At 67.7% G+C, this 114271-nt stretch carries 100 protein-coding genes (2 of these 100 cut by a window edge); 53 read left to right on the plus strand and 47 right to left on the minus strand.

Annotated elements, in window-relative coordinates; genetic code table 11:
* Positions 1 to 591, minus strand: partial view of an ATP-dependent RNA helicase RhlB gene (rhlB, locus tag AC3A3Q_RS04540; protein ID WP_487585098.1) — the start only. Its footprint begins 1137 nt before the window's first position; only the first 591 of its 1728 coding nucleotides appear in the window; the start codon lies at positions 589 to 591; the stop codon falls past the left edge of the window.
* Between the two features lie 286 nt (positions 592 to 877).
* On the opposite strand from rhlB, the gene trxA reads away from it, so the two are divergent.
* Together trxA and rho are read left to right on the plus strand one after the other, a co-directional pair.
* Entirely contained in the window at positions 878 to 1204 is a 327-nt protein-coding gene (gene trxA / locus AC3A3Q_RS04545; RefSeq protein ID WP_200607627.1) for a thioredoxin TrxA, read from the plus strand.
* Between the two features lie 266 nt (positions 1205 to 1470).
* Complete coding sequence (gene rho, locus AC3A3Q_RS04550; RefSeq protein WP_487585099.1) at positions 1471 to 3243, plus strand: transcription termination factor Rho; 1773 nt, start codon at positions 1471 to 1473, stop codon at positions 3241 to 3243.
* 67 nt (positions 3244 to 3310) lie between these two features.
* Here the strand turns inward: rho and AC3A3Q_RS04555 are convergent, their stop codons facing one another.
* Positions 3311 to 4156, minus strand: coding sequence for an energy transducer TonB (locus AC3A3Q_RS04555; protein ID WP_487585100.1), 846 nt, complete (start codon positions 4154 to 4156; stop codon positions 3311 to 3313).
* A gap of 134 nt (positions 4157 to 4290) precedes the next feature.
* Between AC3A3Q_RS04555 and AC3A3Q_RS04560 the strand changes: the two genes are divergently transcribed.
* The gene (locus AC3A3Q_RS04560) at positions 4291 to 6120 is read left to right on the plus strand and encodes a monovalent cation:proton antiporter-2 (CPA2) family protein (RefSeq protein WP_487585101.1); all 1830 of its coding nucleotides are present in this window, start codon (positions 4291 to 4293) and stop codon (positions 6118 to 6120) included.
* A gap of 127 nt (positions 6121 to 6247) precedes the next feature.
* On the opposite strand, the gene AC3A3Q_RS04565 is transcribed toward AC3A3Q_RS04560, so the two are convergent.
* The 4 genes from AC3A3Q_RS04565 to AC3A3Q_RS04580 all read right to left on the minus strand — a co-directional run bounded on the left by AC3A3Q_RS04565 (position 6248) and on the right by AC3A3Q_RS04580 (position 12505).
* The gene (locus tag AC3A3Q_RS04565; RefSeq protein ID WP_487585500.1) at positions 6248 to 9520 is read right to left on the minus strand and encodes an ankyrin repeat domain-containing protein; all 3273 of its coding nucleotides are present in this window, start codon (positions 9518 to 9520) and stop codon (positions 6248 to 6250) included.
* 37 nt (positions 9521 to 9557) lie between these two features.
* Positions 9558 to 9827, minus strand: coding sequence for a YcgL domain-containing protein (locus AC3A3Q_RS04570; protein ID WP_487585102.1), 270 nt, complete (start codon positions 9825 to 9827; stop codon positions 9558 to 9560).
* A 261-nt stretch (positions 9828 to 10088) separates the two neighbouring features.
* Positions 10089 to 11102 carry a cytochrome d ubiquinol oxidase subunit II gene (gene cydB, locus AC3A3Q_RS04575; RefSeq protein WP_487585103.1) on the minus strand — a complete coding sequence of 338 codons (1014 nt, stop codon included), beginning with the start codon at positions 11100 to 11102 and terminating at the stop codon, positions 10089 to 10091.
* On the minus strand, positions 11102 to 12505 hold the full coding sequence (locus tag AC3A3Q_RS04580) for a cytochrome ubiquinol oxidase subunit I (RefSeq protein ID WP_487585104.1): 1404 nt from the start codon (positions 12503 to 12505) through the stop codon (positions 11102 to 11104). The genes cydB and AC3A3Q_RS04580 overlap by 1 nt, the downstream gene beginning before the upstream one ends.
* 173 nt (positions 12506 to 12678) lie before the next feature.
* Between AC3A3Q_RS04580 and AC3A3Q_RS04585 the strand changes: the two genes are divergently transcribed.
* Positions 12679 to 15051 (plus strand): S9 family peptidase, encoded by a 2373-nt coding sequence (locus AC3A3Q_RS04585; RefSeq protein WP_487585105.1) that lies wholly within the window; start codon positions 12679 to 12681, stop codon positions 15049 to 15051.
* A 130-nt stretch (positions 15052 to 15181) separates the two neighbouring features.
* On the opposite strand, the gene AC3A3Q_RS04590 is transcribed toward AC3A3Q_RS04585, so the two are convergent.
* Both AC3A3Q_RS04590 and AC3A3Q_RS04595 read right to left on the minus strand, forming a co-directional pair.
* Positions 15182 to 16114: a DUF2950 domain-containing protein gene (locus AC3A3Q_RS04590; RefSeq protein WP_487585106.1), complete on the minus strand. Its 933-nt coding sequence runs from the start codon at positions 16112 to 16114 to the stop codon at positions 15182 to 15184.
* A 13-nt stretch (positions 16115 to 16127) separates the two neighbouring features.
* Complete coding sequence (locus tag AC3A3Q_RS04595; protein WP_487585107.1) at positions 16128 to 17846, minus strand: DUF3300 domain-containing protein; 1719 nt, start codon at positions 17844 to 17846, stop codon at positions 16128 to 16130.
* 150 nt (positions 17847 to 17996) lie between these two features.
* On the opposite strand from AC3A3Q_RS04595, the gene hemF reads away from it, so the two are divergent.
* Entirely contained in the window at positions 17997 to 18923 is a 927-nt protein-coding gene (gene hemF / locus AC3A3Q_RS04600; protein ID WP_487585108.1) for an oxygen-dependent coproporphyrinogen oxidase, read from the plus strand.
* Positions 18924 to 18944: 21 nt separating this feature from the next.
* Here hemF and AC3A3Q_RS04605 read toward each other — a convergent pair whose 3' ends face one another.
* Entirely contained in the window at positions 18945 to 19433 is a 489-nt protein-coding gene (locus tag AC3A3Q_RS04605; protein ID WP_487585109.1) for a DUF421 domain-containing protein, read from the minus strand.
* A 677-nt stretch (positions 19434 to 20110) separates the two neighbouring features.
* Entirely contained in the window at positions 20111 to 22891 is a 2781-nt protein-coding gene (gene polA, locus AC3A3Q_RS04610; protein WP_487585110.1) for a DNA polymerase I, read from the minus strand.
* 91 nt (positions 22892 to 22982) lie between these two features.
* Here polA and AC3A3Q_RS04615 point away from each other — a divergent pair, with 91 nt between their 5' ends.
* From AC3A3Q_RS04615 to AC3A3Q_RS04650, 8 genes are all read left to right on the plus strand, one after another.
* On the plus strand, positions 22983 to 23282 hold the full coding sequence (locus tag AC3A3Q_RS04615) for a DUF2782 domain-containing protein (RefSeq protein ID WP_200607650.1): 300 nt from the start codon (positions 22983 to 22985) through the stop codon (positions 23280 to 23282).
* Between the two features lie 10 nt (positions 23283 to 23292).
* Positions 23293 to 23742 carry a GNAT family N-acetyltransferase gene (locus AC3A3Q_RS04620; RefSeq protein WP_200607652.1) on the plus strand — a complete coding sequence of 150 codons (450 nt, stop codon included), beginning with the start codon at positions 23293 to 23295 and terminating at the stop codon, positions 23740 to 23742.
* Between the two features lie 196 nt (positions 23743 to 23938).
* The gene (locus AC3A3Q_RS04625) at positions 23939 to 24679 is read left to right on the plus strand and encodes a 2OG-Fe(II) oxygenase (RefSeq protein WP_487585111.1); all 741 of its coding nucleotides are present in this window, start codon (positions 23939 to 23941) and stop codon (positions 24677 to 24679) included.
* 58 nt (positions 24680 to 24737) lie between these two features.
* On the plus strand, positions 24738 to 25382 hold the full coding sequence (locus tag AC3A3Q_RS04630) for a MarR family winged helix-turn-helix transcriptional regulator (protein WP_487585112.1): 645 nt from the start codon (positions 24738 to 24740) through the stop codon (positions 25380 to 25382).
* A 102-nt stretch (positions 25383 to 25484) separates the two neighbouring features.
* On the plus strand, positions 25485 to 25721 hold the full coding sequence (locus AC3A3Q_RS04635; RefSeq protein ID WP_487585113.1) for a glutaredoxin family protein: 237 nt from the start codon (positions 25485 to 25487) through the stop codon (positions 25719 to 25721).
* 85 nt (positions 25722 to 25806) lie between these two features.
* Positions 25807 to 26388 (plus strand): redoxin family protein, encoded by a 582-nt coding sequence (locus tag AC3A3Q_RS04640; protein WP_487585114.1) that lies wholly within the window; start codon positions 25807 to 25809, stop codon positions 26386 to 26388.
* Positions 26381 to 27091, plus strand: coding sequence for an MOSC domain-containing protein (locus tag AC3A3Q_RS04645; RefSeq protein WP_487585115.1), 711 nt, complete (start codon positions 26381 to 26383; stop codon positions 27089 to 27091). The genes AC3A3Q_RS04640 and AC3A3Q_RS04645 overlap by 8 nt, the downstream gene beginning before the upstream one ends.
* Before the next feature lie 93 nt (positions 27092 to 27184).
* Positions 27185 to 27433: a hypothetical protein gene (locus AC3A3Q_RS04650; RefSeq protein ID WP_487585116.1), complete on the plus strand. Its 249-nt coding sequence runs from the start codon at positions 27185 to 27187 to the stop codon at positions 27431 to 27433.
* 17 nt (positions 27434 to 27450) lie between these two features.
* Here AC3A3Q_RS04650 and uvrD read toward each other — a convergent pair whose 3' ends face one another.
* On the minus strand, positions 27451 to 29631 hold the full coding sequence (gene uvrD, locus AC3A3Q_RS04655) for a DNA helicase II (protein ID WP_487585117.1): 2181 nt from the start codon (positions 29629 to 29631) through the stop codon (positions 27451 to 27453).
* Between the two features lie 52 nt (positions 29632 to 29683).
* Here uvrD and AC3A3Q_RS04660 point away from each other — a divergent pair, with 52 nt between their 5' ends.
* The gene (locus AC3A3Q_RS04660; protein WP_487585118.1) at positions 29684 to 30616 is read left to right on the plus strand and encodes a hypothetical protein; all 933 of its coding nucleotides are present in this window, start codon (positions 29684 to 29686) and stop codon (positions 30614 to 30616) included.
* A gap of 72 nt (positions 30617 to 30688) precedes the next feature.
* On the opposite strand, the gene AC3A3Q_RS04665 is transcribed toward AC3A3Q_RS04660, so the two are convergent.
* Complete coding sequence (locus AC3A3Q_RS04665; protein WP_487585119.1) at positions 30689 to 31300, minus strand: TIGR00645 family protein; 612 nt, start codon at positions 31298 to 31300, stop codon at positions 30689 to 30691.
* A 150-nt stretch (positions 31301 to 31450) separates the two neighbouring features.
* Between AC3A3Q_RS04665 and AC3A3Q_RS04670 the strand changes: the two genes are divergently transcribed.
* The 3 genes from AC3A3Q_RS04670 to AC3A3Q_RS04680 all read left to right on the plus strand — a co-directional run bounded on the left by AC3A3Q_RS04670 (position 31451) and on the right by AC3A3Q_RS04680 (position 36657).
* Complete coding sequence (locus tag AC3A3Q_RS04670) at positions 31451 to 32137, plus strand: glutathione S-transferase N-terminal domain-containing protein (protein ID WP_487585120.1); 687 nt, start codon at positions 31451 to 31453, stop codon at positions 32135 to 32137.
* Positions 32138 to 32178: 41 nt separating this feature from the next.
* On the plus strand, positions 32179 to 34386 hold the full coding sequence (locus AC3A3Q_RS04675) for a S9 family peptidase (RefSeq protein WP_487585501.1): 2208 nt from the start codon (positions 32179 to 32181) through the stop codon (positions 34384 to 34386).
* Between the two features lie 465 nt (positions 34387 to 34851).
* Entirely contained in the window at positions 34852 to 36657 is a 1806-nt protein-coding gene (locus AC3A3Q_RS04680; protein ID WP_487585502.1) for a DUF885 domain-containing protein, read from the plus strand.
* 70 nt (positions 36658 to 36727) lie between these two features.
* Here the strand turns inward: AC3A3Q_RS04680 and AC3A3Q_RS04685 are convergent, their stop codons facing one another.
* Entirely contained in the window at positions 36728 to 37411 is a 684-nt protein-coding gene (locus AC3A3Q_RS04685) for a YdcF family protein (RefSeq protein ID WP_487585121.1), read from the minus strand.
* A gap of 149 nt (positions 37412 to 37560) precedes the next feature.
* On the opposite strand from AC3A3Q_RS04685, the gene AC3A3Q_RS04690 reads away from it, so the two are divergent.
* Genes AC3A3Q_RS04690 through AC3A3Q_RS04700 form a run of 3 tightly spaced genes read left to right on the plus strand, consistent with a single transcriptional unit; the run spans position 37561 to position 40392 of the window.
* On the plus strand, positions 37561 to 38739 hold the full coding sequence (locus tag AC3A3Q_RS04690; RefSeq protein WP_487585503.1) for a beta-ketoacyl-[acyl-carrier-protein] synthase family protein: 1179 nt from the start codon (positions 37561 to 37563) through the stop codon (positions 38737 to 38739).
* On the plus strand, positions 38736 to 39539 hold the full coding sequence (locus AC3A3Q_RS04695) for a beta-ketoacyl synthase chain length factor (RefSeq protein ID WP_487585122.1): 804 nt from the start codon (positions 38736 to 38738) through the stop codon (positions 39537 to 39539). The genes AC3A3Q_RS04690 and AC3A3Q_RS04695 overlap by 4 nt, the downstream gene beginning before the upstream one ends.
* Positions 39532 to 40392: a glycosyltransferase family 2 protein gene (locus AC3A3Q_RS04700; RefSeq protein ID WP_487585123.1), complete on the plus strand. Its 861-nt coding sequence runs from the start codon at positions 39532 to 39534 to the stop codon at positions 40390 to 40392. Before AC3A3Q_RS04695 ends, AC3A3Q_RS04700 begins: the two co-directional genes overlap by 8 nt.
* Positions 40393 to 40465: 73 nt before the next feature.
* Here AC3A3Q_RS04700 and AC3A3Q_RS04705 read toward each other — a convergent pair whose 3' ends face one another.
* The 8 genes from AC3A3Q_RS04705 to AC3A3Q_RS04740 form a co-directional block, all read right to left on the minus strand.
* The gene (locus AC3A3Q_RS04705) at positions 40466 to 40981 is read right to left on the minus strand and encodes a DUF4156 domain-containing protein (protein ID WP_487585124.1); all 516 of its coding nucleotides are present in this window, start codon (positions 40979 to 40981) and stop codon (positions 40466 to 40468) included.
* An 80-nt stretch (positions 40982 to 41061) separates the two neighbouring features.
* A complete protein-coding gene (gene fabG, locus AC3A3Q_RS04710; protein WP_487585125.1) occupies positions 41062 to 41802 on the minus strand; it encodes a 3-oxoacyl-ACP reductase FabG in 741 nt (246 codons plus the stop codon).
* A gap of 28 nt (positions 41803 to 41830) precedes the next feature.
* On the minus strand, positions 41831 to 42253 hold the full coding sequence (locus AC3A3Q_RS04715; protein WP_487585126.1) for a hotdog family protein: 423 nt from the start codon (positions 42251 to 42253) through the stop codon (positions 41831 to 41833).
* Entirely contained in the window at positions 42243 to 44591 is a 2349-nt protein-coding gene (locus tag AC3A3Q_RS04720; protein ID WP_487585127.1) for an MMPL family transporter, read from the minus strand. The genes AC3A3Q_RS04715 and AC3A3Q_RS04720 overlap by 11 nt, the downstream gene beginning before the upstream one ends.
* 10 nt (positions 44592 to 44601) lie before the next feature.
* Positions 44602 to 45246: a LolA-related protein gene (locus AC3A3Q_RS04725; protein ID WP_487585128.1), complete on the minus strand. Its 645-nt coding sequence runs from the start codon at positions 45244 to 45246 to the stop codon at positions 44602 to 44604.
* A complete protein-coding gene (locus tag AC3A3Q_RS04730) occupies positions 45188 to 46219 on the minus strand; it encodes a lysophospholipid acyltransferase family protein (protein WP_487585129.1) in 1032 nt (343 codons plus the stop codon). The genes AC3A3Q_RS04725 and AC3A3Q_RS04730 overlap by 59 nt, the downstream gene beginning before the upstream one ends.
* A complete protein-coding gene (locus tag AC3A3Q_RS04735; protein WP_487585130.1) occupies positions 46216 to 46554 on the minus strand; it encodes an ApeI family dehydratase in 339 nt (112 codons plus the stop codon). The genes AC3A3Q_RS04730 and AC3A3Q_RS04735 overlap by 4 nt, the downstream gene beginning before the upstream one ends.
* 62 nt (positions 46555 to 46616) lie before the next feature.
* Positions 46617 to 47393 (minus strand): response regulator transcription factor, encoded by a 777-nt coding sequence (locus tag AC3A3Q_RS04740; RefSeq protein WP_487585131.1) that lies wholly within the window; start codon positions 47391 to 47393, stop codon positions 46617 to 46619.
* Positions 47394 to 48230: 837 nt separating this feature from the next.
* Here AC3A3Q_RS04740 and AC3A3Q_RS04745 point away from each other — a divergent pair.
* The gene (locus tag AC3A3Q_RS04745; protein ID WP_487585132.1) at positions 48231 to 48872 is read left to right on the plus strand and encodes a response regulator; all 642 of its coding nucleotides are present in this window, start codon (positions 48231 to 48233) and stop codon (positions 48870 to 48872) included.
* A gap of 386 nt (positions 48873 to 49258) precedes the next feature.
* The gene (locus AC3A3Q_RS04750) at positions 49259 to 53422 is read left to right on the plus strand and encodes a transporter substrate-binding domain-containing protein (protein WP_487585504.1); all 4164 of its coding nucleotides are present in this window, start codon (positions 49259 to 49261) and stop codon (positions 53420 to 53422) included.
* A gap of 1 nt (position 53423) precedes the next feature.
* On the opposite strand, the gene AC3A3Q_RS04755 is transcribed toward AC3A3Q_RS04750, so the two are convergent.
* Both AC3A3Q_RS04755 and AC3A3Q_RS04760 read right to left on the minus strand, forming a co-directional pair.
* Positions 53424 to 54152 carry a COG4648 family protein gene (locus AC3A3Q_RS04755; protein WP_487585505.1) on the minus strand — a complete coding sequence of 243 codons (729 nt, stop codon included), beginning with the start codon at positions 54150 to 54152 and terminating at the stop codon, positions 53424 to 53426.
* Positions 54127 to 54396: a phosphopantetheine-binding protein gene (locus AC3A3Q_RS04760; RefSeq protein ID WP_200607697.1), complete on the minus strand. Its 270-nt coding sequence runs from the start codon at positions 54394 to 54396 to the stop codon at positions 54127 to 54129. The genes AC3A3Q_RS04755 and AC3A3Q_RS04760 overlap by 26 nt, the downstream gene beginning before the upstream one ends.
* A gap of 291 nt (positions 54397 to 54687) precedes the next feature.
* On the opposite strand from AC3A3Q_RS04760, the gene AC3A3Q_RS04765 reads away from it, so the two are divergent.
* The 3 genes from AC3A3Q_RS04765 (at position 54688) to AC3A3Q_RS04775 (ending at position 57497) form a co-directional block, all read left to right on the plus strand.
* Entirely contained in the window at positions 54688 to 56052 is a 1365-nt protein-coding gene (locus tag AC3A3Q_RS04765; RefSeq protein WP_487585506.1) for an NAD(P)/FAD-dependent oxidoreductase, read from the plus strand.
* A gap of 14 nt (positions 56053 to 56066) precedes the next feature.
* The gene (locus AC3A3Q_RS04770; RefSeq protein ID WP_487585507.1) at positions 56067 to 57059 is read left to right on the plus strand and encodes a chorismate transformation FkbO/Hyg5 family protein; all 993 of its coding nucleotides are present in this window, start codon (positions 56067 to 56069) and stop codon (positions 57057 to 57059) included.
* A 189-nt stretch (positions 57060 to 57248) separates the two neighbouring features.
* Positions 57249 to 57497 (plus strand): hypothetical protein, encoded by a 249-nt coding sequence (locus AC3A3Q_RS04775; RefSeq protein WP_487585133.1) that lies wholly within the window; start codon positions 57249 to 57251, stop codon positions 57495 to 57497.
* Between the two features lie 63 nt (positions 57498 to 57560).
* Here AC3A3Q_RS04775 and AC3A3Q_RS04780 read toward each other — a convergent pair whose 3' ends face one another.
* Positions 57561 to 59006 carry a YadA family autotransporter adhesin gene (locus AC3A3Q_RS04780; RefSeq protein WP_487585134.1) on the minus strand — a complete coding sequence of 482 codons (1446 nt, stop codon included), beginning with the start codon at positions 59004 to 59006 and terminating at the stop codon, positions 57561 to 57563.
* A 96-nt stretch (positions 59007 to 59102) separates the two neighbouring features.
* Positions 59103 to 59807 carry a response regulator transcription factor gene (locus AC3A3Q_RS04785; protein WP_487585135.1) on the minus strand — a complete coding sequence of 235 codons (705 nt, stop codon included), beginning with the start codon at positions 59805 to 59807 and terminating at the stop codon, positions 59103 to 59105.
* A 286-nt stretch (positions 59808 to 60093) separates the two neighbouring features.
* On the opposite strand from AC3A3Q_RS04785, the gene AC3A3Q_RS04790 reads away from it, so the two are divergent.
* The 6 genes from AC3A3Q_RS04790 to hemB all read left to right on the plus strand — a co-directional run bounded on the left by AC3A3Q_RS04790 (position 60094) and on the right by hemB (position 66619).
* Positions 60094 to 61548 (plus strand): OprO/OprP family phosphate-selective porin, encoded by a 1455-nt coding sequence (locus AC3A3Q_RS04790; RefSeq protein WP_487585136.1) that lies wholly within the window; start codon positions 60094 to 60096, stop codon positions 61546 to 61548.
* 19 nt (positions 61549 to 61567) lie between these two features.
* The gene (locus AC3A3Q_RS04795; RefSeq protein ID WP_487585137.1) at positions 61568 to 62593 is read left to right on the plus strand and encodes a sulfate ABC transporter substrate-binding protein; all 1026 of its coding nucleotides are present in this window, start codon (positions 61568 to 61570) and stop codon (positions 62591 to 62593) included.
* 9 nt (positions 62594 to 62602) lie between these two features.
* Positions 62603 to 63475 carry a sulfate ABC transporter permease subunit CysT gene (gene cysT / locus AC3A3Q_RS04800; protein WP_487585138.1) on the plus strand — a complete coding sequence of 291 codons (873 nt, stop codon included), beginning with the start codon at positions 62603 to 62605 and terminating at the stop codon, positions 63473 to 63475.
* Positions 63447 to 64325 (plus strand): sulfate ABC transporter permease subunit CysW, encoded by an 879-nt coding sequence (gene cysW, locus AC3A3Q_RS04805; protein WP_487585139.1) that lies wholly within the window; start codon positions 63447 to 63449, stop codon positions 64323 to 64325. The genes cysT and cysW overlap by 29 nt, the downstream gene beginning before the upstream one ends.
* Positions 64326 to 64509: 184 nt before the next feature.
* Entirely contained in the window at positions 64510 to 65553 is a 1044-nt protein-coding gene (locus tag AC3A3Q_RS04810; RefSeq protein ID WP_487585508.1) for a sulfate/molybdate ABC transporter ATP-binding protein, read from the plus strand.
* 73 nt (positions 65554 to 65626) lie between these two features.
* The gene (gene hemB / locus AC3A3Q_RS04815; protein ID WP_487585140.1) at positions 65627 to 66619 is read left to right on the plus strand and encodes a porphobilinogen synthase; all 993 of its coding nucleotides are present in this window, start codon (positions 65627 to 65629) and stop codon (positions 66617 to 66619) included.
* An 11-nt stretch (positions 66620 to 66630) separates the two neighbouring features.
* Here hemB and AC3A3Q_RS04820 read toward each other — a convergent pair whose 3' ends face one another.
* A complete protein-coding gene (locus AC3A3Q_RS04820; RefSeq protein ID WP_487585141.1) occupies positions 66631 to 67545 on the minus strand; it encodes a TolB family protein in 915 nt (304 codons plus the stop codon).
* 80 nt (positions 67546 to 67625) lie between these two features.
* Between AC3A3Q_RS04820 and aroE the strand changes: the two genes are divergently transcribed.
* The 4 genes from aroE (at position 67626) to AC3A3Q_RS04840 (ending at position 70187) form a co-directional block, all read left to right on the plus strand.
* A complete protein-coding gene (aroE, locus tag AC3A3Q_RS04825) occupies positions 67626 to 68468 on the plus strand; it encodes a shikimate dehydrogenase (RefSeq protein ID WP_487585509.1) in 843 nt (280 codons plus the stop codon).
* A 24-nt stretch (positions 68469 to 68492) separates the two neighbouring features.
* Entirely contained in the window at positions 68493 to 68747 is a 255-nt protein-coding gene (locus tag AC3A3Q_RS04830) for a YkgJ family cysteine cluster protein (RefSeq protein WP_487585142.1), read from the plus strand.
* A 118-nt stretch (positions 68748 to 68865) separates the two neighbouring features.
* On the plus strand, positions 68866 to 69681 hold the full coding sequence (locus AC3A3Q_RS04835; protein ID WP_487585143.1) for a carboxylesterase family protein: 816 nt from the start codon (positions 68866 to 68868) through the stop codon (positions 69679 to 69681).
* A gap of 137 nt (positions 69682 to 69818) precedes the next feature.
* Complete coding sequence (locus AC3A3Q_RS04840) at positions 69819 to 70187, plus strand: hypothetical protein (RefSeq protein ID WP_487585144.1); 369 nt, start codon at positions 69819 to 69821, stop codon at positions 70185 to 70187.
* Positions 70188 to 70262: 75 nt separating this feature from the next.
* Here the strand turns inward: AC3A3Q_RS04840 and AC3A3Q_RS04845 are convergent, their stop codons facing one another.
* From AC3A3Q_RS04845 to AC3A3Q_RS04880, 8 genes are all read right to left on the minus strand, one after another.
* Positions 70263 to 71597 carry a DUF58 domain-containing protein gene (locus AC3A3Q_RS04845; RefSeq protein ID WP_487585145.1) on the minus strand — a complete coding sequence of 445 codons (1335 nt, stop codon included), beginning with the start codon at positions 71595 to 71597 and terminating at the stop codon, positions 70263 to 70265.
* A gap of 27 nt (positions 71598 to 71624) precedes the next feature.
* A complete protein-coding gene (locus tag AC3A3Q_RS04850; protein ID WP_487585146.1) occupies positions 71625 to 72617 on the minus strand; it encodes an AAA family ATPase in 993 nt (330 codons plus the stop codon).
* A 34-nt stretch (positions 72618 to 72651) separates the two neighbouring features.
* Complete coding sequence (locus tag AC3A3Q_RS04855) at positions 72652 to 73782, minus strand: DUF4350 domain-containing protein (RefSeq protein ID WP_487585147.1); 1131 nt, start codon at positions 73780 to 73782, stop codon at positions 72652 to 72654.
* On the minus strand, positions 73779 to 75404 hold the full coding sequence (locus AC3A3Q_RS04860; RefSeq protein WP_487585148.1) for a DUF4129 domain-containing protein: 1626 nt from the start codon (positions 75402 to 75404) through the stop codon (positions 73779 to 73781). The genes AC3A3Q_RS04855 and AC3A3Q_RS04860 overlap by 4 nt, the downstream gene beginning before the upstream one ends.
* The gene (locus tag AC3A3Q_RS04865; protein ID WP_487585149.1) at positions 75401 to 76450 is read right to left on the minus strand and encodes a stage II sporulation protein M; all 1050 of its coding nucleotides are present in this window, start codon (positions 76448 to 76450) and stop codon (positions 75401 to 75403) included. Before AC3A3Q_RS04865 ends, AC3A3Q_RS04860 begins: the two co-directional genes overlap by 4 nt.
* Before the next feature lies 1 nt (position 76451).
* Positions 76452 to 77132 carry an RDD family protein gene (locus tag AC3A3Q_RS04870; RefSeq protein WP_487585150.1) on the minus strand — a complete coding sequence of 227 codons (681 nt, stop codon included), beginning with the start codon at positions 77130 to 77132 and terminating at the stop codon, positions 76452 to 76454.
* Between the two features lie 27 nt (positions 77133 to 77159).
* Positions 77160 to 77681: an RDD family protein gene (locus tag AC3A3Q_RS04875; protein ID WP_487585151.1), complete on the minus strand. Its 522-nt coding sequence runs from the start codon at positions 77679 to 77681 to the stop codon at positions 77160 to 77162.
* Between the two features lie 74 nt (positions 77682 to 77755).
* Complete coding sequence (locus tag AC3A3Q_RS04880; protein ID WP_487585152.1) at positions 77756 to 78295, minus strand: gamma carbonic anhydrase family protein; 540 nt, start codon at positions 78293 to 78295, stop codon at positions 77756 to 77758.
* A 107-nt stretch (positions 78296 to 78402) separates the two neighbouring features.
* Here AC3A3Q_RS04880 and AC3A3Q_RS04885 point away from each other — a divergent pair, with 107 nt between their 5' ends.
* Complete coding sequence (locus AC3A3Q_RS04885; protein ID WP_487585153.1) at positions 78403 to 79839, plus strand: coniferyl aldehyde dehydrogenase; 1437 nt, start codon at positions 78403 to 78405, stop codon at positions 79837 to 79839.
* Between the two features lie 61 nt (positions 79840 to 79900).
* On the opposite strand, the gene ltaE is transcribed toward AC3A3Q_RS04885, so the two are convergent.
* The 3 genes from ltaE to AC3A3Q_RS04900 all read right to left on the minus strand — a co-directional run bounded on the left by ltaE (position 79901) and on the right by AC3A3Q_RS04900 (position 83018).
* Positions 79901 to 80917, minus strand: coding sequence for a low-specificity L-threonine aldolase (ltaE, locus tag AC3A3Q_RS04890; protein ID WP_487585154.1), 1017 nt, complete (start codon positions 80915 to 80917; stop codon positions 79901 to 79903).
* Between the two features lie 179 nt (positions 80918 to 81096).
* Positions 81097 to 81969, minus strand: a complete 873-nt coding sequence (locus AC3A3Q_RS04895) for a nucleotidyl transferase AbiEii/AbiGii toxin family protein (RefSeq protein ID WP_487585155.1) — start codon at positions 81967 to 81969, stop codon at positions 81097 to 81099.
* Complete coding sequence (locus AC3A3Q_RS04900) at positions 81954 to 83018, minus strand: type IV toxin-antitoxin system AbiEi family antitoxin (protein WP_487585156.1); 1065 nt, start codon at positions 83016 to 83018, stop codon at positions 81954 to 81956. The genes AC3A3Q_RS04895 and AC3A3Q_RS04900 overlap by 16 nt, the downstream gene beginning before the upstream one ends.
* A gap of 223 nt (positions 83019 to 83241) precedes the next feature.
* Here AC3A3Q_RS04900 and xth point away from each other — a divergent pair, with 223 nt between their 5' ends.
* Complete coding sequence (gene xth, locus AC3A3Q_RS04905; protein WP_487585157.1) at positions 83242 to 84012, plus strand: exodeoxyribonuclease III; 771 nt, start codon at positions 83242 to 83244, stop codon at positions 84010 to 84012.
* Between the two features lie 69 nt (positions 84013 to 84081).
* Here xth and AC3A3Q_RS04910 read toward each other — a convergent pair whose 3' ends face one another.
* Both AC3A3Q_RS04910 and AC3A3Q_RS04915 read right to left on the minus strand, forming a co-directional pair.
* Entirely contained in the window at positions 84082 to 84351 is a 270-nt protein-coding gene (locus AC3A3Q_RS04910; protein WP_158732180.1) for a GlsB/YeaQ/YmgE family stress response membrane protein, read from the minus strand.
* A gap of 163 nt (positions 84352 to 84514) precedes the next feature.
* Positions 84515 to 85870, minus strand: a complete 1356-nt coding sequence (locus AC3A3Q_RS04915; protein WP_487585158.1) for an AMP-binding protein — start codon at positions 85868 to 85870, stop codon at positions 84515 to 84517.
* Between the two features lie 89 nt (positions 85871 to 85959).
* Here AC3A3Q_RS04915 and AC3A3Q_RS04920 point away from each other — a divergent pair, with 89 nt between their 5' ends.
* From AC3A3Q_RS04920 to rpmG, 11 genes are all read left to right on the plus strand, one after another.
* Positions 85960 to 86550: a 4'-phosphopantetheinyl transferase family protein gene (locus AC3A3Q_RS04920; protein ID WP_487585510.1), complete on the plus strand. Its 591-nt coding sequence runs from the start codon at positions 85960 to 85962 to the stop codon at positions 86548 to 86550.
* A 94-nt stretch (positions 86551 to 86644) separates the two neighbouring features.
* Positions 86645 to 87304, plus strand: coding sequence for a 16S rRNA (guanine(527)-N(7))-methyltransferase RsmG (rsmG, locus tag AC3A3Q_RS04925; protein ID WP_487585159.1), 660 nt, complete (start codon positions 86645 to 86647; stop codon positions 87302 to 87304).
* A 178-nt stretch (positions 87305 to 87482) separates the two neighbouring features.
* Entirely contained in the window at positions 87483 to 88304 is an 822-nt protein-coding gene (locus tag AC3A3Q_RS04930; protein ID WP_200607745.1) for a ParA family protein, read from the plus strand.
* Entirely contained in the window at positions 88301 to 89206 is a 906-nt protein-coding gene (locus tag AC3A3Q_RS04935; RefSeq protein WP_487585160.1) for a ParB/RepB/Spo0J family partition protein, read from the plus strand. The genes AC3A3Q_RS04930 and AC3A3Q_RS04935 overlap by 4 nt, the downstream gene beginning before the upstream one ends.
* Positions 89207 to 89248: 42 nt before the next feature.
* Positions 89249 to 89674, plus strand: a complete 426-nt coding sequence (locus tag AC3A3Q_RS04940; protein WP_487585161.1) for a DUF4279 domain-containing protein — start codon at positions 89249 to 89251, stop codon at positions 89672 to 89674.
* Positions 89675 to 89864: 190 nt separating this feature from the next.
* Positions 89865 to 90845, plus strand: a complete 981-nt coding sequence (locus AC3A3Q_RS04945; protein WP_487585162.1) for an NAD-dependent epimerase/dehydratase family protein — start codon at positions 89865 to 89867, stop codon at positions 90843 to 90845.
* Position 90846: 1 nt separating this feature from the next.
* Positions 90847 to 91596, plus strand: a complete 750-nt coding sequence (locus AC3A3Q_RS04950) for a glycosyltransferase family 2 protein (RefSeq protein WP_487585163.1) — start codon at positions 90847 to 90849, stop codon at positions 91594 to 91596.
* Positions 91597 to 91622: 26 nt separating this feature from the next.
* The gene (locus tag AC3A3Q_RS04955; RefSeq protein ID WP_487585164.1) at positions 91623 to 91949 is read left to right on the plus strand and encodes a lipid-A-disaccharide synthase N-terminal domain-containing protein; all 327 of its coding nucleotides are present in this window, start codon (positions 91623 to 91625) and stop codon (positions 91947 to 91949) included.
* A gap of 273 nt (positions 91950 to 92222) precedes the next feature.
* Positions 92223 to 93953 (plus strand): DUF885 domain-containing protein, encoded by a 1731-nt coding sequence (locus AC3A3Q_RS04960; RefSeq protein WP_487585511.1) that lies wholly within the window; start codon positions 92223 to 92225, stop codon positions 93951 to 93953.
* A 303-nt stretch (positions 93954 to 94256) separates the two neighbouring features.
* Positions 94257 to 94493: a 50S ribosomal protein L28 gene (gene rpmB / locus AC3A3Q_RS04965; RefSeq protein ID WP_158731856.1), complete on the plus strand. Its 237-nt coding sequence runs from the start codon at positions 94257 to 94259 to the stop codon at positions 94491 to 94493.
* Positions 94494 to 94506: 13 nt separating this feature from the next.
* The gene (gene rpmG / locus AC3A3Q_RS04970) at positions 94507 to 94671 is read left to right on the plus strand and encodes a 50S ribosomal protein L33 (RefSeq protein WP_200607758.1); all 165 of its coding nucleotides are present in this window, start codon (positions 94507 to 94509) and stop codon (positions 94669 to 94671) included.
* 186 nt (positions 94672 to 94857) lie between these two features.
* Here the strand turns inward: rpmG and AC3A3Q_RS04975 are convergent, their stop codons facing one another.
* Together AC3A3Q_RS04975 and AC3A3Q_RS04980 are read right to left on the minus strand one after the other, a co-directional pair.
* Entirely contained in the window at positions 94858 to 97716 is a 2859-nt protein-coding gene (locus AC3A3Q_RS04975) for a TonB-dependent receptor plug domain-containing protein (RefSeq protein WP_487585165.1), read from the minus strand.
* Positions 97717 to 97749: 33 nt separating this feature from the next.
* Entirely contained in the window at positions 97750 to 98637 is an 888-nt protein-coding gene (locus AC3A3Q_RS04980; RefSeq protein ID WP_487585166.1) for a helix-turn-helix domain-containing protein, read from the minus strand.
* 269 nt (positions 98638 to 98906) lie between these two features.
* On the opposite strand from AC3A3Q_RS04980, the gene cls reads away from it, so the two are divergent.
* The 3 genes from cls (at position 98907) to AC3A3Q_RS04995 (ending at position 104834) form a co-directional block, all read left to right on the plus strand.
* Positions 98907 to 100328 carry a cardiolipin synthase gene (gene cls / locus AC3A3Q_RS04985; RefSeq protein ID WP_487585167.1) on the plus strand — a complete coding sequence of 474 codons (1422 nt, stop codon included), beginning with the start codon at positions 98907 to 98909 and terminating at the stop codon, positions 100326 to 100328.
* A gap of 195 nt (positions 100329 to 100523) precedes the next feature.
* Positions 100524 to 101228, plus strand: coding sequence for an NYN domain-containing protein (locus AC3A3Q_RS04990; protein WP_487585168.1), 705 nt, complete (start codon positions 100524 to 100526; stop codon positions 101226 to 101228).
* A 147-nt stretch (positions 101229 to 101375) separates the two neighbouring features.
* On the plus strand, positions 101376 to 104834 hold the full coding sequence (locus AC3A3Q_RS04995; RefSeq protein ID WP_487585169.1) for a PAS domain-containing hybrid sensor histidine kinase/response regulator: 3459 nt from the start codon (positions 101376 to 101378) through the stop codon (positions 104832 to 104834).
* Between the two features lie 64 nt (positions 104835 to 104898).
* On the opposite strand, the gene AC3A3Q_RS05000 is transcribed toward AC3A3Q_RS04995, so the two are convergent.
* The 5 genes from AC3A3Q_RS05000 to acs form a co-directional block, all read right to left on the minus strand.
* Positions 104899 to 106218 carry a PQQ-dependent sugar dehydrogenase gene (locus AC3A3Q_RS05000; RefSeq protein ID WP_487585170.1) on the minus strand — a complete coding sequence of 440 codons (1320 nt, stop codon included), beginning with the start codon at positions 106216 to 106218 and terminating at the stop codon, positions 104899 to 104901.
* A 105-nt stretch (positions 106219 to 106323) separates the two neighbouring features.
* The gene (locus AC3A3Q_RS05005) at positions 106324 to 106803 is read right to left on the minus strand and encodes a VOC family protein (RefSeq protein WP_487585171.1); all 480 of its coding nucleotides are present in this window, start codon (positions 106801 to 106803) and stop codon (positions 106324 to 106326) included.
* Between the two features lie 32 nt (positions 106804 to 106835).
* Entirely contained in the window at positions 106836 to 107666 is an 831-nt protein-coding gene (locus AC3A3Q_RS05010) for a helix-turn-helix transcriptional regulator (protein ID WP_487585172.1), read from the minus strand.
* 114 nt (positions 107667 to 107780) lie between these two features.
* Entirely contained in the window at positions 107781 to 108449 is a 669-nt protein-coding gene (locus tag AC3A3Q_RS05015; protein ID WP_487585173.1) for a response regulator, read from the minus strand.
* A gap of 9 nt (positions 108450 to 108458) precedes the next feature.
* Positions 108459 to 110411, minus strand: a complete 1953-nt coding sequence (acs, locus tag AC3A3Q_RS05020; protein ID WP_487585174.1) for an acetate--CoA ligase — start codon at positions 110409 to 110411, stop codon at positions 108459 to 108461.
* A 220-nt stretch (positions 110412 to 110631) separates the two neighbouring features.
* On the opposite strand from acs, the gene AC3A3Q_RS05025 reads away from it, so the two are divergent.
* Both AC3A3Q_RS05025 and AC3A3Q_RS05030 read left to right on the plus strand, forming a co-directional pair.
* A complete protein-coding gene (locus tag AC3A3Q_RS05025) occupies positions 110632 to 112089 on the plus strand; it encodes a DcaP family trimeric outer membrane transporter (RefSeq protein WP_487585175.1) in 1458 nt (485 codons plus the stop codon).
* Between the two features lie 14 nt (positions 112090 to 112103).
* The gene (locus tag AC3A3Q_RS05030) at positions 112104 to 113768 is read left to right on the plus strand and encodes an MFS transporter (RefSeq protein ID WP_487585176.1); all 1665 of its coding nucleotides are present in this window, start codon (positions 112104 to 112106) and stop codon (positions 113766 to 113768) included.
* Positions 113769 to 114032: 264 nt separating this feature from the next.
* Here the strand turns inward: AC3A3Q_RS05030 and AC3A3Q_RS05035 are convergent, their stop codons facing one another.
* Positions 114033 to 114271, minus strand: the final stretch of a protein-coding gene (locus AC3A3Q_RS05035; protein WP_487585177.1) for a Tex family protein. The gene runs 2122 nt beyond the window's last position; 239 of the gene's 2361 nt are visible here — the last part of the coding sequence; its start codon lies beyond the right edge, outside the window; its stop codon occupies positions 114033 to 114035.

Here is a 114271-nt window from a genome sequence, read left to right on the forward strand (position 1 = left end):
CAGCAGGGTCTGCCGCTCGGTGCGGATCGGCATGCGACGCAGCAGGAAACGGATGTCCTTGATGAAGCCCAGGTCGAACATGCGGTCGGCTTCGTCGAGCACGCAGACTTCGCAGGCGTGCAGCGACACGACCTTGTGCTGCTTGACGTAGTCGATCAGGCGGCCGGGCGTGGCGATGATGACGTCGGCGCCCTTCTGCAGCAGCTCGCGCTGCTTGTCGTAGTCGACGCCGCCGTAGACCAGCGCGAACTTCAGGCCGAGGTCGCTGCCGAACTTGACCGCGTCCTTGTGGATCTGGATCGCCAGTTCGCGCGTCGGCGCCAGGATCAGCGCGCGCGGGTCCTCGGGCTTGCGCTCGGCCAGCGCCGGGCGCGTCAGCAGGCGGTTGATCACCGCGACCAGGAACGCCAGCGTCTTGCCGGTGCCGGTCTGCGCCTGGCCGGCAACGTCACGGCCGGTGAGTGCGATCGGCAGCGTCAGTGCCTGGATCGGCGTGCAGCGGGTGAATCCAGCGGCTTCCAGTCCGGCCAGCAGGCTCGGATGTATGTCGAAGGAGGAAAAGGAAATATCGGTTAGGGGCTTGTCGCTCATCAGCTTTCAGTCTGTCCGCGGGACCGTGCTATCTGCGGATTGCAGTTTTGCACCGGTGCGCTTGCGTGGGTGGCGTCCGCATCGCAGACTGCCGGGGCCGGTCCCAGAGTGGGTCATTCCCATCAGGTCCGGCTCGGTTCGGTGTCGGCGGCGGGCTTGAAGTCGCCGCGAAACGCCCCAGTTTACCGTAACGCCCGATCCGGCACCGCCGGTCCCGGGCCGGCCCCAGCCGGGCCGGCGGCCCGTGCCGCTGCCCGGCCGTCGATACAACCCGCAGGAGAACCCCGTGAGCGAGAAAATTTTGCACGTCGGCGATGCCGATTTCGATGCCGCCGTGCTGCAGTCGTCCGAGCCGGTCCTGGTGGACTTCTGGGCGGAATGGTGCGGCCCGTGCAAGATGATCGCCCCGGCCCTGGACGAGCTGGCCGCTGCCTATGAGGGCAAGGTCAAGATCGCCAAGGTCAACGTGGACCACAACCGCAACACGGCGATGAAGTACCACGTGCGCTCGATCCCGATGCTGCTGCTGTTCAAGAACGGCCAGGTTCAGGCCACCCAGATCGGCGCGGTGGGCAAGGCCCAGCTGAGCCAGATGATCGACAAGGCGCTCTGAGGCCGGGCTCCGGCCCGAACGCCCCTCCTGTTGAGCCCCCCGCTGCGCCCGCCCTCCGGGCGCAGCTCCGCCGGCCCCTCCGGCGATGTGAACGCCCCCTGTCCGGACGCTTGCCGACACGCTTTGGCAGTGCTAGTTTCGTGTCACCCGGCGTTTTGTAGACCTGTCGCGTGACCAGTCGCGGCGCCGCACCCCCTCTGATAACCCATCGTCCCTGACGTCCCGCTCGCCGTCTGCGAGCGCTCGCCTTAGCGAGGAATCCCTGCTTGTCCGATAACACCCCCGACGCTGGCGACACCGCCGAAAAGCGCGTGCGCAAGCCGCGTGTGAGCAAGGCCGCCGACAACGCCGCCGCCGCACAGACCCAACTCGAAATGCCCAGCGCCCCGGCGCCGCGCGCGGAAGCCCCGCCGCCGGCAGCCCCGGCCCCCAGCGCGCCCGCTCCGGCCGCCGCTTCCTCCGAACCCCGCGCCGATGGCGCCCCCGCCCAGCAGGGCGAAGGCGGCCAGGGCCACCGTGGCCAGGGCGGTCAGCACCAGGGCCAAGGCCAGGGCGGCCAGAACCAGAACCGCAACCAGGGCGGCGGCCAGCAGCAAGGCCAGCAGCAAGGCCAGGGCCAGGGTGGCGACGAAGGCGGCCGCAACAACCGCCGCGACCGCTTCCGCAACCGCCGTGACCGCCAGCGCGACCGCTTCCAGGGTGGCATGGAGGACGATGGCGGCAACGGCGAGCAGTTCGTGCCGCGTCCGCACCCGCAGGTCCCCGAGGGCTTCCCGCAGTACTCGCTGGGCGACCTCAAGCGGATGCCGGCGAACAAGCTGCTCGACCTTGCCGACACCCTGCAGATCCAGGAAGGCGTCGCCCGTGCCCGCAAGCAGGACGTCATCTTCGCCCTGCTCAAGGTCCTGACCCGCCACGGCGAAGGCGTGGCCGCCGACGGCGTGCTGGAGATCCTGCCCGACGGCTTCGGTTTCCTGCGCTCGCATGAGGCCAGCTACCTGGCCGGCCCGGACGACACCTACATCTCGCCCAGCCAGATCCGCCGCTTCAACCTGCGCACCGGCGACCACCTGTCGGGCCGCATCCGCTGGCCGAAGGACGGCGAGCGCTACTTCGCCCTGGCCGTGGTCGACACGATCAACGGCGAGCCGCTGGAAGCGAGCAAGAACAAGGTCCTGTTCGAGAACCTGACGCCGCTGTTCCCGCGTCGCAAGTTCCGCCTCGAGCGCGGTGACGGCTCGACGGAAGACATCACCGGCCGAATCCTCGACCTGATGGCACCGCAGGGCAAGGGCCAGCGCGCCCTGATCGTCTCGCCGCCGAAGGCCGGCAAGACGATGATGATGCAGCAGGTGGCCACGGCCATCACGCACAACCACCCGGACGTGCACCTGATCGTGCTGCTGGTGGACGAGCGTCCGGAAGAAGTGACCGAGATGCAGCGCACCGTGCGCGGCGAAGTGGTCTCCTCGACGTTCGACGAGCCGGCCGCGCGCCACGTGCAGGTCGCCGAAATGGTGATCGAGCGCGCCAAGCGCCTGGTCGAACACAAGCGCGACGTGGTCATCCTGCTCGACTCGATCACCCGCCTGGCCCGTGCCTACAACAACGTCGTGCCATCGTCGGGCAAGGTCCTGACCGGTGGTGTCGACGCCAACGCCCTGCACCGCCCGAAGCGTTTCTTCGGTGCCGCGCGCAACGTCGAGGAAGGCGGCTCGCTGACCATCATCGCCACCGCGCTGATCGACACCGGCAGCAAGATGGACGAGGTGATCTACGAAGAGTTCAAGGGCACCGGCAACTCGGAAGTGCACCTGGACCGTCGCATCGCCGAGAAGCGCGTCTACCCGGCGATCAACATCAACCGTTCGGGCACCCGTCGCGAGGACCTGCTGATCGAGCCGGAACTGCTGCAGAAGATCTGGATCCTGCGCAAGCTGCTGCACGGCATGGACGAGATCGGCGCGATGGAGTTCCTGCTGGACAAGATGAAGACCAGCAAGTCGAACGACGAGTTCTTCAGTTCGATGAAGCGCTGAGTTCTCCATCTGATGCAACAAGAACGCCCCGCACTGCGGGGCGTTTTTGTTGGTGCCGGCGGAGGTATCAGCCGCCGATCGGCGTCAGCAGTTTCGGGCCGGTGCCGAGCGGCTGGATCGTGCCTTCGGCCACGGCGTCGGCGCCCAGGGACGTGTCGATCGCGCCCAGCCAGGGCGCGCTCTGGCGCGGGCCTGGCACGTAGCTGTCCCACTGCCCGTACTTGGGGGGCTTGACCGGGTCCAGGTAGAAATCGACCGGCACGCGCACGAGCCAGAACGGGGCGTCGACGTCCTCGCCGCGGGTGGGCGGATTGAACGACCACTCGGCGGCGCCGCGCACTGCCGCCTCGCCGAGCACACGGCGCCAACGGTTCATGCCGGCCTCGCTGTCGATCACTTTCAGGTTCACCTGTTCGGCGATGGCGTCCTGCACGAGTCCGTCCCTGCCCACGCGCACCATGACGAAAGCCGTGCCGGCAACGCCCGCGCGCGCCGCGTCCATCGGATAGCGCGGTGGCTTGAGCGAGCGGCTGCTGAGGTCGCCTTCCGCATTGGGCTTGCCGAAATTGCCGGAGGCGATTCGCACCTCGAATGCCTTGCCGTCGTCAGTGCGCTTTGCCGCCAGCCGGATACTCATCTCGGTGCGCGCCGGCACCGGCTTGCCTGCCATCAGGATCGGTTCGAACTTCCAGGTAGCAGCGGCCTTGTCGAGCATGCTGGTCACCACCGGTGGCAGCTCGGCGGCACGGTCGAGCACGTAGCCACTGACGCGACCATCGGGTTCGATGTCGACCGTGCCCTTCACCAGCAGGGTCGACTCGACCTGCTTGCGCACCGCGGCCGGACCTGCGGCGACTGCCGCGCCGAAGCACGCCATCAGGGCCAGTGCGGCAATTGCTCTCAGGACATTCATAGCGCTTCCTTGCGTATCCCCGTTTCGGTTTGCGCATGACACCCGGAAACGCGCCTTGGCGCAATCCCCTCCCGTGAAGGGTTCGCGGGTCTTCGGCAACGGCCGGCACTTATACTCCGGACCAGGAGGTGCTCATGCACAGCGGTGGTCTGGAACTTGCTCTGGTATTCCTGTTGGCCGCCGTGATCGCGGTGCCGATATTCCGTCGCTTCGGCCTGGGCGCGGTGCTGGGATACCTGACCGCCGGAGTGGTGCTGGGCCCGTACGGCCTGCGCGTGGTGACCGAGGCCGAGCGCGTGCTGACCGCCGCCGAGATCGGCGTGGTGATGCTGCTGTTCGTGATCGGCCTGGAATTGTCGGCAGCTCGCCTGCGGGTGATGCGCAAGCCGGTCTTCGTCGTCGGTGGCCTGCAGGTGCTGCTGTGCGGCCTGGCCCTGGGTGGCCTGGCGATGGTGGCCGGACTGAGCTGGCAGGCATCGCTGCTGATCGGCCTCGGCCTGACGCTGTCGTCGACCGCGGTCGGGTTGCAGTTGTTGTCCGAGCGCAAGGAGCTGACCACCGACCACGGCCGCGTGGCGTTCGGCGTGCTGCTGTTCCAGGACCTTGCCGCGATCCCGTTGCTCGCTGCCATTCCGTTGCTCGGTCGCGCCGGTGCCGCCGAGTTCGGCTGGGACGATGTGCTCAAGGCCGTCGGCGCGGTGCTGGCGTTGGTGATCGGCGGTCGCTTCGTGCTGCGGCACGTGTTCCGCGTGGTTGCGCGCGCGCAGATGCCCGAGGTGTTCACCGGTGCGGCACTGCTGACGGTGCTCGGCAGCGCCTGGATCATGCAGGTCGCCGGACTGTCGGCGGGCCTGGGCGCGTTCATCGCCGGCGTACTGCTTGCCGATTCGGAATTCCGCCACGAACTCGAAGCGCAGATCGATCCGTTCAAGGGTCTGCTGCTGGGCCTGTTCTTCATTGCCGTGGGCATGAGCATCGACCTGCAGCGGGTGTTGTCCGAGCCGTGGCTGATCGCCGGGCTGGTGGTGGTGCTGATGGTGGTGAAGTTCGCCATCCTCTACCTGATCGGGCGACGCCCGGGCGGCCTCGACCCACGCGGGGCGCTGCAGTTGGGCGGCGTGCTGGCGCTGGGTGGCGAGTTCGCGTTCGTTCTGTTCAACGAAGGCGTGAAGTCGGGCCTGATCGACGACCCGATGCGCGACCGCCTCGCCGCGGCGGTCGGTGTGTCGATGGCGTTGACGCCGCTGCTGCTGATCGCGATTTCGCGGCTGCTCGCGTCCAACCCGATACGGCGCAAGGAACGCAAGTTCGACACCCTTCCCGAGGACGGCGCGCCGCAGGTGCTGATCGCCGGCTTCGGCCGTTTCGGGCAGATCGTCGCCCGACTGCTGGTCGCGCAGAAGATTCCCTTCATCGGCATCGAGCACAGCGCCGACCAGGTCGACTTCGTGCGCCGCTTCGGCAACCCCGTGTACTACGGTGATCCGGCCAAGGCCGAGTTGTTGCGGTCAGCCGGTGCGGCACACGTGAAGGTGTTCGTGGTCGCCATCGACGGCGTGGAGGAGAACCTGCACACGGTGCGCACGATCCGCCGCCTGTATCCGGAGGCGACGGTGTTCGCCCGTGCGCGCGATCGTCGCCACGCCTGGGAACTGATGGACCTGGGTGCGCGGGCGCTGCGCGAGACGTTCTACAGCAGCCTGCGCATGGGCGAGAGGGTGCTGGTCGAGCTGGGCCTGTCGGAGGACATGGCACGCGACCACGCCGAACGCTTCCGCGAGCACGACCAGCGCCTGCTGCGTGCGCAGTACCTGATCCGCGACGACGAGGACGCGCTGCTGCAGTCGACGCAGGATGCACGGCGCGAGCTGGAGGAATTGTTCAACGCCGACTTCGGCGAAGGCGTGCTCGGCGAGATCGCCCATGCGACGCGCAATGAAGAGAATGTGCTGGACGAGGAATGAGTCGTCATCCCGGCGAAGGCCGGGATCCAGGCCCATCACGTGACCGCGCAACTTGCCTGCTTTTCGCTTGATGCTCCGTCACTGGATCCCGGCGTTCGCCGGGATGACGGTGACAGGGCGGACGGCCTCAGCGAGGCTCGCGCAGGAACCGCGCCATCGACACGTTCTGACCCGGCGCCGGCGGTGCGAACTCCGCCGCGATGTCGATGAAGCCGCGCATCACCGCGATCTCGCGCGGGGTGCGGTTGAGCGCATCGCGCAGGTCCGGGTCGGCGCCGGCACGCATCAGGAACTGGACCACGCGCAACAGGCCGTGCAGCGCCGCCAGGTGCAGCGGGCCGAAGCCGCGCGGGTCCTTGGCATCGAGTGCGGCATCGTGGTCGACCAGCAACTGCATGCCGGCGATCAGCACGTCCTCGTCGGCACCGGTGCCAGGCTCGGCGCGCGCGCCCAGCAACAGCAGCAACGGGGTCGCGCCGGCCGCCGGCTGGTCGGCGTCGACGCCGGCCAGCAGCAGCGTGTCGAACAACGCCACCAGGCGCGAACGCTCGCGCGCATTGAAGCCGTACATCGCCGCGCAGTGCAGCGCCTGTCGGCCCTGCGCGTCGCAGGCCTGGACGTCGGCACCGGCAGCCAGCAGGCGCGCGGCCAGGTCGGTCAGGCCCAGTGCGCAGGCGACCATCAGCACCGTCAGTTCACCCGGCAGGCGCTGTTCCAGCGGCGCGCCGGATGCGATCAGGCGATCGACGATCTCGGCGTGGCGCATGCTCACGGCCGCCGACAGCGGCGTCGCACCGGAGTTGGCGGTGGCCTTCGGGTCGGCGTTGCGGGCAAGCAGGAGATCAACTACTGCGCGATGACCGCCACCGGCCGCACGCAGCAGTGCGGTGCAGCCCTGCGCATCGACGGCATCGACCGGCAGGCCCAGATCGAGCAGGCGGCGCACGGCGTCGGCATCGCCCATGATCGCGGCCGCCGGCACGTCCTGCGCCTGCAGCGGGCGCCTGGGCAACGGCCAGCCGCGCCAGTCGAGCCAGTCGGCAAGGTCGCGGCGGCCCGAGGCCAGTGCCACGCCGAGCGGCGTTTGTCCGTCGGCGGCCAGCAAGTCGGGGGCAGCGCCCTGAGCCACCAGGCGCTTTAGCATCTCGTCGCGACCGAGCGCGGCGGCCAGGTGCAAGGCACTCATGCCATGGCTGTCGCGGGCGTTGAGGTCGACGCCGATCGCGAGCAGGCGCTCGACAACGCGCGTCCAGTCCAGTCGTACCGCCAGCGCCAGCGCCGGGTCACCGGCAGGTGAGCGCGCGAACGGGTCGGCGCCGCGATCGATCAGTTCCAGCGCGACCGCTTCCAGGTTCGTGCCGTCGCCGTCGTCGCCGTGGCAGGCCGCGAGGAAGCGCGCCAGTCCGCCGGCACCGGCCGGCGATACGCCACGGCGCAGCAGCGCCAGCAGCGACGGGACGGCCGGGCCGCCGCGCGCGATCAGGGCGTGCACCGGCGTGTCGCCGGTGCTGTTGCGTGCTTCCGGATCGGCGCCCTGGGCCAGCAGCCAAAGCACGCGCTGCGCCGAAGTCGCCGACTCGTCGTCGTGCAGCAACGCGCCGCGTTCGCCGGCGCTGAGCAGTTGCGCCAGGCCGCCGAGTTCCTCGGCACGGCCGTCGCGCAGGCCATCGCGCAACAGCACGGTCGGCGCGCGATCGGGCAGCGGCGCATCGTCGTCGCCGTCTTCGCTGAGCGCCGACGGCAGCGGATAGGCGCGGTCGAGCGCGGCCACCAGCGACCAGCGCCCGGCCTCGGCGGCGCGATCGATCGCGCGCTTGCCGTCGGCATCGCGCTGTTCGGCGTCCACGCCCAGGTCCAGCAGTCGCTGCACCAGCGCCGGCGCCGGCGAGTCGGCCATGCACGCCAGCACCAGCGCGTTGCGGCCGCGACTGTCGACGGCGACTGCGGCATCGGCGCCGCCGCGCGGCAGGTGCGCGAGCAGGCGTTCGAGCATGTCGAGATGGCCGCCGCGAGCGGCCTCGAGGAACGGGCTGCGACCTTCCAGGTCGCGCGCATCGGCGTCGGCACCGGCGGTGAGCAGCGCCGCGGCGATGTCGAGATGGCCGGCGAGCGCGGCTTCGTGCAGGGCGCTGCGACCGCGACGGTCGCGCGCGTCCACGCGGGCCTTGTGCTTGAGCAGCAGGCCGACGCCGGCGACGTCGTCTTCGTCGGCGCCGGCCGCGGCGAGCAATACCGGCTGGCCGCCGGCCGGTTCCGGGCGCGCGCCGCGCTCGAGCAGGAACTTGGCCAGGCGCCAGTTGCCACTGGCACAGGCGACGCCGAGCGGCGACAGCCCGTCGTGGTTGAGCGGGTCGAGTTCGGCCGCGGCATCGCGCAGCAGCGCGGCCACGCCCGGGTCGGAGCTGCGTGCAGCGTGATGCAGCGGCGTGTTGCCCTCGGCATCGGTCCGGCGCGGATCGGCGCCGTTGGCGAGCAGGGTCATGACCGCATCGGGTCGGCCGTGCCAGCTGTCGCGCGTGGCGGCGAGCAGCGGGTTCATACCGGCGTGCGTGGCGTTGAGGTCGATGCCGTGGGCGATCAGCGTGCGCAGCAGGCGCAGGTCCGGCAGCACCGCGGCCAATACGGCCAGGCTGCGCTGGTCACGCTCGTCTGCCGGCGGCGGCGCCGAGACATCGGCGCCCAGTTCGATCAGTTCCAGCGCGCGTTCGACGCGACCGCTGCGGGCGGCGGCGTAGAGCGCCGGGGCAAGCGGTTCGCCGTCGACGAGGGCGACCGGTTCGTCCTCTTCCTCGTCGTCATCGTCGTAGGCGAAGCCGGGCAGTGGCTCGGCCGGGGCGACCTGCTGCAGCAGCAGGTGCAGGGCCGGCGTTGCCAGTGCGAACAGCACGGCAACCGTCCAGCGCGCGCCGCCTCCGAGCACGCCCGGCCAGGCCAGCAGCAGCACGATCGCGGCCAGCGCCAGCACGATCGCGGCGACACCGAGTCCGCGCCAGGCGCTCAGTTCCAGTTCGCCCAGGGCCTGCCAGTGCTCGCGCAGCGGCCCACCCTCGCGTTCGGCACCCAGCCACAGCGGCCACAGTCGCCACAGGCCGAGCAGGGCGATACCGGTCACGGCGCTCAGGCCAAGCGCGGACGCCAGCGAGCCGGTCTGCAGCAGCGAGGACAGCGGCCAGGCCACGACCGCAGCGAGCACGATGATCGCCGCGGCCCACAGCAGTGCCAGCACGCCGGCTTCGCGCACTGCTTCATTGCGCGTCGGCAGGGCGCCGTCGCGCCAGCCGCGCACGGCCAATGCCGCCAGCGGCTGGGCTAGTACGCCGGCAACCGCGGCGACGATGCCCCCCAGGCCGGTCAGCAGGCACAGCGCGGACGCGCCGGCGAGCAATCCGCCCAGGCGCATCGTCCGGGTCGAATACGGTGTTTTCTGCGGCATCGGCTCAGGCATCGGTGCCCCAGTCCTCCGTCATCGGATCGTCCAGGGTCGGCGGGAACTGCAGGTGGAATCCACGCGCCGCCAGGTTCTCGCGCACCACGGCCGCGTCGCCGCGGGCGAGCTTGCGCTCCGGCGTCAGCGCCACTTCGAGGACGAACTGCAGCGTGCCCAGTTGCGAACGCAGCGGTTCGGGCAGGCGCGCGAACTCGTCGCGCTTGGCGAGGTACACGTAGGTGTCGGCCTTGCGGAGGCTCTTGTAGACGTAGGCTTGCATCTGTCCGGACGAAAGCAGCGGCAAAAACGGCCGCAACGTGATGTTGGACACAGCATACCTGTCGTTGTGGCGCGCTGGCACAACGGGAGGTTCAGATTTTCAGGTGTTTGAAGCGGGAATGGGGAAGAGGGAATGGGGAACGCTCGGGACCGTCCTCCTGATCCGGAACCTCATGTGTGCGGCCTCGGCGGGGACTCGAAAACAGCGGCCACCGAGCGACGACCGCCGCATTCCCCCTTCCCCATTCCCGCTCCTCGCCCCTCAGTGATACCCGGCGTCGGCGGCGACCTTGCCCCTGAACACGCTGTAGGACCAGTAGGTGTAACCCAGGATCGCCGGCAGCAGCACGATCAGGCCGACCAGCACGAAACCCTGCGACGACGGCGGCGAGGCCGCGTCCCAGATGGACAGCGCCGGCGGAACGATGTTGGGCCAGATGCCCAGCACCAGCCCGGCGAAGCCCAGTGCAAAGAAGCACAGGGTCAGCAGGAACGGGGTCGCGTCACGGCCCTCGCGCATCACCGCGCGCCACAGGGCGAAGGCATTGGCCAGGGCCAGCAGCGGCACCGGCGCCAGCCACCAGAAGTTCGGGCCGTCGAACCAGCGCGCCATGATCCGCGAGTCGAGGAACGGCAGCCACGCACTCACCAGACCCATGAAGGCGACCACCACCAGCACCAGCGGCCGGGTCAGGCTGCGCGCGACCAGCTGCATGCGGCCCTCGGTCTTGAGGATCAGCCAGGTGGAACCCAATAGCGCATAGCCGAACACCACCGCCACGCCGGTCAGCATCGAGAACGGGCTGAACCAGCCGAAGGCGCCGCCCAGGTACTTGCCACCCTGCAGCGGCATGCCTTCGACAAGCGCGCCGAGGATCACGCCCTGGGCGAACGCGGCGAACATGGATCCCAGCGAGAACGCCGCGCCCCAGGCCGGCTTGCTGCGCTGTGCCTTGAAGCGGAATTCGAAGGCGACGCCACGGAACACCAGCGCGATCAACATCAGCAACACCGGCAGGTACAGCGCCGACAGCACCACCGCGTAGGCCTTGGGGAATGCCGCCAGCAGGCCGGCACCGCCGAGCACCAGCCAGGTTTCGTTGCCGTCCCAGATGGGGGCCGCGGTGTTCATCATGTGGTCGAGCTGGTGCTCGTCTTCGGCGAACGGGGCGAGGATGCCCAGGCCGAGCACGAAACCGTCGAGCACGACGTACATCAGCACGCCGAAACCGATCACGCCGAACCACACCACCGGAAGCACCGTCGCCAGGTCCATTACGTGCCCTCCTCGAGGTTGTCGCCGGATGCCGACAGCGGCCGCGCTGGCGTCTTGTCGCCGCCTTCGGTGTGCTGTGGAGGTTCGTGCGGCAGCGGGCCCTTGAGCACCTGCTTGCGCAGGTACCAGATGCCGGCGCCGAAGACGATGGCGTACACCAGCGCATAGACGATCAGCGACGTCATCACGCTCGCCGCGGCGAGGATCGGGCTGACCGCATCGGCCGTGCGCAACAGCCCGTAGACGACGTAGGGCTGGCGACCGATCTCGACCACGTACCAGCCGGCGAGGATGCAGACGAAGCCGGAGAGCATCAGCGTCTTCCAGCCCAGCAGCACGACGCGCGAGGCGTACAGGCGACCGCGCCACAACATCCACAGCGACACCATCGCCAGCAGCAGCATCAGCGTGCCCAGGCCGACCATCACCCGGAACGCATAGAACACCGGCTTGACCGGCGGCCGCTCGGTGGCCGGCACCGACTTCAGCGGCGCGATCTCACCATCCAGCGTGTGCGTGAGGATCACGCTGCCCAGTTTCGGGATCGCGACCTCGTAGTCGTTGCGCTCGGCCTTCTCGTTGGGCACCGCGAACAGCACCAGCGGCACGCCCTCGCCCTTGGGATAGTGATCCCAGTGGCCTTCCATTGCCGCGACCTTGATGGGTTGGTGCTCGAGGGCGACCAGACCGTGCTGGTCGCCGACGATCACCTGCGCAGGCACCGTGATCGCGGCAAAGATCACTGCCGCCTTCAACATGCGCTTGCCGGCTTCGACGTGGACGCCACGCAGGAGGTAGGACGCGCCGACGCCGCCAATCACGAAACACGTGGTGATGAACGCCGCCAGCACCATGTGCGCCAGGCGCAGCGGGAACGAGGGATTGAAGACGATCTGCATCCAGCTGACCGGTTCGAATACGCCATCGACGATGCGGTAACCGGTCGGCGTCTGCATCCAGCTGTTGGCCGAGATGATCCAGAACGTGGAGATCAGCGTGCCCAGTGCGACCATGCAGGTCGCCAGGAAATGCATGCGTTCATTGACGCGTCCCCAGCCAAACAGCATCACGCCGAGGAACGTAGCTTCCAGGAAGAACGCGGTCAGCACTTCATAGCTGAGCAACGGACCGAGGATGTTGCCGGCCTGTTCGCTGAGCGTGGCCCAGTTGGTGCCGAACTGGAAACTCATGACGATGCCGGACACCACGCCCATGCCGAACGACAGGGCGAAGATCTTGGTCCAGAAGAAGTACAGGTCGCGCCACAGGGTGTCGCGGGTGCGCAGCCAGCGCCACTCGGCGAAGGCCAGCCAGCTCGCCAGGCCAATGGTGAAGGCCGGGAACAGGATGTGGAACGAGATGACAAAGCCGAACTGGATGCGCGACAAAAGCAGTGCGTCCACGGCATGACTCCATGACTTCCTGCACATTATTGTGCGCCGCGTCAAAGGGGCTGTCACCCTCGTCCAGGTCACTTCACTGTTTCCCATGACGCATGACCCGATCCGGCAAACCCGGGGACTGATACGCTTCGGCAGTTTTTTGCCCACTCGCCAATCCGCCTGGTCCCGACCCGATGCGCCTTTCGCCGCTTGCCACCGCCCTGACCCTGTCGACGCTGCTGCTGTCCAGCGCCCACGCCCAGACGCCCATCACCCTTGCCCAGACCATGGCCGATCCGGACTGGATCGGGCCGCCGGTCGAACAGGCCTGGTGGGCCTGGGACGGCCAGCGCGTGCAGTACCAGCTGCGCCGCGAAGGCGCGACGATCCGCGACACCTGGCAGCAAGGCATCAACGGCGCCGCGGCCGCTCGCCTGGATGGCGCCGCCCGCGCCGACCTCGATGCCGCCCAGCCGGTGCTCGATGCCCAGCGCACGCGCATGGCATTCGTGCGCAACGGCGACGTGTTCGTGCGCGACCTGCGCAACGGCACGCTGACCCAGGTCACGCGCAGCAACGACGACGAAGCCACGCCGCAGTGGAGCAGCGACGGCAACCTCGTGTTCCGCAGCGGCAACGACTGGTACCAGTGGCGCGCCGGCCAGGGCACGTCGCAGGCGGCGATCGTCAAGGCCGAGAAGGATCCGGCCGCGGCACCGAAGGCCGACGACCTGCGCACGCGCCAGCTCGATATGATCGCCACGCTCAAGAACGACCGCGCGCAGAAGGACGCCGCACGCGCGCAGAGCGAGCAGTGGCGCCAGGCCGATCCGACCCGCGCCGCCGCACCGACCTACCTGGGTGACGACGTCAAGATCGTCGACAGCGCGCTGTCGCCCGATGCGAAGTACCTGCTGGTGGTGACCTCGGCCAAGGATGCCGACGAAGGCAAGGCCGGCAAGATGCCCAAGTACGTGACCGAATCGGGTTACGAGGAATTCGAGGACGTGCGCGTGCGCGTCGGCCGCAACGCACCGGTGGCGCACAAGCTGTGGCTGGTGGACGTCAACGCCGCCAAGGCGACCGAGCTGAAGTTCGACGGCCTGCCTGGCATCAAGGACGATCCGCTCGCGGCGATGCGCAAGGCCGCCAAGAAGGATCCGCTCAAGGGCGACCGCGCCGTGCGCATCGAGACCGACGGCGACGGCACCGGCCCGGCGATCCACTGGAGCGATGACGGCCGGCAGGCGGCTGTTCTGATCCGCGCGATCGACAACAAGGACCGCTGGATCGCGACGGTATCTCCGGGCTCGGACGCCAAGCTGGCCATGCGCGACCGCCTCACCGATCCGGCATGGATCAACTGGGGCTTCAACGACTTCGGCTGGACCAACGACGGCGCGCTCTGGTTCCTGTCCGAGCGCAGCGGCTACTCGCACCTGTACGTCAACGACGGCGGCAGCAAGTCGCGCGCGCTGACCTCGGGCAAGTGGGAAGTATCCGCGCCGCAGCTGTCCAACGACGGCCGCAGCTTCTACTTCGTCTGCAACCGCAAGTGGCCGGGCGACTACGAAGTCTGCGCGGTCGACCGCAACGGCGGCGACGTACGCGAAGTGACCTCGCTCAACGGCGTCGAGGATTTCTCGCTGTCGCCCGACGGTTCCAAGGTGCTGGTGCGCCATTCCGACAGCTACACGCCGCCGCAGCTCGCCGTCGTCAACACCGGCGGTGACGGCCTGGTGCAACTGACCGACACGCGCAAGCCCGAGTTCAAGGCGCGTGAGTGGATCAAGCCCGAGTACGTGCAGGTGCCGAGCAAGCACGGTGCCGGCGTGGTCTGGGGCAAGTACTACGGCCCGAAGAACCCGGACCCGTCGCGCAAGTACCCGATCGTGATGTTCGTGCACGGCGCCGGTTACCTGCAGAACGTGTCGGACCGCTACCCGAACTACTTCCGCGAGCAGATGTTCCACAACCTGCTGGTGCAGCAGGGTTACATCGTGCTCGACCTGGATTACCGCGCCAGCGAGGGCTACGGCCGCGACTGGCGTACGGCGATCTACCGCCAGATGGGCCATCCGGAACTCGAGGATTACCTGGACGGACTGGACTGGCTGGTCGCCAACAAGGGCGGCGACAAGGACCGCGCCGGCATCTACGGCGGCAGCTACGGCGGCTTCATGACGTTCATGGCGCTGTTCCGCTCACCGGGCACGTTCAAGGCCGGCGCGGCGCTGCGCCCGGTGGCCGACTGGTCGCAGTACAACCACGAGTACACCAGCAACATCCTCAACACGCCCGAGCTCGACCCGCAGGCGTACAAGGTGTCGTCACCGATCGAGTTCGCCGACGGCCTGCAGGACAACCTGCTGATCGCCCACGGCATGATCGACGACAACGTGTTCTTCAAGGACTCGGTGGTGCTCAGCCAGAAGCTGATCGAGCTGCGCAAGGACAAGTGGGAGATCGCGCCGTACCCGATGGAGCGCCACAGCTTCACGCATCCGGACAGCTGGTACGACGAGTACCGCCGGATCTATGAGTTGTTTGAGCGGACGTTGAAGTAAGGGCAAAAGCAACACCCCTCTTCCGCCCTTCGGGCACCTTCTCCCACAAGGGGAGAAGGAACGACATGACCCTCCCCCCTTGTGGGGGAGGGACAGGCCGCGAACGCGGCCAGGGAGAGGGGAAGGCGCCTCAGCGCGTCGCAGCCGTCGCAGCAGGCGGCTTCACTTCCTTCCAGCTGCTGTCCGGATCGAACTTCGTCATCGCCTTGGCCAGCTTCTCGCTGTCGGGTCCGAGATCCTTCTCGAACACCTCGCCTTCGTGGCTGATCATGAAGCTCATCACGCCGGTGTCGCCGTACTTCGACGGCCAGCCGATCAGCGCGAAGCCGCGGCTCATGTTGTTGCCGAGCATGTAGTTGTACGCACCGCCCGGTGCCGACGGCCCCTGGGCGGTGAGGATCTTGAAGTGGTAGCCGTGCCAGTCGCTGCCCGGCTCGGCGTCGGCGAACAGCGGCCCGAGCGGGCTGACCTGGCCGCTGTCGTCATCGGCCCAGTACAGGCCGTCGTGCTTGCCGTCGGTGCTGAGCACCTTCTGCGCGTACTCGAGCACGCCGTCACCGTCGCGATCGACTTCCGCGTATTCGGTCTGCGCATCGTGATAGGCCAGCTCCGACTCGATCGTGTCGTCTTCGTTGCGGCCGATGCGGCGCGCGCGGATCTCGTCGGTAGCCGCATGCGTGTCGAAGGCCCAGCCGGCCTTGCCCTTGGTCAGCGGGATCGGCAGCGTCCACGCATCCTTGCCGACCGCCAGGCGGGCGGTGCCGTCCTTTGCGGTCTGGATGCTGTGCTTTTCGCGATAGCCCTTGAGGAAGGCCTCGACGTCGGCGCGCTCGATGCCTTCGATCGGGATGTATTCGCGCCAATCCTTGCCGAGCAGCGTTTCGAGCTTCTGCGCGTCGGCGCGCTGCGTGCCCAGCGCGGCGACGAACGCCTCGGCGGCCGCATCGGGTGTCGGAAAGGCTTGCTGTGCGGATGCCGGCAAGGCCAGCATCGCCATCATCGCGACAGGAAGCATGCGCCGCACGCATTTCGACAGCACGCGGTTCGACGGCATGAAGGTCATGGATGTCTCCCTCTCAACGACGATGGCCGCCGCCACCCTGGCGCTGCGGCGGACGGGATTGACGTTGCACCTGGTGGCCGCCACCGCCACCACCGCGTGACTGACGCGCCGATGCCTGGCTGGAGTGGCCGCGATTGGCCTGCTGGCGCGACTGCTGCGGATTGCGCGCGCCGGACATCGCGTTGTTGCGCGGTGCCTGCCGCGACGCCTGCTGCGAGCGCGCCTGCTGCCGGGCCTGGTTGTTGCTCTGTTGTGGACGCTGGCGGTTCTGCGCCTGGCGATTCTGCGCCGTCTGCTGCGCACGCTGGCGATCGGCCTGGCTGCGGTTGCCGGCACCGCCGCCGGCGGCCTGGCGGGCGCGTTCGCGATCGGCGTTGTTCGAACGATCGCGCGATGCAAGATCCTGCGCGGCGTTGGGACGGTTGCCGCCCAGGTCGGTCGGCTTCGAACGGTCGCGTGACGCATGCTGTTGCGCGGCGGACTGCGCACGCTGACGCTGCGCGTCGCGCGACTGGCCACCACCCTGGGCGCGATCGCGTGCCCCGCCGCCTTCGAGGCGTTCACGCGCCTGCGGATTGTTGCGCAGGTCGCGGTTCGCCGCCTGTGCGCGATCACGCGCCTCGCGGTTGCTGCTGGCCGGCGAACCGATGCCACGATTCTCCATCTGACTGCGCGCACGGTTGCGCGCATCGGCGCGGCCCGGGTCGTCGCCGCGGAACTGGTTGCGGTTCTGCGCGCCATCGAGCTGGCGGCCGTAGCGCTCGCGGTTGGCGTTGTCGCGATACGGCACGCCATCGCGGTTGAGCGAGTTGTGCTGCCAGTTGCTGTTGTTGATCTGGCGATTGGTGTTGATGTTGTTGTAGCGGTTGACGTCGATGTCGACGTCGCCGCCGCCCCAGCCACCGCCCCAGTCGCAGTCGCCCCACAAGGCGTTGGTGACGGCGATGCCGGTACCGAACGCCAGGCCAGCCATCAGCGCACTGCCGGCGTAGTAGCCAGGCGACGGCGGGTAGTACGCCGGCGGATACGACGGGTACGCCCAGCTGCCGTAGACCGTGGTCGGGTTGTACGACGGGACGTACACGACCTCCGGATTGCTCGGCTCGATGATGATGGTCTGCTGCGGTTGTGGTTCCTGGATGACCGTGGTGCCACCACCACCGCCGCCGTCCGACGGCGCCGCCGCAGGCGCGGGACCGGTCGGCGCGGCCTGCACGGTGACGTTCTGGTACTGGTTCGACGAGAGGTTGCCGGCGGCCTGGGCCTGGCGGCGCAACCGCTGCACGGCATCCATCACTTCGTTGGGCTGGGCGAGGAACGCATCACCCAGGCGCTGCACCCAGGCCGGATCCTGGCCGAGGGTGTCGAGGGCCTGCGGAAATGCCACCAGCGCCTGCACGCTCGGGTCCCACGGTTGCGAGGCGACCTGCTTGACCGCGTCGTCACCCTTGGCATTCGGGTTCGCCTTCGACCACGCCGCGGCATCGGCGACGTTGCCGGGATAGGTCGCCGCCATCAGCACCTGCGCCAGCAGCGGATCGGGATAGAGCGCGATCGGCGCGACCATCTGGTCCAGCTCTTCCTTGCTGAACGACGTCGAGGCCGGAGCGGCCGCTGGCGTCGTCGCCGGAGGAGGCGTGGCCGCGGGGGCGGCTGGAGCGGGCGCCGGCGCTGTCGCCGCGGGCGCGGGAGTCTTGTCGCCGGAACACGCGGCCAGCGACAGCAGGACCATGAGAAGGCCAATTCGACGATGGTTGCGCACGGACTACTCCCAACGCTGTGTCGTTGAAACCCGCGTCCGCCGGGCGATGGAACGGCCCGGAGGGCCCCTGGTTCAGGCGGCGGCTATCATGCGCACCACCCCTGCAAGTTTCTTGTGAACATGACCGAGCCCTCACCCGGATTCGACGACGTCCGCGACTACCTCACCGGACTGCAGGACCGCATCTGCGCGGCGATCGAGGCCGTGGACGGCAGCGCGCGCTTCAGCGAAGACCTCTGGCAGCGTGCCGAGGGCGGTGGCGGCCGCACCCGCATCCTTCGCGACGGCGGCGTGTTCGAGCAGGCGGGGATCGGCTTCTCGGATGTATCCGGCACGAAGCTGCCGCCGTCGGCCACCGCCGCGAGACCGGAACTGGCCGGCGCCTCGTGGCGCGCGGTGGGTGTGTCGCTGGTGTTCCATCCGCGCAATCCGTACCTGCCGACCACGCATGCCAACGTGCGCCACTTCCGCGCGATACGCGATGGCGAGACCGTGGCGTGGTGGTTCGGTGGCGGCTTCGACCTGACCCCGTTCTATCCGTTCGACGCCGACGTGCTGCACTGGCACCGCACCGCGCGCGACCTGTGCGAGCCGTTCGGTGGCCAGCCGCGCTATGACAAGCACAAGCACTGGTGCGACGAGTACTTCTTCCTCAAGCACCGCAACGAGACGCGCGGTGTCGGCGGCCTGTTCTTCGACGACCTGCATGAAGACGCCGACCGTGACTTCGCTTACATGCGCGCGGTCGGCGACGGCTTCCTCGATGCCTACCTGCCGATCGTCGAGCGCCGCAGCCAGACGCCGTTCGGCGATCGCGAGCGCCAGTTCCAGCTGTACCGGCGCGGACGCTACGTCGAGTTCAACCTGGTGTTCGACCGCGGCACGCTGTTCGGCCTGCAGTCGGGCGGCCGCACCGAGTCGATCCTGATGAGCCTGCCGCCGCTGGTGCGCTGGGAATACGGGTTCACGCCCGAAGACGGCAGCGCCGAAGCGCGCCTGGCCGACTACCTGCGTCCGCGCGACTGGTTGAACGAACTCATTCGCTGAGCATGGCGGTGCCGGGCAGCGTCAATCGTCGCTGCCACCGCTCTTCTGGTCGTTGGTCATGATCGTGATGTGGCCGTCGGTTTCCAGCAGCGCCAGCCGCACCCGTTCGATATCGCTGCACCCGGCCTCGCGCATGGCCTTGGCGAGGTCGTCGCGATTGACGAGTTCGCGCTTGAGCACATCGCGATAGACATGCCCGTTGCGCACCAGCACCACCGGCACACCCTCCAGGATGTGTTCGGCCGTCTTGCTGCGCGAGGTGATGAAGCCGACCAGCCAGTTGAGGATGATGAGCGTGGCTGCCAGCAGCAGCCCGCCGGTCATCGACGTGTCCTTGCCGAGCAGCGCGTTCTGCACGGCGTTGCCGAGCAGCACGATCAACAGCATGTCGAACGCGGTGAACTGCCCCATCGTGCGCTTGCCCGACATGCGGATCATCGCCAGCAGCACCACGTAGACCACGACCGCACGAAACACGAACTCCCACCACGGCATCGACATCTCGAACATGTAGTGCTCCGGCGACGGGATCGCGGCGATTGTGCACCACGCACGCACGAGGACGGGGCAACGACAACAGCAAGATGGATCCCGGCGTTCGCCGGGATGACGGTGAGGTGTGCTTGACGGCTGCGGGCCTGGATCCCGGCGTGCGCCGGGATGACGGTGAGGGATTGGGATGACGCGATGACGCGATGACGCAGCGACAGCAGCCCGTCCGAAGTCATCAGCCCCCTTGGTAAGGGGGCGCGGCGGCAGCCGCCGGGGATCGGAGGTACATAGCGGGGCCCAAGGTTTGCGCAGCAAACTTTGGGTTTTTATTGCCTGCGCAAAAAGCGCAGGCAATAAAAAGCCCCGCAGGCAGGGGGGGCCGGCGGGGCTGGTGGAGCGGGACCTGGGGAGGGGTCTTCGCTCCGGGGGATCACTCCAGGGGAGGGAGAGATCTACGACAGGCGTTGCACCTGTCGCGACCTATATGACCATTCCGTACATGGATGGTTCGTGAAGATTCGGGTTAACAATCCGTTGGATTCAGGACGGATTCATTCTGGGAAAACGATTACCCCAGCGGTTTTCCTGTTCAGCCAGACACTGAATGCGCTGGCATGAAACTCGCCGGAAGCCCGACCCGGCCAAACCGGGGTCGAGGGCCGCCGTTCGTCGGCCAGAGCGCCGGCGGACGGCCCCTAGTGTGCCTCATCCCAGTTGGCCCCGACGCCGCTGTCGACCACCAGCGGAACCCGCAACTGGGCCGCGCCGGACATCCTGGCGCCGACCTCGGCCAGCAGGGTGTCGACAAACCCCTCCTCGACCTCGAACACCAGTTCGTCGTGGACCTGCAGGACCATCAGGGCACGGTTGCCCTGCCCGGCCAACCAGCCGTCGATGGTGATCATCGCCCGCTTGATGATGTCCGCCGCCGTGCCCTGCATTGGCGCGTTGATCGCGGCACGCTCGGCGCCGGCACGCAGGCCCTGGTTGCGGGCCTGGATGTTCTCCAGGTACAGGCGGCGGCCGAACACGGTCTCGACGTAGCCCTGCTCGCGTGCCTGCTGGCGGGTGCGCTCCATGAAATCGCGCACGCCCGGGTAACGGCTGAAGTACAGGGCGATGTAGTCCTGCGCCTCGCCGCGGGCAATGCTCAACTGGCGCGCCAGGCCGAATGCGCCCATGCCATACATCAGGCCGAAGTTGATCGCCTTGGCGGCGCGGCGTTCGTTGCCGCTGACCTCTTCCATCGACTTGCCGAACACTTCGGCGGCGGTGGCGCGGTGGATGTCGGCGCCCGATTCGAATGCGCGCAGCAAGCCGGCATCCTCGGACAGGTGCGCCATGATCCGCAGTTCGATCTGCGAGTAGTCGCAGGCGACGATGCGTCGGCCCGGCGGTGCGACGAAGGCCTGGCGGATGCGGCGGCCGTCATCGGTGCGGATCGGGATGTTCTGCAGGTTCGGGTCGCTTGAGGCGAGCCGACCGGTCGCGGCACCGGCCTGGTGGTAACTGGTGTGGACGCGGCCGGTGTCGCGGTTGACCATCTCCGGAAGCTTGTCGGTGTAGGTGCTGCGCAGCTTGGCCAGGCCGCGGTACTCGAGGATCACGCGCGGCAGTTCGTGCTGCTCGGCGATCGCCTCCAGTGCTTCCTCGTTGGTCGAGGGTGCGCCCGAGGGCGTCTTCACCAGGGCCGGCAGCTTGAGTTCGTCGAACAGCAGCTGGCCCAGTTGCTTGGGCGAATCGAGATTGAAGCTGCGACCGGCCATCTCGGTCGCCTTCTGCTGCGCGGCCAGCATGCGCCGGCCGAGGTCGGCCGACTGCCGGCGCAGCTCGTCGCCGTCGATCATCACGCCGTTGGCCTCGATCCGCGCCAGCACCGGGACCAGCGGCATCTCGATGTCACGGTAGACGCGTTCCAGTCCCGGCTCGGCGGCGAGCCTGGGCGCCAGCGCGCGATGCAGGCGCAGCGTGACGTCGGCATCCTCGGCGGCGTAACGCGTGGCATCGTCGATGGCGACCTGCGAGAAGGAGATCGCCTTGGCGCCCTTGCCCGCGACCTGTTCGTACTTGATGGTGTCGTAGCCCAGGTAGCGCTTGGCCAGCGAGTCCATGTCGTGGCGGCTGGCGGTGGCGTTGTAGACGAAACTTTCGAGCATGGTGTCGTCGGCGTAGCCGGCGATCTCCATGCCGTTGCGGCGCAGCACGTGCAGGTCGTACTTGCCGTGCTGGCCGAGCTTCTTCTTGCCCGGATCGGCGAACAACGGCGCCAGCGCGGCCAGGGTTTCAGTGCGATCGAGTTGCGCGGGCACGCCCGGATAGTCGTGGCCGAGCGGCAGGTAGGCGGCCCGGCCCGGCTCCACGGCGAAGCTCAGGCCGACCAGGCGCGCCTGCATCGGGTCGAGCGAATCGGTTTCGGTATCGAAGGCGAACTCGTCGGCATCGCGCAGTCGCGTGATCCAGGTGTCGAGCTGGTCCAACGTCAGCACGGTTTCGTATTCGCCTGGTGCCGACAGTTCCGGATGCGGTGGTTCAGCCGGCGCCGACGCCGCACGCGCATAGCCCGCGGCAGTGTTGCGCACGCCTGCGCCACGCGCGTCGCCGGTATCGCTGTTGCCAGCGCCGCCCTCGAGCTCCTTCAGCGCCTGCTTGAAGCCATAGCGCGCGTACATCACCCGCAGGTCGTCGGCATGCGGCTCGCGCAGCGCCAGTTCGGTCGGCGCGCGTTCGAGCTCCAGGTCGGTGCGGATCGTGGTCAGCGTGCGATTGAGCGGCAGGCGCGGCAAGGCCGCGCGCAGGTTCTCGCCGATCTTGCCCTTGATCTGGTCGGCATGGGCAATGACTGAATCGAGCGTGCCGTACTCGCCCAGCCACTTGGCGGCGGTCTTCGGGCCGCACTTGTCGACGCCGGGGATGTTGTCGACGGTGTCGCCCATCAGCGCCAGCAGGTCGATGATCTGGTCCGGACGCACGCCGAACTTGTCGATCACGGTCGCCTCCGAATCCAGGCGGCTGCCGCTCATGGTGTTGACCAGGGCGATGCCCGGACGCACCAGCTGGGCGAAGTCCTTGTCGCCGGTGGAGATGGTGACGTCGATGCCCTGCTCGGCCGCGCGTAGCGCCAGCGTGCCGATCACGTCGTCGGCCTCGACGCCGGGGATGCGCAGGATGGTGATGCCCAGCGCCTCGACGATGTCGCACATCGGCTGCACCTGCGCGCGCAGGTCGTCCGGCATCGGCGGACGGTTGGCCTTGTAGTCGGGATAGAGCTCGTCGCGGAACGTCGGGCCCGGCGCGTCGACCACGAATGCGACGTAGGTCGGCTGTTCCTTCAATGTCGCGCGCAGCATGTTGACCACGCCGAACAGTGCGCCGGTGGGTTCACCCGCGTCGTTGGTCAGCGGAGGCAGCGCATGGAACGCGCGATACAGGTAGCTGGAGCCATCGATCAGGACAAGGCGGGGGGCTGGCTGGTTCATGCGGTCGATTCTACGGGGTCCGTCCATCACCGCCACTTCAGCGCGAGCGCGTATCCTGTCACCTGCGACCCCCACCGGATTGGAGACCGCCATGCGCAACCACCTGCTCGCCCTCATGCTGCTGCCGCTGACCCTGACGGCTTGCGCGACCATGGGCGCCGGCGACGACCCGACTGCCGGCCTGCAGGGCGCCGAAGTGCGTTCGCGCACGATCGAAGGTGGCGATCTCATCGAGGAGTACCACGTCGCCGGCCAGCTGCGCGTGGTGAAGATCACCCCGGCCCGCGGCCCGGTCTATTACCTGACCGACAGCAACGGCGACGGCATCCTCGACAGCAGCAAGGGCGAAGGCCCGATCTCGCCGGTGCAGTACAAGCTCTTCAGCTGGTAAGCAACGCACGATGACGACAACGCAGGACCGCGGACACGCTATCCGCACGCTCACTTCCGAATCCGACCTGCGCGCGATCTGGCCGCTGGTCTCGCAGTTGCGACCCGAGTTCGACGAGGACCGCTTCGTCGCGCAGATGCTGCGCCAGATCGGCGAAGGCTGCCGCGCAACGGTCCTGTTCGACGAGGGTGGCGAGCCGCGCGCATTTGCCTGCTGGCGAGTGATGGAGATGCTCGCCGTCGGCAAGCATGTCTATGTCGACGACCTGGTCGTGGACACCACGGTGCGCAGCCGCGGCTACGGCAAGGCCATGCTCGACTGGCTCAAGGCCGAGGCACGGCGCCTGGGCTGCGCGCGGCTGCAGCTGGACTCGGGCACGCATCGCCAGGACGCGCACGCGTTCTACCTGCGCGAAGGATTGCGGATCGAGGCGTTCCACTTCGGGATTGCGCTGAAGTAGCGCACCAGGCCGTCATCCCGGCGCATGCCGGGATCCAGGCCGGGCACCCGTTGCCGACGGCGCCCATGCGCTGCAAGAACCGGATATCGGGCCGGAGGCGTGCCAACTAGATTCATCCGCGCACTCTTCGATCAAGGCACGCGATGCACGCTCCCACCATCCACCACACCCGGCGCGGCCTGCGCCTGGCACGCGCATGAGTGCGCTGGTGCAACCGCGCTGGTGTTCCGAAGGCCTGATCCAGCGCATCGGCTGGGTCGACTGGCAGGGCGTCGGCACACAACTCGATGCCCAGGGCTGCGCGCGCATACCGGCGCTGCTGGACCCGGGCGAATGTGACGCGATCGCAAACCTGTACGACCGCCCAGACGGTTTCCGCAGCACGGTGACGATGGCCCGGCATGGATTCGGCCGCGGCGAGTATCGCTACTTCGCCTATCCGCTGCCGGCCACGGTCGCCACGTTGCGAAGCGCGGTCTATCCGCATCTGGTCGCGATTGCCAATCGCTGGAACGAGGCCATGGCGATCGACGTGCGCTTTCCCGACGAGCACGCCGATTTCATCGCGCGATGCCACGAGGCCGGCCAGACCCGACCGACGCCCCTGCTGTTGCGGTACGACAAGGGCGACTACAACTGCCTTCACCAGGACGTCTACGGCGAACATGTGTTCCCGTTGCAACTGGTGGTGCTGCTGTCACGGCCGCAGCACGATTTCGAAGGCGGCGAGCTGGTCCTGACCGAGCAACGCCCGCGCATGCAGTCGCGCGTCGAAGTGCTGCCGTTGCAGCAGGGCGATGCCGCCGTGTTCGCGGTGCGGGAACGGCCCGTGAAGGGCTCCCGCGGCACCTACCGCGTGCAGATGCGGCACGGCGTCAGCCGTGTCCATGCCGGCCGCAGGCACACCCTGGGGGTGATCTTCCACGACGCCCGCTGACCGGACCGGCCGACGAACGGTCTTGAATTTATTACTTAGGACTCCTAAGTTATCGGCCATGGATGGCCCCGTTAACCAACTCGACCAGGCCCTTGTCGGCATCGAACGGCTGAGCGCCCTGCTGCGCGCACAGTCGTGGAGTGAAGACGGCACCCCGCCACTGCACCCGGCGCAGCGCTCGCTGCTGCTCGCCTTGGCAGGCAATGCCCAGGGCCTGCGCAGCGGAGAGCTGGCCACGCGCCTGGGCGTATCGGCACCAAGCGTCAGCGAGTCGCTGCGCACGCTGGAAGCCAAGGGATGGGTCCGGCGCAGGCCGGATCCGGACGACGGCCGCGCCTGGCGCATGTCGCTGACCGCATCGGGCAAACGGCTGGCCGGCCGCTTGCAGGATCCGGCCGCCGGCCTGGGCCCGCTGCTGCGGGCGTTGCCGGAACGCGAGCTCGGCCAGTTCCTGCGGGCGATCCAGCTGATGATGCGCGAGGCGCAGCAGCTCGGCATGGCCAGCGGACTGCGGACGTGCCTGGGCTGCGAGTTCTTCCGCCCCTACGCATCGTCCGACCCGAAGCAACCGCATTTCTGCGCCTATGTCGGCGCCCCGTTCGGCGACGCGCAGTTGCGCGTGGACTGCGCCGATCAGCAACCCCAATCCGCAGAGGCGCTGGCGCTCGCCGTACAGCGTTTCCGCGATGCCGTGCCTTCCTAGGCCGGTGCAAGAAGGACGGCGTCCGACTGCAATCGGACGCCGTCCGGGTCACATGTAGCAACCCCCTCCCCCCGCGTCACAGCGAACAGAAGGAACACAAGTATGAAGCAGAAGGCCGTTTTCTATCACGCCGGTTGCCCGGTCTGCGTCGATGCCGAACAGCAGCTCGCATACGCGCTCGATCCGCAGCGCTTTGAGGTCGAGATCGTCCACCTTGGCGAATCGCCGGCCCGCATCGACGAAGCCGGTCGCGCCGGCGTCAAATCCGTACCCGCGCTGGTGATCGGCGGCGCGCCGATGCACGTCAACTTCGGCGCGGCCCTCGACGACCTGCGCTGACGACCTGCGCCGTTGCCGGCGCGGTGTCTTCGCCGTGCCGGCAACAAGCGCCCCGACGCTGAATGCGTCGCCATGAGGCACTGCCATGCTCAACATTTCCAAGCCCGCGCCGGAATGGCGCGTCGATTCGTGGTTGAACACGCCACAGCCGCTTTCGCTGCAAGCGTTGCGCGGTCGAGTGATAGTGATGCTGTCTTTCCAGATGCTGTGCCCGGGTTGCGTCGCCCAGGCGCTACCGCTGGCGACACGCGTGCATTCCACGTTTCCGCACGACCAGGTCGCAATGATCGGCCTGCATACGGTCTTCGAACACCACGAGGCCATGACACCGGTCGCGCTGCGTGCCTTCGCCCACGAGTATCGACTGCGCTTCCCGATCGGGATCGACCGCCACGACGGTTCGCAGCCGTTGCCGGCGACCATGCAGGCCTACGGCATGCGCGGCACGCCGACCTGGACCCTGATCGACCGCGAAGGCCGTGTGCGCCAGCAGCACTTCGGTGAGTTCGATCCGCTGCGTCTTGGCGCGGAAATTGCCGCGTTGATGCTTGAACCGGGTGCATCGACGACGCGCGATACTGCCGGGAGCGAGGAGGTATCTTGCAGCGACGGAACCTGCGCGATTCCTTCCGACCCACATCCAGACGATGCACACGCCCATGCCTGAACCGTCGCGACCGCGGATCGATGCCCTGCTGGTTGGCCAGGTGCGCCCTTACACGCGTCCGGGCAGTACCAGCGCGATCGACAAGCGTCCGGCCGGCGATCGCGTGCGCATGGAATTGCTGGGCCTTGTCGGCGACGAGCAAGCCGACCCCCGGGTGCATGGCGGCCCCGACAAGGCGGTCCATCACTACCCGTTCGACCATTACGCGCCATGGCGCGAGGAACTGGGCGACCTGGTCGCCCCGGGGCGCCTGGATGCGCCGGGCGCGTTCGGCGAGAACCTGAGCAGCCGCGGCCTCACCGAAGACGATGTATGCCTGGGCGACCGATTTCGTATCGGCACCGCCGTGGTGGAGGTCAGCCAGGGCCGGCAGCCGTGCTGGAAGCTCAGCGACCGGCTCGGCGTTGCCGACATGGCACGGCGCGTGCAGTCCAGCGGCCGCACGGGCTGGTACTACCGCGTGCTGCAGCCAGGCGATGTGCGACTGGGCGACCTGGTCGAACTGGACGCGCGTCCCTTTCCGGAATGGAACCTGCGCCGCCTGTGCGCACTGATCTTCGAACGCAGCCTTGACGCCGACGAGTTGCGCGCCGCCCTCGCGCTGCCGCTGGTTCCGTCCTGGAGAAAGCTCATCGAGACGCGCCTGCTGCGCAGCGAAGTGGAAGACTGGGGCAAGCGCATCGACGGCCCCGACCAGCACTAAAGATTGCGGCCCCCGGGCCGATACACCGAGCAGGCAATCCCTGCGGCGGCGAATCCGCGCAAGCGCAGTGCGATCGCAGAACAGGACTCCGGTGTGTCAGCTCGAGAAAGACGAAAACCCGCCCCGCCACTGGACACCGACGCGCTGCGTGCCGGGCTGACCGAGGCGCAGGAAAAGACGCTGGGAGCGCTCGAGCACTTCCAGTGGACGCTGAAATTCGTGCGCCGGCCATTGTTCCAGGACCCGGTGCCGGTACTGGTCGACCGCGACCGGCGTCGCTGCGTGGCGCTGCGCCCTGACGGCACGCTGGACGAATCGCCACAACTGCGCAGCGGCGGCTGATCCGCCACTGCGCATGCTCAGGCCGGTTGCAGGTTCGCGTACGCCAGCACCAGCCACTTGCTGCCGGCATCGTCGAAGTTGACCTGCACGCGCGCATGCGCGCCGGCGCCTTCGTAATCGGTGACCGTGCCCGTGCCGAAGCTGGGATGGCGCACCATCGCGCCGAGCTTGATCGGCGGCGCCTCGATCGCGGCGTGGCCCATGTCTCGGCGCGGCTGCGAGTTGTACATCGGCCGCGACACCTGCACCTTCGGCCGCACTTCGTGCAGCAGCGCCGGCGGGATCTCGCGCAGGAAGCGTGACGGCACACCGTACATGTCGGCGCCGTGGATGCGGCGCGTCTCGGCGTAGCTCAGCACCAGCTTCTGGCGCGCGCGGGTGATGCCGACATAGGCCAGGCGGCGCTCTTCCTCGAGCCGTCCTGATTCCTCGGTCGAGCGGCCACTCGGGAACACGCCCTCTTCCATGCCCGCCAGGAACACCAGCGGGAACTCCAGGCCCTTGGCGCTGTGCAGCGTCATCAGCTGCACGCCTTCCTCGCCGGCCTGGGCCTGGCCTTCGCCGGCTTCCAGTGCGGCGTAGCTGAGGAAGGCGACCAGTTCCGGCATCGCCGCGGCGTCTTCCTCGTCGCTGCGGGTGAAGCGCGAGGCCACCGAGACCAGTTCGTCGAGGTTGTCGACGCGCGAGTCGAGCTGGCCGCGCGATTCGTTGAAGTAGTGGTCACGCAGGCCCGAGCGGATCAGCACGTGGTCGATCTTTTCCGGCAGCGTCATCGGCTGCACTTCGTTGTCGACGTCGTCGATCAGGGCGAGGAAGCCGGCGATGGCGTTGCGCGCCCTCGCGGTCAGGCCGTTCTCGCTGACCGTGCGCCGCGCCGCTTCCCACAGCGCGACGGCGTCGGTGCGTGCGCGACGGCGAATTTCGTCGAGCGTGCGCTCGCCGATGCCGCGCGTGGGCGTGTTGACCGCGCGCTCGAACGCGGCGTCGTCCAGGCGGGAGGCGATCAGGCGCAGGTAGGCCAGGGTGTCCTTGATTTCGGCGCGCTCGAAGAAGCGCTGGCCGCCATAGACCCGGTACGGCACCTGCTCCGACAGCAGCGCCTCTTCGAAGGCGCGCGACTGCGCGTTGCTGCGATAGAGCACGGCGACTTCACCGAAGCTGCCACCGTCGCGCACCCACTGGCGCAGGCGTTCGACCGCGAAACGCGCCTCGTCCATCTCGTTGTACGCGGCGTACAGATCGATCGGCTCGCCGGTGCCGCTGTCGGTCCACAGGTTCTTGCCGAGGCGGTCGGGGTTGTGGGCGATGACGGCGTTGGCCGCTTCCAGGATGTTGGCGCTGGAACGGTAGTTCTGCTCCAGGCGGATGGTCTGGGTTCCGGAGAAGTCTTTCAGGAACCGCTGCATGTTCTCGACCTTGGCGCCACGCCAGCCGTAGATCGACTGGTCGTCGTCGCCGACCACGAACACGTGGCCGCTGTCGCCGGCGAGCACGCGCACGAAGGCGTACTGGATCGCGTTGGTGTCCTGGAACTCGTCGACCAGGATCTCGCGGAAGCGGTGGCGGTAGTGCGCCAGCAGCGCCGGGTTGTCGCGCAGCAGTTCGTGCGCGCGCAGCAGCAGCTCGGCGAAGTCGACCAGGCCGGCGCGCTCGCAGCGCTCCTGGTACGCCTCGTAGGACTTCAGCATCACGTCGGCCCACGGATCGTTGCCGGCCGGCTGGATGTTCTGCGGGCGCTTGCCCTCGTCCTTCTGCGCGTTGATCCACCAGGCGATCTGGCGCGGCGGGAAGCGCGCCTCGTCGATCTCCAGGCCCTGCACGACGCGCTTGACCAGCCGCAGCTGGTCGTCCGAGTCGAGCACCTGGAAGCCTTCCGGCAACTTGGCCTCCTGCCAGTGCAGGCGCAGCAGGCGATGGGCCAGGCCGTGGAAGGTGCCGATCCACATGCCGCGGGCGCCGTTGCGCAGCTGCCCGTCGACGCGCGCGCGCATCTCGCCGGCGGCCTTGTTGGTGAAGGTCACCGCCAGGATGCCGTGGGTGGGCACGCCATGGACTTCATTGAGCCAGGCGATGCGATGGGTGAGCACGCGGGTCTTGCCGGAGCCAGCGCCGGCGAGAACGAGATAGTGACCGGGCGGGGCGCTGACGGCTTCGCGCTGCGCTGGGTTCAGCGCGTCGAGCAGGTGGGAGACATCCATCCGGGTATTGTACCGGGGCCGTCACCCCTGCCCCTGAAGGAAGCGACGCGTCATGCACCCCAAGCTGCTGATGCTGGCACTGCTCGCCGCGGCCCCGGCCCTGGCCGACGACGGTACGACCGTAACCAACGAACGCGTCCTCAGTGCCGGCGGCAACACCCTGCACGTGGAGCTGGTCGAGACCACCGACCCGGCCCGCATCGACGAGCTGCAGCGCTGGCTGGCCGAGGCCGCCGGGGCGACACTGACCCCGTTTGGACGCTATCCGCTGGCCGACGCGACGGTGCGCATCACCCAGATCGACAGCGACGACGACAGCCCGGTGCCGTGGGGCCAGACACAGCGCGGCGACGACGTGTCGGTGCTGCTGTTCGTCCGCCGCGATGCCAGCCTGGCCGAGCTGCGCGCGGACTGGACCGCGGTGCACGAGCTCTCGCACCTGTTCCACCCGTACCTGGGCCGCGAAGGGCGCTGGCTGGCGGAGGGCCTGGCCAGCTACTACCAGAATGTCCTGCGCGCCCGGATCGGCCTGCTCACGCCGGAGGCGGCGTGGCGCGAGCTCGACGCCGGTTTCAGCCGCGGCCAGCGCGAGCACAGCGGCATGCCGCTGGATGGACTGGGCCGGCGCGGGACCATGCGCGTGTACTGGGCCGGCGCGGCGTTCTGGCTGGAGGCGGACCTGGCGCTGCGTCGCGAGCACCGCAGCAGCCTCGATGCGGTGCTGTCGAAGTACTCGCGTTGCTGCCTGCGCGGCACCGGCCAGGTCGCGCCGGAGGCGTTCATGGCCAAGCTCGACGAGCTTGCCGGCGCGGAAGTATTCCTGCCGGCGTACCGGCGTTACGCGCAGTCGCGCGAGTTTCCCTCGCTGGACGCGGCCTATTCTTCGCTGGGCATCCAACGTGGCGCAGACGGACTGGTGTACGCCGACCGCGCCGACGCGCGGAAACTGCGCGCGTCGATCATGCAGCCAAAATCGAAACGGTAGGAGCGAGCTTGCTCGCGATCAGGCGCCACCGCTGCGGAAACGCCCGTTCGCGAGCACGCTCGCTCCCACAGGTCAGTGCGCCGCCTTGTGCGGCTTGGTGGTGGCCTGCGCCATCAGCTTGTCGGTGTAGGCAATGCCGATCGCCGACAGGATGAACACGCAGTGGATGATGGTCTGCCACATCACGCCGGCTTCGGTGTAGACCGCACCCTTCGCCACGACATCGGTCGCCGCGGTGGTGGCCGCGGTTGCGACCGCCGGATCGACACCCAGCGAACCGATGGCGATGAAGGTCTTGAGCAAATGGATCGACGAGATGCCGATGATCGCCATCGCCAGCTTGACCTTGAGCACGCTGGCGTTGACGTGGCTCAGCCACTCGGGCTGGTCGGGGTGGCCTTCCAGCCGCAGGCGCGAGACGAAGGTCTCGTAGCCGCCGACGATCACCATCACCAGCAGGTTGGAAATCATCACCACGTCGATCAGGCCCAGTACCGCGAGCATGATCAGCTGCTCGCTGAACGTGGTCGCGTGTGACATCAGGTGCCACAACTCCTTGATGAACAACACGACGTACACGCCCTGGGCGACGATCAGGCCCAGGTAAAGCGGCAGCTGCATCCATCGCGAGCTGAAGATCAGGGCCGGAAGGGGATTGAGGGTGCGTTCGGACGTTTGCGTCATGCGGCGGGGGCCTTGGTCTGCGGGCCGGCTAGGGTACCGGCGGTCCGCGGGCGCCGCCATCGCCGACCTTGCATCTCTTGGCCGTTCGGCACGCTCCCGGACCGGGCCGGCCGCTTTACACTCCGGACTCCCATAGCCAGGGCGTGACTGATGATCGACCTGCATTACTGGCCGACCCCCAACGGCCACAAGATCACCCTGTTCCTCGAAGAGGCAGGGCTGGAATACACCATCCACCCGGTCGACATCGGCGCTGGCGACCAGTTCAAGCCCGAATACCTGAAGATCTCGCCGAACAACAAGATGCCGGCGATCGTCGACCGCGCACCGGCGGACGGCGGCGAGCCGATCAGCGTGTTCGAATCCGGCGCGATCCTGCTGTACCTGGCCAACAAGACCGGCAAGTTCTTCGCCGACGACCTGCGCGGGCGCGTCGAGGTCAACCAGTGGCTGCACTGGCAGATGGGCGGACTGGGGCCGATGACCGGCCAGTACGGCCACTTCCACGTCTATGCGCCCGAAGACATCCCGTACGCCAAGGACCGCTACAAGCGCGAAGTCCTGCGCCTGCTCGGCGTGCTCGACAAGCGCCTGGCCGATCGCGAATTCATCGCCGGCCACTTCAGCATCGCCGACATGGCCGCGCACCCGTGGATCAATCCCTACACCAAGGCCCCGCTCGACCTGGAACCGTTCGCGAACCTGCGCCGCTGGCATGCGGCGGTGGCCGCGCGTCCGGCGGTGCAGCGCGCGTACGCGATCGCCGATCGCTACACCAAGCGCGAAATGACCCCGGAAATGCACAAGATCCTTTTTGGCACACCAGAGACTAAATGAAGAACTTCACCGCCCGCGGCGCCGCCGCCTGCCTGCTTGCCATGTCGATCGCAACCGTTCCCGCCCTCGCACAGAAAACCGCCCCCACCGCACCGCAGAAGCTGACGCTCGAAGCGCTGGCCGGTGATGCGCCGCTGTCGGGCCCGAGCCTGATGAAGGCGAAGATCGCGCCGGACGGCAGCCGCGTGACCTTCCTGCGCGGCAAGGAAACCAACAAGAACCGCCTCGACCTGTGGGCCTACGACATCGCCAGCGGCCAGACCGTGAAGCTGGTCGATGCCGACGACATCCTGCCCGGCGACGAGGTGCTCAGCGACGCTGAAAAGGCACGCCGCGAGCGCCAGCGCATCGCCGCGCTGAGCGGCATCGTCGATTACCAGTGGGCACCGGACAGCAAGGCACTGCTGTTCCCGCTCGGCGGCGAACTGTATGTGTATGACCTCAGCAAGTCGGGCAAGGCCGCGGTGCGCAAGCTCACCAGCGGCGAAGGTTTCGCCACCGACCCGAAGCTCTCGCCCAAGGGCGGCTTCGTCAGCTTCGTGCGCGACCGCAACCTGTGGGTGATCGACCTGGCCAGCGGCAAGCAGGTGCAGCTCACCCGCGACGGCAGCGAAACGATTGGCAACGGCGTCGCCGAGTTCGTCGCCGACGAGGAAATGGACCGCCACACCGGCTACTGGTGGGCACCGGACGACTCGGCAATCGCCTTTGCCCGCATCGACGAAACGCCGGTGCCGGTGCAGAAGCGCTACGAGGTCTACCCGGACCGCACCGAAGTGGTCGAACAACGCTATCCGGCCGCCGGCGACCACAACGTGCTGATCAAGCTCGGCGTGGTCGCACCGAAGTCCGGCGCCGCGCCGAAGTGGGTCGACCTGGGCAAGCAACAGGACATCTACCTGGCCCGCGTCGATTGGCGCGACCCGAAGCACCTGACCTTCCAGCGCCAGTCGCGCGACCAGCACACGCTGGAGCTGATCGAGAACGACCTGGCAAGCGGGAAGCAGCGCGTGCTGGTCACCGAGACCAGCAAGACCTGGGTGCCGCTGCACAACGACCTGCGCTTCCTCAAGGACGGTCGCATCCTGTGGAACAGCGAGCGCAGCGGTTTCGAGCACCTGTACGTGCTCGATGCCGACGGCGGCAATGCCAAGGCACTGACCAGCGGTGACTGGCCGGTCGACGGCGTGCTCGCGGTCGACGAAGCCGCCGGCCAGGTCTACTTCGCCGCCGGCAAGGATTCGCCGCTGGACGCGCAGGTCTATCGCGTGCCGCTCGCCGGTGGTGCGATCGCGCGCCTGTCGCAGGCCGACGGCGTGCACACCGCCAGCTTCGCCGCGAATGCCAGCGTCTTCGTCGACAACTGGTCGAACCCGACCACGCCGCCGCAGCTGGAGCTGTACCGCAACGACGGCACGCGCATCGCCGCGCTGATCGAGAACAAGCTCAGCGATCCGCAGCACCCGTACGCCAAGTTCGCTGCTGCCCAGCAGCCGATCGAGTTCGGCACGCTCACCGCCGCCGATGGCAGCACGCCGCTGCACTACAGCGTGATGAAGCCGGCCGGTTTCCAGGCCGGCAAGCAGTACCCGGTGGTGGTGATGGTCTACGGCGGCCCGGCCTCGCAGACGGTCAAGCGCACCTGGGCACCGGACTTCAACCAGTACCTGGCGCAGCACGGCTATGTCGTGTTCTCGATCGACAACCGCGGCACGCCGCGTCGCGGTGCCGCGTTCGGTGGCGCGTTGTACGGCAAGCAGGGCACGGTCGAAGTGGCCGACCAGCTGCAGGGCGTGGAATGGCTGAAGAAGCAGCCGTGGGTCGATGGCAAGCGCATCGGCGTGTACGGCTGGTCCAACGGCGGCTACATGACGCTGATGCTGCTGGCCAAGGCATCGGACCAGTACACCTGCGGCGTTGCCGGTGCTCCGGTCACCGACTGGGGCCTGTACGACACGCACTACACCGAGCGCTACATGGGCCTGCCGGCCGCGAACGTCGCCGGCTACAAGGACGCGCGCGTGCTGCAGCACATCGACGGCCTGAAGTCGAAGCTGTTGCTGATCCACGGCATGGCCGACGACAACGTGCTGTTCACCAACTCCACCGCACTGATGAGCGCACTGCAGAAGCGTGGCCAGCCGTTCGAGCTGATGACCTACCCGGGCGCGAAGCACGGCCTGAAGGGTGCGGACAACCTGCACCGCCTGCGATTGACCGAGGAGTTCTTCGGGCGCTGCCTGAAGTAATTCGACGCGGTTGGGTGAAAGCAAACGGGCCGCGATGCGGCCCGTTTGCTTTTGCGCGATGCAAAAGCTGCGTCCATGGATTCCCGCCTTCGCGGGAATGACGGGAGTGGAGCAACGTCACTGGGTCACCGCCTTCGCGGGGATGACGGGTTGATGAGCGTCATCGAAGACTGGGCGATGAAGTGCCGGAGCGGCGTTCGACGGGGCGGGGATTGCGCAGCAGCGGGACATGGATGTCCCGCGCCCCGCCTCCGGACAGGATGTCCGGCGAAGGGGCGGAGCAATCTCCGGCCCGGCGGACGACGCCATCCGGAAGGCTCACCGCAAAGACCTGCCAAGCGGACGACGCCATTCGGAAGGCTCACCCCAAAGACAAGCGCGGCCTCTCCGTGACCTTCGGGGTATAGCCTCCAGCCCGCGCAGCCGCCATGCTCGCCGGACTTTCCGCTGACCCGCGAAGCCATGATCAAGCCGCTGACCCTCGCCATCGCCCTGACCCTCGCCGCGGGCTCGCCCGCCCTGCTGCAGGCCGCCACGCCCACCACCAAGGCGGCTGCCGCCAAGGCCTCGCCGGCGTGGGTGACCAAGAGCAACGAGTACGCGCAGATCCTGCTGAAGGCGCAGGCCGAGTTCGCACCGGAACAGATGTCGTTCTTCGGCGTGCCGGGTTACGACGACCGCGTCGTCGACCTCAAGCCCGACAACGCCAAGCGCTTCCGCGATACAACCGCCAAGGCCAAGGCCGAACTGCAGGCCAGGCTCGCCACCGAACGCGACCCGAACGTGCGCCAGGACCTGGCGATCATGATCCAGGCCGCCGACGAGAACATCGAAACCAGCGCGCTCAACGAACGCCTGACCCTGCCGTGGACCGATGCACCGCAGACGGTCTTCAGCGGCATCAAGGGCCTGCTCTCGGACCAGACCCCGCCGGAGCGCCGCGCACGCGCACTCGACCGCCTCAAGGCCTACGTCGGCCAGGCGCCGGGCACCACCCCCATCACCGAACTCGCCCGCGCCCGCTACGAAGAGCGCACAGGCGACAAGGCGCTGCTGCGTCCGACCAGGCTTGAAGTCGAACAGGCGCTGGGCAACGTCGACACCTACGTCGCCGGCATCAAGGACCTGTTCGCCAAGTACAAGGTCGCCGGCGCCGACGAAGCGCTCGCAGCGATGGACACGCAGCTCAAGGCCTACGGCCAGTGGGCGCGCACCAGCGTGCTGCCGGAAGCGCGCACCGACACGCGCCTGCCGGCCGAGCTGTATGCCAACCAGCTCAAGCAGTACGGCATCGACATCGACCCGCAGCTGCTGATCCGTCGCGCCCAGGTCGAGTTCATGGAGACTCGCGCGGCGATGCAGCAGCTCGCCCCGCTGGTGGCCAAGGACAACGGCCTGAAGGTCAACGACGCGCACGACTACGTCGGCGTGATCGGCGCGCTCAAGAAGCAGAGCATGCCCAACGACCAGCTCGAGGCGCGCTACCGCACCGTCATCGACGCGATCGACCCGATCATCCGCAAGGAAGGCATTGTCGACGTGCCGCAGCGGCCGATGGTGATGCGCCTGGGCAGCGAGGCCGAGTCGGCCGCGCAGCCGGCGCCGCATTTCCTGCCGGCACCGCTGATCGGCAACACCGGCCAGCAGGGCCAGTTCGTGCTGCCGGTGTCGGTGCCGACGGCGGACGGCAAGGCGCTGTCGTACGACGACTTCAACTTCGACGCGGTGCGCTGGACGCTGTCGGCGCACGAGGGCCGTCCGGGCCATGAGCTGCAGTTCACCGCGATGGTCGAGCGCGGCATCTCGCTGGCGCGCACGATGTTTGCCTTCAACTCGGTCAACGTCGAAGGCTGGGCGCTGTACGCCGAAGCCGAGATGGTTCCGTACGAGCCGCTCGACGGCCAGCTGATCGCGCTGCAGTTCCGCCTGATGCGCGCCGCACGCGCGATGCTCGACCCGATGCTCAACCTGGGCCTGATCGACCGCGAAGCGGCGGGCAAGATCCTGCGCGAGAAGGTCGGCCTGTCGGAAGCGATGACCAAGCAGGAGCTGGACCGCTACACCTTCAACGCCCCGGGCCAGGCCGGCAGCTACTTCTACGGCTACACGCGCATCCTCGAGCTGCGCATGGAAACCGAGGTGGCGCTGGGCGACAAGTTCGACCGCCTGGCCTTCAACAACTTCCTGCTCGACCAGGGGCTGTTGCCGCCGGACCTGCTGGCGAAGGCGGTGCGTGAGGTGTTCGTGCCGGCGCAGAAGGCGAAGAAGTAAGGGACTTATCCCTCTCCCTGGCCGCCTTTGGCGGCCTGTCCCTCCCCCGCAAGGGGGGAGGGATTTGGGGCTAGCTGACTCTTGCGAGCATTCGCTGGTGGCCGATCAGGCGGGCCCAGTGCGCGCCCACGTCGGTCATGCAGACGTATCCGGCTTCACCGGCCAGGCGCAGCCAGGTGCGGGCGTCCAGGCGCAGGCGCGGCTCGGCCGCGCACAGTTCGGCGTCGAAGCCCAGGTGGCGGGCGAACAGCGCGCAGCGCGCCAGGTGATAGCGACTGCTCAACAGGGTCACGCGCGAACGCATGCGCTCGCCCAGCAGCGTCCTGGCGTTGCGCAGGTTCTGCAGGGTGTCGCGAGACTGCGACTCGAGCAGCAGTGGAGCGTCCTGCGCCATACCGCGTGCGAACAGCCCCCGCTGCGCCAGTTCCGCCTCGGTGGCCTCGCCGGGCGCACCGCCGCCAAGCAGGACGACGCTCGCCGGCGGGCTGTGCGCCCACAACGATACGGCGCGGTCCAGCCGTGCTTCGAAATCGTGGTCGATGCGCCCCTGCGGTGAATGCTTGCCGAACAGCAACACGCAGCTCCCCTGCTGCGGCCGGCAAGGCGCGCGCCTGGCCACGCGCAGGACGTGGACGAAATACCCCAGGTAGACCAGGCCGGCACTGAAAATGCAGGCCGCGCCCGCCACCGCCATCGCGTGGAGGACGTCGCGGTCGACAAACAGGGCCCGTTGGTGTGCGGTGCGGCTGGTCACTGTGAACGGGCGTATGAACGAACGTGAAGCAAGGCCGTTCAGTTTACGCCGGGGATGGGCCGCAGGGGCGCTCGCTATACTCTGCACTCTTGGAAAGAGAGTCCTGCGTGCCGCCTGCACTGAGTCCTGCCAGCCCCGCCGTCATGCCCATGCCGCCGCTGGCAATCCGCGCCTATACCGCGACGAGTGCCGTCGGCCGTGGCCGCGAGGCACTGGCGGATGCATTGCGCGATTCGCGCAGCGGACTGCGACGCAACGACTTCGGCGCGACTCCGCTGGACTGCTGGATCGGCCGGGTCGACGGGCTGGAGGACCTGCCCTTGCCCGGGCCGCTCATCCGCTGGGACTCGCGCAACAACCGCCTCGCCTGGCTGGCACTGAACCAGGACGGCATCCCCGAAGCCATCGCCGCGATGATCGAACGCCACGGCGCCGATCGCGTCGCTGTGGTCGTGGGCACCTCGACTTCGAGCATCGGCGCGACCGAGGATGCGTACGCGAACCTCGACGACGGCGCGTTCCCGGCCGACCTCGCCCGCACCGACGTGCACACGCCGCACTCGCTCGGCGAATTCGTCCAGCACGCCACCGGCCTGCGCGGTCCGGCGATCACCGTCGCCACCGCCTGCTCGTCGAGCGCGAAGGTATTCGCCCAGGCCGCGCGCCTGATCGCCGCCGGATTTGCCGATGCGGCGCTGGTCGGCGGCGTGGACACGCTGTGCGGCAGCGTGCTGTTCGGCTTCAATTCGCTGCAACTGGTGGCCGCCGAACCTTGCCGGCCGTTCGACGCCGGACGCAGCGGCCTGTCGCTGGGCGAAGCCGGCGGTTTTGCCGTGCTCGAGCGCGCGCAGCCCGGCGATGGGGGCCTGCAGCTGCGCGGCTATGGCGAGTCCAGTGATGCCCACCACATGTCCGCGCCGCATCCGGACGGCCTGGGTGCGCAGCTGGCGATGCGCGACGCGCTGGCCCGTGCCGGCATCGACGCCGGCGAAGTCGGCTATCTCAACCTGCACGGCACCGCCACGCCCGCCAACGATTCGATCGAGGCCGCAGCCGTGGCGCGGTTGTTCCCCGACAGCCTGCATGCCAGTTCGACGAAGGGCTGGACCGGCCACACGCTCGGTGCGGCCGGCATCGTCGAGTCGGTGATCGCCCTGATCGCGCTGGAACTGGGGCAATTGCCCGGCACGCTCAACAGCAGCGCGCCCGATCCGGCCTGCGGCCCGCAGATCCGTTTCCAGCCGCAACGCGCCGACATCGATTACGCGATGAACAACTCCTTCGGCTTCGGCGGCAACAACTGCTCGCTGGTGTTCGGTCGCGCATGACGCCGCTGCTGGCCCACATCGAAGGCGTCGGTTTCTGGACGCGCGGACTGCCGTCCTGGGATGCAGCGATCGCCCACGCGAGTGCTGGCACGCTCGTGGCCGACGCGCCGTCGCGGCCGTCGCCGCAGCTGTTGCCGGCCAATGAACGTCGGCGCGCACCCGAGACCGTTGCGGTCGCGCTCGAAGTGGCGATGGCCGCCTGCCACGATGCCGGGCGCGAACCGTCGACGTTGCCGTCGGTGTTCGCCTCCACCCACGGCGACCTGGGCATCACCGACTACATGTGCGCGACGCTGGCCGATGAACCGCGCTCGCTGTCACCGACGCGTTTCCACAATTCCGTGCACAACGCCGCCGCCGGCTACTGGACCATCGGCACCGGCGCGATGGCGGCGGCCAGCGCGATCAGTGCGCGCGAGGCCAGCTTCGCGCAGGGCCTGCTCGATGCGCTTGCGCACCTGGCCAGTGGCGACGAGGCGGTGCTGCTGGTCGCCTATGACGGCCAGTCCGCTGGCCCGTTGGCGCGGATGACTCCCAGCGATGGCCTGCTCGGCGGCGCGCTGGTGCTGTCGCGGCAGCCCGCTGCGGGACGCCCGCAGTTGAGCGTGCAGCTGGTGCCGTGCCACGGCGACCGTGACGCGGGCGGACCGCTGGCGACGCTGGCGGCTGCCAATGCGATGGCACCAATGCTGCCTCTATTCGACCTGCTGGCACGCGGCAGTGGCAGCGTCCGTATCGTTGCCGGTCCCGACCACGACCTCCTGGTCGAAGTCACCGGCGCGGAGGCCGCGCATGGCTGACGACCTCCACATCCCGACCCGCCCTGCCCGCCTGAGCCGCGACGACCTGGTCGTGGTCATTCCGGCGCTCAACGAGTCGCTGCGCATCCGCGAAGTGGTGGCCGGCGCGCTAGCCGAGTGCCCGCACGTGATCGTCATCGACGACGGTTCCGACGACGGCACTGCCGACCGCGTCTCCGACCTGCCTGTGACCGTCCTGCGCCACGAAGTCCGGCTCGGCAAGGGCGCCAGCCTGCGCGACGGTTTCGCCGCCGCGCTGGCGATGGGCGCACGCGGGGTCGTGACCATGGATGGCGACGGCCAGCACCTGGCACGCGACATCCCGCGCCTGCTCGCCGCGGCCAACCGTCATCCGGGCTATGTCGTCATCGGCGCGCGCCTGCACCGTCGTTCGCAGCAGCCGCTGCACCGGCGCCTGGCCAATGAGTTCGCCGACTGGGGCATCGCCTGGGGCACCGGCTATGGCGTGGCCGACAGTCAAAGCGGCCAGCGCCTGTATCCGGCCGCGGTCGCGGCGCTGGCCGAGGTGTCAGGCGAGGATTTCGTGTTCGAGGCGCAGATCCTGATCTCGGCCGCGCAGCAGCTGGGCACGCGCTGCGTGTCGGTGCCCATCGAATCGCGCTACCAGACCGTGCACGGCGACGAGCAGTTCCGCCCCAGCCATTTCAAGCCGCTGCGCGACTTCAGCCGGATTACTTCGCACATCGTCGCCGGCGTGTTCCGGCGCGGCAGCATCCCGGCGATGTTCCGCAGCATCCGCGCAAATCCGGCGCTGATCGACGACGACGAGCGCCTGGGGGCGCTCGATCCTCGTCGGGATGTGATCTCCGCGCTCGACGACGGAGCGGCGTAGGAGCGAGCTTGCTCGCGATGACACGTGTCCGGCGCGCGGTTCGCGAGCAAGCTCGCTCCTACGACAGTGGCAGCTATTTGCTCGGCGGTTGCGTGCCTTGCGGCGGCATGCCCTGCGGCTGCGGCATGGCCGGCATCTGGTCCGCCGGCGGCGGGTTGGCGACGTAGATCGCCACGCCGTGCGCGAACTTCTTGGTCGGCGAGATGCTCACGCCGATGCCGCCCGAACTGAAGTTGCCGCCGCGATAGCCGCCGTAGCTGCCACCACCGGCGCCGACGCCGATGCTGCTGCCGCCGTAGCTGTTCTCGCTGCCGACGAACAACACGCCGTTGGCGCCGAGCTTGGCCGCCTCGATGCGCAGGTTGTTGATGACGTCGTTCAACTTGTTCTGCTCGCCGTAGGTGAAGCCGCCGCTGGCGGTTTCCAGCTGGGCGATCTCTTCATAGCCACCCGGGGGCGGCGTGAAGTAGATGCGGACCTGCGAGGGATCGATCGGCGGGCGCGGCGTGCCGGTGACCAGCTGCGAGGTCGACGAACAGCCGGCCAGCAGAAGCAGGAGGGGGATCAGGGAGAGGAGGACGCGACGCATGGCGATCTCCGGGCAGGGATGATGCGCCGATCCTACGCCAGGCCACCCGGGCCGGCCAATGCGGAGTTCCTGACGTTCAGTCAGGTCATGCCACCGTCAATGCCGATCACCTGGCCGTTGATGTATCCGGCCTCGTCAGAGCACAGGAAGCCCACCAGCGCGGCCACTTCGTCGGCCTGGCCGGCGCGGCCGGCCGGCACCAGCTGCTTGATCGCCGCGGGCGCAAATGCGGCATCTGCCAGGCGGCCGGCGATCAGCCCCGGGGCGACGACGTTGCAGGTGATGCCGCGACTGCCCATCTCCCGCGCCAGCGACTTGGTCGCGCCATGCAGCGCGGCCTTGGCCGCGGCGTAGTTGGTCTGGCCGCGGTTGCCCAGCACCGCCGCCACCGACGACACGCTGACCACCCGGCCCCAGCGCGTGCGCGCCATCGGCAACAGCAGCGGTTGGGTGACATGGAAGAAGCCGTGCAGCGAGACATCGATGACCTGCCTCCACTGCTGCTCGCTCATGCCGGCCATTGGCGCGTCGTCGTGGATGCCGGCGTTGTTGACCACCACCTGGATCGCACCGTGCTCGAGCAGGCCTGCCATGGCCGCACCGGTCGCCTCGCCATCGGCGACATCGAACGACACCGCGCTGGCGACTCCGCCGGCCGCTTCGATCGCGGCCACAACCGCCTGCGCACGTTCGGCATTGCGGTTGGAATGGACGATCACCTCGAAGCCATCGGCCGCCAGGCGCTGGCAGATCGCGCTGCCGATGTCGCCGCTGCCACCGGTGACGAGGGCGCGACGGGGCTGGGTCTTGGATGCGGTCATTGCGCGGATTGTGCGCGAAACCTGGCTCCTACCGGTAGATGACCCCGGCCCTGCCACGCGCCAGTTCGACCCCGGCATGGCGGATCACGAATTCGTACTGGCCCCCTGAAGCCTCGGCGATCAGGCAATGCGCCTCGACCTCGAGCGCGCCGGGCAGGTCATCGATGCGCCCGACACGCAGCTCGACGCCACGCAACGACACCAGCATCCCCGGCTTCACCGCTTCGCCGGCGGCGCGCGCGATCAGGCCACCGTGCACGGCCATCGCCTGGGCGCCGTACTCGCACAGATGCACCGCGTGCAGCCTGCCGTTGTGACGCAGCGGATGTGCCGGGTCGCGATGCCCCTGCGAAACCAGGCGGATGCGCTCCTGGTCCCACTCGATCACCTCTTCCCACAGGCACATCGCACCCTGATGGGGAATCAGCGCGGCGATGTCCTCACGCGCCATGGCCCACCTCGTTCGCCGGCGCGCGCACGATCAGCAGCGCCAGCACGAAGTTGCAGACCACGCCCAGCGCGACGGTGGCGCCGATGGCGCGCAGCACCGGGATGCTCGAGGCGGCCAGCAGCGCGAACACCAGCAAGGTGGTCAGGCTGCAGACGATCACCGCGTGCAGCGTGCGCAATTGCTCGCTGCGGTCGTCGCCGGCGTGATCGAAGAACAACGCGTAATCCAGGCCAAGGCCGGCGGCGAGGATCAGCGAGACCAGGTGGAACAGGTTCAACTCGACCCCGGTGGCGCGCAGCACGGCCAGGATCAGCAGCGTGCTCAGCGCCATCGGCGCCAGCACCCGCAGCACGCGACGCGGCGAGCGCAACGCCACCCACACCGCCGCGGTCAGCAGCACCGCCGCCAGCGCCAGCGCCCACAGCACGCGCTGGCGGTACTGGGCCACCAGCGATTCCGACGCCTGCTTGAGGTCGAGCAGTTGCGCACCGTTGCGCGCCGCCGCCTTGGCGACGGCGGCCGGATCATTCAGCCCGCTCAAGGCCACCAGCGCGGTGACGTGGCCGCCGCGCTGCAGCAGCAGGCCTTCGACGCTGGCCGCCAGCGGCGTGCCGGCCAGGCCGCCCGGCCGCAATGCCGGGGCCTGCTTCGCGCGCTCGATATCGGCGACAAACTCATCGAAGGCGTCGGACTGGAACGGCCCGCCGCTCATGGCCTGGTCGAGCACGGCGCGCAACGCGTCGCGGTCGGGCAAGCGTGACTGGCGCGTCTTCTGCGTCGCGGCGCTGGGCAGGTAACGCGCGGCCAGGTCGTAGCCGGTGATGGCGCCGTCGTCGCGCAGGCGTTTCAGTTCCGGCAACAGTCGTTCGGAGGCCTGCAAGGCCGACTCAACGTCGGGCCGTTGCACGATCAGCACGTAGCGCACGTCGGGTGCGCCGAGTTCCGTGCGCAGTTGCGCGTCGCGCGCCAGCGCGGCGGGCGGCACCGGGGTCAGGCGGCCGAGGTCGTTCTGCCAGAACGAACCGGGCGCGAAGGCAGCCACGGCGGCAGCGACCAGCGCGATCGCCAGCACCGCACCACCGCGCAATCGCGGCCAGCGTGCCAAGCGTTCCCAGCAGCGCCCCAGCCAGACCGAATCGGCGGCATCGCGCGGCGCCGGATCGATCAGCGCCGGCAACAGGAACCGTGTCGCCAGCGCCGCCGTGGCCAGGCCGACCACGGTGAACACCGCCAGCTGCTGCAGGCCATCGACCCCGGAGACCAGGAAGGTGAGGTACGCGATGCAGGTCGACACCACACCCGTGGTCAGCGTCGGCCACAGCGCGCGCGCACTCGCCCATGGCGAGACGCCGGCGCGCTGGTGACTGAACAGATGGATCGGATAGTCCTGGACCACGCCGATCAGGGTGAAACCGAAGGCGACCGTGATGCCGTGCACGCCGTCGAAGGCAAGCGCGACCGCGCCCAGTCCGGCCAGTCCGGCGCTGGCCAGTGGCAGGCCACCGAGCAGGGGCGCCTTCCAGCTGCGGTAGGCGACCCACAGCAGCAACACGAAGACCAGGCTGTCGAGAGTGCCGATCATGCTGGCTTCGCGCGCGGTGCGGTTACCGATCTCCACCGAGAACGCGCCCGGACCGGTCAGCGACATGCGCGTGGCGGTCTCGCCGCGCACATCGGCGAACGCGGCCTGGATCGAGTCGAACGCGGCCTGCTGGCCCTTGGGATCGAACCCGGCGGCGTGCGTCTCGACCGCGAGCAGCGCTTCGCGTCCGGCCTTGTCGAACCAGACGCCGTGCAGGCGCTGCGGTGCGTTCGCCGGCTGCCAGGCTTCGGCCAGCTTGAGCGTTTCCAGGGTCGGATCGGCCGACAGCAGCGGCTCGATCATCGCCGCTGCCGGCGAGCCCAGGTCCTGCAGGCGCGCATCGAGTTGCGCACGCAGGTAGTCGGCATCGAGCGCCTGTGTATCCAGCGTCGACGACAGCAGGTAGCGGTACGGGCGCAGGTGCGACGGGATCACCTCCGGCCCCAGCGCCGCGCCGTTGGCGACCAGCTTGAACGACGGCAGCGATGCAAGACGGTCGCGCAACGATTGCGACTGCGCGGCCAGCGTCTGCGCATCCGGGCCGGTCAGGCCGATCAGCAGCAGGCGCGAGCCCGGGCCTTCGCCCAACTCATCGATCAACAGCTTCTGCGCCGGCGTCTGCGGCGACGGCATGAACTTGCGCAGGTCGCCGCTGAGCTGCAGGCGCGGGGCGACCAGCGTCGCCAGGATCAGCAGCACCACCAGCCACAGCAGCGCGAGCGCGAGGCGTCGTGTTCCACTCAATGTCGCGCTCATGCTGTCGGGCTCATCGCGCCGCGTCGCCGTGGCAGGTCGCGGCCAAGGCAGCGGCATCGGCAATGCTCGCCGCATCCACCGCGGCGCCGGCCAGCAACGTTCGCTGCGGCGGTGCGTTGCCGACCGCACGCGTCTCGATGCAGCGCAACTCGGAACCGCGCCCGTACAACGCGATGGACTGCACGCGTTTGGTGAGCGCGGCATCCCTGGGCACCATCGTCAACGTCCAGCGCTGGCGCGTGCCTTCGGCCGCCAGCGTGTAGTGCTGCTCGAGGTTGGCGCGATCGCCGTCCAACAAGGCGGCGAAATTGCTCTGGAACCCCGCCAGTTCCGGCACGCGCGACAGCGCGAACTTGCGCGGTGCCTGGCCGGCACGCGCGATCGTCGCCTCGCCCGCACGCAGTGTGGTGGTTTCGGCATAGGGCGCGCGAACCTCGCGGACCAGGGTGTCCGTGTCAGGCCGCAGGTACTGGCCCGACAGGCGCAGCGGCGCCTTCAGCAGCTTCGATCCGCGCACCTCCACGAACGGCGTGCTCGCCGGCACCGGCCGCGCGATCGCCTTCAGGATCCAGCCGGGGTCGGCCGCCGTGCCCGTTTCAGCCAGGCCCGTTCCAGCCGGGGCCGCGCACAGTGTCGCGCTTGCCAGCATCCACATCGGCGCCAGTCGCCGCGCCCACGCGCCCACCTTGTTGCGCTTGCCTGTCGTCCGCCGCGTCATCGCCATCCCAGAAATCGTAGAAGTTGAACCAGTTGTAAGGGGCGCCGAGCACCTGCGCCTGCAGCCGCACCGCATATCGCCGCACCACCGCAGCCACCGCCTCGCGCCGGTCGCGGCGCGATACATGCTGGCGCAGCGTATCCGGCCCGTCGCTGAACTCCTCGAAACGCAGGTCGTAGCGGTTGCCACCCCGGTACAGGCCGAAGGCGAGCACGACCGGCACCTGCAGCGTCGCCGCGATCAGCCAGGGCGCATTCGGAAAGGAGGCATCGTTGCCGAGGAACGGCACGCGGGTCACCGCCTCGCCGGGCGCCGCGCGGTCGACCAGCAGCGCCACCAGTTCGCCGTCGGCCAGCGCCTGCTGGATCGCCAGCACGATGGCGACGCCATCCTGTCCGGCGTCGATGACATCGGCGGCCAGGCGCGGGTTGAGCGCGTCGAGCAGCTGCGTCAGCGCAGGGTTGTGGGAAATGTCGAGGACGATCCGCACGCGCAACGCGGGCCGCGTCGTCACCAGCACGCGCAATGCGTCGAAACTGCCCAGGTGCGAGCCGAACACGAGCACTCCTTCGCCGCGATCGACGCGACGCGCCAGCGCGTCCAGGCCTTCGACGCGGATGTCGAAGCGCGAAAGCTGGCCGCTTAGCAGGAACACGCGATCGAGGATCGTGGCGGCGAAGGTGTGGATGTGGCGCGCGACGTCCAGCCACCCCGGCGGCCGTCCGAGCACGCGTGCCAGGTACTCGCGCGAGGCGCGGCGTTCCGGGCCGCGCACCAGCAGGAAGTAGGCGGTGATCGGATACAGGCACAGCCGCGCCACGGCACGACCGCCATAACGGGCGATGCTGCGTATCAACCAGATCGCGAACCTGCCGCCGCCCTCCGGACGCTGCTTCCAGTGCGCGTTCAAGGCTTTTGTTCTTCGGCGGCGGCGACGTCGCCGCTGACCAGCAGCGTGTCGCCGCGCAGCACCCGGAAGCGCCAGCGCGGCGCGGCGCCCTCCAGTTCGATGTGCGCCTCCTCGCCCGGCAACAGCGGCTGCACGAACTTGACCTGCGGCAGCCGCAGCGGCGGCAATGGCCCGTGCATCGCTTCAATTGCCTCGATCACACGGTCCAGCAGCACCACGCCGGGCACCAGCGGTCGACCCGGGAAGTGCCCGGGCAGGCTGGGATGGTCGGCGGGGATGACGAAACGCATGGTGTGGCGGCGGCTGGACCGGGCGAGACAGACAGGATAAGGCACCGGCGGGACGCGACCCGCATCGCGTTACCGTCCTGGCTGCATCGTCGGGCGGCGCCTGCGGGCTAAGCCTCGCCGGCCACCACCACGCCATAGCCCAGACCGTGGAAGGTCCGGATCATCGGCGACTTGAAGGGACGGTCGATCGCGTTTCGCAGCTGGCACACGTGGGTGCGCAACAGGGCTTCCTGGGCATGGTCCAGCTCCCGCCCCCACAGGTCCCGGACCAGCTCGCGATAGCCAGCCGGCTCGGGCGCGACTTCCAGCAACGCCCGCAACAGCCGCCTGGACGATGGCCGCAAGCGCAGCATCCTGCCCTGCCGACGCACCTCCTGGCTTTTCAGGTCGTACTCCAGGTCGCCGGCGCGAAGCACCGGGCCCCCTTGGCGTCGGCGATGACGGCGATGCATGCCGACGAGCCGCGCATTGACCTCCGCGAACGCGATCGGTGCGTACAGGTAATCGTCTGCGCCGCCGTACAGCGCCGCCAGGCAAGGCTCAAGCTTCGCGCACTGTGCCACTACCAGCAGCGGAGTGGTCAATCGCAGGACCTCGCGCAAGCGGCGGCAGACCTCCACGCCATCGCAACCCTGCGACCGGGCCAGCACGATTGCATCGAAGCGGCAGTCGGCGGCCAGCTTCAGCCCATGGCGGTCGCTGCCCGCGTAGTCCAGTTCGTGGCCGCATTGCTCGAGATAGTGGCAAAGCTCCGCGGCGTGAAATGCATCATGGTCGATCAGCAGGATCCGCATGACCGGATGAGGGCTGCAGGCCAGGCTCGTCGGAGCTTCAGCAGGAATGGCGTACTCACGGAAGTATGCCTTCGACGCAATGCCATCCATCTGGCGGAGATTGTGAGTCGTTGCCGTCTCAGGTATGCCCAAGGATACATTCGAGACGACCCCAAAGAGCGACCCAAACGCACTCCCCATGCTTCCTGACACTCGCTCCGCACCCCGCCGCTTGATGCATGCGCTGCCTGCATGAAGGTCGGCCATCGCTCCGTTCTGTCCAAAAACACGAATCCGACTTTCGCCTGCACCATCACGCGAGTTCGTCGCGGCATGGGAGCAGCATGCAAAGCTGACAATGCCAATGAATGCAATCGAAGCATTGAATCGCACAATGACCTCCTTGTTCTAGCGAGCGAATAGGCGATATCAGACCGCGCCCAACTAGACGCTCCAGTCACGAACTATAGAACGACGCACAGTAGGAAAACGATACCCACGCTGCGGACCATAACGAGATCGAGCTTTCTCCACACACCGACCTTCATCGAGCCAATATGGAACGCTATTGTCATCGTCGGAAGTAGCACGATGTCCGGGGCAAATAACCAACCCTTCGTGACGTGATCGTTCCATCTGGATAGCGTTGTAGTTCGATCACGCGACCAACAGGCTGTGTCACGCCCCAATGTCCAAACTAGTCGGACGCCCGCGCTGGAATCTATGGTTCAAGTCTGCAAATTCCCTCAGGGAAGGCCTCAGCGCTGTCCAGTGATGGTCCGATGGATGGATCCACTGCGGTGATCGTTACGCCGGGATGAAGAGCACAGGCCGCAGGCGCCTGGGTTGATGGCGATAACAGGTCCCGGCAACGACAGCACGGTCGTTTCGACTAAAATGCACGCGCACTCCCGCCGCAAATTTGCAGCCCGCAAGGAGCAAGCCGTCATGCCAGTACGAGTCATTCTGGCCGATGACCACCCCATCGTTGCCGCCGGCGTCCGCCAGCTGCTGGAACACGACAGCAGCACCAGCGTCGTCCACGTCGCGTCCTCGACGGACGAGTTGATGGGCACGCTGGCGAGCACGCCTTGCGACCTGCTGATCACCGACTTCAGCATGCCCGGCACTACCGCGCCGGACGGCCTGTCGATGCTCGGAACGATCAGGCGCAAGTGGCCCGACCTGGCCATCATCGTGCTCACCCGCATCTCCAATCCCGCGGTACTTCGCAGCATTCGCGACACCGGCGTGCGCGGCTTGATCAACAAGTCGGACGCTCTGTCCGAGCTGCCGCAAGCGGTTCTGACGGTGCTCAACGGGCGCACCTACATCGCCAAGGCGGCGATGAGCCTGCTCGAGAGCGCAGAGGCCACGCTCGCCACGTCTGCCGAGGCAGCGTTGTCGCCCAAGGAAACCGAAGTCCTGCGACTGTTCGCCTCGGGAAAGAGCGTCAAGGACATCTCGCAACAGCTCAACCGCAGCTCCAAGACCATCAGCAACCAGAAGCTGTCGGCAATGGAGAAGCTGGGCATCCGTTCGGATGTGGAGATCTTTGCCTACGCATCCAGCCACGGGCTGCTGTCCTGAACCAGCGCGTATCTCGTTGGCTCCTTCCGGGGAAGGAAGCAGCCCGGCCGCATCAGTGCAGTTCTTGCAAAGAAGTCCAACGCGGCTTGCACATCACTGCGACAGCGTCTGCTATGACCTGTCCCACGCTGTGTCAGAGCGGGTGACTTAGGCTCGGAAGTCGCCCGGACCTGCCCTGCTGGTTTCAGATGCGTCGCCTGCGTTGCTCCCGATCCTGTACGCAGCGGCTTTGGCCGAGCGCATTGCTGCTGCTCCTGCTGCTGTCTTGCACGGCGTTGCGGGGCGCGCTGTGCCAGTCGCGCCCGCTTCCCCCGCTGGATGCCCAGGAGCAGGCATGGCGACGCGCGCACCCGGTGCTTCAGGTGGGCGTTTTCGCCGGCGACCACATGCCCGTTGAAGCCTGGGTCGGAGGACAACCACAGGGGCTTGGCATCGATTACGTGAGCCTGCTGGCAGCGCGTGCCGGCCTGCGCCCCGAGTTCCATCCGTATACCGATTGGGCAGCAGTCGCGTTCGACGGCACGGCTGGCGACCAGTTCGATCTGTTGCCCGCGCAAGGCATCACCCCGGAGCGACGCGACCATTTCGATTTCCTCAAGCCCTACGCGACCATCGTTCCGGTACTGGTCGTTCGCAAGGGCGATGCGCGCATCCGCGGTGACGCCGATCTGGCGCGCGCCCGGATCGTGATCGAGCGCCGCTTCCGCACCGCCGAGCACGATGTCGTCCAACGTTATCCGCAAGCCACCGTTGTGTACTCGAACGACGGCCACGATGCGCTGGACATGCTCGCGCACGGCCAGGCAGATGCCTACGTCGGCACGAGCACCGCGCGGACGCGGGCGCTGCTGGACCGGCGGCCCACCGACGACCTGGTGCTGCTGGCGTCGCTGCCGCTGCCGACCTATGACATCGCCCCGGTGGTTCGCCGCGGCAATCCCATGCTGCTGCAGATTCTCCGCAAGGCCGAGTCCACGGTCACTTCCGCGGAACTGGCGCAGTTGCGCCTGCGCTGGGGCATGACCGAGGACGCCGCAACACGCTCACGCAACACCCGCGAACCCAGCGTCGACGAGCGCGCCTGGCTGCGGGGGCTGCCGACGTTGCGCGTCGGCTACGAACTGGATCGCCATCCCTATTCCTTCGTCGACGGCGAGGGCGAGTTCGCCGGACTGACTGCCGACTACCTGCGCATCGTGCAGCGCGACCTCGGCCTGCGGCTGGAGATGGTGCCCGCCGCGGATTGGGACAGCTTGCAGCGCATGGTCCGTTCGCACGAGATCGACCTGATCGCGGCCGGCACCGCGCGCGATTTCGATCCGCTGGAGGTGTCGTTCGCGCAGCCCTACGAATATTTCCCGCAGGTGATCGTGGCGCGCAATGGCGGGCCGCCGATCACCCGCCTGCGCGACCTGGTCGGCAAGCGTGTGGCGTTTCGCAAGGAAACCGCGCTGCTCGCGCTGCTTCGCGCGCAGCTGCCGGGGACGCGACTGCTGCCAACGGCCAGCAACGAGGCCGGTTTGTCCGCGCTGGCCAAGGGCGAGGCCGATGCATTCGTCGGCACGCTGCCGGCGATCGACTCGCTGATCCGCAGCCGATATGCCGCGCAGCTGCGGGTGGTCGGTCCGGCAGGCATGGACCAGGAACTGGCGATTGGCGCACGCCCGGAGTTCAGCGCGCTCCTGCAGATGATCGATCGCAGGCTCTCGCTGCTGGACGAAGGCACCAAGGCCGGCATCCGCAGCCGATGGATCTCGAGCGAGTACAACTACGGCGTGCCATGGAAGTGGGTGATTGGCGCCGCGCTCGCCGGATTGCTGGTGCTGGGCCTGATCCTGGCGGCTTACGCGAGGCTGCGGCGGGCCGCCAGCGCGCAACGCGCCGCCGAGCAGGAGCTGGCGGCGCAGTCGGGGTTCCGCCAGGCGCTGCTGGAGATCATTCCCTATCCGGTGTTCGTCAAGGACGCCGAAGGTCGTTTCCTGGGCGTCAATCGCGCCTACGAGGAGCAGATGAATTGCCGGCGCCAGGACCTGCTTGGCAAGACCCTGCTGCAGACCCCGCATTTGCGCGGCGTCGATGTCGAACAGCTGCAGGCGGAGGACCTGGCGGTGCTCGCTTCCGGCCGCGGCGCGCGACGCGAGCTGCAACAGCCGGGGGCCGACGGGTCGGTCCAGAGCGTGATCGTCTGGTTGTTGCCCTTCAGCGATCCGGGCAGCGGCCGGAACATCCTGCTGGGCACCTTCGTCGACATCAGTGAGGTGCGCGCGGCCGAAGCCAGGGCGCGCAGTTCGGAACAGCGGCTGTCGGAGTTCGCACAGGCCATACCAGGCGTCGTGTTCCGACTGTGCATCGGCCCGGATGGAAGCCGGCGTTTCACCTACGTCGCCGGCGATTCGGCCGGGCTGCTGGGACTGTCAGCCGAACAGTTGACCTCGGATGAGCCGGCACTGTTCGCGCGCGTCCATCCCGACGACCAGGGCACGGTGGCGGCCAACGTCGGCGAAGCGGCGACGTCGTTGCGGCCGATGCGGGCATTCGACTTTCGCGTGCAGGTGATTGGTCAATGGCGCTGGCTGCGGACCGAAGGCGGGCAACCGCGCCGGCTGGCCGATGGCAGCGTGGAGTGGAGCGGCTACTGGATCGAAACCACGCTGCTGCACGAACAGGCGGCCGATCTGATCGCGGCCAAATCGCAGGCCGAGGCGGCGACCGCGGCCAAGAGTGCGTTCCTGGCGGCGATGAGCCACGAAATCCGCACGCCGATGGCCGACGTTCTGGGCCTGGTCGAGCTGATCGAGCGCACGCCACTGGATCGCGACCAGGCCGCGATGACCGGCATGGTGCAGGACTCGGCGCGTTCGTTGCTGCAGATCCTCGACGACATCCTCGACTTCTCGCGCATCGAATCGGGCCACCTGCGCATCGAGCGCGCGCCGTTCGACCTGCGTGAACTGCTCGATGGCGTCGTCGGCCTGTTTCGTGCGCGTGCGCATGGCAAGGGGCTTGGCCTGCATTGCATCGTCGACTGGCGCCTGTCGGGCACCTATGAGGGCGATGCCGTCCGCATCCGCCAGATCGTCACCAACCTGCTGAGCAACGCGATCAAGTTCACCGCGCGCGGCTCGGTCACCGTGCGTGCCGAGCTGGTCGCGCTGCGTGCCGGTTCGCAGGACCTCAGCTTCAGCATCATCGACACCGGCATCGGCATCGAGGCGGACAGTCTGGCGCGTCTGTTCCAGCCATTCACCCAGGCGGAGGACTCCACCAGCCGCCGCTACGGCGGCACCGGGCTGGGCTTGAGCATCAGCCGCCGGCTGGCGCGGATGATGGGTGGCGACGTCACCCTGGCCAGCGTTCCAGGCGACGGCACGAGCGCGCTGTTCGCACTGCCGCTGCGCGCGATCGCCCCTGTTGCGGTGCGGGCGGAGTTGGCAGGCAAGACCGCAGGGCTGATCTCCCGCCAGGAGCTGGTCCTGCGCGAACTGACCAATGCCCTGTCCGCGCTGGGATTGCAGGTGGTCGAGATCGATCGTTCCCAGTGGCGGCAGATGTCACCTGGCGACGTCGACCTGCTGGTGGTCGAAGCCGACGAGGCACGCGAACTGGACATCCCGCCCGACGTGCCACGCCTGCTGGTCGACACGGGCGAACACGGCAGCTGGCGACCGATACCGAACGGCATACGCGTGTCCGGCAGTCCGCTGCTGTGGCGCGACATCGTCGATGCCTGTTGCCGGATTTTCGGTGCGCCCGCTCCACAGGCGCCGTTGCCGCACGCCATCGCGCCGGTGCGATCCAGCGCCCGGATCCTGGTGGCCGACGACCATCCCACCAACCGTGCACTGGTGGCGCGCCAGCTGGACATGCTCGGCCACCACGCCACCGTCGTCGCCGACGGCAACCTGGCGCTCGATGCCCTGGCGCAAACCCGCTACGACCTGTTGATCAGCGACTGCCACATGCCGAACCTGGACGGTTACGCGTTGGCGCGGCGGATCCGCGCGGCCGAACGCGCAGGTGACCATCTGACGATCGTCGGAATTTCCGCCAGCGCATTGCCCGAGCAGATCCAGCGCTGCCGCGATGCCGGCATGGACGATTTCCTGACCAAACCCATCCGGTTGCAGGCATTGGCGACCCTGCTCGCCAGTCACCTTGGCGGTTCGCCCTATGCGGTGCCGCCGCCGGCCGCGCTGCCGGCCGAACCGCCCGCCGACGTGCCTGGACAGATGCAGTGGCTGGCCACGCTGACCCAGGCCTTCGGCGGCCGCGGGCAGGTTCGCGGGTTCATGCTCGAACTGCTGGCCACGTGCCGGGCCGACGAGGCCGAGTACGACGGCCTGGAAACGCAGGACGACCGGGTGCGGCATGAGTTGCTGCATCGCATGGAAGGCGGCCTGGACATCATCGAGCCGCTGCGCACGAGCGTTGCCGAGGATGCCAGCGGTCCGGGCCTGATGGCGCGACGCGCCGCAGTGCATGAGCGACTGCGGCAGCTGGAAGTGTTGATCGCGGGACTCGGTGCGGCAGGGCCGGACGCGGCGTCGTGATTCAGGCGAACAGATCGCGCCAGAACTTCGGGCCAAGCGCGGCCATCTGCCGCAGGAAATCAAGCAGGTTGCGGTACGGACGGTGCGGGAACAGTTGCCGCCTCAGCGCGTACTCGCCGAGGAAGAAACCGCCGACGATGCCGTAGTTGGCCAGGTTGGCGAACCACGACCACTGCGATTGGGTGATCGATACCGCCGGGATGTGGCCGAGCCGCGCCAGTACGCCACCGGGCACCGCGATCGTGGCGAACACGCCGTTGGCCAGCGCGAGCAGCGCAAGCACGGCGGCCCAGGCGGCAGTGAGCTTTCGCGAGTAGCGGTAAAGATCCGTCGCCAGCGCGGCCGGCACGGTGCGTTCCATCGCCGCGACAATCTGCGTGATCAACGCTTCGCGTGGCGCGACCAGGCTGCGGCCGAACAGCCATGCGACCAGGCCGACGAACAGCATCGGCGGCGCCAGCAGCAGCAGTTGCGCATACGGCGTGGCGGCCAGCCAGACCAGGCCGACGCCGAGCAGCAGCGCCAGCGCCCAGGCCCAGAGGCGGCGTTCGAGCATCGGCACGGCCAGCACCAGCACCACCAGGTCGGCCAGTGCGATCGCCGCCGAGGCGCCGCCGCCGTCTTCGCTGGCCCAGTGGGCGAGCAACGGGTAGGCGACCGCCAGGATCAGCGGCAGCAGTGCGGCAGGGTTCAAGGGATGGGGCTCAGGCGGTCTTGTGCTGTTCGATATGCGCGGCCAGCGCGCGCAGCGAGGCGAAGATGCGGCGGTTTTCGTCGCTGTCCGAGCGCAGCTGGAAGCCATAGCGCTTGGAGATCGCCAACGCCAGTTCCAGGGCGTCGATCGAATCCAGGCCCAGGCCTTCGCCGAACAGCGCCGCTTCCGGCTCGATCTGCTCCGGTGCCACGTCCTCGAGGTTCAGGCTTTCGACCAGCAGCTGCGCCAGCTCGCGTTCGACGGGGCTTTGTTCAGACATCGGGGAATCCACGGTTCTAAAGGGCGATCAGGCAAAGGACGATCAAGGGGCGCAACGATCCGGCATCGCGGCGTTGTGCGCAACCTTCCCCTCTCCCTGGCCGCCCGTGGCGGCCTGTCCCTCTCCCACAAGGGGAGAGGGGCGCAACCGGGCGCCTGGCGTTTGCCCTCTCCCCTTGCGGGAGAGGGACAGGCGCGAAGCGCCAGGGAGAGGGGGGCCTTCCCGTATCATTCGCACATGACCGAAACCGCACCTGCCCCCGCACCGGCCGACGCCACCGCGGCCGCGGACCTGAATGCGCAGCACCCCCATCCGGATCCGATCGACACCGACGTACTGGTGATCGGCGGCGGCCCGGCCGGCACCACCGCCGCCACCCTGCTGGCCCGTCGCGGCTGGCGCGTGCTGCTGCTGGAGAAGGACCGCCACCCGCGCTTCCACATCGGCGAGTCGCTGCTGCCGATGAACCTGCCGATCCTCGAGCGCCTGGGCGTGCTCGATCAGGTCAAGGCAATCGGCACCTTCAAGCCGGGCGCCGAGTTCCCGATCGATGCCGACAACTACAACACCTTCCGCTTCGAGCGTGCGCTGAACCCGCAGTTCGGCTACGCCTACCAGGTCAAGCGCGAGGAGTTCGACGAAGTCCTGTTCCGCCATTCGCAGGCCAACGGCGTGGATGCGCGCGAGCGCCACCGCGTCGAGCGCGTCGAGTTTGCCGCCGATGGCCGCCCGCAGCTGGTGCACGCGCGCGATGCCGACGGCAATGCGATCACGATCAAGCCCCGCTACATCGTCGATGGCAGCGGTCGCGATGCCTTCTTCGGCAGCCAGCTCAAGCTCAAGAAGAAGAACCCGCTGCACCAGTCGGCGGCGATCTTCAGCCACTTCAGCGACGTCGAGCGCCGCCCCGGCGAGGACGCCGGCAACATCACCGTGCAGCGCTTCGCCCACGGCTGGATGTGGCTGATCCCGCTGCGCGAGGGCGTGATGAGCGTCGGCGCGGTGTGCTTCCCCGAGTTCCTCAAGCAGCGCCGCGGCGAAACCGAGGCGTTCCTGATGAAGGCGCTGGAGTCCGAGCCTTCGGTGTGGAAGCGCATGCGCAACGCCAAGCGCATCGCCCCGGTGCACGTCACCGGCAACTACTCCTATACCTGCACGCAGATGCATGGCCCGGGCTGGGTCATGGTCGGCGACGCCTACGCCTTCGTCGATCCGGTGTTCTCCTCCGGCGTGTACCTGGGCATGAACAGCGCCGAGCAGGCCGCGCAGGTCGTCGATGGCGCATTGCGCGATCCGTCCAGCGAGGCGTCGCTGCAGCGCGCGATGAGCAAGCGCCTCAAGCGCGGCCTCAAGCATTTCCAGTGGTTCATCTATCGCTTCACCACGCCGGTGATGCGCCACCTGTTCAACCACCCGCGCAATTACTGGCAGGTCGAACAGGCGGTGATCTCGATGCTGGCCGGCGATGTGTTCGACAACCCGGCGGTGCTGCGCCGGCTGCGCGTGTTCCGCTTCATTTATGCCATGACGGCGCTGAGCATGGCGCCCGAAGCGCTGCGCGGCTGGCTGCGGCGACGTCGCCAGGTCGGCGTCGACGTCGGCCTCGGCGGCGGTCGCGACACGCTGCAGCCTGGCAACGGAGACCTGCAGTCGTGAGCGCCGTACGCCCCATGTTGCAGCCACCGCATCTGGCAGTGGAGTACGTCGACGCATCCGACCCGCAGCCGTTGCTGGACGACAACAACACCCTGGCGGTGATCGGCTTCGGCAGCCACGCTGCCCATCACGACGATCCGCGCTACCTGCGCGTGGCGCTGCAGCCGCACGGCCCGGCGCCGTTCGAAGTGTGGCGCGGCAATGGTCCGGTGATTCGCGGCCGCGACGGCGATGTCGCCTGGGCGGAGGACGGCGCGCTGCAGTTCGGCGCCATCGAGCTGGACGAGGCGCCCGGTCCGGGCGGCATGAGCGACATCGAAGCGACGTCCGACCGTCTGTACGCGCGACTGTCCGGGTTCCTGCAGCAGCGCGGCTACCCGCACCTGCTGCGCGTGTGGAACTACCTCGACGGCATCACCCACGGTGAGGGCGACGAAGAGCGTTACCGCCAGTTCTGCGTCGGTCGCGCCCGCGGCCTGGGCACGGTCGATCCTGGCTCGCTGCCGGCGGCGACCGCGATCGGCCGGGTCGACAGCGAGCGCCGCCTGCAGGTGTACTGGCTGGCCGCACGAGTGCCGGGCACGCCGCTGGAGAACCCGCGCCAGATCAGCGCCTACCGCTACCCGCGCCAGTACGGCCCGCAGCCGCCGAGTTTCGCCCGCGCGATGTTACCGCCGGCCGACGGCGCGATGCCGTTGCTGCTGTCGGGCACCGCCGCCATCGTCGGCCACGAGTCGCGCCATATCGATTCGGTGGTGACCCAGCTCGACGAGACGCTGGCCAACTTCGACAGCCTGCTGACCGCTGCGCGCGCGCAACGCTCGACGCTGCCGGCGCAGTTCGGTCCGCACTCCCGACTGAAGGTGTATGTGCGCCAGCTCGACGAGATGGACGCGGTGGCAGCAGAGCTCGACGCGCGACTGGGCCCGGACGTTCCGCGCATCCTGCTGCACGCGGCGGTGTGCCGGCGCGAGTTGCGCGTGGAGATCGACGGCGTGCACGCCTGACCTGGCAATCGTCATCCCCGCGCAGGCGGGGACCCAGTGTCTTCAGTGCAGTTCGCGGGCAACGTCCATGGGTTCCCGCCTTCGCGGGAATGACGGAACGTTAGGCGCTGCCGTCCGTCACTTGCGTTGCGCCCCGGTCCGGCTATCGTGCGAGCAAGACAGTCACTACCTGACTGGGGAGACACCGCAATGGGTTTGATCAGCCTGCTCTGGGGCATCGTCGCCATGATCTGGATGGTGGTCGCCCTCATTCCATTCCTTGGATGGGGCAACTGGTTCTCGATTCCCTTCGCCGCGGTCGGCGCGATCATTGCCGCGATCGGCATCCTGTTCACCAGCCCCGGCAATCGCGGCCGCGCCAAGACCGGACTGGTCCTCAACGGCATCGTGATCATCGTCGGCATCGTCCGCCTGGGCATGGGCGGCGGAATCATCTGAAGCTGACGCAAGCAAGGGCCGCGCACAGGCGCGGCCCTTGTTCTTTCCTGCTTCTGCGATCGCTTACAGATCGATGCCGAAGCCAATGCCCGCCGAGCGGTCGTCACTGCTGAAGGCGCCGCCGATGCTGATCGAGGCGCGGTCGCTGATCTCCTTCGAGTAACCGACCGACAGCGCGCTCTCGCCGTTCTGCCAGCCGGCGCCGACACCGATGCGTCCACGCGGGCTGCGGCTGTGGGCGGCGTTGGTCGCCATGTTCGTCATTGCCGAGGTCATCGCACCCTGGCGGTCGATGCGGTCGTCGAGCCTGCCCAGGCGATAGCCCACGTCGTCACGCAGTCCGGAGAACTCGTCGCTCAGTCCCTGGAAGCGGCTGTCGGTGTAGGCGTTGGCCGAAGACAGCGTTTGTGCGTTGCCGGTCTTCAGCTGCTGCACGTTGACGGCATCGGTGGCGTTCACGCCGGCCGCGACGTTGGTGACCTGGCGCTCGTGGCCGGCCGTACCCACCGACACGGCATTGGCGCGATCGGCGACCGAGTTGTTGCCCAGTGCCACCGAGTTTTCTGCCGCGGCGCTGGCATTGTTGCCGATCGCGACCGCATTGCTGCCTGCGGCCGTGGCACTGTCGCCGATGGCGGATGCGCCGGCACCGCTGGCATCGGTGTTGTAGCCCAGCGCCACGCCCGGCGTGCTGCCGGCATTGGCCGGCGCGGACGCCGGCGTCGGCGTGCCGTTGGCAGCGACGAAGTCCGGTGCGCCCTTGCCGCCGCCGGTGGCTTCGATCGAGGTGACACGGTTGTCGATGCTGGTGATCGCGCCATTGAGGCTGTCACGCAGCGCCGCGATCTGGCCGCCGTTGACCGCATCGCGGCTGCCGTTGGCAATCGCGCCATCGCGGACGTTGGTCACCAGCGTGCCGGCGACACCGCCGCCCAGCGTGACCTGGCCCTTGGCGGAACCGGCGTCGTACACCACTGCATCGAGCGTCGTACCGGTGCCATCGACCAGCCCCACCTGCTTGAGCTGGGCGAGATTGACTGCATCGGTGTCCTCGCTGCCGGCAGCGACGTTGGTGATCTGGCGCTCGGCGCCCGCAGCCCCCACGGAGATCGTGTTGGCACGATCGGCCACGGACCGGGCGCCCAAGGCCACGCTGGAATCTTCCATGGCCGTGCTGTACAGACCGATGGCAATGCTGGAGTCGCCGCTTGCGTGGCTTACCGGTCCCAGCGCAATGCTGGAATCGCTCGTGGCCCTGCTGTTCACCCCGAAGGCCATGCTGGAATCGGCCGTAGCTTCGGCCAACGTGCCGAGGGCGATGGTGTCGGCATCCGTGGATTGGGAGTCGTGCCCGATCGCGATGGCAGCGTCGACCGGCGCCTGACTACCGGCTCCGATCGCGATGCTGTCAGCGGCAAATGCCGCCGGCGAGAGCAGTGCCAGCCCTGCCGACAATGCAACCGAATTGAGCGTCGGCCAGTGGCTGCGACGGCGGATGGTGTTGCTCATGCAAACGACTCCAGGTGACTTCGAATTTGGAGGCGAAGCCTAGGGTTGCGGCGGCAACCTCGTCACGCTCGAACACTCACGAGTTCTCTCCGATACTCACCGCGCGTCGATCAGCACGTAGCCCTGGCCGTGCACCGCGTTGAGCGGAAGCGACTGGCCACACGCGCCCGCCACCTTTCGGCGCAGGCGATAGATCAGCGAATCCAGGCGATGCGTATCGAAGTCGTATACGTTGCTGGTCAGTACCGCGATCAACTCCTCGCGGGTGACTACCTGCCCCGGTGTCGCCGCCAGTCTCGTCACCACGCGCCGCTCGGCCTCGGTCAATGCAACCGCCTCGCCCGACGGCGACACAAGACACCAAGCGTTTTCGTTGACGTGCCACCGCTTGGATTCCAGTTGCGATGGCGGGATGAGCCTTCGTGCGAGGCTGCGCAGCGTGGCCGCGAGCAGTTCCAAGTCCACCGGCTCGGCCAGGCATACATCGGCACCGTTGTGCAGGCCCCGCAGTTTTTCCCCGATGCCGCGATCAACGAGCAGCACGATGCCCATGCTCGGAAAGCTGCTGCGAATTTCGCCGACCAGCCGCGGACCAGCGTCGTCTTCCCGCTGACCGCAGATCAGGGCAATCGGGAACGTCCCTGCCCGCAGTTGCGCGCGCAGCGACGCCGGCGTCCCGCACGCGTCCACCTCGAAGCCGAACGCCGCAAGGCCGGGCCGCAGGGCTCGTTCTCGCGGCGCGGACTCGCCTTCGAGCAAAGCAATGCGCAACGCGCTTGCGGTATTGGCCGTTCCGTTCATGGGTCCCTGCTTCCCGATCCTGACGCGCGACTGGGGTATTGGGCCGGCGATGCTAGGTAGCGCCCGGATCACCGTCTATGGGATCCATCTCACGCACGGATACCGGCAAGCCTCCGTACAGCCAGCCTCCTCACGGGCCATATGCGCATATGCCTCTTCGGCATGAGCAGGTGACGCAAAACCTTTTCCCTCGCGGCGGCGGCCCGGCCAGAGTCGCGCCATGGATGCCGCTTGGACGCAGGCACCCTTAAGCTGCCCCTTCCCCATACCTGAACAGGAGCCGGCGATGCCGACCCCGCACCGAACGTCGTCCCCCGTGGCCTGGCTGAGCGGCGCGCTGGCCTGCGCGCTGGTCGCCCCCGCCCAGGCTCAGACCGCCCCACCGACCGTCGAAGAACTCGCCCGCCGCCTGCAGGCCATCGAGCAGCGCCTGGGCACCGCCCCGGCTGCGACGGCGACCGCCGACAATGCCGCCGGATTGAGCGACCTCGACCAGCGCCTGCGCGTGATCGAACGCAAGCTCGAGCTGCAGTCGGAGGAAGCCGCCACCCGCGCCGCCAGCACGCCGACCGTCAGCCTGAGCGCCAGCAAGGGGCTGTCGGTGAAGTCGCCGCCGCCGGGCGATATCGAGGTGAAGTTCAAGGGCCTGGTGCAGGGCGATGGCCGCTTCTACTTCGATGACGACCAGTTCCCGCAGAACGACACCTTCCTGATGCGACGGATCGAACCGACCATCGAGGGCACGTGGGGTTCGCTGATCGGATTCCGCGTCACCGCGCAGCTGGCCGGCGACAGCGCGACCACCAGCGACGTCTACCTCGACCTCAAGTTCGATCCGCGCGCAACGGTGCGCATCGGCAAGACCAAGGTGCCGGTCGGGCTCGAGCGTTTGCAGTCCAGCGGTTCCACCGCGCAGGTCGAGCTGGGCCTGCCCGGCGAACTGGCGCCCGGCCGCGATATCGGCGTGCAGCTGCAGGGCGAGCTGGCCAAGTCCACGGTCAGCTACGCACTGGGTGTCTACAACGGCGCGGTCGATGGCCGCGACGGCTCCACCACCAACCCCGACAACGATTTCGAAGTTGCGGCCCGCGTGTTCGTCGAGCCGTGGAAGAACGATGGCAATGCACTGTCGGGCCTGGGCTTCGGCATCGCCGGCAGCACCGGCGACAAGGAAGGCGTCGGCAGCAACTTCCTGCCGCGTTACCGCTCCTCGGGGCAGGTGCAGTTCTTCAACTATCGCAGTGCGGTCGCCGCCGACGGCGAGAACACCCGCTGGTCGCCGCAGGCCTATTACTACCGCAACGCCTTCGGCCTGCTTGGCGAGTACATCAATTCCAGCCAGGACGTCCGACTGCCGGCCACCGGCGCGCGCGAGACGATCGACAACAGCGCCTGGCAACTCAGCGCCGGCTATGTGCTCACCGGCGAGGACGCCGGATACAAGGGCGTAACCCGGCCTAACCATCCTTTTACGGTCGGCAGTGCAGGCTGGGGTGCATGGGAGCTGGTGGCGCGTTACGGCGAACTGGACATCGACGACGATGCGTTCCCGGTGTTCGCCGACCCCGCCGTCGCCGCGCGCAACGCCAAGGCGTGGGGCGTGGGCGTCAACTGGTACCTCAACAGCAACTTCAAGCTGGTAGCCAACTACACGCAGACCAACTTCGAGGGTGGTGCGCCTGCCGGCGCCGACCGCGAAGACGAAAAAGCCTTCTTCACCCGCGCGCAGTTCTCGTTCTGACCTTCCCCAGGAAAGTGCCATGACCCGTACTCCACGCAGCACACTGCTCCGCAGCCTCGTCCTTGGTTTCGCACTCGCACTGGCCGGCGGAACCGCCGCGGCGAAGGATGTGGAACTGCTCAACGTCTCCTACGATCCGACCCGCGAGTTCTACGCCGAGGTCAACCAGAGCTTCGCCGCGCAGTGGAAGCAGCAGACCGGCGAGACGCTGAAGATCCGCGCCTCGCACGGCGGCTCGGGCAAGCAGGCGCGCTCGGTGATCGACGGACTGGAGGCCGATGTCGTCACCCTCGCGCTGGCCGCCGACATCGATGCGATCGCCACCAATGGCAAGCTGCTTCCGGCCAACTGGCAGACGCGCCTGCCGCACAACAGCGCGCCGTACACCTCGACGATCGTGTTCCTGGTGCGCAAGGGCAACCCCAAGCAGATCCGCGACTGGAGCGACCTGGTCAAGCCGGGCGTGGCCGTGATCACGCCCAATCCGAAGACATCGGGTGGTGCGCGCTGGAACTACCTCGCCGCCTGGGCCTGGGCATCGCAGGAGTATCGCGACGGCGGCAAGGTGGTCGACTTCCTGACGCGCCTGTTCAAGAACGTGCCGGTGCTCGACACCGGTGCGCGCGGCGCGACCACCACCTTTGTCGAGCGCGGCATCGGCGATGTGCTGCTGGCGTGGGAGAACGAGGCCCTGCTGACGCTGTCTGAAGCCGACAGCCGCGACAAGTTCGAGGTCGTCATCCCGAGCCTGAGCATCAAGGCCGAACCGCCGGTGGCATGGGTCGACAAGAACATCGACCGACATGGCACGCGCAAGCAGGCCGAAGCGTACCTGCGCTATCTGTACACGCCGGAAGGACAGCGCCTGGCGGCCAAGCACGGTTATCGCCCGGCCGAACCGGACAAGGTGCCGGCGGCCGAGCTGGCGCGCTTTCCGCAGGTGAAGCAGGTGACGATTGACAGTGCATTTGGCGGCTGGAAGAAGGCGCAGGCGGAGCATTTCGCCGACGGCGGCTTCTTCGACAAGATCTATCAGCCGAAGTGATGCGGTGGAATGTCTAGCCACGCCCTCTCCCTCCCCCGCCTGAAGATCCCGCGCTTTCGCCAGCCGTTGCCAGGCTTTGGCCTGAGCCTGGGACTGGGGCTTGCATGGCTGAGCGTGGTCGTTCTGCTGCCACTGGCGGCGCTGGCGATCCGCGCCGCGGGGCTCGGCCTCGACGGCTGGCTGCGCGCGATCCAGGACCCGCGCGTGCAGGCGTCATTGAAGCTGAGCTTCGGCGCGGCATTCGTCGCCGCGGTGGCGGCTTCGTTCGCTGGTGCGCTGGTGGCGTGGGTGATCGTGCGCTACCGCTTCCCGGGCCGGCGCCTGCTCGATGCGCTGGTCGACCTGCCGTTCGCGTTGCCGACCGCCGTTGCCGGCATCGCGCTGACGGCGATCTATTCGGCCAACGGCTGGGTCGGCCGCTGGCTCGAACCGCTGGGCATCAAGATCGCCTATACCCCAATCGGCATCGTGATCGCGCTGGTGTTCATCGGCCTGCCATTCGCGGTGCGCACGGTGCAGCCGGTGCTCGAAGCCCTTGGGCACGAACAGGAAGAGGCAGCCGCATCGCTGGGCGCTTCACGCGTGACCACGCTGCGCCGCGTGGTGCTGCCGGAGTTGCTTCCGGCACTGCTGACCGGCTTCTCGCTGGCGTTCGCGCGCGCACTGGGCGAGTACGGCTCGGTGATCTTCATCGCCGGCAACCTGCCCTACAAGACCGAGATCGCGCCGCTGCTGATCACCATCCGCCTGGAGGAATACGACTATCCCGGCGCAGTCGCCATAGCGGCGCTGCTGCTTGCGGCGTCGTTCGTGTGCCTGCTGGCGATCAATGCGATCCCGTCGTTGTTCGCACATGAGAAGAGGAGCCGGCGTCGTGAGTAGCAGCCGCCCCCGCAACGATCTCCAGGAACCGGCATGGTTGCGCTGGACGCTGATCGTCCTGGCCGTTCTGGTGATGGCCGCATTGGTGGTGATGCCGCTGCTGATGGTGCTCGGCGCGGCGTTCGCCAAGGGTATCGGCGTCTGGTTCGCTTCGTTGACCGAACCCGATGCGTTGTCGGCGTTGAAGCTGACCCTGTTCACCGTTGCAATCGTCGTTCCGGTCAACGCCGTGTTCGGCATGCTCACCGCCTGGGCCGTCACGCGCTTCGAGTTTCGTGGCAAGCAGTTGCTGCTGTCGCTGATCGACCTGCCGTTCGCGGTGTCGCCGGTGGTGGCGGGCCTGTGCCTGGTGCTGCTGTTCGGTTCACAGGGCTGGTTTGCCGAACTGTTGCAGGAGCACGACATCAAGATCCTGTTCGCGCGCCCCGGCATCGTCCTGGCGACGTTGTTCATCACCTTCCCGTTCGTCGTGCGCGAGCTGATCCCGCTGATGCAGCAGCAGGGCGCGGACGAGGAACTGGCCGCGCGCTCGCTGGGCGCCGGCAGCTGGACCATGTTCCGCCGGGTCACCCTGCCCAACATCAAATGGGGCCTGCTGTACGGCGTGCTGCTGTGCGCGGCGCGGGCGATGGGCGAGTTCGGCGCGGTGTCGGTGGTGTCGGGCCACATCCGCGGGCTGACCAACACGCTTCCGCTGCATATCGAGATCCTCTACAACGAGTTCGACAGCACCGCGGCGTTCGCCGCCGCGTCTCTGCTGGCCGGACTGGCCCTGATCACCCTTGTCCTGAAGTTCTGGCTGGAGGCACGCCATGGCGACGCCCTTGCGCAATCCCATCGTCGACATTGACCGCGCCCGCGCGACCGAGGCCCACGTGTCCGAACCCCCTGTGATCGATGCCGTCGACATCGGCGCCCCCGGCACCGGCTGGCGGCGCGGTCCCGCGCCGGCCTTGCAGGTGACCGCGGCCGCGGACTCTGCCACGCTCGTGTCCGCCCCACCCACCCGCCGGCCCCACCCGGCACGGAGCGGCATGGACCTGCACATCCGCCAGCTTGGAAAGCGCTACTCCGGCGTTGCCGCGCTCGATCGGGTCGACCTCGACGTGGCCGCGGGCGAGCTGGTGGCGCTGCTGGGCCCGTCGGGCTCGGGCAAGACCACGCTGTTGCGCGTGATCGCGGGCCTGCTGCATCCGGACGAAGGCCGTGTGCTGTTCGGCCAGGACGATGCCACGCGCCTGAGCCTGCGCGAGCGCAATGTCGGCTTCGTGTTCCAGCACTACGCGTTGTTCAAGCACATGACGGTGGCCGAGAACATCGCCTTCGGCCTGTGCAGCCGTCCGCGCAAGCGTCGGCCGGACAAGGCGACGATCGCGCGTCGCGTCGAGGAACTCCTGGGCCTGATCCAGCTGCCGGAATTCGGCGGGCGTTACCCGGAACAGTTGTCGGGCGGTCAGAAGCAGCGCGTGGCTTTGGCACGCGCGTTGGCGATCGATCCGACCGTGCTGCTGCTCGATGAACCGTTCGGCGCGCTCGATGCCAAGGTGCGCGTCGAACTGCGACGCTGGCTGCGCCAGCTGCACGAGCGCACGGGCCAGACCACGCTGTTCGTCACCCACGACCAGGAGGAAGCGCTCGAGCTGGCCGACAGGATCGTGGTGCTGCGCGATGGCCGCATCGAGCAGGTCGGCACGCCCGACGAGATCTACAGCGCACCGGCATCGGACTACGTCTTCGATTTCATCGGCCGCGCCAACGTGTTCGAAGGACGCGTCGACCAGGGCCAGTTCCGCATCGCCGGCCATGCCATTGCGCTGCCTGCGCAGGGCGTCGCCGATGGCCCGGCGCGGCTGTACGCGCGGCCGCACGACATCGCCCCGGCCACGCCGGAAGCCGGCATCGCCGCGCTCGTCATCGCCGCCCACCGCCTGGCCGACCGCATCACCCTGGAGCTGGCGGTGGAGGGGCAATCGCGGCCACTGGAGCTGGATTTCGTCGCCTCGCCGGGCGTGACCACGCCGGCGCCGGGCAGCACGATCGGGCTGGAGCCGCTTCGGTACCGGGTGTTTGCTGCCTGAGCCTGGCAGGGAGCACGGATTCCACCAGATCCCGCACCGGACGCCCCTTCCCCGGGGCGTACAATGCCGCGCCATGAGCAGCTACCCCTACGTACGCCCGCGGCGGATGCGCCGCGATGAGTTCTCGCGCCGCCTGATGCGCGAGTCGGTCCTGACCACCAACGACCTGATCTACCCGGTGTTCGTGCACGAACGCGACGGCCGCGAGCCGGTCGCCTCGATGCCCGGCGTCTCGCGCCTGTCGATCGACGAACTGCTGCGCGAAGCCGAAGTCGCCGTCGAACTGCGCATCCCCGCGATCACGCTGTTCGGCGTGCCGTCCGACGGCAAGACCGCCGACGGCGCGATCGCCTGGAGCGAGGACGGCGTCGTCCAGCGCGCGGTGCGCGCGCTCAAGCAGCGCTTCCCGGAACTGGGCGTGATCACCGACGTCGCCCTCGACCCCTACACCACCCACGGCCAGGACGGCCTGATCGACGACAGCGGCTACATCCTGAACGACCAGACCGTCGACGCACTGGTGAAGCAGGCGCTGTCGCACGCGCAGGCCGGTGCCGACGTGGTCGCACCGAGCGACATGATGGACGGCCGCATCGGCGCGGTGCGCGGTGCGCTGGAAGAAGCTGGCCTGGTCAACACCCGCATCCTCGCCTACAGCGCGAAGTATGCGAGCGCGTTCTACGGCCCGTTCCGCAGCGCGGTCGGCTCGGCCGCGGCGCTGGGCAAGGGCAACAAGTACACCTACCAGATGGACCCGGCCAACGCCGACGAAGCGCTGCAGGAAGTCGCGCTCGACCTGGCCGAAGGTGCCGACATGGTCATGGTCAAGCCGGGCATGCCGTACCTGGACATCGTGCGTCGGGTGAAGGATGAGTTCCGCGTGCCGACCTACGTCTACCAGGTCAGCGGCGAGTACGCGATGTTGAAGGCGGCCGCGCAGAACGGCTGGCTCGATGAGCGCGCGACGGCACTGGAAGCGCTGCTCGCGTTCAAGCGCGCAGGGGCCGATGGCGTGCTGACGTATTACGCACTGGATGCGGCGCGCTGGTTGCGCGAGATGGGCTGAGCAATTGGCCCCTAGAAACAGCCCGTTTTCCCCGTAACCGCCGGGGCCTTCATCCGGTAGATGTCGTACTTGCCCGCCTTCGGCGACTTGGCCGTGCCGGTCACCAGCAGCTCGCCTGGCTTGTTCCAGTCCAATGCCGGGCCGAAGGTGATGCCATCTTCGGTGTTGAACGAGAGCTTGAGCGGCTCCGCGTCGCCGTAACGCTTGCCGTCGCACTGGGCGACAAACAGACGGACCGGCTGGTCGTTCACGTTCTTCGAACGGGTGAAGACGATCGCCTCGCCATCGCCGAGCCATGCCGGGTCGAGTTCGTCGCCGGAAGTATTCACGCCCGGCAACGGCTTCGCATCGCTGAACGCATTGCCGTCCCAGCGCGCCACGAACAGGTCCTGGCGGCCGGCGCCGCCGCGGCCGTCGCTGGCGAACAGCAGGTGGCGACCGTCGCGACTGGGGGTCGGCGCCCATTCGTTGCCGCGCGTGTTGACGCCGGGGCCAAGGTTCTCCGGCTTGCCGTAGCCACCACCGGCCAGCACTGCGGCCCGGTACAGATCGTCGCCGCCCGCGCCGCCGGGGCGATCGGAGAAGAAGTACAGCCAGCGGCCATCGGCGCTGAACAGCGGGTCGTAGTCCTTGGAGGCTGAATTGATCGGCAGCGGCGTAGCGGCCTGCCAGCGGCCGTCCTTCAGTGTCGCCTGCCACAGGTCGCGGCCACCGGGCCCGCCTTCACGGTCCGTGCTGCCCCAGACGATACGCTTGCCGTCCGGGCTGACGCTTGCACGCACTTCGCTGGCTTTGGTCGATACCACGCCCATGCCTTCGATACCGAATTCGGACAGGAAGGCCGCCGCCGGACCGGACATGAACCAGGCGCCCAGCGCCAAGGCGGGGAGTAGACTCAAGCCCTGCAAGGCCGCTGCACGTCGCATGGAACGTTCTCCTGTGTCTGTGGCCGCAAGTCTAAGCGAGGGTGCCCGTGTCCAATTTCGCCTCTGTCGCAAATCCCGCCATCGTCAAGCGCTTCGCGGTCATCGGCCATCCGGTGGCGCACTCGCTGTCTCCGAAGATCCATGCGGCATTCGGCAAGCAGACCGGCATCGCGCTGGAATACATAGCGCTCGACGCCGCGCCGGAGCACTTCGACGCGCTGCTGGCGGAATTCGCGGCCGAGGGCGGCCTGGGCGCCAACGTCACCCTGCCGCACAAGACCCGCGCCGCGGCCAGTTGCACCACGCTGACCGAGCGCGCGCGCCGCGCCGGCGCGGTCAACACGCTGATCCGCTCCGCCACCGGCTGGGAAGGCGACAACACCGACGGCGTCGGCCTGGTCCGCGACCTCACCGAGCGTCACGGCCTGGACCTGCGTTCGCGCCGCACCCTGCTGCTCGGCGCCGGTGGCGCCGCGCGTGGCGTGGCACCGGCCCTGCTCGACGCCGGCATTGGCGACCTCTTCATCATCAACCGCACGCCCGAGCGCGCCGACGCGCTGGCCGACGTGCTGGCCCAGCCCGGTCGCGTGCACCCGCGCTATTTCAGCGACGTCAATTCGCTGGGCATGTTCGACCTGATCATCAATGCCACCTCGGCCGCGCGCGATGCCGCCCTGCCGACGCTGCCCGTCGCACTGGCCGGCCCGCGCACGGCGGCGGTGGACCTGAGCTACGGCGAGGTCGCGATTCCCTTCCTGGCCTGGGCCCATGCAGCCGGCGCGCACGATCGCATCGATGGCCTGGGCATGCTGGTCGAGCAGGCCGCCGAAAGCTTCCAGCGCTGGCACGGCGTGCGGCCCGATACCGACCCGTGCTTCGAGTTCCTGCGCGAGCATCGCGCGGTGCTGGTCACCGCGGACTGATCGCGACGACATACGGTTCAACAGATGGATTGCCGCGCCCACTGCGGCGCGTGCTGCATCGCGCCTTCGATCACCTCGCCCATTCCCGGCATGCCGCACGGCAAGCCGGCGGGGATGCCGTGCGTGCAACTCGATGACGAGCTGCGCTGCCGGCTGTTTGGCCGACCGGAGCGTCCGGCGTTCTGCGCGTCGCTGCGCCCGACGCAGGACATGTGCGGCAGCGATCGCGACGAGGCGATGGCGGAGCTGGCGGAGCTGGAGCGATTGACGCGCCCCTGAACTGTAGGAGCGAGCTCGCTCGCGAACGGGCGGTCGGCCACAGTCAAATTCTTCGCGAGCAAGCTCGCTCCCACATGGGCAGCGGCTACGCTATGGCTTCCTCGCCGCCCCGAATCCCATGAAGCTCCTCGCCGCGCTGTTGCTCTCGCTACTCCCCTTTACGTCCCACGCCGGCAACGGCGACGAACTGATCCGCAATGTCGGCGCCATCGATCGCGGCACGCTGGCTGCGGCCAATGCCGGGGACTTCGAGCAAGGCGAGTTCCTCGCCGGCGATGGCACGCGTATCCGCTACCGGCTGCTGCCGCCGCTCGATCCCAGGCCGGGTCAGCGTTATCCGCTCGTGCTGCAACTTCACTCCTCAGGCGGCATCGGCAGCGACAACGCCGCGCAGATCGAGCGCCTGCCGTTGAGCTGGGCGATGCCCGACGTGCGCCGCCGCTATCGCGCCTACGTGCTGGTGCCGCAATTCGAGGAGCGCAGCGCCAACTACGATTCGCCGACGCATCCGCAATCGGCGGTCGCGTCGCCATCGCTGTCGACGGCACTCGACCTGGTCGAGGACTTTGCCTCCCGGCATCCGGTCGACCGCCAGCGCATCTATGCAGTGGGCTTCTCGATGGGCGGCTCGGCCACCTGGCTCGCCGCGGCCGCGCGGCCGCAGCTGTTCGCCGCGATCGTGCCGGTGTCCGGCATCGCCCCGGCCGACGAGTCGGCATCAGCGCTGGCCGGCATGCCCGCGTGGGTTATCCATGGCAACGCCGACACCGAGAACCCGATCGACGCCGACCGCCGCCTCGTCGCCGCGATCCGGGCGAAAGGTGGTCACAAGGTCCGCCTGCGCGAGTACGAAGGGCTCGATCACCGCTTGCCGGCCGACATCTATCCGGGCGACTGGTGGCGCGACTGGTTGTTCTCCCGCCGCCGACGCTGAACAGGGAGTGCGCCAGTGCTGTCCCGGCGCGTGTTTGCCGCCCCGCCCGAACTGCCATAGGCTGCCTGCGGGGACCGGGTGGGGAAACATCGGACCAGCCGGGCTTTGGGTAGTGGGGACTATCTCAGGGGGAAGGCATGGCAAGTCACGTCAAGGCAGCACACGCACACCGGATGATCGCGGGTATCTACTGCGTCGTCATGGTGATCGCGGCGATCTTCATCTACGCAGCAGTCAGCAACAATCCGCTCATGGTGATCGCGATGATCGCCGCGCCGTTGGCCATTCTTGCGGCCGCACACTTCGCGATTGCAGGCAGTGTCGATGCGTGCCGAGCACGTACCGCATCGTTGGTGCTGGGCGCGGTGACGATGCTGGTGATTCCGATCGGCACCGTCATGGGCATCTACATCATCAAGTATTCGCTTGGCGAGTGGGTGCCGGAGAAGCGTCTGTCGGAATCGCTGGCCGATGGCTGGCCGCAGAGTCAGCACGAGGCGGCGTGAGCCCGAAGAGGCAAGTCACGAGGGAGCGGGTCGACTCATCGCCCGCTCTCTCCGTTTTAGCACTCTGACCCCGTTTTAAAGCAAGCCGTCGCGCTTGACTGACAGGTACTTCTCCACCAGTGACGCGGCGAGTTTGTCGCAGGCCACGTCCAGCACCATCACGCCGTGATTGCGCAGCGCCTCGTGCGCGGCATTGCGCTGCTCTAGGTATTGCGCGGTGGCACCGGCGCGGATCGCCTGCGACAGGTCCTGCACGGTCTCGCCCAGGGCGCTGTCGAGCGATCCTTCGCGCAGGCTCGCCACGCAGACCAGATGCCGCTTGCGCAGCATCTGCACGGCGGCGAGCACGTCGTCCATGTCCTCGTCGCGCAGGTTGGTCACCATCATCACCAGCGAACGGCGGCGCTGGCGCAGTGACAGTTCGGTGGCCGCGGCGAGGAAGTCGGTGGCCACCGGCTGCGGCTGCAACGCATAGCTGGCGCGCAGCAACTCGTCGATGGCGCCGACACCGCGGCGCGGTGGCACCCAGCAGCTGGCGCCGCCGCTGGCGAGCAGCCCGACCGCATCGCCCTGGCGCAGCGCCAGGTAGGCGACCACCAGCGAGGCATCCAGCACGTGGTCGAAATGGGCCATCTCGCCGTCGCGTGCCAGCAGGCGGCGGCCGGTGTCGAGCAGCAGCACCAGCTGCTGGTTCTTCTCGTCCTGGTACTCGCGCGAGATCAGGCGTCGGGCACGCGCGGTCGCCTTCCAGTCGATCTGGCGCATGCTGTCGCCGATGCGGTACTCGCGCATCTGGTGGAAGTCGGTGCCTTCGCCGCGACGCCGGCGCAGGTGCGCGCCGACCAGGCGCGATGCCTGGTCGGCACTGAACATCGCAAAGCGCGCGAGCGGCGCAAAGTTCGGAAACACGCGTACCGCCTGTTCCACTCCTGCCACCCGCGAGTGCCACCACAGCCGCAGCGGCGAGTGCAGGCGCAGTTGCACGCCCTCGAAGCGGAAGTCACCACGCGCACTGGCGCACAGGTGGTAGTCAAACGAGGCCGCTTCGCCGGGGCGCAACTGCAGGCGACGCGGCAGTCCGTGCATGCGCCAGCCGCCGGGGTGCAGATCGAACACGTCCAGGCGCTGGCGATGCGCGTCGCTTTCCAGGTCCAGGGTGACCGGGCGCTCGATGCCGATCGGCCAGGTATCGGGAATCCTGCGCTGCACGCGCGGCGTGGGTCGCTGCAGCAGCCGCGCGGCGTCGAACAGGACCAGCAGCAGCAACCCCAGCCCGGCCGCGGACCACGCCTGCAGCGGCGCAAGCTTGAACGCGACCACGACGCCAAGCCCCGCCCACAGCATCAGCAGCCACAGCATCGCTGGTGCGGGGCGTGGCAGCGAGCGGCGCACGGCGACGTCGTCAGCCATGTCGCTCACGCCTGGTCGTGCGCATCATCACTTGCGCGGTGCCTCCACCTTCGACAGCAGCGCGTGCAGCACGTCGTCCGGCGACTGGCCTTCGATCTGCAGTTCCGGTGCCAGCGCGATGCGATGGCGCAGCGCGGGCTTGGCGATCTCGCGGATGTCGTCGGGCGTGACGAAATCGCGGCCGGCGAGCACCGCCTGTGCACGTGCCGCGCGCACCAGGGCGAGGCTGCCGCGCGGACCGGCACCGAGCGCGATGCCGGCCCAGTCGCGGGTGGCAGCCACTATCCGCACCGCGTAATCGATCACCGCGTCGTCGACCGTCGTCAGCGCCGTGCCTGCCTGCATCGCCGCGATGTCCTGCGGGCCGAGCACGCGCTGCACCTGCGACAGGTCGAAGTCGGACGCACTGCGGCCCTGGCTGACCGCGGCGACCATGCGCTTCTCGTCGGCGCGCGAGGGATAGCCGATCAGGATTTTCAGCAGGAAGCGGTCGAGCTGCGCTTCCGGCAACGGATAGGTGCCTTCCTGTTCGACCGGGTTCTGCGTGGCCAGGGTCAGGAACGGCGGCGACAGCTGGAAACTGTGGCCTTCGATGGTCACCTGCAGTTCGGCCATCGCCTCCAGCAGTGCCGACTGGGTCTTGGCCGGGGCGCGGTTGATCTCGTCGGCCAGCAGCAGGTTGGTGAACACCGGGCCGCGGCGGATGTTGAAGGTCTCGCTCTTGGGGTTCCACACCGCGTGGCCACTGATGTCGCTGGGCATCAGGTCAGGGGTGAACTGCACGCGTGCGTAAGTGCAGTCCAGCGCCCGCGACAGCGCGCGCACCAGCAGCGTCTTGCCCAGGCCGGGCACGCCCTCGATCAGAACATGGCCGCCGGCGAGCAGCGCGATCAGTATCTGGTCGAGCACGTCGGCCTGGCCGATGAAGGCCTTGCCGACCTGCTCGCGCACCTCGGCGGCGCGTTCGGCCAGCGCGGCACCGGTGATCGGGACTAGTGGCTGGATGGTGTCGGCGTTCATGGCGTGGACTCGTGTGAGTGTTCTATCTGGGCGGTCACAGCTGGTTCCTCAGGCGCACCAGGGTGGCGATGCGGCTGCGGAACGCGGCGTGGTCGCGTGCGGTGGGCGTGGACAGGGCGTCGCGGATCTCGGCAGCCGGGACGCTGAAGCGTTCCGACAGCATCACCACCTGCGCTTCGCCGCCGAGCGCGGCGGCCTGCGGGTCGCGGCGGCGCAAGCGCGCAAGGAAGGCGTTGCGCACGGCTTCATGCAGGAGGTGGGCGTAGCCATAACGGTAGACATGCTCGCCGCTGGCGACGACGTGCTCGAGCAGCGAGCGGCGTTCACTGGCCGGCGCCGGCAACTGCGGACCGAAGCGCTGCGCGCGCAGCCACAGCCAGGCAAGCAGTGCCAGCAGCAGCGGCAGCCAGGCCATCCAGCTGTCGAACAGCAGCGTCCACCAGAACGACGGCATGTCGGCGGCGTAGATAAGGTGCACGGTGCCGGCGCGATAGTTCGGCGCCAGCAGCTGGCGCGTCAGCGCGATGTGCGGGCCGTCCTTGAGCGAATCGTTGTCGAGGAAGTCGAAGTCGGAAAGGACGTCGACGTAACCCCGGCCATGCACGAGCCGCATGTAGACATTGCCGCTGCTGTCGGCCCAGCCCAGCGCGAGCTCGCCGGCAGTGCCCAGCAACTGCGCGCGGCGGCTCCGGCAAAACTCCACGTGCGGGTTTTCGCCGCGCACGTCCCAGCCGGTGCACTTGCTCGGCGTGGTGGCCGGGATGACATCGAGCTGGGTCAGCACGGGCACGACGGTGCCGGCGGCGAACGGGCCCGGCGGCGGTGTGCGCACAAGCAAATGCCCGCCGCGCGCCACCCAGTCGAGCAGCTCGCGGCCTTCGTCTCGGCTGAGCGTGCGCGGGTCGCGGTACAGCAACACGGTGTCGCGCTCGCCCAGGGGATGCTTGCCGCGCTGCAGATTCGGACGCGCCTGCGCCTTCACGCCATCGGCAATGAGGGCAAGCTTCAGGACGTACAGCGGATTGCTGCGCGCTTCGCCGGTGCGCGGCAGAGGCACCGTTTCCTCGACTCGCTCGTAGTTGCGCAACCACCAGGTCACCGCGAGCGCGAGCAGGCCCAGCACCACGACGACGATGACGGCGACCCGCACGTTGTGCCGGCTCATGCCGCTACTCCCGCCGGTCCGGCGACCGGCGCCCAGGCGAAGCGACGCGCCAGCTCATCGATCAGGCCATCGAGCTCGTCGCCTGCGGGGAACCGCTGAGCGTAGGCGGCGTACTGCCAGGTGCGCACCGCCTGGGCGAAGACGTCGCGGTCCTCGGTGTGGGCGAGCTTGCGCGATGCGCGCAGGCATTCGGACTCGGTCGCGCCTGGTACCAGCGTGGCTCCGGTGCGCACCACCATCGCCTCGACACTGGCCCGGTACAGCAGCGCCAGCGCCTCGCGCTGCCGGCCTTCGCGCCAGAGCCTGCGCACCACCGCCGGGACGTCGTCGGGCAACGGCAAGTCAGGTTCGGCGAGATCGGACAAACGCAGTCCATCCAACTCGCGCGGCTCGCGGGCAACGCCGTCGCGGAACCAGACCAGCCAGCGTGGCGCGGTCAGCGCCAGGGCCAGAACCAGCACGCCAAGCACGATCCACAGGCCGAATTCGCTGAGCAGCGCCACCGCGTTGCCAAGCCAGCGCATGTCGTTGTCGTCGCGCTTTTCCTTGTCTTTGGCCTTCGGATCGCGCGCTTTCCAAGTGGCAACTGTGCGAGTGGGGCTCACGGTCGGATCGGTGTAGGCCTTGGCGACCGCCTTGCGCAGGCTGGCGTCGTCGACGAGGGCGCGGCCGAAGATCTGCTCTGGCGTGACACGCGTGATCTTGTTGCCGACGCGTGGCTTCCCGGCGACATCGGGTGCGACTTCGCTGCGGGCCGCCTCCTCCTGTACCCGCTGCGCGCGCGAATGCTGATCGGCCTGCTGGGCGTGCGACGCCACAGGCATGACCGCGAACGCGAATGCCAGCAGCAGCGCCGCCGCACCGGCATTGGCCAGGCGCGCACCGAGGCGACGCAGCGCCAGTTCGATATCCCAGGCTTCGATCTCGGTGCGCCGGTTGAGATACAGGCCCAGGCCGGCGCCGACATAGAACGGTTCGATCAGGCTGGTCGCGGCCCAGGCCAGCAGGTTGCAGACCAGGCGCAGCCAGTCGGGCATCTCGCGCAGGATCGCCAGCATGGTGCTGCCGAACTGCGAAAAGTACTCGTTGGGCACGAACAGCATCGCCCCGCCGAGCATGCCGAGGAAGAGGGCGCCCTCGAAGCTGGCGCAGATCAGCGTCAGCGAGGAGGCCACGCCGTAGGCAGGCGCCCCGAGCGTGCGGCGGCGCGCGCCGGCTTCGCTTCCACGGCTGCCCTCCAGCAGGTCGACGGGCAGGTACATCGAGCGAACAGGACTCAGGCGGCGCCAGGTCAGGTACGGCAGCAACCAGCGCAGGCCCCAGCTGCGTTGCGCCTGCAGCGTCTGGCGCATGGTCGGCACCTCGCCGAACACCGCGCGCGAAAGCACATGCAACGGGACACGATCGAATGCCGGCTTGAGCCACCACATCAACAGGCCGGCCAGCCACACCTCATCGATGGCCCACGCCAGCGCGTTGACCACCAGCAGGATCGGCAGGGTCAGCGCCAGCCATGGCTTCCAGATCGCCGCCGCGTGGCGACGCGTGAGCGCGGTGCCCAGCTCGACCGCTTCCCACGCGGTGCGCGGTCGCAATGCCACGGTCAGCGATTCGATCCTCATGGCGCGCTGGCGTCCAGGCGCACGAGCTTGTTGCCGCCGAGGTCGCCTTCAACGAAGTCGCGGTTGCGTCCGCCCAGCCCCAGCCACAGGAACGTCAGCGTCCACAGCACGCCGCCGACGCTGTACTTGATCCACGCCGGCATCCACGCGATCGACGACCAGAACGCTTCGACGAACGCCGCGAACACCAGCATCGCCAGCACGCCCAGGCACAGCAGCGCCCCGCGCCGGCCGCCATCGACCAGCGCGTCGATGCGCCGCCGCTGGCCTGGCGCGACCAGGTTCAAGCCCAGCCGCAACCCGGCACCGCCGGCTATGACTATCGCCGTGAGTTCCGGCGCCGAATGGCCAGCGACGAAGCGCCAGAACGGGTCGCCGTGACCAACCGCCTGCAGGTGGCCAGCGACGCCGCCGATCACGACGCCGTTGACGATCAGCACCACCACGGCGCCGATGCCGGCGACCAGGCCGCTGGCAAACGTGCGGAAGCCGATGCTGACGTTGTTCCACACGTAGTGGCCGAACATCGCCACGTCGGTGCCGTTGTCGCGTCCGAGTTTCCGCACCGGGTCGTCCGGGTTGTACATCGCCTCGAACTGCATCAGCTGAGCCGGATCGAACAGCGACGACGACAGCTCCGGCGTCAGCTGGATGGCCACGAACACCACCAGCAGCGGCAACCAGAACAACAGCGCCGACGCCGCCATGCAGCCGGCTTCGGCGCGCACCAGTCGCGGAAACCCGGCCAGCAGGAATTCGACTGCACGCTGCCATCGCGGTGGCGGCGTGCGATAGAGCAGGCCATGACCGCGCTGCATCAGGCCTTGCAGTCGATCGGTGACCAGCGGGCTGTAACCGCGTCGGCGCGCCAGCGCCAGCTGCTGGCACAGGCGCCGGTAGCGCGCCGGCATCTCATGGTCGGGCAGGCCCTGCCATTGCCGTCGCGACATTCGCGCCTGGCGGGCGCTGTCGCTGCGTGTGTCGAGCCATTTCTCGAACGAGACCCATTCGGCCTGGTGGCGCTGGATGAAATGTTCCTGCCGCATCTCAGCGTCGCCCCAGCAGCCAGTTGGCGATGCCGTACAGGCGCGTGACCGCGAGCGTGCCGCGTGCGCCGGTGAGCGGGGTGGCGAACTCGGCCAGTTCTTCCTGGCGCGCCTGGGTCAGTCGTGGCCCGCGCTCGGCAAAGGCCACCAGCGCGGCCTGTTCGTACGGCTGCAACAGCACCGGCGGTGCCATCACCAGGTTGACCGGCATCGCTACCGCTGGCGGCTTGCGCGTTTCGTGCACGACCAGGGTGCCGGCGACCATGTCGCCAATGCGTCGGCCCCAAGGGTCGAGCAGGCTGCTGACGAGCCCCGCGGCGTAGACCATGGGCAGCATGTCGACCACGCGCAACAGGTTGCGCGTGAACGCCGCCAGCCAGCCCACCGGCGCGCCGTTGCCGGCCACCACGCGCAACCCGAGGGCGCGCTTGCCTGGCGTGCGGCCGTCCCACAGCGCTTCGAACAGCACCGGGTAGAACCAGTAAACGAGGAACACCAGCACCGCGTAGAAGCCGAAGCCGCTGCGCCCGAGCACGCCCAGCACCATGGTTGATGCCAGCACGATGCCCAGCCGGATCATCAGGTCCAGCAACCATGCCAGCGCCCGCGGCACCGGACCGGCCGCAGGCAGGTGAAGGGCGACGCCTTCGGGCGTCACCACTTCACGGTACGTGTCGAGCATCACCTGGCGGCGACCAGAGTCTGAAGATCAGGCGTTGACGACCATCGTGTCGGCAATGTGGTCGTGCAGGCAGCGGCGCTGCTCGCCGAAGATCCACAGTATGTTGGCGAGGCTGAAGATCCAGCCCAGGTACGGGACCGCGCCGATCAGGCCCGGCACGAAATAGCGCAGCCAGAACAGGCGACCCAGGCTCGCGCGCTCGCCGTCGGTACGGACGATGCGGATGCCGATCGTGCGCTTGCCGATCGTCTGGCCCTCGCGGCTGAGCAGCATCAGCGTGTAGATGAACAACGCGATGTAGCCGACCACGCTCAGCAGCACCAGTGACCCGCCAAGTTCGCCGATGCTGCGCGTGGCCGGGTTGAAGCGGAATACGCCGATCAGGGCCGGAATGGCGATGACCAGCGACACGCCGGCATCGACCAGCGCGGCCAGCAGCCGCGGCAATCGCCCGGCGGTGACCATTTCGTCGTCAAAGCGTTCGGCGGCGGTGGGCTGCACTTGCGCCGTCGGCGCCGCATACGGGTTGCGGTATTCGAAACCTTCCATGTATCCCCCATTCCCTTGCGGGAAGTCCTTGTGGATGCGGTGCCCGCGACCCCCTGCCGCGGCCTGCCGCGCCGCTACCCTGCCATCCCGAGGTAGCGGTCCTTCAATCGTACATAGTGCTGGGCGCTGTAGTGCAGCTGCTCGATCTCGCGCTCGCTCAGCCGGCGCACCAGCCGGGCCGGGTTACCCAGCCACAGCTCGCCCTCGCCGACCTGCTTGCCCGGTGCGATCACTGCCCCGGCGCCCACGAAACCATAGCGGTGCACGCGGGCGCCGTCGAGCACCCGGGCGCCCATGCCGATCAGGCAGAAGTCGTCGAGGGTGCAGGCGTGCAGGATGGCGCCATGGCCGACGGTCACGTCGTTGCCGATCACGGTCGGCACGCCGCCCGGTTGGGTAAACGGGCCTTCGTGCGTGACATGGACGATGGTGCCGTCCTGGATGTTGGTGCGCGCGCCGATGTGGATGCTGTTGACGTCGCCGCGGATCACGCACATCGGCCAGATCGAAACGTCGTCGCCCATGGTGACCGCGCCGATGACCACGGCCGATGGGTCGATGTAGACCCGGTCGCCGTGGCTGGGAAACGTGTCGAGGTAGGGGCGCATTGTCATGGCCCGATTCTAGCGGGAGGGGCCAGCTGGAAGGGGGGACAAGCGGCAGTGTTGATGTCCGCCCACGCCCTGCTCCGCCCACCCCGGCGCGGTCTACACTCACCCGTATGGACATCACCGCCGACACGCCCCTCGACGAACTGGCCGCCACCCGCGAGCGCCTGAGCCAGTCCTGGCAGAAGAAGAAGCCGGGCTACGCCCAGCGACGCGCCGACCTGGTTTGCCTGCGTGACGCGTTCCGTGCCCGCATCGCCTCCATGGACGAGGCCATTCGCGCCGATTTCGGCCATCGCAGCCAACACGAGAACCTGCTGTCGGAAGCGATGATCGTGCTGGCCGAGATCGACCACGCCCTGGGCCACCTGCGCCGCTGGATGCGCCCGCGTCGCGCCGCGGTCGGCTGGCGCTTCTGGCCGGCAAGTGCGCAGATCCGTCCGGAACCGGTCGGCGTGGTCGGCATCCTGTCGCCGTGGAATTACCCGGTGAACCTGGCCCTGGTGCCGCTGGTGTCGGCAATCGCCGCCGGCAACCACGTTTACCTCAAGCCCTCCGAGCACGCCCCGCGCACCAGCATGTGGATGCGCGAACTGTTGTCGGAGGTGTTCCCGGCCGACCGCGTCGCCGTTGCACTGGGCGGTCCGGAAGTCGGCTCCGCCTTCGCCGGGCTGCCGTTCGACCATCTGCTGTTCACCGGCTCGACCGCAGTCGGGCGCAAGGTGATGGCGGCCGCTGCGCCTAACCTCACGCCGGTCACGCTGGAACTGGGCGGCAAGGCACCGGCGATCGTCTGCGCCGACTACCCGATCGACCGCGCCGCCGCGCGCATCGCCACCGGCAAGTGGTTCAACGCCGGGCAGACCTGCATCGGCGTCGACTACGTGCTGATCGATGCGGCACGCCGTGATGCATTCGTCGAAGCAATGCAGGCCGAGTTGCGTTCCCGCTATGGCGACTTCAATGCACCGACCGACTACACCCGCATCATCAACGACGGCCAGTTCGCGCGACTGCGAGGCTACGTCGACGATGCACGCGCGCGCGGCCTGACCGTGCTCGAACCGGTGACGCAGAACCTCGACGACGCAGCGCGCGTGCGCAATGCGCAGGACCGGCTGTTCCCGCCGACCCTGGTGCTGGATCCGCCGCGCGATGCGGAAGTGATGCGCCATGAGATCTTCGGGCCGATCCTGCCGGTAGTCAGCTACCGCACGCTCGACGAGGCGATCGCGCAGGTGCAGTCGCTCGAGCGCCCGCTGGCGCTGTACCCGTTCAGCCATGACAACGCCAGCATCGAGAAGATCCTCGCCAACACGCTGTCGGGCGGCGTCACCGTCAACGACACGCTGCTGCATTTCGGCGCGCACGACCTGCCTTTCGGCGGCATCGGCCCCAGCGGCATCGGCGCGATCCACGGCCGCACCGGCTTCGACACCTTCAGCAAGCTGCTGCCGGTGTTCCGCCAGCGCCGCATGGCCGCCAGCGACCTGCTCAAGCCGCCGTACAGCGGCGCGATCGACAAGATGGTGCGGTGGCTGGCGAAGTAAGGGCCATGCCCTCTCCCCTTGCGGGAGAGGGAAAGGCGCAAAGCGCCGAGGGAGAGGGGTCTCAGGTCGCCGCAAACCCCCGCAGCACCTCAACCACCCGCTCCACCCCCGCATCGTCCACACCCAGATGCGTCACCAGCCGTATCGCCGGCGTGTAGCCGATCGACACCCGCACGCGCGCCTGCTTCAGCACGCCGCGCAACGCATCGTGCCGCTCCACCGGCACATCGATGAACACCATGTTGGTGTGCTGCGCGACCACGCGCAGCCCCGCTAGCCCGGCCAGCCCTTCGCCCAGCCGCTTCGCGCGGGCATGGTCGTCCGCAAGCCGCGCGACGTTGTTATCCAGCGCGTACGTTCCGGCGGCCGCCAGGATGCCCGCCTGCCGCATGCCACCGCCGACCACCTTGCGCCAGCGTTTGGCGGTGTTGATCAGCTCCTGCGTGCCCAACAGTACCGAACCGACCGGCGCACCCAGTCCCTTCGACAAGCACACCGAGACGCTGTCGAAGTGCTTCGTGATCTCGCGCGCCGGAACTCCCAGTCCCACGGCCGCATTGAACATCCGCGCTCCGTCCAGGTGCAACGCCAGCCCGCGCCGATCGCACAGCGCGCGTGCCTGCTCCAGGTACGCCAGTGGCAAGGGCCGCCCGTGCCAGGTGTTCTCCAGGCACAGCAGTCGCGTGCGGGCGAAGTGCGGGTCGATCGGCTTGATCACGCGTTCGACCACGTCCAGCGGCAGGCTGCCGTCGTCGGCCTGCACCACCGGCTGCGGCTGGATGGAGCCCAATACCGCGGCACCGCCGCCCTCGTACTTGTAGGTATGCGCATCCATGCCGACGATGTACTCGTCGCCACGCTGGCAGTGCGCCATCAAGCCGATCAGGTTCGACTGCGTGCCGCTGGGCACGAACAGCCCGGCGGCGAAGCCGAGGTCATCGGCCAGCCGCTGCTGCAGCGCGTTGACCGTGGGGTCCTCGCCGTAGACGTCGTCCCCGACCGGCGCGCGCATCATCGCCTCGCGCATGGCATCGGTGGGCTCGGTGACGGTGTCGCTGCGAAGGTCGATCCAGTTCATGGCGGGTCGTGGCAGGTGATCGTGGTTTCGGCGCCGAGTATGCCTCGAAGAGTCGGCCCAGGTCGGCAGATCATCAACCCGCACCATTTACCCGGCAGAACCGAGCAAGCAACAAGGGAGAAACTCTGTTCAAGCGCCGAGGCATTATCGCCCGCTATGTATGCCGCGCCGTTACCGTGTCATGCCCTCAATCCCAGCGCACGCAACCAGGCATCCACCTGACCAAATGCGTCCTGCTGCCATTGTTCTGGCGTTCGGTCCCCCAGCACGGCAGTTTCTTCCACGAATAGGCGGACACTGGTAGGGCCGTAGCCTTCCGGTGCTTCAAACTTTCCCGCGATCAGACGGTAACCCGCTTCACCGCTCTTCCGTTCTAGCACCGGCCGGCAGGCTTCCGCCAACCCTTCGATACCACCTGGGTAATTCCGGATGCAGTAGTAGATGTCGTATGCATCCTTTTGCTTATGCCGCCCTTCGATGGCATACCCCTTCATCGCAAGTAGTGCCGGAATCGAGCAGACCGCGATCTCCACGCGATTCGTGCCACCGGCCGGCATGGAACCGGTCACCGCCACCATTTCGTAGAAGTGGGTCGCCAAATCCGCCCCGTCTGCCCGCTGCACGGCGAAGTTGTCGATCAGTGGCGGCCTGTTCTTCGCGATGTCGGCATCGCGCGGCATCAGGAAATCGACGACGACATCGATAGGGGCGCCGCCATCGGCGGCTGGAACTTGCCGCACCAGCTGGAAGCGACGAAGTTCTTCGCGTTGCTCGTAGCCATGTCCCATCAGTGACTCGACCAACGTCGCATACTCTCCGTCGCCCAATGCCTCCGAGTCGAGGCCGAGATCCAGGTCGAGCGTGCCGATATGTGGCATGTCCGCATTGGCGAGCAGTAGCCACGGCACTGCGCCGCCGACCACGGCAAATTTCCCTCTGAAGCTGCCGAGGATCTGCCCTATCTCGAGCAATACCGTCTTCACTGCGATTGTCGTGCGATCGTCGTAGTCGGCTGCAGATTGCGGTTCCTGTCGAGTCAGCTTCTCGGCCACGCCAGCTTTTCCTTTCGTAGATGATCTGCTGCCTCCACACCACGCTCACCGGACACGATCAGGTCTAGGTAGGTCTGCACGGGGCTGGTGCAGACCACGCCGGATGCCGGCTCGACCGCATCGCGGAACAGGCCATCGGTCTTTGGCACCGTCACGACGACATTCTGACCCTTCGCGACGGCGGAGAGGCCAAGAGCAGCATGAAGCCGCTCAAGGCCATTGGCGTCTGCGTAGAAGTAGTGGGTGCCGGTACGCGCATAGGGAGCCAACCACTGAGCTGCCGAGTAGGAGGCGAACATGGCTTGCCCCTCGTCGTCGCCACCCGCATGCAGGACTTGTCGGGCTGCGTCTTCCAATGCGCCGCCATGCAACGTCGTATAGAAGGCTATGCGCTTTCCGACAAGAGGCCGATAAGCAGCCGCCCACTCGTCGAGCAGGGCATCGGGCTTGGACAGACACAGCCCATCCTCCGATATTTCCGCCCATTCCCTGTCGAGCAAACTGCTGCGCACATTGCTGACATGGCCCACGCTAACGGCAGCTGCTTGGGCAAGCTCGATCACCCGCCAAGTCCGGCTTGGGTCGCGGAGCAGGACACGCAACACCTGCGCAGATTTTGGCGTAAACAACGACTTGAGCTCGCGGCGTTCGCTGTTCGGTTTGTTCGCGACCTGCCGCTCGATAAAGATGCCGTCGAACGATAGGTGGGCGTTGCCCTCCAGATCGAGGAAACCGATTCCTTCTTGGCGACACAGCGACTGCGCATCGGGCGATAGATATGGAGCAACGAGGACCGGGATGGCGTTTTGCGCTTGCCGGGTTACGTAATTGCGTAGCTGGTGAAGTGCGGCCCGGACGTGCCGCGGCTGGCCGTTGGCCTTGACTTCGCAAGCCAGCGTGCGGTGGCGGCCACCCGTTTCGAGGTGCACAACGATGTCGACCCCTTCATCGGCTGCGACCTGATGATCGACGGCCAGAACCATGATCGCAGGCACCCGCTCGAGCAGTTCCCAGAGCGCCTCACCAGCACGGGATTCGATGCTTTTCACAGTTTTGGCCTTTTCAGCGTTTGCTGAAAGTATCAATTTCAGTGAAAAAGGTCAACAGATTTCAGCAGCTAGACGTGTTTCAGCAAATGCTGAAAGGGGCTATAGTTTGAAAAGCGGCTCGGCTCAAGCTCCAGCGAGCCAGGAGAATTACAGGTGCCTCGAGGGCTTCGGGAAGATAATTGACGATGAAATCAAGCAAACTCAATACGTTATACAAACCCGTATGAAGATCGCCAGCTGGAACGTCAACTCCCTCAACGTCCGCCTGCCCCACCTGCAACAGTGGCTGGCGCAGTCCAACCCGGACATCGTCGCGCTGCAGGAAACCAAGCTCGAGGACGAGCGCTTCCCCGACGACGACATGCTCGCCGCCGGTTACCGCAGCGTGTTCGCCGGGCAGAAGACCTACAACGGCGTCGCCGTCCTCTCGCGCGAATCGGCGAAGGACGTGCAGATCGGTATCCCCGGTTTCGAGGACGAGCAGAAGCGCGTGCTGGCGGCGACCGTCGGCGACCTGCGCATCGTCAACCTCTATGTGGTCAACGGCCAGGACGTCGGCACCGACAAGTACGCCTACAAGCTGCGCTGGCTCGCGGCCGTGCACGACTGGCTGGCGACCGAGCTGGTGACCCACCCGCGCATGATTGTCCTGGGCGATTTCAACATCGCACCCGACGACCGCGACGTCCACGACGCCACCGTCTGGAACGACAGCCACATCCTGACCTCGCGCGCCGAACGCGATGCGCTGCTGAAGATCAACGCCCTCGGCCTGCATGACGCCTGGCGCGCGCTCAATCCGGAGGAACGCCAGTTCAGCTGGTGGGATTACCGCCAGGGCGGCTTCCGCCGCAACCTCGGCCTGCGCATCGACATGACACTCGTGTCGGAGGCGTTGCGACCGCATTGCATCGACTCCGGCATCGACCGCGAGACGCGCACCTGGGACCGCCCGAGCGACCATGCCCCGGCGTGGGTGCAGCTGGGCGGCTGACGCCCGCGAATTCGCTCAATGCAAAAGGCCCGGCAATGCCGGGCCTTTTGCATGACGTCCGCGCAACCGTCAGCGCACGCGACCGCGCCGGAACAGGTTGACGATCGCCAGCAGCACGATCGCGCCGACCAGCGACATCAGCAACCCGCTCATGCTGAAGTTGCCGTCATTGATGTCGCCGCCCAGGCCGAACAGGCCACCCAGCCAGCCGCCGATGAAGGCGCCGACGATGCCGACGACGATATTGAGGAACATGCCCTGTTGCGCGTCGGTCTTCATGATCAGGCTGGCGAGCCAGCCGATGATGCCGCCGACGATCAGCCAGACGAGGATACCCATCATGCTCGTGTCTCCTTGACCCGCAGCGAATAAGCGGCCATGCGCCCCAAGGGTGGGGCGAGGCGAGTCTGTCTGGATCGACGTGATGGCGACGTCAGAAAAAGCGTCGAGCAGGCGCCGTAGAGCGCCGATTTCGCCTGTTTACCGGCTCGTATCCGAGCGCTCAGCCGTGTAGCAATGCGGCCAGCGCGCCCCGCGGCAGCTTGCCGGTTTCGTTGCGTGGCAGTGCGGCGATACGGCGCAGCGGTCGCGGCAGGAACACCGGATCGATCTGCTGGCGCAACGCGGCAAGGATCGTGGCCTCGTCGAGACCGGGTGCGACGGCGAGCGCGGCGATGCGGCGCACGCCCATCGCATCGGCATCGTCGAGCTGGAACACCACGCCGTCCTCGACGCCGGGCACGGCCAGCAGCTTGCGGGTGAGGTCGCCCAGTGACGCGCGCTTGCCGGCGATCTCGAGCATGTCCGCATTGCGACCACGCAGCACGAATCTTCCGTCGAGCGGGTCGACTTCGACCAGGTCGGCCAGCACCACCGGCTCGGGCAGGTGCGGCGCGTGCACGGCGGTGCCATCGGGTTGCGGTGCCAGGCGCACGCCAGGCAGCGGCGTCCACGCCGTTTCGCGCGCGGTGCGGCGACGCGCGATCACGCAGGTTTCGGTGGAACCGAATACTTCGCGCACTTCGCAGCCGAAGCGCTCCTCCGCGGCGAGTGCGAGCTCGGCCGGCAGCGGCGCCGTTGCCGAGACGATGCCGGCCAGAGGCGGCAGTTCTAGACCTTCCGCTACCAGTGCGCGCAAATGCACCGGCGTGGTCACCAGCAGCGGCGGTGTCGGCGCGTCGTGCAGCGCGCGGGCGACATCGGCCGGAAACAGCGGTCGCGCCGAATGCACGGCGATCGGGCCGAGCATCGGCAGCAGCACCGACATCTCCATGCCATACATATGCTGCGGCGGCACGGTGGCGACGACATTCGTCACGCCGGTGACGTCGAGAAGCCCGGCAAGTGCCGCCAGGTTCTGTCCGGTGCTGGCGCGGAAACTCGCCCAGGTCTTGGCGTACGGACGCGGCTGGCCGGTGCTGCCGGAAGTGAAACCGATCGCGACCACCGCGTCGGCGTCGACCAGCAACGGCGCGCCATCGATCTGTGGCAGCGGCCGCGGCAGGTGGAAGCAATCCGGTGGTGAGACCGCCAGTGCGTCGTCGCCGAGGCAATAGCTGTCGGGATACTGGCCGCGCACCTGGTCGATAACCGCCGGCGCCCGCGAAGGCGGCAGCAAGGTGGTCTGCCCGCGCACCGCGGCGGCGCAGAACGCCACCAGGAAGTGGTAGCGGTCCTCGCACAGGTTGATCGCATGGGCGGCGGCCGGAAGCATCGCCGCCACGGCGCGCACCTGGCGCGAGAACGTGTCCAGCTCAATGGCGCCGGTGGCATCGAAGGCAATGGCGCGGGCACCTTCGCCGTGCGTCAGGGGCACGGGCGAGAGCGTTGCGGTGCTGGCGTCGATGACGGCGGACATGACGTTCTGATTCCTGCGGCTGGCGCCGACTTTCCCCGCATTAGCTTACGCTGGAGGCCGCCGGCGAACCCAAACGCAAGTTCATGACCCTGTCTGTCCCCACAACGCCGCCCACCGGCACCGTGCGCTGGGCCTGGCGCCCGCACCTGCCGCGGCAGCCGGCCGAGCCGCTGGCGCGGGAATGGCTGGCGGCGGAACTTGGCCTCACCGCCGCGGCCCTGCCGCTGGCCCGCGATCCGCGCGGCCGGCCGCGACTGGGCGGTGACCTGGTCGGCTGGGACTGCAACTGGAGCCACAGCGGCGACGGCCTGCTGATCGCGCTGGGCCGGGACGTCCAGGTCGGCATCGACCTGGAACGGCTGCGCCCGCGCGCCCGCGCACTGGAGCTGGCCCAGCGCTTTTTCACCGCGACCGAAGTCGCCTGGTTGCACGCGGCGCCCTCGGCGGCGGTGCGCGACCACGCTTTCCTGCGTCTGTGGTGCGCCAAGGAGGCGGTGCTGAAGGCGCACGGCCACGGCATTTCCTTCGGACTGGACCGCCTGCGCTTCGAGGACGGGGACGGTGGCCTGCGCCTGGTCGCCTGCGATCCGGCGCTCGGCCAGCCGCAGCAGTGGCAACTGCAGGAGCTGCAGCCGGCGCAGGACTACCTCGGGGCCGTGGCCTGGCGCCACACCCCGTAGGAGCGAGCTTGCTCGCGATTGCCGGGCCGCGGGCGTTCGCGAGCAAGCTCGCTCCTACAAAACAGTGGGGCGCATCGGCGATACTGCGCGCCGGATGAATACCCCCGCTCCCTTCGATCCGTCGCTGCGCAAGTCGCTCGACGATGGCCTGCGCACCCTCGCCCTCGATCCGGCGCTGTCGGCGCCGCTGCTCGACTACCTGGCGCTGCTGCTGCGCTGGAACAAGACCTACAACCTCACCGCGGTGCGCGATCCGCAGGAGATGGTCAGCAAGCACCTGCTCGACTCGCTGGCGATGCACCCCTTCGTCGACGACATCGCCGCACGCGGCGGCAGCCTCGCCGACCTGGGCACCGGTGCCGGCCTGCCCGGTATCCCGCTGTCGATCGTCAAGCCGGGCCTGCACGTGACCCTGGTCGAGAGTGCCGGCAAGAAGGCGCGCTTCATGCGCGAGGCGATCCGCCAGCTCGGACTGCGCGATGCCCGTGTTGCCGAATCGCGGATCGAGGCCGTGGCCGAGCCGGGCGCGTACGACGCCATCACCGCGCGCGCCCTGGCCACGCTGCCGCTGATCATCGAACTGGGCGGCCACCTGCTCAAACCCGACGGCTGCCTGCTGGCGATGAAGGGCGTCTACCCGCACGACGAGATCGCGGCGCTGCCGGCGGGATGGGCGGTGCGGGATGTGCACCCGCTCACGGTTCCGGGACTGGATGCCGAGCGGCACCTGGTCGTTGTGGGGCGCACCCCGTAGGAGCGAGCTTGCTCGCAAGTGCTTGATCCGGGGTCGCCGTCCGTCGCCACGCCGTCCAGCGACCGCCTCCGGTATCCCCAGACAGCAAGGCGGGGACGCGCACGGGTTCCCATCCGGGCATAATCCACGGTCCGGCCCCACGCCGGTCCACTTCCGCACACAGCCCAGGACGAGCCGCATGGCCCGCATCATCGCCGTCGCCAACCAGAAAGGCGGGGTCGGCAAGACCACCACCGCAGTCAACCTGGCCGCCGCGCTCGCGCGTACGCCCAAGCGGGTGCTGTTGGTGGATCTCGATCCGCAGGGCAACGCGACGATGGGCAGCGGCGTCAACAAGCGCGAGCTGGAAAATTCGATCTGCGAAGTGCTGCTGGGCGAAACCCAGGTGCGCAGCGCGATCGTGCGCACCGCCGAGGAGTTCGACCTGCTGCCGGGCAACATCGACCTGACCGCGGTCGAAGTGCAGCTGATGGCCGAACCCGGCCGCGAGCAGCGCCTGCGCCTGGCACTGCAGGAGCTGCGCCCGGACTACGACTTCATCCTGATCGACTGCCCGCCGGCGCTGTCGCTGCTCACGCTCAACGCGCTGACCGCCGCCGATTCGATCATCGTGCCGATGCAGTGCGAGTACTACGCACTGGAAGGCCTGAGCGCGCTGGTCGACACCATCGAAGCGCTCAAGGGCAACCTCAATCCCAAGCTCGAGATCGAAGGCGTGCTGCGCACCATGTTCGACGTGCGCAACAACCTCGCCAATGCCGTCTCGGCCGAGCTGATCACCCACTTCGGTGACCGCGTCTTCCGCACCATCGTGCCGCGCAACGTGCGCCTGGCCGAGGCGCCCAGCCACGGTCAGAGCATCGTCGGCTATGACCGCGCCAGCCGCGGCGGCATCGCCTACATGGGCCTGGCCGGCGAAGTGCTGCGCCGCCAGCGCGAACGCGACCAGGCCGCCAAGGCAGCGGCCCGTCCGCCTGAGGCGAAGGAGACCACGGCATGAGCGTAGCCAAGAAGCGCGGTCTCGGCCGCGGTCTGGAAGCCCTTCTCGGACCCAAGGCCGCCGCCGAGGCGCCGGTCCTGGAGGCGACCGAGGGCGACGTGCTGCGCAGCCTGCCGGTGGATTCGCTGACGCCGGGCAAGTACCAGCCGCGCAAGCACTGGGACCAGGACAAGCTGTCCGAGCTGGCCGAGTCGATCAAGGCGCAAGGCGTGATCCAGCCGATCGTCGTGCGCGACATCGGCGGCAAGCGCTACGAGATCATCGCCGGCGAACGCCGCTGGCGCGCTTCGCAGCTGGCCGGGTTGAACGAGATCCCGGTGGTCATCCGCGAAGTCGACGACCGCACCGTGGTCGCGATGGCGCTGATCGAGAACATCCAGCGCGAAGACCTCAATCCGCTCGAAGAAGCCACCGCGCTGCAGCGCCTGATCGACGAGTTCGACCTTACCCACGCCCAGGCCGCCGAAGCGGTCGGCCGTTCGCGTGCGTCGGTGTCGAACATGCTGCGCCTGCTCGAGCTGCCCAACGAAATCCGCGTGTTGCTGGAAACCCATGCGCTGGAGATGGGCCACGCCCGTGCCCTGCTGGCGCTGACCCCGCAGGCCGCCATCGCGCTGGCCCGCCAGGCCGCCGAACATGGCTGGTCGGTGCGCGAGGTCGAGCACCGCGTGCAGCAGCTGTCGGCTGGCGTGATCCCGACGTCGGGCTCCAAGCCCAAGGCCGCCAAGGCCAAGCCGCAGGCCGACATCGCCGCGCTCGAGCGCGAGCTGTCGGAATCGCTCAACACCAAGGTCAACGTGATGCACGGCCGGGCCGGCAAGGGTCGACTGGTCATCCATTACAACGACCTCGATTCGCTCGAGGGCGTGCTGGAAAAGCTGCGCGGAAGCGGCACCGAGTAACGACGCAGTCAAGCCGTCACCGTACAAAGCCAGGATGGCTTGATGAACCCCTACAGTTACCGCGTTTCGCTGCGTGCCACCCATCCCAGCGCCGACCTGGCGCCGCTGTTCGAACAGCTGGGGCTTACGCCCCGGCGTAGCTGGCGCGCCGGGCAGGCCAAGCCGCTTGATGGCGACCGGGGCGTCTACCGCGACAGCTACGGCTACGCCGAGCTGACGCCCGATGGCGAGCCGCGCGAATGGAGCCGCGAGCAGATCGAGGATTTCCTCGGCGCCGTGCACCAGCGTCTGTCGATCCATCGCGATTGCCTGCATGCCTTTGCCGCCCAGGGTGGCCGCTGCGGGCTGTTCGTCGGCCTGTTCGGCGAGCAGGCCTTCGGCTTCGAACTTCAGCCCGAGCTCAGCGCCGGCCTGGCCGAACTGAAGCTGACACTGGGCTTCGACTTCCATCCCGGCGACGACGGCTGAGCCGCGTTCCGACGTCTTTCCGACCTCTCCCGAGGCAAATTCACCGCCGGTTATTGCCCTGATCGGGCATCATTGGCGCCGGTCGGACAGGCCGCCGCCTCGCGTGACTCGCGATCGGCACCTATAAATCGGCCCACCGTTGCTTCCAGGAGCAGTGGACATTGGACGAAGTCACCCCCGGACCCCACCCATGACCATCCTCGTTACCGGCGCTGCCGGCTTCATCGGCGCGTACACCTGCCGCGCCCTGCGCGCGCGCGGCGCGGATGTCGTCGGCCTGGACAACTACAACGACTACTACGATCCGAAGATCAAGCGCGACCGCGTTGCCGCGCTGTGCCCGGAGGTCGACATCCGCACGCTCGACCTGGGCGACCGCGATGGCCTGGCGGCGCTTTTCGACGAAGTGCAGCCGACCCAGGTGATCCACCTGGCCGCGCAGGCCGGCGTGCGCTACTCGCTGACGCACCCGCATGCCTACGTCGACAGCAACCTGGCCGGCTTCGTCAACCTGCTCGAGCTGTGCCGTCATCGCGGCGTGCAGCACCTGGTCTATGCCAGCTCGTCGTCGGTGTACGGCGACTCGGCCACGCCTCCGTTTTCCGAGGACCAGCGCATCGACCAGCCGCGCTCGCTGTACGCAGCGACCAAGGCCGCCAACGAGCTGATGGCGCACACCTACGCGCACTTGTACGACCTGCGTTCGACCGGCCTGCGTTTCTTTACTGTTTACGGCCCGTGGGGCCGGCCCGACATGGCGCCGCTGCTGTTCTCGCGCGCGGTGCTGGCCGGACGTCCGATCGACGTGTTCAACCACGGCAAGATGCGCCGCGACTTCACCTTCGTAGACGACATCGTCAATGGCGTTCTTGGCGCGCTCGATCATCCGCCGGCCACCGACGTGGCGCCGCCGGCGGCGCCGCACCGGGTGTTCAACCTGGGCAACCACACTCCCGTGGAACTCGAGCGCTTCATCCAGGTCATAGAGGCCGCTGCCGGCAAGCAGGCCACCAAGGTCTACAAGCCAATGCAGCCCGGCGACATGGTCGAGACCATGGCGGACACCGCGCGCGCGCAGGCGGCGTTCGGTTTCGAGCCGGCCACGCCGATCGAGACAGGCCTGCCGCAGGTCGTCGACTGGTGCCGCACCTATTTCGGCGACAAGGCCTGACATGAGCGCCCCACGCATTGGCACTGCCCCACAACTCTCCGTCGTCGTCCCGGTGTTCAACGAGCGCGACAACGTTGCCCCGCTCGTACACGAGATCACCGCCGCGCTGCGCGGCCGGACCGACTTCGAGATTGTCTATGTCGACGACCACTCGCGCGACGACACGCTGCAGGTGCTGCAGGCCCTCAAGGCCGAAGTGCCCGAGCTGCGCGTGATCTCCCACGTCACCCAGAGCGGGCAGAGCACCGCCGTGCGCAACGGCGTCAAGGCCGCGCGCGGCACCTGGATCGCCACGCTCGATGGCGATGGCCAGAACGACCCGGCCGACATCCCCAAGCTGCTCGACAAGCGCGACAGCGCCACCGCCGACGAAGGCCTCAAGCTCTTTGCCGGCTGGCGCGTCAACCGCCAGGACAGCGGCAGCAAGCGCTGGGCGTCGCGCTGGGCCAACGCGATCCGCTCGCGCATGCTGCGCGACGACACGCCCGATACCGGTTGCGGAATCAAACTGTTCGAACGCGCCGCGTTCCTCGAGCTGCCCTACTTCGACCACATGCACCGCTACCTGCCGGCGCTGATGCAGCGCGCGGGCTGGAAGACGGTGAGCGTGCCAGTAAACCACCGGGCGCGATCGACCGGTGTGTCGAAGTACAACAATCTCAACCGCGCACTGGTAGGCATCAGCGACCTGCGCGGCGTGGCATGGCTGATCAAGCGGGGCAAGGTCACCGCGGTGCGCGAGCTGAGCTGAGGTCCGGAGCGATGGAATTCGACTTCATGAACCACTCCATTGCCTGGCTGGAATGGACCGGTTTGCACATGTCGCCGTGGAAGATCATCGGCCTGACCGGTGCGCTGATGTTCGGCGGCCGCTGGCTGGTGCAGTTCCTCGCCTCGCGCAAGCACGGCAAGCCGGTGATTCCGCGGCTGTTCTGGTACATGAGCCTGGTCGGCAGTGTGATGACCCTGAGCTACTTCGTGTTCTCGCAGAAGCAGGACTCGGTCGGCGTGATCCAGAACCTGTTCCCGGCCTTCACCGCGGCCTACAGCCTGTACCTGGACATCAGGCACCGCGGCTGGCGGCGAGACCGGGCGAGTCACTGAGGCAACGAACGCTTCGGAATCCGTCAAGGAAACCGTCATCCCGGCGAACGCCGGGATCCAGTGCCGGAGCCTCGACCCATACGTTGCCGGATGTCACCAGGGCGCAGGGACATCGCATCCCAACCCGCTACGGGCCTGGATCCCGGCCTCCGCCGGGATGACGAATTCGCCAGTCGAATCGGCCATCCCGGCCAACGCATCGCCCCCCGGGAATGCGAAGATCGGCGCTTCGTGCCACCACCGGTCCTTCCCGTGAAACCACTGCTTGCGGCCCTGCTCTGCGGCCACCTTGCCCTCGCCCCCTTCGCCGCGCATGCCGGCGCGGCAGACACCCGGTTCGAAGCCATCTACAGCCAGGAATGGCAGTGGCGCCAGGAACAGACCGGCGCCGCCGACGAGGACAACGACGGCTCATCCGACCGCCACCAGCTGCCGTCGGTCGACGCCGCCAGCCAGGCCGCCCGCCTCAAGGTCTGGGAAGACGTGCTCAAGCGCCTGGACGGCATCGACACGGCCAAGCTGAGCCCGCAGAACCGCATCAACTTCTCCGTCTACAAGTCGCAGGTCGAAAACCTCGCGGCCGAAGTGCGCCTGCGCGGCTACGAGATGCCGTTCAACTCCGACTCCTCGTTCTGGTCGAACCTGGGCTTCATGACCCGGCGTCCGCTGCGCACCGCGCAGGACTACCGCGCCTACATCGACCGCCTGGGCGACGTGCCGCGCTACTTCGACCAGCAGACCGCGAACATGCGCGCCGGCCTGGCCCGTGGCTTCAGCGTGCCGCGCGCGGTGCTCGACGGCCGCGACGTGTCGATTGCCGCGGTCGCCGACCTGAAGGATCCGCTGCAGTCCAACTTCTACGAGCCGTTCAAGCGCATGCCGGCGTCGATTCCGGCCGACGAGCAGGCGCGGCTGCGTGCCGACGGCGTGGCGGCGATCCGCGATCGCATGATCCCGGCCTACGGCAAGTTGCTGACCTTCTTCCGCGAGGAATACGTGCCGCAGGCGCGCACCACGCTGGGTGCCTCGCAGATGCCCGATGGCGACGCCTACTACCGCCAGCAGATCCGCGAGTACACGACCCTCGACCTCGACCCGGATCAGATTCATCAGATCGGACTGGATGAAGTCGCGCGGATCCAGGCGGAGATGGAAACCATCATCAAGCAGGTCGGCTTCAAGGGCGACTTTGCGGCGTTCCTGCGCTTCCTGCGCACCGACAAGCAGTTCTACGCGACCACGCCGCAGGCACTGCTCGATCGCGCCGCCTGGATCTCGAAGCGCGTCGACGGCGAGATCGGCAAGTTCATCGGCACCCTGCCGCGCGGCCGCTTCACCATCGTGCCGGTACCGGCCGACATCGCCCCGTTCTGGACCAGCGGCCGCGGTGGCGCCGGCACCTACTGGCTCAACACCTACGACCTGCCCTCGCGCCCGCTCTACAACCTGCCGGCGCTGACCCTGCACGAGTCCGCCCCGGGCCATGCCCTGCAGGGCTCGCTGGCCAAGGAACAGGGTGACCTGCCGGCCTTCCGCCGCGAGACCTACATCTCCGCCTACGGCGAGGGCTGGGGCCTGTACAGCGAGAAGCTCGGCAAGGAAATGGGCATCTACGAGACGCCCTACGAGGACTTCGGCCGCCTGACCTACGAGATGTGGCGCGCCTGCCGCCTGGTGATCGACACCGGCGTGCACGCCAAAGGCTGGACCCGCGACCAGGCCCTGGCCTATCTGCGTGACCGCACCGCCCTCAGCGAGCACGAGGTCACCACCGAAGTCGACCGTTACATCTCCTGGCCGGCCCAGGCGCTGAGCTACAAACTCGGCGAGATCACGATCCTGCGCCTGCGCGCGGAAGCCGAGAAGGCGCTGGGCAACCGCTTAGACATCAAGGCCTTCCATGACGCCCTGCTCAGCCAGGGCTCGGTGCCGCTGCCGGTGCTGGAGGAGCAGGTCCGCGCGTTCATCGCCAAATCGGCGGAGAAGACCGCAAAAGCGGGCTGATTGCCTGACTCCCTCCCCTGCGCGCAGGGGAGGGTTGGGGAAGGGGTAAAGCCCGCGCAGCGGACACCTCCGCTTGTGGATAACTACTTGCCCGCCCTGCTTTTCGCGTGCATAATGCGCGGCTCGCTGCGTCCGGCTTGCCTTTAGGGGTAAGACCGGGCGGACCCCGGAAGCGCGATTCCGGCCCGCCTCGTGCCGCGAGAATTTCCTACCCGTATCGCGCACCGCCCACACCCCGGTGTGACAGCGGAGGGGCCGCCGCCTCCCTGGCCAAGGGAAGCACCATAACCTTTCGAGGTGCGTATGGCCCGTGTATGCCAAGTAACCGGTAAGCGAACGACGACTGGCAACAACGTCTCGCATGCCATGAACAAGACCCGCCGCCGCTTTCTCCCCAACCTCCACGAGCGCCGCTTCTGGGTCGCTTCCGAGAACCGTTGGGTGAAGCTGCGTGTTTCCAGTGCCGCCCTGCGCACCATCGACAAGAATGGCATCGACGCCATTCTCGCCGACCTGCGCGCCCGCGGCGAAAAGATCTGAGGAGGATCGAACCATGGCTTCCAAGCGCGACAAGATCCGCCTGATCTCTTCTGCCGGCACCGGTCATTTCTATACGACCGACAAGAACAAGAAGAACACCCCGAACAAGATGGAGGTCAAGAAGTACGACCCCGTCGTTCGGAAGCACGTGAACTACAAGGAAGGCAAGATCAAGTGACCTTCTGACCCACGCGCTGCGCGCGTGGCTTTGTCAGAAGGTCATCCCCGCGCAGGCGGGGATCCAGCGCCTTCAAGCTCCAAAAAAAGCCCGCCGCAAGGCGGGCTTTTTCTTTGCGCGTCCGAATCTCCCGGACAAAAAAACGGCCCCTTGCGGGGCCGTAAGGTGCATTCACACCGAGGAGATTCAGAACTTCTGCGAGTAGCGCATGTAGAAGAACTGGCCAGGCACTTCGTACTGCGGGTCGTAGCTGTTGGCCGACGCAGTCGCCGAGCGCGGCGGATCGCGATCGAAGAGGTTGTTGATGCCCACCGTGATGCGCGCGTTCCAGGGAACGTTCACGAAGGCGCTGACGTCGGTGTAGGTCACGCTGGGGATCTTGTTCTCCGGTCGCGCGCCGGCCGCGGTAATGCGGCCCGGATCCGAACACAGCAACGGAATCTGCGTCGACGACACCGACAGCGTTGCGCAACTCTCCGTCTGGCTCGAGTAGTAGCGCAGGTTCGCTGTCAGGCCGTAATCGCCGTACGTCCAGTTCGTTGCGAGATTGGAACGGATGCGCCAGTGGTTGTCGCGATTCCTGTACTCACCGACGCGGTTTCCGCCCTCTCCCGACACCGGATCGTCCGACACCACGCCGTCGCCGTTGACGTCGACGTTGAACTTGGTCATGTACGTGCTGTCCCAGGCGAACCCGAGCTTGCCGAACTTCGTCGTCGGCAACTGGTACGCGACGTTGAAATCGTAACCTTCGACTTCGTACGTGCCCACGTTCAAAGACGTGACGTGCAGGTTGGAGATCTGGCCATCGCTCGCACGCTGCGTGAGCGCACACGCCGATGGATCGCGGGCGAGGTAGCAGCGGTTCAGCACTTCCTGAGCGGTCTGGCTGAAGATCGCGTTATCAATCCTGACATTCCACCAGTCCAGGGCAATCCCGAGGCCCTCGACGTAGCTCGGGCTGTAGACGAACCCAAGCGTCTTGCTGATCGAGGTTTCCGGACCCAGCTTCGAGTTTCCGCCGTTGGTCGTGCGGATCTGAGGATTGGCCTGATCGTAGGCGGGGACACCGGCGCAGGACGCAGGCGGCCGCTGGGCAGTTCCCCCGACGATGCCTGCGCACGGATCGCCGACACGTTCGAACGTGTCGCTGACACCCGAGTACAGCTCACTGATAGACGGCGCGCGGAACCCCTCGCTGTAGTTACCGCGCAAGAGCAGGTCGTCGAAGGGCTTCCACTTGAAGCCGAACTTGCTGTTGAGCGTGCCGCCAAACGTGCTGTAGTCCGAGTAACGCGTCGCGGCATTGACCTCAAGCAACCTGGCGCCCGGAAGGTCCGCCAGCAACGGCAAATTCAACTCCAGATAGGCTTCGTCCACGCTGTAGCCGCCGGACGTCGCGTTGCGGTTGTTGCCGGTGCTGTTGCCAGACGCGGTGATCGGATCAGGCTGGTCGAAGCCGGATTCGGTGCGATGCTCGGCGCCGAAGGAGAAGGCAGCCTTGCCTCCCTGGAGCGGGAACAGCTCGCCGCCGATGTTGGCGTAGTAGTTCTTCAACGTATAGCCGAAGCTGTTGATGCCGGTGAAGCTTGCGTACTGCAGCATGTCCTTGGTGAGGGTACCGGCACCAAGGAAGTTCAGCGGAACACATCCGGAAATCTCCGCGCCCGGCGCGCCGCAGTGCGCCACGCCACGCGCGTCGCGGAACGACGGGCCCAGGCCGTTGCGCAGCGCGCGCACGTCGAACAGACCGGTTTCGGTGTCCTTCTGGTTGTTCTCGCCGTAAAGGTAGCCTGCCTCCCAGGAGTACAGGTTTTCGCCGGCCTGGAAGTCGCCTTCGAAGTTGCCATTGAAGGCGAAGGTGTTGACGTCCTGGCGAAAGAGGCGACCGTTGGTCTCGGTTGCGCGGCGCTGGATATAGCTGAGGTCGCGCCCATAAGGGTTATAGATGCTCCTGGAGCTGACGACGATGTTCTCGGCCAGCGAACCGGGGCTGCTGCGACCAAGGACCAGCGGGCCAGCAGCCAGTAGCTGGGCCGATTCGCGTTCGTTGTAGGTCGTGGCGACCTTGAACCGGACGTTGTCGGTCACGTTCAGCGTGCCGCTCGCGAACAATGAGGTCCGTTCCTGCGGCGTGCGCAGGTAGTTCGACGGCGCGAAGTTGTATGAGTCAGCCGTTGTGTAGGGACGCCAGTCGCGCGGCCCGGGTCCTGTCGCGACCAGGTAGCCTGGCTTCCCGTCGGGACGTACCGCGGTTGCATTGCCGTTGCTGGAACCGAGGATGCCAAAGCGGCCGGCGGGCGTGCTCGAACTGTTGCCGGTTCCCGGAGTGGCGCCATAGAACGGTGTCGCGGAGATCGCGCGATCTCCGGCGAAGACCGGCTCCTCCTTGACGTAGCCGACACCCAGCATCGCGCTCCAGCGGTCACCGGAGGACCCGATAGTGAAATCGTAGGCCTGGCGAGTGCCATCGCCCTTGTCGTATTGCCCGAAGTAGGCGTTGGCTTCGGCGCCATCGAAGTTCTTGCGCAGGATCACGTTGACGACGCCGGCGATGGCGTCGGACCCGTAGATCGTCGAGGCGCCGTCTTTCAGGACTTCGATGCGCTCCACTGCCGCTGTCGGAATCGTATTGAGGTCGACCGCGCCGCCAAGCCCTGTTCCGCCTACCCAACGCTTTCCGTTTACCAGTACGAGAGTGCGCTCGGGGCCAAGATTGCGCAGGCTGACGCGACTCTCGCCATTGCCGCCATTGTTGTAGCTGGAATTGAGCGTCGAGCCGCTGGCGCTGATGCGCTGGATCACATCACCGATCGTCGTCAGCCCCTGTGCGCTGATCTCCTCCCGGTTCAGCGAGAAGATCGGCTGCGATGTCTCTATGTCCGCGCGCTTGATGCGCGATCCGGTGACTTCGATCTTGTCGAGCGTCTTGGCGCCCTTTTCAGTTGTTTCCTGTGCGCCGGCGAGTGCCGGCGCCAAAGCGATCGCGATGCTTGCCGGCAGGATGCCGGCGCGCACCGCGGTGCGCAGGTTGCGGTGTTCCATGTATGACTTCTCCGGGGGGCTGTTATCGACGCGTTAAACGCGTACCAACCTTATTCCGGAGTTTTTGATCACGTTTTCCCGCATCGACCTGACCGTTCCGCCCGTTGCGCCACCGTCTTTTGCGCCGGAAACGCGTCGCCTTTGCAGCACAAGGTCGGCGTCACGTCGCGCAGCACGGTATTCCGAAGCGGTCATGCCGAACCGCGCGCGGAAGCTTCTGGCGAAGCTGCAGCTGTTGTCGAAACCACTGGCGGCGCCGACTTCGCCGATCGTCATCAGGGTGGACGCAAGCAGGCTGGCGGCGTGATCCAGACGCATGCGCGCTGACGCTGCCAGTGGACTTTCTCCATACAGCTTGTGGAACAACTTGGAGAAGTACCAGGTCGAGAAGCGCGTGCGTTCGGCAAGTTCACTGATGCGGACGATGCGGTGGCAGTGCCCCTCCAGGTACAGGCTGGCGCGCTGCATGCGCTCGAACACCTGCCGCTTGCGTCCGAGCGACGCGCCCGGGCACAGGCCCAGGCGATCGCCGTACTCGGACTGGACCTCCTGCAGGAACAGCAGCATCGAGCGCAATGGCGCCTGGATGCGGCCACTGCGGCTGTCGTTGTCGATGTTGCGCGAGGCCCGGTACCACATCCGCGCCACCAACCTGGCCTGCTCGGGTTTGAGACGTCCGCGCCCCACGTAAAGACCAAAGTCGGAGAAGCGGCTCATCGCGCGCAGCGCGTCCTCGGCGATGGTGAGGCCGATGCAGATGCCGTTCTGGTCGGGCTGGATCTGCGGCATCGAATCCTTCGCGAATGCGATCCAGTCACCGGTGCGAAGGTAGAACCGGCCTTCCTTGGCTTCCACCCACGAGCCAGCCCGCATCTGCACCCAGATCGAGAGATCCTGGCTCGTCAGTTCCACGCTACCCATGCGCGAGGCACCGACGCACCGTGCCCATTGGCCTTCGGCCGGACCAATCCGCAACAGCTGACCGCGATCCGCCCACTTTGTTCGTTCCATAAGACCTGACTTACGTGTGAGGGCATTCAGGCTCACTTGGCGTGACCAATGAGTACATAAGAAACTTCTTAAAGTGACCGCCACGATGTGCCAGGTGGCACAGGCAGATCCCGCACGCGCGTCCGATCGCGCGTGGCGACGGCGATGCCGCCATCACACGCGCATGCTCCAATGCCGCCATGCCCTTCGACCTGCACGCCGGCTACTGGCTGTTCTTCCTGGACTGGCTGATCCGCCTGGCGGCCCTGGCCTGGATTCCGGTGCGCAGCCCGCCGGCGGCCGCGCGCAGCTGGCTGCTGCTGGTCGGCTTCGTCCCCCTGCTCGGGTTGCCGTTGTACCTGGTGCTCGGCCATCCGTGGCTGGCGCGGCAACGACGCGAGCGCCAGGCGCTGGCATCGGCAGTGATCCGCGAGCGCCAGGACAGCCTGCGCGAATGGCGCTGGCTACCACCGGGCGGTGAAGGCGACGCCAGCGCGGACATTCCACGGCTTGCCGAACGCCTGGGGGACTTCATGCCCACCCATGGCAATGGCATCGAACTGCTCGACGACTACGAACACTCACTGGCAGCGTTGCTCGCGGACATCGATGGGGCTCGCGAGGAAGTGCACCTGCTCTACTACCTGATGTTCGACGACCGTGTCGGCAGCGCGGTCGCCGACGCGCTCAGGCGCGCCGCGTCGCGCGGTGTGCGCTGCCGGTTGCTGCTCGACGCGGTCGGTGCCAAGCCTGGCTTGCGCGCGTTCGCCAAGCCGTTGCGGGAGGCCGGCGTCGATGTCCGCGCGATGCTCGCCGGGGGACTGGCCTGGCGCAGTCTGTCGCGCATGGACCTGCGCAACCATCGCAAGCTGGCTGTGATCGATCGCCGCGTGGGGTATGTCGGTTCGCAGAACCTGGCCGAGCCGGGGTTCGTCCCGGGTTGCCCCAATCGAGAACTGGTCGCCCGCGTGATGGGTCCGGCGGTGCGGCAGATGGCGGGGCTGTTCGCCAGCGACTGGCTGATCGAGACCGGCGAGCGCCTGACCGCCGATGGCGACTACGCCGGTACCGGTGCCGCGCCCGCGCAACTGTTGCCGGGCGGGCCGGCGTATCCATTCCAGAATGCGCGCAACGTCGTGGTCGCGCTGATCCAGCACGCGCGCCGGCAAGTCGTGCTGACCACGCCCTACTTCGTTCCCGACGATGTGACACTCGGCGCACTGCACCTGGCCGCGTTGTCGGGCGTGCAGGTGCAGCTGGTGCTGTCGCGGAGCAACAACCAGAACCTCACGCGCTGGGCGCAGCGGTCCTACTACGAGGAATTGCTGGAGGCCGGCGTCCGCATCGCGCTGTACCGGCCGCACTTCCTGCATGCCAAGCACCTCAGCGTCGACGAGGACATCGCCCTGATCGGTTCGATCAACCTCGACATCCGCTCCTTCGCGCTCAACGCCGAGGTCGGGCTGCTGTGCTACGACCGCGCCGTGGTCGAGCGCCTGCGTGGCATCGAGGCCGAGTACCTGGCGGACTCGGAGATCCTCGAGCTGGCGTCGTGGCGGGCGCGGCCGCGCTGGCGGCGCAGCGTGGAGGGGATTTCGCGGCTGGCGGACTCGCTGATCTAAGCGAGGTCGTTCCATTGCGCACTCAGCGGTTCAGCTCCCACTAGTCGAAAGCGGACCGAGTTGACGTAGGTCGGGCAACTGGTGTCCAATCTGGGCACCACCCCGCCCTCGCCGTCGTCATTGAGTTGGCCCCACGGCTTGGGACGAGAAAACCGCCGCAAGGCGGTTTTTTCATGCCCGCAAGGAAGCCGGCGCATGTTCACCACAACGACCACTGCTGTCTACATCGATGGCTACAACCTGTACTACGGCCGCCTTCGCGGCACTGCGTTCAAGTGGCTGGACGTGGTCGCCCTTTCCGATCGCCTGCTTCGCGAACACGACCCCGCCTCCGAGGTCGCCCTCGTGCGCTATTTCAGCGCGCCGTGCATGGCTCGCTTCGCGAGTCACGGACAGGCTTCGATGCAGGCTCAGCAGGCCTACCATCGCGCTCTGCTGCAGCGGAATCCGCGCCGTCTGACTCTCGCACTTGGCACCCATTCCGTGGATCAAGGCGGGACCCTGGTTCCTCGTTACGTCGCTGGCTCGCCTTATGACCGCAATGACCGTGTTCGAGTCTGGAAGATTGAAGAGAAGCAAACGGACGTGAACCTGGCGCTGGCCATGTACCGCGACGCCTGTTCCGGGAGATTTCAGCAGCAGGTGATCTTCTCGAACGACAGCGACGCCGAGCCGGTCCTACGTGCGGTGCGTGCGGACTTCTCCGAGCTGACGGTAGGTGTGGTAACCCCACGTCACGCGCCCGACGGCATGCGAGGGCACCGCAACGCGCTGACCTCGCTAGCGGCGCATGCTCATTGGACGCGGCACCACCTGCGCGATGACGAGCTGGAGGCCTGCCAGCTGCCATCGCGCGTACCCACCCGCAAGAAGCCCATCGACAGGCCGCCGCACTGGTGAGGATGGTTTGCGTTACTGCGAGCGCCTTACCGGCGGCCGGCGGCCCGGCGCACACAGACTAAAGTCTCGCCGCAGGGACGACAGCGCCGCGCCCGGCGTTCTACACTCGCCCCGTTAGACAACGTGTTGGACAACGCGAGGCGCGCCGTGATCCCAGGCTGGATTCTGCTGCTGGTGTCGGCCGGTTATGTCGGCGTGCTGTTCGTGGTCGCCTATTACGGCGACCAGCGCGACTTCACGCCCAAGGCGCGCTGGATGCGGCCGGCCGTGTACTCGCTGGCGCTGGCGGTGTACTGCTCGTCGTGGACGTTCTACGGCGCGGTGGGCACGGCGGCCCGCACCGGGATGGGCTTCCTGCCGATCTACCTGGGTCCGCTGCTGATGCTGGCCTTCGGCTGGCGCATCCTCGAGCGGCTGGTGCTGATTTCGGGTCAGAACCGCATCGTCTCCATCGCCGATTTCCTGTCCTCGCGCTACGGTCGCGCGCCCGGGCTGGCGGCGCTGGTGGCTTCGGTGGCGCTGACCGCGGCCGTTCCGTACGTCGCCCTGCAGTTCAAGGCGGTGGCGATGAGCGTGGAAGTGCTGGCCGGCGTGCCCAGCAATGCCGGCCTGCTGCACGACCCGGCGTTCTATGTCGCCCTGCTGCTGGCGGTGTTCGCGATCCTGTTCGGCACGCGCCAGATCGATGCGACCGAGCACCATCGCGGCATGGTGCTGGCGGTGGCGCTGGAATCGCTGGTGAAGCTGCTGGCGTTCCTGGCGATCGGCCTGTTCGCGCTGTTCCACCTGCCCGGCTTCGGCTCGCTGCCCGAACGCATGGTGCAGGCGGCCAGTGTAGTAACAGCACCCGGCGTGCCGGCCGGCTTCGTCGCCCAGACCCTGCTCGCCTTCGCCGCGATCGTCTGCCTGCCGCGCCAGTTCCACGTCGCAGTCGTCGAATGCCAGGATCCGTCCGACCTGCGCTCGGCACGCTGGATGTTCGGCGGCTACCTGGTGCTGATCTCGCTGCTGGTGGTGCCGATCACGCTCACCGGCCAGGCCCTGCTCGCCGGCACCGGTGCATCGCCGGACACTTACGTGCTGGCGCTGCCGCTGGCGCTGAAACAGGATTCGCTGGCGCTGATCGTCTACATCGGCGGTTTCTCGGCCGCCACCGGCATGGTCATCGTGGCCAGCGTCGCCCTGGCGACGATGGTCAGTAACGACCTGATCGTACCGCTGCTGCTGCGCAGCGGCGCGTTGCACGAAGGCCAGGGCATCGGCCGCCAGGTGCTGTGGGTGCGGCGCATCACCATCGTCGCGCTGGCGATGATGGCGTACGCGTATCACCGCGGCTCGGCCTATTACGGGCGTGCCGGTGAGGACACGCTCGCCCAGCACGGCCTGCTCGCGTTCGCTGCGGTCGCGCAGTTCGCGCCGGCGCTGATCGGCGGGCTGTACTGGCGCGGCGCCAGTCGCTCCGGCGCCTTCGCCGGCCTGTTCGCCGGCACCGTGCTGTGGCTGTACACGCTGCTGCTGCCGGCGCTGGCGCGCGGTGGGTGGTTCGGCTCGGGCTGGCTCGAGCATGGCCCGCTCGGCGTGGCCTGGCTGCAACCGGAGCAGCTGTTCGGCCTGCACGGCTGGGACCCGCTGACCCATGGCACGTTCTGGTCGCTGCTGTTCAACGTCGGCGTGTTCCTGTTCGTGTCGGTGCGACAACGACCGCGCCTGCAGGAACAGTTGCTGGCATCGCCTTACCTCGACCCCTACGTGCAGCGCCCCGCGCTCGGCCCGGGCGGCTGGGCCGGCAGCGTGCGCGGCAGCGAACTGCTGGCGTTGGCCGAGCGCATCGTCGGCGAGCGCCACGCCCGCCGCGCCTTCGAGGAGTACGCGCAGCAGCAGGGCCACCCGTGGCAACCCGCCCAACCCGCCGACCGCGCGCTGGCGCAGTTCACCGAGCGCCTGCTGGCGTCGGCGATTGGTGCGGCCTCGGCGCGACTGACCCTGACGACCGCCCTGCGCGGTTCGGGCATGGAGCTGGGCGAAGTGGTCGCGCTGCTGGACGAGGCCAACCAGGAACTTCGCTTCAACCGCCAGATCCTGTCGACGACGCTGGAGAACATCAGCCAGGGCGTCAGCGTGGTCGATGCCGAGATGCGTTTGGTGGCGTGGAATCGCCGCTACCAGGAGCTGTTCGAGTATCCCGACGGCATGCTCTACGTCGGCCGCCCGGTCAGCGACCTGATCCGCTGGAACGCCGAGCGTGGCGAGATGGGCCCGGGTCCGACCGAGGCACAGGTGCAGCGCCGGCTCGCGCACCTGCGTGCCGGCGCGCCGCACGTGTTCGAGCGCGTGCGCGCCAACGGCCAGGTCATCGAGATGCGCGGGCGGCCGCTGCCCGGCGGCTACGTCACCACCTACAGCGACGTGACCGACTACAAGCGCGCCGAACAGGGACTGCGCGAAGTGAACGAGACGCTCGAACAGCGCGTCGAACTGCGTACTCGCGAAGCCGAATCGGCGCAGCAGTCGAAGACGCGCTTTCTTGCCGCGATCAGCCACGACGTGCTGCAACCTCTCAATGCGGCGCGGCTGTTCGCCAGCGCCCTGCGCGAGACACCGGAGCCGGCCGAGCAGGCTCGCCTGGCCGAACGCGTCGACGCATCACTGCGCGCGGCCGAAGACCTGCTCGACGGCCTGCTTGATATTTCGCGCCTGGATGCCGGCGCCCTGCGCGTGGAAATCGTCGACTTCGATGTCAACGAGCTGCTGCGCGAACTGGTTGCGCAGTACGCGCCGGTTGCGTCCGGCCGTGGGCTGCAGTTGCGCGTGCGCGCGCCGGATCGGCCGCGACCTGTGCGCAGCGACCGCCGCCTGCTGCGCCGCGCCCTGCAGAACTTCCTGGCCAATGCTCTGCGTTACACGCGCGAAGGTGGCGTGCTGATCGCCGCACGCGTGCGCGAAGGCGCGGTCGAGCTGCAGGTCTGGGACACCGGCCCCGGCATTTCCGAGTTCCACCTGGCACAGATCTTCGACGAGTTCCGCCGCTTCGATACGCCGGGCGCCGGTGGCGAGCGCGGCCTCGGGCTGGGCCTGTCGATCTGCCAGCGCATCGCGCGCACGCTCGAGCATCCGCTGCGCGTGCGTTCGCGGATCGGGGTTGGCAGCGTGTTCTCGATCACCGTGCCGTTCGGGCGGGCGATGTACGCCGCGCCGCTGCCGGAGCCGCACCTGATGGTCGGCGGCGACTCACTGGCCGGCCTGCGCGTGCTGTGCGTGGACAACGACCGCGAGATCCTCGACGGCATGCGCAGCCTGTTGCAGCGCTGGGGCGTGACGGCGCTGACCGCTGCCAACGCCGACGAGGCGCTGGCGCTGTTGGTCGAATGCCCGGACGTGGCCCTGGTGGACTATCACCTGCATGACCGGCTCGACGGCCTGGGCGTGATCGACGAACTGCGCGTCCAGTGCGGCCGCAGCCTGCCGGCGGCATTGCTTACCGGCGATGGCAGCGATGCGCTCAAGCTTGCCGCGCGCGAACGCGGCTGCCGGGTGCTGACCAAGCCGGTGAAGCCGGCGTCACTGCGCGCGTTCCTGGCGGCGCAGCGGCAGGTGGTGCCGGTGTAGGAGCGAGCTTGCTCGCGATCTGCGATGACGCCGCCGGCCAGGCGGGTCGCGAGCAAGCTCGCTCCTACTGGGGAGCGGCGCGGGTTACACGCCAGATCACGTTGCCTACGTCGTCGGCGACCAGCAGTGCGCCGCTCTTGTCGATCGCAACGCCGACCGGTCGCCCGCGCGCGTTGCCGGCGTCGTCGAGGAAGCCACTGAGCACGTCACGCATCGCGCCGCTTGGCATGCCGTCGCGGAACGGGACGAAGACCACCTTGTAGCCGTTGAGCGGCTTGCGGTTCCACGAGCCGTGCAGGCCGATGAAGGCGCCCTCGGCGTAATCGCTCCCCAGCGCATCACCGCTTGCGAACGTCAGGCCGAGCGGGGCGACATGCGAGCCCAGTGCGTAGTCCGGGCGGCGCGCGGTGGCCACCAGGTCGGGACGCTGCGGCTTCACGCGCGTGTCGACGTGCTGGCCGAAGTAGCTGTAGGGCCAGCCATAGAAGGCGCCGCTGTCGACGCGGGTGAGGTAGTCAGGAACGAGATCGTTGCCAAGCTCGTCGCGCTCGTTGACGACGGCCCACAGCTGGCCACTGCGCGGCTCCCACGCCAGTCCCACCGGATTGCGCAGGCCGCTGGCATAGACGCGCTGGCTGCCGCCGTTCGCATCCAGCTCGAGAACCGCCGCGCGATTGGCTTCGGCGTCCATGCCGTTCTCGGCGATGTTGCTGTTGGAGCCGACGCCTACGTAGAAGCGGCTGCCGTCGGGTGCCGGCAGCAGGCTCTTGGTCCAGTGGTGGTTGAACTTGTCGCCGGCCTTGCCGGGAAGGTCGGCGACTTTCTCCGGTGCCACCGCAAGGCGCGTTTCACCGGCGGTGTAGTGCGCGCGCACGAGTGAGTCGGTGTTGGCGATGTAAAGCGTGTCGCCGACCAGTGCCATGCCGAACGGCGAGCTGAGGTCGCTGGCGTAGACGCTGCGGGTTTCGGCGACGCCGTCGCCGTTGCTGTCGCGCAACAGGGTGATGCGGTTCGGGCTTGGCACCGCGCCGCCGGCGCGCTTCTTCACCGCGCCCATGATCTTGCCCTTGATTCCGCCGATGCCCGAGCGCCCCGGCGGTGCATTGGATTCGGCGACCAGCACGTCGCCGTTGGGCAGTACATACAACCAGCGTGGATGATCGAGGCCGCTGGCGAATGCGGTGACCTTGAGGCCGCTGGCGGCCGTGGGCGTGGTGTTCGCCGCCCATCCTTCGGCAGGCGCGATGTTCACGGTCGGAATGGCCGACGGCGCGGGTTCGGCGATCACCGGATCGGGTCCGGTGTCCTCGCCCGACTTCAGCGAGGCCTGGCCGGCGCACGCAGACAGCGTGGCAGCCAGGCCGAGGCAGGTGGCACGACGCATTGACGGGTGCATCCAACCTCCATTGCCGACTGTGGATCAGCTGCAAGCACTACGCCGGCCGTCGTCGTGCCGGAGTGATAACGGTCCGGGCGCCGTGGCGATCGTTCAGATCTGTCGAGACGGCGTGGAGACGTCTTGGTCGCACGGTCCTGCGGTCAACGCGATGAAGCGGCGCTGCATCTCCTGCGGCGTCACGTCCTCGATGCTGTGGCCGATGTTCCAGCGGTGGCCGAAGGGATCGCGCACGACGCCGGAGCGTTCGCCGTAGAACTGGTCGCGGGCAGGCATCACCACCGTTGCCCCGGCCGATACCGCATGCGCGATCACTTCGTCGGCATTGTCGACATGTACATGCAGGGTCACGCTGCTGGAAGCGGCCGGGTCCGGCGCGAGGATGTCGTACTCGGGATACTCCTCGCACAACATCAGCGTCGTGCCCGCGATCGATACTTCGGCATGGCCGATGCGGCCGCCGGCGTCGACCAGGCGCAGGGTTTCGCTGGCGCCGAAGACATCGCGGTAGAAGTCGATGGCCGATTGCGCATCGCGGACGCACAGGTAGGCAAACAGTTCGCGGGTGGACATGGCGGTCTCGCTGCAGTGGGTGTGCATGGACCTTAGGTCGGGCCGGCGCCCGCGTCTTGAAGGAAATTGACCATGGCTACATGGGCCTGGCCGCGCACCGGCGCCCGCTTGTACGCCTGCGGCGTCATCCCGGACAGCTCGCGGAACTCGCGGTTGAAGTGCGCCTGGTCGCTGTAGCCGGCGTCGATGGCGATGTCGGCCAGGGGCTGGCCGCGCGCGAGCAGCCGCAGCGCATGGCGGAATCGCAGCACACGGGCATAGGCCTTTGGCGCAAGGCCGGTCGCCGCGCGGAAGCGCGCCAGCAGGTGGCGATGGCTCAATCCGCTGGCCTGGGCCAGGGATGCGACGGGGGCGCGCTGCCCGAGGCCCTGCATCGCCTGGGCAATCGCAGGGTGCATCGCCCGCGCCGGGCGAAGGCGCGCGAACAGTGCGCTTTGCATCAGCTCGAGCTGATGCATTTCGTCGTCGCATTCGAGCAGCGCTTCATGAAGCCGGCTTGCGGCGGCGCCCCACAACGCGTCGAGGGACGTGTGGCTGGCAGCCAGTTCGTCGGCATCGCAGCCGAACAGGGCCTGCGTTGCACCCGGTCGCAGGATCACGCCGACCGATCGCGAGGGTTGCGTGGTGTCCTTGACGTAGAAACCGGCGCGCGCGCCAGCCACGACCGCGGCGGATACGGTCTCGCCGTGCAGGTCGCCGGCGTCGCGATACAGGCGCAGCGGGCCATCGAGGCGAATCGCAAGGTGCATGCCGTTGCAGGGGAGCACGTGCTCGCGCGGCGCTGCCGGTTGCACGGGTGCAGCAGTGGCCCAGACCGCTTCTACGTACGGTCGCAGGGCCGGGTGCGGGCGGCGGAGGCTCATGGGGCGGAGAGTACACCCGTGGAGACGAAGGCAAGGGCAACTGGATCCCGGCTGACGGCAGAGGCGACGACGCTGGGTTCCCGCCTTCGCGGGAATGACGGGGTGAGAGGCCGGCTACTCCGCCTCTTCCGGCGGCGGAACTATGGCGCTGGGGTCCAGGGCGAGGCGGCCGGCGATCAGTACGGCCTGGGTGCGGTTGCTCGCGCCGAGCTTGCGCAGGATCGCGGTGACGTGGGCCTTCACCGTCGCCTCCGACACGCCCAGCTCATAGCCGATCTGCTTGTTGAGCAGCCCGGAGCCGAGCATCTGCAACACGCGGAACTGTTGCGGCGTGAGGTCGCGCAGGCGCTGTGCGGCGTCGTGCTCGTCGGCGTGCGCGGCCGGCGCGGACAAGGCCGCCGCCGGTGCCCAGCGGTCGCCATCGAGCACGCGCGTGATCGCCTCGCCGAGCGTCGCCGCGTCGGCCGACTTGGGAATGAAGCCGACCGCGCCGTGGTCGAGCGCGCGGCGCATGACGGTGGGCTCCTCGCGCGCCGACACGACCACGATGGGTAACTGCGGATGCAGCGCACGCAGGTGCACGAGCGCACTGAAACCCTGCGCGCCGGGCATGTTCAGATCGAGCAGCAACAGGTCGGCATCAGGCTCGGCCTCGACCAGCGTGTACAGCGCATCGACGCTGTCGGCCTCGCGCAGTTGCGCTTCAGGCAGCACGCGCGCGACCGCGCCGCGCAGTGCCTCGCGGAACAGCGGGTGGTCGTCGGCGATCAGCAGGGTGGTCATGCGCCTGGGTCAGGGCACGCGACGTTCGTTGACCAGGCTTTCCACGACGCTCGGGTCGGCCAGTGTGCTGGTGTCGCCGAGCTGGTCTGGAGCATTTTCGGCGATCTTGCGCAGGATGCGGCGCATGATCTTGCCCGAGCGCGTCTTCGGCAGGCCCGGCGCCCACTGCAGGTGATCGGGCGTGGCGATCGGTCCGATCTCCTTGCGCACGTGCGCGATCAGTTCCTTGTGCAGCGCTTCGGTCGGAGCCTCGCCGGCGATCAGGGTGACGTAGGCATAGATGCCCTGGCCCTTGATGTCGTGCGGGAAGCCGACCACCGCCGCCTCGGCCACCTTCGGGTGCGAGACCAGCGCGCTTTCGACCTCGGCCGTGCCGATGCGATGACCGCTTACGTTGATCACGTCGTCGACGCGGCCGGTGATCCAGTAGTAGCCGTCGGCATCGCGGCGGCAACCGTCGCCGGTGAAGTACATGCCAGGGTAGGTGCGGAAGTAGGTGTCGATGAAGCGCTGGTCGTCGCCGTAGACGGTCCGCATCTGGCCCGGCCAGGAATCGAGCAGGACCAGGTTGCCCTCGGCCTCGCCTTCGAGCAGCTTGCCGTTGGCATCGACCAGCGCCGGCTGCACGCCGAAGAAAGGCTTGGTCGCCGAGCCCGGCTTGAGGTCGATCGCGCCGGCCAGCGGGGTGATCAGGATGCCGCCGGTTTCGGTCTGCCACCAGGTGTCCACGACCGGGCAACGGGAATCGCCGACCACCTCGTAGTACCAGCGCCAGGCCTCGGGGTTGATCGGCTCGCCGACCGTGCCGAGCAGGCGCAGCGAGGCGCGCGAGGTCTTCTTCACCGGCTCGTCGCCGTCGCGCATCAGCGCGCGGATCGCGGTCGGGGCGGTGTAGAAGATGCTGACCTTGTGGTTGTCGATCACTTCCCAGAAGCGCGACACGCTCGGATAGTTCGGCACGCCTTCGAACACGACCGCTGTAGAACCATTGGAAAGCGGCCCGTAGACGATGTAGCTGTGGCCGGTGACCCAACCGACGTCGGCGGTGCACCAGTAGATGTCGTCGTCGCGCAGGTCGAACACCATCTCGTGGGTGTAGCTGGCGTAAACCAGGTAGCCGGCGGTGGTGTGCAGCACGCCCTTTGGCTTTCCGGTCGAGCCGGAGGTGTAGAGGATGAAGAGCGGATCCTCGGCGTTCATGCGCTCGGGCGCGCACTCTTCCGACTGGCCGTCGACGACGGCGTCGTACCAGCGGTCGCGCGGCATCTGCATGTCGACGGCCGAGCCGGTGTGGCGCACCACCAGCACCGTCTCGACGGTATTGGTGCCCGGCATCTTCAGCGCCGCATCGACGTTGGCCTTGAGCGGCACCTTCTTGCCGCCGCGCAGGCCTTCGTCGGCGGTGATGATCAGCTTGCTGGTGCAGTCGGCGACGCGGTCGGCGATCGAGTTCGGGGCGAAGCCGCCAAACACCACCGAGTGGATCGCACCGACGCGCGCGCAGGCGAGCATCGAGACGATCGCTTCCGGGATCATCGGCAGGTAGATGGTGATGCGGTCGCCCTTGCGCACGCCGAGCGAGCGCAGCGCGTTGGCGAGCTTGCACACGCGTGCATGCAGGTCACGATAGGTGATGTGCTCGGCCGGCTTCGACGGATCGTCCTGCTCGAAGATCAGCGCGGTCTTGTCGCCGCGCTGGGCCAGGTGGCGGTCGAGGCAGTTGACGCTGGCGTTGAGTTCGCCGTCCTCGTACCAGCGGATGTGGAAGTCGTCGAGCTGGAAGCTGACGTCCTTGACCTTCGTGGGCGCCTTGAACCAGTCCAGGCGCTGCGCGACCTTGCCCCAGAACGCGTCGGGCTGGTTCACCGATTCGGCGTACATGCGCTCGTACGCTTCGCGCGTGACCCGCGACTTGGCGGCGAATCCGGGATCGACAGGGTGGACGACGGCGGGGTGGTTCATGGCGTGCTCCGGGACAAGGTTCTGTCGGGGTGTCTGGCGTTGGACGGTCCAGTGTGCCGCATTCACTGTTAAAGCCTCATCCGGCAGGGTGTAGACGATAGTCGTAATTGGCGGTTATCGAGCCTTTCCTACGACCAATGGGGAATGGTTGTGCAGCGCGATGCGCCAGCAGGCTGGCCGAGGCCGCGCATTGGGTGCGGCGTTCCGTTGGGAGGGAATCATGTCCGCAATCATTGCGTCGCCGACGAGGAAGGCCGCGACCGTGCGTCGCCGCCCGCTCGCCGCCGCCCTGCTGGTCGCGCTGGCGTTGCCGGGGATGGCATTCGCGCAGACCGCGAAGGAAAAAGAGCTCGAAGCACGCGTCGCCCAGCTCGAAGCCATGGTCAAGCAGCTGGTCTCGCAGCAGCAGCAACAGCAGAGCCAGATCAGCGAGGTCAAGACCGCGCAGGCCACAGCACCCGCAACTGCCGCGGCCCCCGCCGCAGCCGTGACCGCGGGTGCCGCCGCCGGGAATCCGCCGGCGCCGGCCAAGCCGACCATCCAGACCGCTCCGATCATGGCCACGGCCAACCCGGGCACGCGCTTCAGCTATGGCGGCTTCATCAAGCTCGATGCCTCGCTGACCCAGACCAACGACGGCGATATTCCCGACGGCACGGTCGGTCGCCTGTTCTACGTGCCCAAGGCGATCCCGGTCGGCGGCGGTCGCACCGACGAGGGCGGCTCCGACACCGACATGGGCGTGAACTTCTCGCGCTTCTGGTTCGGTGCAGACACCGACCTGGACAGCGGCGACAAGCTCAAGGCCTACCTGGAGTTCGATCTGTTCGGTGGCGGCAGCACTGCGTTCACCGGCAACGAGATCGCCACCAACACCTACGCACTGACCCTGCGCCAGGCTTACGTGCAATGGAACAACTGGCTGGCCGGCCAGACCTGGACCAACTTCCAGGACACCGCCGCCCTGCCCGACACGGTCGACTTCCTCGGCCCGACCGAAGGCACGGTGTTCGTCCGCCAGGCCCAGTTGCGCTACACCAACGGCCCGTGGTCGTTCTCGATGGAGAACCCGGAGACGGTGTACACGCCGTTCAACGGCAACATGGCGCAGGTGCAGGGCGACGACGGCGAGATGCCCGACCTCACCGGTCGCTACACCTTCAAGGGCGATTGGGGCCACTTCGGCGTCGCCGGCCTGGTTCGCCAGCTGGCCTTCCAGAACGGCCCGCTCAACCAGGACTCCGACGAGATGGGTTACGGCATCAGCGTCTCGGGCAAGTTCAACCTGGGCAAGAACGACGACATCCGCTACATGGTCACCGGCGGCAGCGGCATCGGCCGTTACCTCGGCCTGGCGCTCAACAACGACGCCGTGCTCGATTCCACCGGCAACCTGGACAACATCGACCTGATCGCCGGGTTCGTCGGCTGGCGCCATGTGTTCAGTCCGAAACTGCGCACGAACATCTTCTATTCGCGCGCCGACTACGACCAGGACACCGCGCTCACCGGCCTTGGCATCACCAAGGGAGCGCAGTCCGGCCACGTCAACGTGATCTACACGCCGCTGCCCAAGCTCGACCTCGGTGCCGAGCTGATCTGGGGCCAGCGTGAACTCGAAAACGGCGACCGCGGCGACCTCAATCGCCTGCAGACGCACGTGAAGTACAACTTCTAAGGGGCGACGAGCACATGTCCACCATCACCGCAAACTCCGGCAAACCTGCCGCATCGCTGACGCAGGGGCACAAGAAGGTCATCTTCGCCTCCAGCCTTGGCACCGTGTTCGAGTGGTACGACTTCTACCTGTACGGTTCGCTCGCGGCGATCATCGCCAAGCAGTTCTTCTCCGGCCTCAATGACACGAGCGCCTTCATCTTCGCCCTGCTCGCCTTCGCCGCCGGCTTCGCCGTGCGACCGTTCGGCGCGATCTTCTTCGGCCGCATCGGCGACATGATCGGCCGCAAGTACACGTTCCTGGTCACGATCGTGATCATGGGCCTGTCGACGTTCCTAGTCGGCATCCTGCCCAACTACGCCAGCATCGGCTTTGCCGCACCGGCAATCCTGATCCTGCTGCGGTTGCTGCAGGGCCTGGCACTGGGTGGCGAGTACGGCGGAGCCGCCACGTACGTGGCCGAGCACGCCCCGCACGGCAAGCGTGGCCTGTACACCAGCTTCATCCAGACCACCGCGACGATCGGCCTGTTCCTGTCGCTGCTGGTGATCCTGGGCGTTCGCACGTACCTGGGCACCGAGGCGTTCGAGGCCTGGGGCTGGCGCATTCCGTTCCTGCTGTCGATCATCCTGCTCGGCGTGTCGGTGTGGATCCGCCTGCAGCTCAACGAGTCGCCGCTGTTCCAGCAGATGAAGGCCGAGGGCAAGACCTCCAAGGCCCCGATCACGGAAAGCTTCTTCACCAAGAACGGCAAGATCGTGCTGCTGGCCCTGCTCGGCGGTACCGCCGGCCAGGCCGTGGTGTGGTACGCCGGCCAGTTCTACGCGATGTACTTCCTGACGCAGTCGCTGAAGGTCGACGCCACCACGACCTGGCTGCTGATCGCCGCGGCATTGGCGATCGGCACGCCGTTCTTCATCTTCTTCGGCTGGCTGTCGGACAAGATCGGCCGCAAGAAGATCGTGATGGCCGGCTGCCTGATCGCCGCGCTGACCTACTTCCCGCTGTTCAAGGCGCTGACCCACTACGCCAACCCGGCCATCGCCGAGGCCAGCACCAATGCACCGGCCGTAGTCCACGCCGATCCGGACACCTGCTCGTTCCAGTTCGACCCGGTCGGCAAGAAGGTCTTCACCAACTCGTGCGACATCGCTACCGCGGCGCTGGCCAAGGCGGGCGTGCCGTACACGATCGCCGCAGCGCCGGCCGGCACTGTGGCCAAGGTCACCGTCGGTTCGGTGGAGGTGGCCGGTTATGAGGGCGCGGGCCTGAGCAAGGAAGACGGCAAGGCCAAGGGCGATGCGTTCACCGGTGAGCTGAAGGCGGCACTGAAGGCCGGCAACTATCCGGAGAAGGCGGACGACGCGCGCATCAACAAGCCGATGGTGCTGGTGGTGCTGACCATCCTGGTGATCTACGTGACGATGGTCTACGGCCCGATCGCCGCGTGGCTGGTCGAGCTGTTCCCGACCCGCATCCGCTACACCTCGATGTCGCTGCCGTACCACATCGGCAATGGCTGGTTCGGCGGCTTCCTGCCGACGATCGCCTTCGCGCTGGTCGCGGCCACCGGCAACATGTACTACGGCCTGTGGTATCCGATCGTGATCGCACTGATGACCTTCGTGATCGGCTCGCTGTTCCTGCGCGAGACGAAGGACGTGGATATCACGCAGTAACGCTGCCTCTCTCGTCGTAGTGCGGTAACGACAACGCCGGCCCTGGGCCGGCGTTGTTGTTTGTGGGAGCCGTCATCCCGGCTGACGCCGGGATCCAGGCCCGCACCGCATCAGACCTGTCACCGTCATCCCGGCGAACGCCGGGATCCATCTTGCTTTTCGCCAAAGTCGGAAGAGCGACGTCCTTGGGTTCCCGCCTTCGCGGGAATGACGGGCACTCGGGCGAAGGCGCTGGGTTCCCGCCTTCGCGGGAATGACGGGCTCTTAGCTCTTCTTGGCGCGGGCGAACGCTGCCGCCAGTGCGTTGTTCGCCGGTGCTGGCACCTGCTTCGGCATCGGCGCACCACGGCCGCCATCGCGACCACCGCCACGGTTCGCATTCGGCCGCGCGTCGCGATCCTCGCGCGGGCCACGCGGTGCCGGGGCGCTGTCGTCGAGGCGGCGCGTCAGCGCGATGCGCTTGCGGGCGACGTCGACCTCCAGCACCTTCACCTTGACGATGT

Source organism: Lysobacter sp. Soil_C_59, assembly GCF_057656415.1.

Bases quoted from the DNA above. Each gene is read 5' to 3' on its own strand.
- AC3A3Q_RS04590 (WP_487585106.1), bottom strand. From the start codon at position 16,114: ATGACCTTCATGCCGTCGAACCGCGTGCTGTCGAAATGCGTGCGGCGC.
- AC3A3Q_RS04695 (WP_487585122.1), top strand. From the start codon at position 38,736: ATGACGCCGCTGCTGGCCCACATCGAAGGCGTCGGTTTCTGGACGCGC.
- cysW (WP_487585139.1), top strand. From the start codon at position 63,447: ATGAGAAGAGGAGCCGGCGTCGTGAGTAGCAGCCGCCCCCGCAACGAT.
- AC3A3Q_RS04675 (WP_487585501.1), top strand. From the start codon at position 32,179: ATGTCGATCGCAACCGTTCCCGCCCTCGCACAGAAAACCGCCCCCACC.
- AC3A3Q_RS04915 (WP_487585158.1), bottom strand. From the start codon at position 85,870: ATGTCCGCCGTCATCGACGCCAGCACCGCAACGCTCTCGCCCGTGCCC.
- AC3A3Q_RS04775 (WP_487585133.1), top strand. From the start codon at position 57,249: ATGGGTTTGATCAGCCTGCTCTGGGGCATCGTCGCCATGATCTGGATG.
- AC3A3Q_RS04850 (WP_487585146.1), bottom strand. From the start codon at position 72,617: ATGAACGCCGACACCATCCAGCCACTAGTCCCGATCACCGGTGCCGCG.
- AC3A3Q_RS04595 (WP_487585107.1), bottom strand. From the start codon at position 17,846: ATGGTCCTGCTGTCGCTGGCCGCGTGTTCCGGCGACAAGACTCCCGCG.
- AC3A3Q_RS04740 (WP_487585131.1), bottom strand. From the start codon at position 47,393: ATGGATGGCATTGCGTCGAAGGCATACTTCCGTGAGTACGCCATTCCT.
- xth (WP_487585157.1), top strand. From the start codon at position 83,242: ATGAAGATCGCCAGCTGGAACGTCAACTCCCTCAACGTCCGCCTGCCC.
- AC3A3Q_RS04625 (WP_487585111.1), top strand. From the start codon at position 23,939: ATGAGTGCGCTGGTGCAACCGCGCTGGTGTTCCGAAGGCCTGATCCAG.
- AC3A3Q_RS04835 (WP_487585143.1), top strand. From the start codon at position 68,866: ATGAAGCTCCTCGCCGCGCTGTTGCTCTCGCTACTCCCCTTTACGTCC.
- AC3A3Q_RS04980 (WP_487585166.1), bottom strand. From the start codon at position 98,637: ATGGGTAGCGTGGAACTGACGAGCCAGGATCTCTCGATCTGGGTGCAG.
- uvrD (WP_487585117.1), bottom strand. From the start codon at position 29,631: ATGGATGTCTCCCACCTGCTCGACGCGCTGAACCCAGCGCAGCGCGAA.
- AC3A3Q_RS04720 (WP_487585127.1), bottom strand. From the start codon at position 44,591: ATGAGCGCGACATTGAGTGGAACACGACGCCTCGCGCTCGCGCTGCTG.
- AC3A3Q_RS04940 (WP_487585161.1), top strand. From the start codon at position 89,249: ATGAACCCCTACAGTTACCGCGTTTCGCTGCGTGCCACCCATCCCAGC.
- ltaE (WP_487585154.1), bottom strand. From the start codon at position 80,917: ATGAACTGGATCGACCTTCGCAGCGACACCGTCACCGAGCCCACCGAT.
- AC3A3Q_RS05015 (WP_487585173.1), bottom strand. From the start codon at position 108,449: ATGACCACCCTGCTGATCGCCGACGACCACCCGCTGTTCCGCGAGGCA.
- AC3A3Q_RS04865 (WP_487585149.1), bottom strand. From the start codon at position 76,450: ATGCGGCAGGAACATTTCATCCAGCGCCACCAGGCCGAATGGGTCTCG.
- AC3A3Q_RS04880 (WP_487585152.1), bottom strand. From the start codon at position 78,295: ATGACAATGCGCCCCTACCTCGACACGTTTCCCAGCCACGGCGACCGG.
- rpmB (WP_158731856.1), top strand. From the start codon at position 94,257: ATGGCCCGTGTATGCCAAGTAACCGGTAAGCGAACGACGACTGGCAAC.
- AC3A3Q_RS04830 (WP_487585142.1), top strand. From the start codon at position 68,493: ATGGATTGCCGCGCCCACTGCGGCGCGTGCTGCATCGCGCCTTCGATC.
- AC3A3Q_RS04630 (WP_487585112.1), top strand. From the start codon at position 24,738: ATGGATGGCCCCGTTAACCAACTCGACCAGGCCCTTGTCGGCATCGAA.
- AC3A3Q_RS04770 (WP_487585507.1), top strand. From the start codon at position 56,067: ATGTTGCAGCCACCGCATCTGGCAGTGGAGTACGTCGACGCATCCGAC.
- AC3A3Q_RS04690 (WP_487585503.1), top strand. From the start codon at position 37,561: ATGCCGCCGCTGGCAATCCGCGCCTATACCGCGACGAGTGCCGTCGGC.
- AC3A3Q_RS04560 (WP_487585101.1), top strand. From the start codon at position 4,291: ATGCACAGCGGTGGTCTGGAACTTGCTCTGGTATTCCTGTTGGCCGCC.
- AC3A3Q_RS04635 (WP_487585113.1), top strand. From the start codon at position 25,485: ATGAAGCAGAAGGCCGTTTTCTATCACGCCGGTTGCCCGGTCTGCGTC.
- AC3A3Q_RS04565 (WP_487585500.1), bottom strand. From the start codon at position 9,520: ATGCGCCTGGGCGGATTGCTCGCCGGCGCGTCCGCGCTGTGCCTGCTG.
- cysT (WP_487585138.1), top strand. From the start codon at position 62,603: ATGTCTAGCCACGCCCTCTCCCTCCCCCGCCTGAAGATCCCGCGCTTT.
- AC3A3Q_RS05005 (WP_487585171.1), bottom strand. From the start codon at position 106,803: ATGTCCACCCGCGAACTGTTTGCCTACCTGTGCGTCCGCGATGCGCAA.
- AC3A3Q_RS04780 (WP_487585134.1), bottom strand. From the start codon at position 59,006: ATGAGCAACACCATCCGCCGTCGCAGCCACTGGCCGACGCTCAATTCG.
- AC3A3Q_RS04935 (WP_487585160.1), top strand. From the start codon at position 88,301: ATGAGCGTAGCCAAGAAGCGCGGTCTCGGCCGCGGTCTGGAAGCCCTT.
- AC3A3Q_RS04785 (WP_487585135.1), bottom strand. From the start codon at position 59,807: ATGAACGGAACGGCCAATACCGCAAGCGCGTTGCGCATTGCTTTGCTC.
- AC3A3Q_RS04910 (WP_158732180.1), bottom strand. From the start codon at position 84,351: ATGGGTATCCTCGTCTGGCTGATCGTCGGCGGCATCATCGGCTGGCTC.
- AC3A3Q_RS04670 (WP_487585120.1), top strand. From the start codon at position 31,451: ATGATCGACCTGCATTACTGGCCGACCCCCAACGGCCACAAGATCACC.
- AC3A3Q_RS04615 (WP_200607650.1), top strand. From the start codon at position 22,983: ATGCGCAACCACCTGCTCGCCCTCATGCTGCTGCCGCTGACCCTGACG.
- AC3A3Q_RS04760 (WP_200607697.1), bottom strand. From the start codon at position 54,396: ATGTCTGAACAAAGCCCCGTCGAACGCGAGCTGGCGCAGCTGCTGGTC.
- AC3A3Q_RS04795 (WP_487585137.1), top strand. From the start codon at position 61,568: ATGACCCGTACTCCACGCAGCACACTGCTCCGCAGCCTCGTCCTTGGT.
- AC3A3Q_RS04585 (WP_487585105.1), top strand. From the start codon at position 12,679: ATGCGCCTTTCGCCGCTTGCCACCGCCCTGACCCTGTCGACGCTGCTG.
- AC3A3Q_RS04840 (WP_487585144.1), top strand. From the start codon at position 69,819: ATGGCAAGTCACGTCAAGGCAGCACACGCACACCGGATGATCGCGGGT.
- AC3A3Q_RS04640 (WP_487585114.1), top strand. From the start codon at position 25,807: ATGCTCAACATTTCCAAGCCCGCGCCGGAATGGCGCGTCGATTCGTGG.
- AC3A3Q_RS04725 (WP_487585128.1), bottom strand. From the start codon at position 45,246: ATGTGGATGCTGGCAAGCGCGACACTGTGCGCGGCCCCGGCTGGAACG.
- AC3A3Q_RS04855 (WP_487585147.1), bottom strand. From the start codon at position 73,782: ATGAGCCGGCACAACGTGCGGGTCGCCGTCATCGTCGTCGTGGTGCTG.
- AC3A3Q_RS04810 (WP_487585508.1), top strand. From the start codon at position 64,510: ATGGACCTGCACATCCGCCAGCTTGGAAAGCGCTACTCCGGCGTTGCC.
- AC3A3Q_RS04945 (WP_487585162.1), top strand. From the start codon at position 89,865: ATGACCATCCTCGTTACCGGCGCTGCCGGCTTCATCGGCGCGTACACC.
- AC3A3Q_RS04955 (WP_487585164.1), top strand. From the start codon at position 91,623: ATGAACCACTCCATTGCCTGGCTGGAATGGACCGGTTTGCACATGTCG.
- AC3A3Q_RS04860 (WP_487585148.1), bottom strand. From the start codon at position 75,404: ATGAGGATCGAATCGCTGACCGTGGCATTGCGACCGCGCACCGCGTGG.
- AC3A3Q_RS04665 (WP_487585119.1), bottom strand. From the start codon at position 31,300: ATGACGCAAACGTCCGAACGCACCCTCAATCCCCTTCCGGCCCTGATC.
- AC3A3Q_RS04715 (WP_487585126.1), bottom strand. From the start codon at position 42,253: ATGGCGCGTGAGGACATCGCCGCGCTGATTCCCCATCAGGGTGCGATG.
- AC3A3Q_RS04605 (WP_487585109.1), bottom strand. From the start codon at position 19,433: ATGTTCGAGATGTCGATGCCGTGGTGGGAGTTCGTGTTTCGTGCGGTC.
- AC3A3Q_RS04870 (WP_487585150.1), bottom strand. From the start codon at position 77,132: ATGCTCGACACGTACCGTGAAGTGGTGACGCCCGAAGGCGTCGCCCTT.
- AC3A3Q_RS04645 (WP_487585115.1), top strand. From the start codon at position 26,381: ATGCCTGAACCGTCGCGACCGCGGATCGATGCCCTGCTGGTTGGCCAG.
- rsmG (WP_487585159.1), top strand. From the start codon at position 86,645: ATGAATACCCCCGCTCCCTTCGATCCGTCGCTGCGCAAGTCGCTCGAC.
- AC3A3Q_RS04750 (WP_487585504.1), top strand. From the start codon at position 49,259: ATGCCCGTTGAAGCCTGGGTCGGAGGACAACCACAGGGGCTTGGCATC.
- rpmG (WP_200607758.1), top strand. From the start codon at position 94,507: ATGGCTTCCAAGCGCGACAAGATCCGCCTGATCTCTTCTGCCGGCACC.
- AC3A3Q_RS05030 (WP_487585176.1), top strand. From the start codon at position 112,104: ATGTCCACCATCACCGCAAACTCCGGCAAACCTGCCGCATCGCTGACG.
- polA (WP_487585110.1), bottom strand. From the start codon at position 22,891: ATGAACCAGCCAGCCCCCCGCCTTGTCCTGATCGATGGCTCCAGCTAC.
- hemB (WP_487585140.1), top strand. From the start codon at position 65,627: ATGAGCAGCTACCCCTACGTACGCCCGCGGCGGATGCGCCGCGATGAG.
- AC3A3Q_RS04950 (WP_487585163.1), top strand. From the start codon at position 90,847: ATGAGCGCCCCACGCATTGGCACTGCCCCACAACTCTCCGTCGTCGTC.
- AC3A3Q_RS05010 (WP_487585172.1), bottom strand. From the start codon at position 107,666: ATGAGCCTCCGCCGCCCGCACCCGGCCCTGCGACCGTACGTAGAAGCG.
- AC3A3Q_RS04700 (WP_487585123.1), top strand. From the start codon at position 39,532: ATGGCTGACGACCTCCACATCCCGACCCGCCCTGCCCGCCTGAGCCGC.
- AC3A3Q_RS04570 (WP_487585102.1), bottom strand. From the start codon at position 9,827: ATGCAAGCCTACGTCTACAAGAGCCTCCGCAAGGCCGACACCTACGTG.
- AC3A3Q_RS04705 (WP_487585124.1), bottom strand. From the start codon at position 40,981: ATGCGTCGCGTCCTCCTCTCCCTGATCCCCCTCCTGCTTCTGCTGGCC.
- AC3A3Q_RS04875 (WP_487585151.1), bottom strand. From the start codon at position 77,681: ATGGAAGGTTTCGAATACCGCAACCCGTATGCGGCGCCGACGGCGCAA.
- acs (WP_487585174.1), bottom strand. From the start codon at position 110,411: ATGAACCACCCCGCCGTCGTCCACCCTGTCGATCCCGGATTCGCCGCC.
- AC3A3Q_RS04990 (WP_487585168.1), top strand. From the start codon at position 100,524: ATGTTCACCACAACGACCACTGCTGTCTACATCGATGGCTACAACCTG.
- AC3A3Q_RS04555 (WP_487585100.1), bottom strand. From the start codon at position 4,156: ATGAATGTCCTGAGAGCAATTGCCGCACTGGCCCTGATGGCGTGCTTC.
- AC3A3Q_RS04820 (WP_487585141.1), bottom strand. From the start codon at position 67,545: ATGCGACGTGCAGCGGCCTTGCAGGGCTTGAGTCTACTCCCCGCCTTG.
- AC3A3Q_RS05000 (WP_487585170.1), bottom strand. From the start codon at position 106,218: ATGCGTCGTGCCACCTGCCTCGGCCTGGCTGCCACGCTGTCTGCGTGC.
- AC3A3Q_RS05025 (WP_487585175.1), top strand. From the start codon at position 110,632: ATGTCCGCAATCATTGCGTCGCCGACGAGGAAGGCCGCGACCGTGCGT.
- hemF (WP_487585108.1), top strand. From the start codon at position 17,997: ATGACCGAGCCCTCACCCGGATTCGACGACGTCCGCGACTACCTCACC.
- AC3A3Q_RS04790 (WP_487585136.1), top strand. From the start codon at position 60,094: ATGCCGACCCCGCACCGAACGTCGTCCCCCGTGGCCTGGCTGAGCGGC.
- cydB (WP_487585103.1), bottom strand. From the start codon at position 11,102: ATGGACCTGGCGACGGTGCTTCCGGTGGTGTGGTTCGGCGTGATCGGT.
- AC3A3Q_RS04845 (WP_487585145.1), bottom strand. From the start codon at position 71,597: ATGGCTGACGACGTCGCCGTGCGCCGCTCGCTGCCACGCCCCGCACCA.
- fabG (WP_487585125.1), bottom strand. From the start codon at position 41,802: ATGACCGCATCCAAGACCCAGCCCCGTCGCGCCCTCGTCACCGGTGGC.
- cls (WP_487585167.1), top strand. From the start codon at position 98,907: ATGCCCTTCGACCTGCACGCCGGCTACTGGCTGTTCTTCCTGGACTGG.
- AC3A3Q_RS04930 (WP_200607745.1), top strand. From the start codon at position 87,483: ATGGCCCGCATCATCGCCGTCGCCAACCAGAAAGGCGGGGTCGGCAAG.
- AC3A3Q_RS04745 (WP_487585132.1), top strand. From the start codon at position 48,231: ATGCCAGTACGAGTCATTCTGGCCGATGACCACCCCATCGTTGCCGCC.
- AC3A3Q_RS04660 (WP_487585118.1), top strand. From the start codon at position 29,684: ATGCACCCCAAGCTGCTGATGCTGGCACTGCTCGCCGCGGCCCCGGCC.
- AC3A3Q_RS04975 (WP_487585165.1), bottom strand. From the start codon at position 97,716: ATGGAACACCGCAACCTGCGCACCGCGGTGCGCGCCGGCATCCTGCCG.
- AC3A3Q_RS04620 (WP_200607652.1), top strand. From the start codon at position 23,293: ATGACGACAACGCAGGACCGCGGACACGCTATCCGCACGCTCACTTCC.
- AC3A3Q_RS04885 (WP_487585153.1), top strand. From the start codon at position 78,403: ATGGACATCACCGCCGACACGCCCCTCGACGAACTGGCCGCCACCCGC.